Origin of the sequence: Flavobacterium sp. DSR2-3-3 (assembly GCF_049896585.1) — a bacterium.
GTDB lineage: Bacteria > Bacteroidota > Bacteroidia > Flavobacteriales > Flavobacteriaceae > Flavobacterium.
This window is the reverse complement of record NZ_JAFCUP010000008.1, coordinates 57,672-171,492: the sequence shown is the minus strand read 5'-3', so window position 1 is coordinate 171,492 and position 113,821 is coordinate 57,672. Positions and strand designations below refer to the sequence as shown.

Annotated in this window: 89 protein-coding genes, 1 tRNA gene and 3 pseudogenes (1 of these 93 running past the window's edge); 57 read left to right on the top strand and 36 right to left on the bottom strand. The window is 34.5% G+C overall.

Annotated elements, in window-relative coordinates; genetic code table 11:
• Positions 1-129, bottom strand: a 129-nt coding sequence (locus tag ACP7AQ_RS12280) for a helix-turn-helix domain-containing protein (RefSeq protein WP_426095647.1), incomplete at its 3' end; no start/stop codon positions are given.
• A gap of 123 nt (positions 130-252) precedes the next feature.
• Between ACP7AQ_RS12280 and ACP7AQ_RS12275 the strand changes: the two genes are divergently transcribed.
• Positions 253-1,275, top strand: coding sequence for a DUF6563 family protein (locus ACP7AQ_RS12275; protein WP_426095641.1), 1,023 nt, complete (start codon positions 253-255; stop codon positions 1,273-1,275).
• A 519-nt stretch (positions 1,276-1,794) separates the two neighbouring features.
• On the opposite strand, the gene ACP7AQ_RS12270 is transcribed toward ACP7AQ_RS12275, so the two are convergent.
• Positions 1,795-2,184 (bottom strand): SPOR domain-containing protein, encoded by a 390-nt coding sequence (locus ACP7AQ_RS12270; protein WP_426062938.1) that lies wholly within the window; start codon positions 2,182-2,184, stop codon positions 1,795-1,797.
• A 215-nt stretch (positions 2,185-2,399) separates the two neighbouring features.
• On the opposite strand from ACP7AQ_RS12270, the gene ACP7AQ_RS12265 reads away from it, so the two are divergent.
• The 10 genes from ACP7AQ_RS12265 (at position 2,400) to queG (ending at position 16,054) form a co-directional block, all read left to right on the top strand.
• Complete coding sequence (locus tag ACP7AQ_RS12265; protein ID WP_426095640.1) at positions 2,400-3,734, top strand: c-type cytochrome; 1,335 nt, start codon at positions 2,400-2,402, stop codon at positions 3,732-3,734.
• Between the two features lie 29 nt (positions 3,735-3,763).
• Complete coding sequence (locus tag ACP7AQ_RS12260) at positions 3,764-6,820, top strand: TAT-variant-translocated molybdopterin oxidoreductase (RefSeq protein ID WP_426095639.1); 3,057 nt, start codon at positions 3,764-3,766, stop codon at positions 6,818-6,820.
• 37 nt (positions 6,821-6,857) lie between these two features.
• A complete protein-coding gene (gene nrfD, locus ACP7AQ_RS12255) occupies positions 6,858-8,261 on the top strand; it encodes an NrfD/PsrC family molybdoenzyme membrane anchor subunit (RefSeq protein WP_426062941.1) in 1,404 nt (467 codons plus the stop codon).
• Complete coding sequence (locus ACP7AQ_RS12250; RefSeq protein WP_426090848.1) at positions 8,254-8,778, top strand: DUF3341 domain-containing protein; 525 nt, start codon at positions 8,254-8,256, stop codon at positions 8,776-8,778. The genes nrfD and ACP7AQ_RS12250 overlap by 8 nt, the downstream gene beginning before the upstream one ends.
• A gap of 7 nt (positions 8,779-8,785) precedes the next feature.
• On the top strand, positions 8,786-9,331 hold the full coding sequence (locus tag ACP7AQ_RS12245) for a c-type cytochrome (protein ID WP_426062943.1): 546 nt from the start codon (positions 8,786-8,788) through the stop codon (positions 9,329-9,331).
• A gap of 27 nt (positions 9,332-9,358) precedes the next feature.
• Positions 9,359-10,834 carry a quinol:cytochrome C oxidoreductase gene (locus tag ACP7AQ_RS12240; RefSeq protein ID WP_426095638.1) on the top strand — a complete coding sequence of 492 codons (1,476 nt, stop codon included), beginning with the start codon at positions 9,359-9,361 and terminating at the stop codon, positions 10,832-10,834.
• A 19-nt stretch (positions 10,835-10,853) separates the two neighbouring features.
• Positions 10,854-12,011, top strand: coding sequence for a cytochrome c oxidase subunit II (locus ACP7AQ_RS12235; protein WP_426062945.1), 1,158 nt, complete (start codon positions 10,854-10,856; stop codon positions 12,009-12,011).
• 28 nt (positions 12,012-12,039) lie between these two features.
• Positions 12,040-13,836, top strand: a complete 1,797-nt coding sequence (locus ACP7AQ_RS12230) for a cytochrome c oxidase subunit I (RefSeq protein WP_426062946.1) — start codon at positions 12,040-12,042, stop codon at positions 13,834-13,836.
• 153 nt (positions 13,837-13,989) lie between these two features.
• Complete coding sequence (gene ruvB / locus ACP7AQ_RS12225; protein WP_426095637.1) at positions 13,990-15,012, top strand: Holliday junction branch migration DNA helicase RuvB; 1,023 nt, start codon at positions 13,990-13,992, stop codon at positions 15,010-15,012.
• Between the two features lie 106 nt (positions 15,013-15,118).
• Positions 15,119-16,054 (top strand): tRNA epoxyqueuosine(34) reductase QueG, encoded by a 936-nt coding sequence (gene queG, locus ACP7AQ_RS12220; RefSeq protein ID WP_426095646.1) that lies wholly within the window; start codon positions 15,119-15,121, stop codon positions 16,052-16,054.
• A 7-nt stretch (positions 16,055-16,061) separates the two neighbouring features.
• On the opposite strand, the gene ACP7AQ_RS12215 is transcribed toward queG, so the two are convergent.
• The 5 genes and pseudogenes from ACP7AQ_RS12215 to ACP7AQ_RS12195 form a co-directional block, all read right to left on the bottom strand.
• Positions 16,062-17,093, bottom strand: coding sequence for a LacI family DNA-binding transcriptional regulator (locus ACP7AQ_RS12215; RefSeq protein WP_426095636.1), 1,032 nt, complete (start codon positions 17,091-17,093; stop codon positions 16,062-16,064).
• A 533-nt stretch (positions 17,094-17,626) separates the two neighbouring features.
• Positions 17,627-18,145 (bottom strand): annotated as a pseudogene (locus tag ACP7AQ_RS12210) (alpha-amylase family glycosyl hydrolase); the annotation flags it as partial.
• Between the two features lie 79 nt (positions 18,146-18,224).
• Complete coding sequence (locus ACP7AQ_RS12205) at positions 18,225-19,136, bottom strand: carbohydrate kinase family protein (protein WP_426095635.1); 912 nt, start codon at positions 19,134-19,136, stop codon at positions 18,225-18,227.
• 2 nt (positions 19,137-19,138) lie between these two features.
• The gene (locus tag ACP7AQ_RS12200; protein ID WP_426095634.1) at positions 19,139-20,467 is read right to left on the bottom strand and encodes a sugar porter family MFS transporter; all 1,329 of its coding nucleotides are present in this window, start codon (positions 20,465-20,467) and stop codon (positions 19,139-19,141) included.
• Between the two features lie 50 nt (positions 20,468-20,517).
• The gene (locus tag ACP7AQ_RS12195) at positions 20,518-22,107 is read right to left on the bottom strand and encodes a glycoside hydrolase family 32 protein (RefSeq protein WP_426095633.1); all 1,590 of its coding nucleotides are present in this window, start codon (positions 22,105-22,107) and stop codon (positions 20,518-20,520) included.
• Between the two features lie 196 nt (positions 22,108-22,303).
• Here ACP7AQ_RS12195 and ACP7AQ_RS12190 point away from each other — a divergent pair, with 196 nt between their 5' ends.
• The 28 genes from ACP7AQ_RS12190 to ACP7AQ_RS12055 all read left to right on the top strand — a co-directional run bounded on the left by ACP7AQ_RS12190 (position 22,304) and on the right by ACP7AQ_RS12055 (position 65,195).
• Positions 22,304-24,310 (top strand): glycosyl hydrolase family 95 catalytic domain-containing protein, encoded by a 2,007-nt coding sequence (locus ACP7AQ_RS12190; RefSeq protein ID WP_426095632.1) that lies wholly within the window; start codon positions 22,304-22,306, stop codon positions 24,308-24,310.
• A gap of 714 nt (positions 24,311-25,024) precedes the next feature.
• Positions 25,025-28,012, top strand: coding sequence for a SusC/RagA family TonB-linked outer membrane protein (locus ACP7AQ_RS12185; protein ID WP_426095631.1), 2,988 nt, complete (start codon positions 25,025-25,027; stop codon positions 28,010-28,012).
• Positions 28,013-28,022: 10 nt separating this feature from the next.
• Complete coding sequence (locus tag ACP7AQ_RS12180) at positions 28,023-29,552, top strand: RagB/SusD family nutrient uptake outer membrane protein (protein WP_426095630.1); 1,530 nt, start codon at positions 28,023-28,025, stop codon at positions 29,550-29,552.
• 158 nt (positions 29,553-29,710) lie between these two features.
• Positions 29,711-33,028 carry a VCBS repeat-containing protein gene (locus tag ACP7AQ_RS12175; RefSeq protein WP_426095629.1) on the top strand — a complete coding sequence of 1,106 codons (3,318 nt, stop codon included), beginning with the start codon at positions 29,711-29,713 and terminating at the stop codon, positions 33,026-33,028.
• Positions 33,021-36,281, top strand: a complete 3,261-nt coding sequence (locus ACP7AQ_RS12170) for a VCBS repeat-containing protein (RefSeq protein ID WP_426095628.1) — start codon at positions 33,021-33,023, stop codon at positions 36,279-36,281. The genes ACP7AQ_RS12175 and ACP7AQ_RS12170 overlap by 8 nt, the downstream gene beginning before the upstream one ends.
• Before the next feature lie 34 nt (positions 36,282-36,315).
• Positions 36,316-37,671: a vanadium-dependent haloperoxidase gene (locus ACP7AQ_RS12165; RefSeq protein WP_426062957.1), complete on the top strand. Its 1,356-nt coding sequence runs from the start codon at positions 36,316-36,318 to the stop codon at positions 37,669-37,671.
• Positions 37,671-38,588, top strand: coding sequence for a GyrI-like domain-containing protein (locus ACP7AQ_RS12160; RefSeq protein ID WP_426095627.1), 918 nt, complete (start codon positions 37,671-37,673; stop codon positions 38,586-38,588). Before ACP7AQ_RS12165 ends, ACP7AQ_RS12160 begins: the two co-directional genes overlap by 1 nt.
• Positions 38,589-38,724: 136 nt before the next feature.
• A complete protein-coding gene (locus ACP7AQ_RS12155) occupies positions 38,725-40,035 on the top strand; it encodes an MFS transporter (RefSeq protein ID WP_426095626.1) in 1,311 nt (436 codons plus the stop codon).
• Positions 40,028-41,206: a glycoside hydrolase 100 family protein gene (locus ACP7AQ_RS12150; protein ID WP_426095625.1), complete on the top strand. Its 1,179-nt coding sequence runs from the start codon at positions 40,028-40,030 to the stop codon at positions 41,204-41,206. Before ACP7AQ_RS12155 ends, ACP7AQ_RS12150 begins: the two co-directional genes overlap by 8 nt.
• Positions 41,207-42,145 carry a carbohydrate kinase family protein gene (locus ACP7AQ_RS12145; protein ID WP_426095624.1) on the top strand — a complete coding sequence of 313 codons (939 nt, stop codon included), beginning with the start codon at positions 41,207-41,209 and terminating at the stop codon, positions 42,143-42,145.
• Between the two features lie 43 nt (positions 42,146-42,188).
• The gene (locus ACP7AQ_RS12140; protein WP_426095623.1) at positions 42,189-43,403 is read left to right on the top strand and encodes an MFS transporter; all 1,215 of its coding nucleotides are present in this window, start codon (positions 42,189-42,191) and stop codon (positions 43,401-43,403) included.
• The gene (locus ACP7AQ_RS12135; RefSeq protein WP_426095622.1) at positions 43,400-45,265 is read left to right on the top strand and encodes a trehalase family glycosidase; all 1,866 of its coding nucleotides are present in this window, start codon (positions 43,400-43,402) and stop codon (positions 45,263-45,265) included. Before ACP7AQ_RS12140 ends, ACP7AQ_RS12135 begins: the two co-directional genes overlap by 4 nt.
• Before the next feature lie 71 nt (positions 45,266-45,336).
• Positions 45,337-45,762 carry a CBS domain-containing protein gene (locus ACP7AQ_RS12130; RefSeq protein ID WP_091202890.1) on the top strand — a complete coding sequence of 142 codons (426 nt, stop codon included), beginning with the start codon at positions 45,337-45,339 and terminating at the stop codon, positions 45,760-45,762.
• 154 nt (positions 45,763-45,916) lie between these two features.
• A complete protein-coding gene (locus ACP7AQ_RS12125; protein ID WP_426095621.1) occupies positions 45,917-48,205 on the top strand; it encodes an NADP-dependent malic enzyme in 2,289 nt (762 codons plus the stop codon).
• A gap of 94 nt (positions 48,206-48,299) precedes the next feature.
• Entirely contained in the window at positions 48,300-48,881 is a 582-nt protein-coding gene (ruvA, locus tag ACP7AQ_RS12120) for a Holliday junction branch migration protein RuvA (protein ID WP_426062966.1), read from the top strand.
• Between the two features lie 25 nt (positions 48,882-48,906).
• On the top strand, positions 48,907-56,052 hold the full coding sequence (sprA, locus tag ACP7AQ_RS12115; protein WP_426095620.1) for a cell surface protein SprA: 7,146 nt from the start codon (positions 48,907-48,909) through the stop codon (positions 56,050-56,052).
• 94 nt (positions 56,053-56,146) lie between these two features.
• Positions 56,147-56,527, top strand: a complete 381-nt coding sequence (gcvH, locus tag ACP7AQ_RS12110; RefSeq protein ID WP_426062968.1) for a glycine cleavage system protein GcvH — start codon at positions 56,147-56,149, stop codon at positions 56,525-56,527.
• 79 nt (positions 56,528-56,606) lie between these two features.
• Positions 56,607-56,897, top strand: a complete 291-nt coding sequence (locus tag ACP7AQ_RS12105) for a VanZ family protein (protein WP_426095619.1) — start codon at positions 56,607-56,609, stop codon at positions 56,895-56,897.
• A gap of 234 nt (positions 56,898-57,131) precedes the next feature.
• Complete coding sequence (gene deoC, locus ACP7AQ_RS12100) at positions 57,132-57,875, top strand: deoxyribose-phosphate aldolase (protein ID WP_426095618.1); 744 nt, start codon at positions 57,132-57,134, stop codon at positions 57,873-57,875.
• Positions 57,876-57,894: 19 nt separating this feature from the next.
• A complete protein-coding gene (locus ACP7AQ_RS12095) occupies positions 57,895-60,018 on the top strand; it encodes a gliding motility protein RemB (protein ID WP_426095645.1) in 2,124 nt (707 codons plus the stop codon).
• A gap of 81 nt (positions 60,019-60,099) precedes the next feature.
• Positions 60,100-61,002: a heme o synthase gene (gene cyoE / locus ACP7AQ_RS12090; RefSeq protein WP_426062972.1), complete on the top strand. Its 903-nt coding sequence runs from the start codon at positions 60,100-60,102 to the stop codon at positions 61,000-61,002.
• 2 nt (positions 61,003-61,004) lie between these two features.
• Positions 61,005-61,592 carry a cytochrome c oxidase subunit 3 gene (locus ACP7AQ_RS12085; protein ID WP_426095617.1) on the top strand — a complete coding sequence of 196 codons (588 nt, stop codon included), beginning with the start codon at positions 61,005-61,007 and terminating at the stop codon, positions 61,590-61,592.
• A gap of 42 nt (positions 61,593-61,634) precedes the next feature.
• Positions 61,635-62,612 carry a cytochrome c oxidase subunit 3 gene (locus ACP7AQ_RS12080; RefSeq protein WP_426095616.1) on the top strand — a complete coding sequence of 326 codons (978 nt, stop codon included), beginning with the start codon at positions 61,635-61,637 and terminating at the stop codon, positions 62,610-62,612.
• 18 nt (positions 62,613-62,630) lie between these two features.
• The gene (locus tag ACP7AQ_RS12075; protein WP_426095615.1) at positions 62,631-62,981 is read left to right on the top strand and encodes a cytochrome C oxidase subunit IV family protein; all 351 of its coding nucleotides are present in this window, start codon (positions 62,631-62,633) and stop codon (positions 62,979-62,981) included.
• 75 nt (positions 62,982-63,056) lie between these two features.
• Positions 63,057-63,698 (top strand): hypothetical protein, encoded by a 642-nt coding sequence (locus tag ACP7AQ_RS12070; RefSeq protein WP_426062976.1) that lies wholly within the window; start codon positions 63,057-63,059, stop codon positions 63,696-63,698.
• Positions 63,699-63,704: 6 nt separating this feature from the next.
• A complete protein-coding gene (locus ACP7AQ_RS12065; RefSeq protein ID WP_426090869.1) occupies positions 63,705-64,391 on the top strand; it encodes an SCO family protein in 687 nt (228 codons plus the stop codon).
• 2 nt (positions 64,392-64,393) lie between these two features.
• Positions 64,394-64,936 carry a DUF420 domain-containing protein gene (locus ACP7AQ_RS12060; protein WP_426095614.1) on the top strand — a complete coding sequence of 181 codons (543 nt, stop codon included), beginning with the start codon at positions 64,394-64,396 and terminating at the stop codon, positions 64,934-64,936.
• Positions 64,926-65,195: a hypothetical protein gene (locus ACP7AQ_RS12055; protein ID WP_426095613.1), complete on the top strand. Its 270-nt coding sequence runs from the start codon at positions 64,926-64,928 to the stop codon at positions 65,193-65,195. The genes ACP7AQ_RS12060 and ACP7AQ_RS12055 overlap by 11 nt, the downstream gene beginning before the upstream one ends.
• Positions 65,196-65,307: 112 nt before the next feature.
• Here ACP7AQ_RS12055 and ACP7AQ_RS12050 read toward each other — a convergent pair whose 3' ends face one another.
• Positions 65,308-66,717 carry a DUF4403 family protein gene (locus tag ACP7AQ_RS12050; protein ID WP_426095612.1) on the bottom strand — a complete coding sequence of 470 codons (1,410 nt, stop codon included), beginning with the start codon at positions 66,715-66,717 and terminating at the stop codon, positions 65,308-65,310.
• A 194-nt stretch (positions 66,718-66,911) separates the two neighbouring features.
• Here ACP7AQ_RS12050 and ACP7AQ_RS12045 point away from each other — a divergent pair, with 194 nt between their 5' ends.
• The 3 genes from ACP7AQ_RS12045 to tsaB all read left to right on the top strand — a co-directional run bounded on the left by ACP7AQ_RS12045 (position 66,912) and on the right by tsaB (position 70,411).
• Positions 66,912-68,348, top strand: a complete 1,437-nt coding sequence (locus tag ACP7AQ_RS12045; protein WP_426095611.1) for a TolC family protein — start codon at positions 66,912-66,914, stop codon at positions 68,346-68,348.
• 6 nt (positions 68,349-68,354) lie between these two features.
• Entirely contained in the window at positions 68,355-69,659 is a 1,305-nt protein-coding gene (locus tag ACP7AQ_RS12040) for an efflux RND transporter periplasmic adaptor subunit (protein WP_426090872.1), read from the top strand.
• 83 nt (positions 69,660-69,742) lie between these two features.
• On the top strand, positions 69,743-70,411 hold the full coding sequence (tsaB, locus tag ACP7AQ_RS12035; protein ID WP_426091106.1) for a tRNA (adenosine(37)-N6)-threonylcarbamoyltransferase complex dimerization subunit type 1 TsaB: 669 nt from the start codon (positions 69,743-69,745) through the stop codon (positions 70,409-70,411).
• A 3-nt stretch (positions 70,412-70,414) separates the two neighbouring features.
• Here tsaB and ACP7AQ_RS12030 read toward each other — a convergent pair whose 3' ends face one another.
• From ACP7AQ_RS12030 to ACP7AQ_RS12010, 5 genes are all read right to left on the bottom strand, one after another.
• The gene (locus tag ACP7AQ_RS12030; RefSeq protein WP_426062984.1) at positions 70,415-71,263 is read right to left on the bottom strand and encodes a mechanosensitive ion channel family protein; all 849 of its coding nucleotides are present in this window, start codon (positions 71,261-71,263) and stop codon (positions 70,415-70,417) included.
• An 80-nt stretch (positions 71,264-71,343) separates the two neighbouring features.
• Entirely contained in the window at positions 71,344-72,114 is a 771-nt protein-coding gene (locus ACP7AQ_RS12025) for a hypothetical protein (protein WP_426095610.1), read from the bottom strand.
• 49 nt (positions 72,115-72,163) lie between these two features.
• Complete coding sequence (locus ACP7AQ_RS12020) at positions 72,164-74,182, bottom strand: thioredoxin domain-containing protein (protein ID WP_426095609.1); 2,019 nt, start codon at positions 74,180-74,182, stop codon at positions 72,164-72,166.
• 150 nt (positions 74,183-74,332) lie between these two features.
• Positions 74,333-74,533 (bottom strand): dodecin family protein, encoded by a 201-nt coding sequence (locus tag ACP7AQ_RS12015; protein WP_091202837.1) that lies wholly within the window; start codon positions 74,531-74,533, stop codon positions 74,333-74,335.
• A 113-nt stretch (positions 74,534-74,646) separates the two neighbouring features.
• Positions 74,647-75,546, bottom strand: coding sequence for a NifU family protein (locus ACP7AQ_RS12010; RefSeq protein ID WP_426095608.1), 900 nt, complete (start codon positions 75,544-75,546; stop codon positions 74,647-74,649).
• Between the two features lie 169 nt (positions 75,547-75,715).
• On the opposite strand from ACP7AQ_RS12010, the gene ACP7AQ_RS12005 reads away from it, so the two are divergent.
• Together ACP7AQ_RS12005 and ACP7AQ_RS12000 are read left to right on the top strand one after the other, a co-directional pair.
• On the top strand, positions 75,716-76,714 hold the full coding sequence (locus tag ACP7AQ_RS12005; RefSeq protein WP_426062989.1) for a PorP/SprF family type IX secretion system membrane protein: 999 nt from the start codon (positions 75,716-75,718) through the stop codon (positions 76,712-76,714).
• A gap of 11 nt (positions 76,715-76,725) precedes the next feature.
• Positions 76,726-77,241 carry a gamma carbonic anhydrase family protein gene (locus ACP7AQ_RS12000; protein WP_091202831.1) on the top strand — a complete coding sequence of 172 codons (516 nt, stop codon included), beginning with the start codon at positions 76,726-76,728 and terminating at the stop codon, positions 77,239-77,241.
• A 12-nt stretch (positions 77,242-77,253) separates the two neighbouring features.
• Here the strand turns inward: ACP7AQ_RS12000 and murI are convergent, their stop codons facing one another.
• From murI to ACP7AQ_RS11960, 8 genes are all read right to left on the bottom strand, one after another.
• On the bottom strand, positions 77,254-78,033 hold the full coding sequence (gene murI, locus ACP7AQ_RS11995) for a glutamate racemase (RefSeq protein ID WP_426095607.1): 780 nt from the start codon (positions 78,031-78,033) through the stop codon (positions 77,254-77,256).
• Between the two features lie 110 nt (positions 78,034-78,143).
• A complete protein-coding gene (locus tag ACP7AQ_RS11990; protein WP_426062991.1) occupies positions 78,144-78,644 on the bottom strand; it encodes an OmpH family outer membrane protein in 501 nt (166 codons plus the stop codon).
• A gap of 21 nt (positions 78,645-78,665) precedes the next feature.
• On the bottom strand, positions 78,666-79,676 hold the full coding sequence (locus ACP7AQ_RS11985; RefSeq protein WP_426095606.1) for an OmpH family outer membrane protein: 1,011 nt from the start codon (positions 79,674-79,676) through the stop codon (positions 78,666-78,668).
• A 37-nt stretch (positions 79,677-79,713) separates the two neighbouring features.
• On the bottom strand, positions 79,714-82,443 hold the full coding sequence (gene bamA / locus ACP7AQ_RS11980; protein ID WP_426095605.1) for an outer membrane protein assembly factor BamA: 2,730 nt from the start codon (positions 82,441-82,443) through the stop codon (positions 79,714-79,716).
• A complete protein-coding gene (locus ACP7AQ_RS11975; protein ID WP_426062994.1) occupies positions 82,376-83,116 on the bottom strand; it encodes an isoprenyl transferase in 741 nt (246 codons plus the stop codon). The genes bamA and ACP7AQ_RS11975 overlap by 68 nt, the downstream gene beginning before the upstream one ends.
• Before the next feature lie 4 nt (positions 83,117-83,120).
• Positions 83,121-83,795 (bottom strand): DUF6089 family protein, encoded by a 675-nt coding sequence (locus ACP7AQ_RS11970; RefSeq protein WP_426095604.1) that lies wholly within the window; start codon positions 83,793-83,795, stop codon positions 83,121-83,123.
• Between the two features lie 168 nt (positions 83,796-83,963).
• Positions 83,964-84,848 carry an NAD kinase gene (locus ACP7AQ_RS11965; protein ID WP_426095603.1) on the bottom strand — a complete coding sequence of 295 codons (885 nt, stop codon included), beginning with the start codon at positions 84,846-84,848 and terminating at the stop codon, positions 83,964-83,966.
• 86 nt (positions 84,849-84,934) lie between these two features.
• A complete protein-coding gene (locus ACP7AQ_RS11960) occupies positions 84,935-85,594 on the bottom strand; it encodes a CBS domain-containing protein (RefSeq protein ID WP_426095602.1) in 660 nt (219 codons plus the stop codon).
• 114 nt (positions 85,595-85,708) lie between these two features.
• On the opposite strand from ACP7AQ_RS11960, the gene ACP7AQ_RS11955 reads away from it, so the two are divergent.
• The 12 genes from ACP7AQ_RS11955 to ACP7AQ_RS11900 all read left to right on the top strand — a co-directional run bounded on the left by ACP7AQ_RS11955 (position 85,709) and on the right by ACP7AQ_RS11900 (position 97,975).
• On the top strand, positions 85,709-86,422 hold the full coding sequence (locus tag ACP7AQ_RS11955; protein WP_426095601.1) for a pyridoxine 5'-phosphate synthase: 714 nt from the start codon (positions 85,709-85,711) through the stop codon (positions 86,420-86,422).
• A 96-nt stretch (positions 86,423-86,518) separates the two neighbouring features.
• Entirely contained in the window at positions 86,519-87,277 is a 759-nt protein-coding gene (locus tag ACP7AQ_RS11950) for an alpha/beta fold hydrolase (protein WP_426062999.1), read from the top strand.
• Positions 87,278-87,331: 54 nt separating this feature from the next.
• Positions 87,332-87,676, top strand: coding sequence for a phage holin family protein (locus ACP7AQ_RS11945; RefSeq protein ID WP_426063000.1), 345 nt, complete (start codon positions 87,332-87,334; stop codon positions 87,674-87,676).
• A gap of 613 nt (positions 87,677-88,289) precedes the next feature.
• Entirely contained in the window at positions 88,290-89,165 is an 876-nt protein-coding gene (locus tag ACP7AQ_RS11940) for a DUF3347 domain-containing protein (protein WP_426095600.1), read from the top strand.
• 236 nt (positions 89,166-89,401) lie between these two features.
• A complete protein-coding gene (locus ACP7AQ_RS11935; protein WP_426063003.1) occupies positions 89,402-89,872 on the top strand; it encodes a TlpA family protein disulfide reductase in 471 nt (156 codons plus the stop codon).
• Positions 89,873-89,878: 6 nt separating this feature from the next.
• A complete protein-coding gene (locus tag ACP7AQ_RS11930) occupies positions 89,879-90,409 on the top strand; it encodes a heavy-metal-associated domain-containing protein (protein ID WP_426090889.1) in 531 nt (176 codons plus the stop codon).
• Positions 90,409-91,218, top strand: coding sequence for a hypothetical protein (locus ACP7AQ_RS11925; protein ID WP_426095599.1), 810 nt, complete (start codon positions 90,409-90,411; stop codon positions 91,216-91,218). The genes ACP7AQ_RS11930 and ACP7AQ_RS11925 overlap by 1 nt, the downstream gene beginning before the upstream one ends.
• Before the next feature lie 94 nt (positions 91,219-91,312).
• Complete coding sequence (locus ACP7AQ_RS11920) at positions 91,313-92,026, top strand: DUF3347 domain-containing protein (protein WP_426095598.1); 714 nt, start codon at positions 91,313-91,315, stop codon at positions 92,024-92,026.
• 110 nt (positions 92,027-92,136) lie between these two features.
• Positions 92,137-92,430, top strand: a complete 294-nt coding sequence (locus ACP7AQ_RS11915) for a heavy metal-binding domain-containing protein (RefSeq protein ID WP_426095597.1) — start codon at positions 92,137-92,139, stop codon at positions 92,428-92,430.
• Between the two features lie 77 nt (positions 92,431-92,507).
• Positions 92,508-95,045, top strand: a complete 2,538-nt coding sequence (locus tag ACP7AQ_RS11910) for a heavy metal translocating P-type ATPase (RefSeq protein WP_426095596.1) — start codon at positions 92,508-92,510, stop codon at positions 95,043-95,045.
• A 38-nt stretch (positions 95,046-95,083) separates the two neighbouring features.
• Positions 95,084-97,729, top strand: a complete 2,646-nt coding sequence (locus tag ACP7AQ_RS11905) for a multicopper oxidase domain-containing protein (protein ID WP_426095595.1) — start codon at positions 95,084-95,086, stop codon at positions 97,727-97,729.
• Positions 97,730-97,903: 174 nt separating this feature from the next.
• Positions 97,904-97,975, top strand: a tRNA-Glu gene (locus tag ACP7AQ_RS11900).
• Positions 97,976-98,380: 405 nt separating this feature from the next.
• Here ACP7AQ_RS11900 and ACP7AQ_RS11895 read toward each other — a convergent pair.
• From ACP7AQ_RS11895 to ACP7AQ_RS11825, 15 genes and pseudogenes are all read right to left on the bottom strand, one after another.
• Complete coding sequence (locus ACP7AQ_RS11895; RefSeq protein ID WP_426095594.1) at positions 98,381-99,289, bottom strand: NmrA family NAD(P)-binding protein; 909 nt, start codon at positions 99,287-99,289, stop codon at positions 98,381-98,383.
• Between the two features lie 204 nt (positions 99,290-99,493).
• Positions 99,494-99,673 carry a hypothetical protein gene (locus tag ACP7AQ_RS11890; RefSeq protein WP_426095593.1) on the bottom strand — a complete coding sequence of 60 codons (180 nt, stop codon included), beginning with the start codon at positions 99,671-99,673 and terminating at the stop codon, positions 99,494-99,496.
• 581 nt (positions 99,674-100,254) lie between these two features.
• A complete protein-coding gene (locus tag ACP7AQ_RS11885) occupies positions 100,255-101,706 on the bottom strand; it encodes a flavin-containing monooxygenase (protein WP_426095592.1) in 1,452 nt (483 codons plus the stop codon).
• A 768-nt stretch (positions 101,707-102,474) separates the two neighbouring features.
• Entirely contained in the window at positions 102,475-103,050 is a 576-nt protein-coding gene (locus tag ACP7AQ_RS11880) for a hypothetical protein (RefSeq protein ID WP_426095591.1), read from the bottom strand.
• Positions 103,051-103,795: 745 nt separating this feature from the next.
• On the bottom strand, positions 103,796-104,620 hold the full coding sequence (locus ACP7AQ_RS11875) for a formate/nitrite transporter family protein (protein WP_426063013.1): 825 nt from the start codon (positions 104,618-104,620) through the stop codon (positions 103,796-103,798).
• Positions 104,621-105,856: 1,236 nt separating this feature from the next.
• Positions 105,857-105,952, bottom strand: coding sequence for a hypothetical protein (locus ACP7AQ_RS11870; protein ID WP_426095590.1), 96 nt, complete (start codon positions 105,950-105,952; stop codon positions 105,857-105,859).
• A 53-nt stretch (positions 105,953-106,005) separates the two neighbouring features.
• Positions 106,006-106,413: an aldehyde dehydrogenase family protein gene (locus ACP7AQ_RS11865; protein ID WP_426095589.1), complete on the bottom strand. Its 408-nt coding sequence runs from the start codon at positions 106,411-106,413 to the stop codon at positions 106,006-106,008.
• A 457-nt stretch (positions 106,414-106,870) separates the two neighbouring features.
• On the bottom strand, positions 106,871-107,434 hold the full coding sequence (locus ACP7AQ_RS11860) for an NADPH-dependent FMN reductase (RefSeq protein WP_426095588.1): 564 nt from the start codon (positions 107,432-107,434) through the stop codon (positions 106,871-106,873).
• 5 nt (positions 107,435-107,439) lie between these two features.
• Positions 107,440-107,676 (bottom strand): 4a-hydroxytetrahydrobiopterin dehydratase, encoded by a 237-nt coding sequence (locus tag ACP7AQ_RS11855; RefSeq protein ID WP_426095587.1) that lies wholly within the window; start codon positions 107,674-107,676, stop codon positions 107,440-107,442.
• 151 nt (positions 107,677-107,827) lie between these two features.
• Positions 107,828-107,962: a hypothetical protein gene (locus ACP7AQ_RS11850; protein ID WP_426063018.1), complete on the bottom strand. Its 135-nt coding sequence runs from the start codon at positions 107,960-107,962 to the stop codon at positions 107,828-107,830.
• Between the two features lie 27 nt (positions 107,963-107,989).
• The gene (locus ACP7AQ_RS11845; protein ID WP_426095586.1) at positions 107,990-109,171 is read right to left on the bottom strand and encodes an NAD(P)-dependent alcohol dehydrogenase; all 1,182 of its coding nucleotides are present in this window, start codon (positions 109,169-109,171) and stop codon (positions 107,990-107,992) included.
• A 251-nt stretch (positions 109,172-109,422) separates the two neighbouring features.
• Positions 109,423-109,662: a 4a-hydroxytetrahydrobiopterin dehydratase gene (locus tag ACP7AQ_RS11840; RefSeq protein WP_131477599.1), complete on the bottom strand. Its 240-nt coding sequence runs from the start codon at positions 109,660-109,662 to the stop codon at positions 109,423-109,425.
• 104 nt (positions 109,663-109,766) lie between these two features.
• A complete protein-coding gene (locus ACP7AQ_RS11835; protein WP_426090905.1) occupies positions 109,767-109,907 on the bottom strand; it encodes a hypothetical protein in 141 nt (46 codons plus the stop codon).
• Positions 109,908-109,973: 66 nt separating this feature from the next.
• Positions 109,974-110,303, bottom strand: a pseudogene (locus ACP7AQ_RS11830) (pyridoxamine 5'-phosphate oxidase family protein).
• A 1,479-nt stretch (positions 110,304-111,782) separates the two neighbouring features.
• Positions 111,783-113,300 (bottom strand): glycosyltransferase family 39 protein, encoded by a 1,518-nt coding sequence (locus tag ACP7AQ_RS11825; RefSeq protein ID WP_426095585.1) that lies wholly within the window; start codon positions 113,298-113,300, stop codon positions 111,783-111,785.
• Between the two features lie 333 nt (positions 113,301-113,633).
• Here ACP7AQ_RS11825 and ACP7AQ_RS11820 point away from each other — a divergent pair.
• Positions 113,634-113,821 (top strand): annotated as a pseudogene (locus tag ACP7AQ_RS11820) (IS91 family transposase) (its annotated part continues 367 nt past the right edge of the window); the annotation flags it as partial.

Below are 113,821 nucleotides of genomic sequence, written 5' to 3'. Positions count from 1 at the left end.
ATTGCGTTTTAATTCACGTGTTATAACAGATTTGTCCTTATTTATAAGAATTGCTATTTCACTTTTATTGTAGTTTTGATCTAATAATACACCGATTGTGTATCTTTGTTCGCTGGTTAGGTGGCTCATTATTTACAACTTTGGTCAGGAGCAAATAAAGAACATTTATTCCATTCGAGAGAGAGGGCTTTTTAAAAGTCCTTTCTTTTGAAAAAATGTCTTTATCTCCCCCCTAAAAGTTGCATTAATTAGTTGAATCTAGTAGACAAAAATGATAAAGTTTCAGAATTTAATTTTTATGTCGAAAATGTTTACGAAGGTAGACAGTTTAAAGAAAATATTGGAACCGTTCAAAAAGGAGGATTCAACAGAAAAGTTTTAGCGAATTTTGAAAATCCAATAATAGATGAATTTTCGGGTTACCTTGCTATTGTCTGTCCAAAAGAAAAAAATAAGTCTAAAATCTCTATTCGTATTAATGAATTATATGTTTCTGAACTTACTCGAGCAATGTCTGAAACAGGATATGCGACTTTAGTCGTCGATATTATTGAGCCTAAAGAAGGGATTGAATATATCGTAGGGACATATGCCGCTTCGGCAGAAAGTAGTGGTATGGATGTTACTAATAAACACGATGAAAGATTGAAAAAAGGTTTGCAGGAATGTTTAACTAATTATATGAAAACGAGCGATAATGATAAGACTTCTATAGTTTTTGATGTTGATCAAAATATTAAAAGTAAAACACTTGATGCGGTTCCGTCTAAGGGTGTTTATTTGACCTACGTCGACGTTTTGAATAATAATCCGCTTGACGATAGTAATTTTGAAATGACGAACAAAAATGAGCGATTTTATTTGCTTAATAAAACGACTAAATCGAAAGAGTTGAATTACTACGGATTCAGTGATGGAAACGTTTTTTATGTAAATGTATCAAAGTATGCAAACGCAAAATATTATGCAAAAACCGAAATAATTGGAAGTAAATATTACGTAGAAAATGTAGTTTATAATACCAATAATGTTGTTGCTATGGGCGCAATGTTCGGGCTAATTGGTGTAGTCATTGCTTCCGCGACAAGCAGCTCTTCAGTGCCAATGCTTATTGATTGTTATTCTGGTCAGCCTTCTTTTTTATCAAATAATGAAATGAAAGCTATGTTGGTGCCATATCCAGTGCTCTTCAGAGATTTTAAAAACAGCAAGAAAAGCAGTGCGGATATAAAAACTATTCTTAAAAAATATTACCAAGAAACAATAGCTCATTAATAAAAAAGATACCTGATTTAGACTGCAGCAAAATTTCAAATAAATTCATGATAAATATGATTTTGATGAGCTCGATATTTTATCGGGCTCATTTTGTTAAAATTTAATATAATTGATATTGTTTTATATTAGATTGTACATTTATTTATCTCAATTATTAATTAATCTAACTCGGTTTATCTTTACAATAAAACACACCCATGTAAGTATTTTATAAAAGAAGTTTGAACTTATACAACCTAAGTAATCTTTTTTACTATATATACTTTGTGAAATCCCTAGCGAGGATATATTGTCAATCTTTGGCATTTTGTAAACGGTGTCAGTTGACAAATTCAAACAAAAAATGAATTTCCTTACTTTGCTAAATTTAAGGTGAAATGTTGCGTAAATATCTTTGGATTTTGGTTTAAAAGGATAGACAAAAAGCAAAAAAAGCAACTCTAGACGTGTTGCTTTTTTGCTTGCTGCTACCTTCCTGTATCCATTGAAAATTGCAATGTAAAAGAAATATAATTTTTAGCTTACAGGTTTTATCAAATGTACATTAGTGTATCTTTTTCTAATTTCGATTAAGTTTCTTTCAGCTTCAATTCGTGTTTTAAAATTTCCAATCCAAACTTTGTAAATGGGAGTGAAAAAGATAATGGTGCCATCTAAGTCGCTGAATTCTTGTCTAAATTGATTCAATGTGTTTTTAGCTTTATCACTTTCACCACTGAAAATTTGAATTTTATATCGGTCATTTTCTGCAGTAGAAATATTTGTTTTTCGCTTTTCGTTTAATAATTGTTCGAATTTGGAATCTTGTTTTATTGTAATATTTCCACCTTGTGCACTTGCGCTGAGGCTTGAAATACATATTGTAATAAAGATAAAAAAGGCTTTTTGAATGGCTAAAATTCTCATAATGTGATTGTTTTTGTGCAAAAGTAATATTTAAGGAATGATGCTAAACGTCAAATGTTATTTAGAATAGATATAAATTGAAATTAAGACTATTTTAAGGTTTTGAGAACAGTTCTTAAGTCGTATTTTTGTCCAAGTTTTAAAATAACGGAGCAGTTTTTACAATTCATTTAGAAAAAACTGTGCCAAATTTTAGTAGATAATCTTTATACTATATGAAAAAGGTGGGTAACCATAATTCGATCACAAGAAAATTATTTTTGGGCTTAGCCTCATCGGTAATTTTCTCTTTAACTTCATTTGCTCAAGAAGCTGCTCCTGCGGTGACTGATGCAGCTGCGGCCCCTGCCGCGGTAACTGGTGGAGATGCTGTAAAAGGTAAAGAATTGTTCAATGCAAATTGTGCTGCATGCCATAAATTAGATGCTAAAGCTACAGGTCCTGCTCTAAGAGGTATAGCTGGTAAATATGATATGCCGTGGCTTTACAAGTGGATTAAAAACAGTTCTGACTTGATTAAGTCTGGAGATGCTCAGGCTGTAAAGGTTTATGAAGAAAATAACAAGGCAGTGATGTCGGCTTTTCCTCAGTTATCTAATGCTGATATTGATAATATCATTGCATACACGTCAGAGCCGAAAGCAGAAGCACCTGCTGCAGTTGCTGGTGGGACTGAAGCGGTTCCTGGTGCTGCCGCAGCAGACAATGGAATGTCTAATAACATTATCTTAGGTGCTCTGGCTCTTGTTATGATTATTTTGGTCGTAATGTTGTTCTTGGTGAATCAAGTTTTAACAAAAGTTGCTAAAGCTAATGGCATCGTTGTAGCTCCAAAAACACCAACAACTCCGATTTGGAGAGCATTTGCCAGAAATCAATTTCTAGTTCTAGTCACTTCGGTATTTTTGCTATTGGCTGGTGCTTATTTTATTTATGGGTATCTAATGCAAATTGGTGTAGATCAGAATTACGCTCCGATCCAGCCAATCCATTATTCACATAGAATACATGCTGGAGACAATGAAATTAACTGTAAGTATTGCCATTCTGCGGCAAGAGTAAGTAAAAATGGTGGAATACCATCTTTGAATGTGTGCATGAATTGCCATAAAAATATTGCGGAAGTTGCCGAATCGACAGCTACACCGGAGTATAGTAAAGCTTTTTATGATGAACAAATTCAAAAATTGTATATAGCTGTTGGCTGGGATCAAACAACACAGACTTACACCGGTAAAACGCAACCAGTTAAGTGGGTTCGTATCCATAATTTGCCTGACTTTGTTTACTTCAACCACTCTCAACACGTAACTGTTGCTGGAATAGAATGTCAAACATGTCACGGTCCTGTTCAGGAGTATGAAATCCAAAAACAATTTGCCCCACTTACAATGAGTTGGTGTATTAATTGTCACAGAAAAACAGAGGTTAAGATGGAGGGCAACGAATATTACACAAAAATTCATGATGAACTTTCTAAAAAATATGGCGTAGACAAGTTGACTGCGGCACAAATGGGAGGTTTGGAATGTGGTAAATGCCACTATTAATCAAATTATTAAGATTTTAATATTTATATATGTCATCAAACAAAAAATACTGGAAAAGTGTTGAAGAACTAGACAAAAATAGTTCTATTGTTGAGACGCTTAGAAATAACGAATTTGTTGAAGAAATTCCTACTGATGAATTTTTAGGAAATAATGACGCTTTGTCATCTTCGTCAACATCACGTCGTGATTTTTTAAAGTACGTTGGTTTTAGTACTGCGGCAGCTACGCTTGCAGCTTGCGAAGGTCCTGTGAACAAGTCTATACCTTACGTTCTGCAGCCGGAACAAATCATTCCTGGAATTGCGGATTATTATGCAACTTCTGTTTTTGATGGATTTGATTTTGCTAATCTTTTAGTGAAAACTCGTGAAGGGCGTCCTATTAAAATAGACAATAACACTATTGCGGGAGCTAAGTTTAGTGCTAACGCAAGAATTCATGCTTCAATTCTTTCTTTGTATGATAGCATGCGTTTGAAAGAACCTAAAATTGAAGGTAAAAATTCAACTTGGTCTGTTGTTGATTCTAAAATTAAATCAAGCATAGCTGATGCCACTGCAAAAGGTGGTCAAGTAGTGCTTTTGACGAATACATTAGCCAGTCCGTCAACTGAAAAATTGATAGCTGAATTTATCGGTAAAAATCCAAATGCTAAACATATTGTTTATGATGCTATATCTGAATCTGCAGCATTAGATGCTTTCGAAACAGTGTATGGAGAAAGAGCTTTGGTTGATTATGATTTTTCTAAAGCTTCACTTATTGTTTCTGTTGGAGCTGATTTTCTTGGAGATTGGCAAGGTGGAAGTTATGATTCGGGTTATGCTAAAGGAAGAATTCCTAAGGCAGGCAAAATGTCTCGTCATTTCCAATTAGAAGCAAATATGACTTTGTCAGGTGCTGCTGCTGATAAGCGTTTGCCAATGTCTACTGCGAATCAAAAACAAGCATTAGTTCATATTTATAATATTGTAACGGGTTCTGCTGTTGCTGTAAGTTTAGAAGATAAATTTAAAGCAGAAGTTGCAAAAGCGGCTCAACAGTTGAAAGCTGCTGGTTCAAAAGGAGTTTTAGTCTCTGGTATTCAAGATAAAAATGCTCAATTGTTAGTTTTGGCAATCAACCAAGTGCTGGCAAGTGAAGCTTTCAGTACTTCTGGAGTGCGACAAATCAGAAAAGGTTCTGATGCAAAAGTTACGCAGTTAGTCAATGATATGAAAGCGGGTAGTGTTCATACTTTGTTAATGAGTGGTGTTAATCCGGTGTATACTTTAGCAGATAGTGTTTCTTTTGTTGAAGGACTTAAAAAAGTAAAAACATCAGTGGCGTTTTCATTAAAAGAAGATGAAACGGCTTTAATAAGTACTATTGCTGCCGCTGTTCCTCATTATTTAGAATCATGGAATGATGTAAGTATCACAAAAGGTACTTATGGAATTACTCAGCCTACAATTCGTCCACTTTTTAATACAAAACAATTTCAAGATATATTGTTGTCATTGAATGGATCAACAGTAGCGTTTTATGATTATATTAAAGCTAGTGCATCAACAATAATAGCGGGTTCCTCTTGGAATAAAGTATTGCATGATGGTATTTACGTAGGGGCTATTCCAGGTTCTGCTGGTGGTTCAGCTGATTTTGCTGCGGCTGCAATTGCTTTGGGACAATCAAAATCTGCCCAAGGATTAGAGCTTGTTTTATACACTAAAACTGGGATGGGAGACGGACAACAAGCCAATAACCCTTGGTTGCAAGAGTTTCCTGATCCAATTACTAGAGTTTCTTGGGATAATTATGTTACTGTTTCGAATGCAGATGCAAAGAAATATGAACTATCTAATGAAATTGTAGCAAACGGTGGTTTGAACGGAAGTTATGCCACTATTACTACTGTTGATGGACTTAAATTAGAAAATGTTCCGGTAATTGTTCAGCCAGGTCAAGCTGTTGGGACTATTGGTTTAGCATTAGGTTATGGTCGTAAAGCGGCTTTGAAAGAAGAAATGATGGTAGGTTTAAACGCTTACTCTTTATATAAAGGTTTTAATAATGTACAATCTGTAACTTTGGCGAAAGCCGGAGGAGAACATGAGTTTGCTTGTGTTCAAGGTCAGAAAACATTAATGGGAAGAGGAGATATCATTAAAGAAACTTCTCTAGAAATTTTCAATACAAAAGATGCTCACGTTTGGAATGAACAACCAATGGTTTCATTGGATCACAAAGAAGTTGAGGCAACTAAAGTAGATTTATGGAGTTCTTTTGATCGTTCGGTAGGTCATCATTTTAATCTTTCAATTGATTTGAATGCTTGTACTGGTTGTGGCGCTTGCGTAATTGCATGTCATGCAGAAAATAACGTTCCTGTTGTTGGAAAATCAGAAGTAAGAAGAAGTCGTGATATGCACTGGTTGCGTATTGACAGATATTATTCTTCTGAAAGCACTTTTGAAGGCGATAACGAAAGAAAAGAAAACATTGCAGGTTTATCAAGTTCATTGTCTACGTTTAATGAAATGGAAAAAGCGGGTGATAACCCACAGGTTTCTTTTCAACCGGTAATGTGTCAACATTGTAATCATGCGCCTTGTGAAACGGTTTGTCCAGTTGCTGCGACTTCACACTCTCGTCAAGGTCAAAATCACATGGCTTACAACAGATGTGTTGGAACACGTTATTGCGCTAACAACTGTCCTTATAAAGTGCGTCGTTTTAACTGGTTCTTGTATAACAAAAACAGCGAATTTGATTATCACATGAATGATGATTTAGGGCGTATGGTATTAAATCCAGATGTTAATGTTCGTTCTCGTGGAGTTATGGAAAAATGTTCAATGTGTATTCAAATGACCCAAGCGACAATTTTGAAAGCTAAAAACGATGGAAGAGCTATTGTTGATGGTGAATTTCAAACGGCATGTTCTAATGCTTGTTCTAATGGGGCAATGAAATTTGGCGATATAAATGATAAAGAAGGCGTAGTATCTAAATTAGCTACTGACGAAAGGATGTATCATTTATTAGAGCATGTTGGAACAAAACCAAATGTGATTTATCACGTTAAAGTTAGAAATACCTAGTACAAAAATAATTAATTAAGAATCAATATTAAGGATTATGTCGTCTCACTACGAAGCAACTATTAGAAAACCCTTAGTTATAGGTGATAAAACTTATCACGATGTAACTGTAGATGTAGCCGCGCCTGTGGAAGGTAAAGCAAACAAACATTGGTGGATTGTGTTTTCAATTGCATTAATAGCCTTCCTTTGGGGACTTGGCTGTATAATTTACACCGTATCTACAGGTATTGGAACATGGGGTTTAAATAAAACTGTTGGATGGGCTTGGGATATCACGAACTTTGTTTGGTGGGTTGGTATCGGTCACGCGGGAACTCTTATTTCCGCTGTATTATTACTTTTTCGTCAGCGTTGGAGAATGGCGATTAATCGTTCTGCAGAAGCAATGACAATTTTCTCTGTTATCCAGGCAGGTTTATTTCCAATCATCCACATGGGACGTCCATGGTTAGCGTATTGGGTTTTGCCAATTCCGAATCAATTTGGTTCTCTTTGGGTAAACTTTAACTCGCCATTACTTTGGGACGTGTTTGCAATTTCAACGTATCTCTCGGTTTCATTAGTATTCTGGTGGACTGGATTATTACCTGATTTTGCGATGTTACGTGATAGAGCTATTACACCTTTTAACAAAAGAGTGTATTCTATATTAAGTTTTGGATGGAGCGGTAGAGCAAAAGACTGGCAACGTTTTGAAGAAGTATCTTTAGTACTCGCAGGTTTAGCTACTCCACTTGTACTATCTGTGCATACTATTGTATCGATGGATTTTGCTACATCTGTAATTCCGGGGTGGCATACTACAATTTTTCCTCCATATTTTGTTGCTGGAGCTGTTTTCTCAGGATTTGCAATGGTAAATACTTTGCTGATTATCATGAGAAAAGTATCTAATCTAGAAGCGTACATCACGGTTCAACACATTGAATTGATGAATATCGTTATTATGATTACGGGTTCAATTGTTGGTGTTGCTTACATAACAGAATTGTTTGTGGCATGGTATTCAGGTGTAGAATACGAACAATATGCTTTCTTGAACAGAGCTACAGGACCATACTGGTGGGCATATTGGTCGATGATGACATGTAATGTTTTTTCTCCACAGTTTATGTGGTTTAAAAAATTAAGAACCAGTATCTTGTTTTCGTTTATTATTTCGATCGTCGTAAATATTGGAATGTGGTTTGAGAGATTTGTGATTATTGTAACTTCGTTACATAGAGATTATTTACCATCTTCGTGGACAATGTTTTCACCTACATTTGTTGACATTGGTATTTTCATTGGAACAATAGGTTTCTTTTTTGTATTGTTTTTATTATATTCACGTACGTTCCCTGTAATCGCGCAGGCAGAGGTAAAAACAATTTTGAAAGGGACTGGAGATAATTACAAAAGAGCAAGAGAAGCAAATAAAGATTTACATCATGAGTAATAAAGTAATATACGCCATTTATAATGACGATGATATTTTGATGGATGCGGTGAAGAAAACCAGAGCTGCTCATCATCATATTGAAGAGGTTTTTACTCCATTTCCGGTTCACGGTTTGGACAAAGCTATGGGAATTGCACCGACAAGATTAGCGGTTTGCGCTTTTCTGTATGGTTGTGTTGGACTGGCGGTAGCTACAGCTATGATGAATTATATCATGATTCAAGATTGGCCGCAGGATATTGGTGGTAAGCCTAGTTTCAGTTACATTGAAAATATGCCGGCGTTCGTGCCGATTATGTTTGAACTTACTGTATTTTTTGCTGCCCATCTTATGGTTATTACTTTTTATATGAGGAGTAAATTATGGCCTTTTAAAGATGCGGAGAATCCAGATGTAAGAACTACGGATGACCATTTTTTAATGGAAGTTGCTGTAAATGATAATGAAGAAGAATTGATTTCTTTTTTTAAAAGTACGGGAGCTGTAGAAGTTAAAGTAATAGATAAGCATTAATATAGATATGAAAAGCGTATATAAAATAACACTTTTATTTGGTTTTACTATTTTAGTTTCATCATGCCATAATAATGCGGCACCAAACTATCAGTATTTTCCAAATATGTATGAATCAGTAGGGTATGAAACTTATGCTGAATCGGATGCATTTAAAAATGGTAAAGAAGGACAACTTCCTGCTGAAGGAAGTTTAGATAGAGGTACTGAGCCGTTTGAATACGAAAATTCTACAGCTGGATATGAGTTGGCGAAAGCGAATCTCAAATCTCCACTGGATTCTTTAAGTAGAGACGCTGAAAAAGGCGCAGCGCTTTTTGAAATATATTGTATCAGTTGTCATGGTGCTTCTGGAAATGGTAAAGGAAAGCTTGTTGAAAGAGAGAAATTTCTGGGTGTTCCTAGTTATAAAGATAGAGTTATTACTGAAGGAAGTATTTTTCACGTAATAACTTATGGTTTAAATTCAATGGGTTCCCATGCAAACCAATTGAGTGCCCATGAACGTTGGTTAGTTACTGACTATGTTCTAAAACTAAAAAGCGAATTATAATTGTTGAACAAACTGATCGTAATAGATATGTATACATTTTCAAGTAAATTAAAAACTCTTTCTTTCATCTTAATGGCCATAGGTATATTAGGAATTGGATATGGTTTTTTAACTGCACCAAAAGATATTCAAGACGTTGAAAAACTTCTTGCAGCCGAGAGTCATGGTGGACATGGCGAAGCAAAACACGAAGGGGCTAGTTCAGTCGAATCGTCGCATGAAGTTGCTGTTGGCCATGGTGAAGCAACTGAAGACATTAAAGTGGTGGAATCTACAACAGTAGTTAATCCAACTGTTGATTCGATGGCGGATGACACAGCTAAAGCTATTGAAGAAACTCAAATTGAGTCGGTTGTAAAAAAGGACGGTCATGAAGTTAGTGAAGAGACTGAACACAAAGAACATTTGAATCATGTTTTGCACCAATTACAAAATAAACCATGGTCTGCTTTGTATGTTGCTTGTATATTCTTTATGCTTGTTTCATTAGGTGTTTTAGTTTTTTATGCAATTCAACAAGTAGCGCAGGCCGGTTGGTCTCCGGTCTTGTTCAGAGTTATGCAGGGTATAACGGCATATTTACCAGTAGGTTCAGTTATCTTTTTCGTAATTTTAATATTGTGTGGATTACATTTGAATCACATTTTTATATGGTTAGATCCTGAAGTTGTTGCGAATGATAAATTAATTGCGAACAAATCAAGTTATTTGAATTTTCCTTTTTGGATTGTCAGAGCTGCTATATTTTTGACGGGTTGGAGTTTATACCAATATTTTTCAAGAAAAAATTGTTTGGCGCAAGATGAGGCAAATGATGATCTTAATTATAAAAAGAACTTCAAGCTTTCTGCAATGTTTCTTGTATTTTTTATAGTATCTGAATCCATAATGTCTTGGGATTGGATAATGTCAATTGATCCGCACTGGTTTAGTACATTGTTTGGTTGGTATGTTTTTTCTAGCTTTTTTGTGAGTGCTATAACTACTATTGCTTTAGTTACTTTGTACTTGAAATCAAGAGGGTTTTTAGAGTATGTTAATACAAGTCATATTCATGATTTAGCGAAATTCATGTTTGGTTTTAGTGTTTTTTGGACCTATTTATGGTTTTCACAGTACATGTTGATATGGTACGCAAATATTCCTGAAGAGGTGACGTATTTTATTACCAGAATTGAATTGTACAATCTTCCATTTTTTGGTGCTGTTGCAATGAATTTTTTATTCCCTTTATTGATATTAATCAATACAGATTTTAAAAGAATTACTTGGGTATTAGTTATGGCTGGAGTTGTTATATTAGCTGGTCATTATATTGATTTCTTTAATATGATAATGCCGGGAACTGTAGGAGACCGATGGTTCATAGGTATATCAGAAATAGCATCCGTTCTTTTCTTCTTAGGATTATTTATATATATTGTTTTCACGGCATTAACTAAATCACCTTTGTTGGCAAAAAGAAATCCTTTTATTGAGGAAAGTAAACATTTTCATTATTAATATTTAATAAAAAAAACAGATGACAAGTTTGTTGGTAATTATAGTTTTAGTTTTATTAGCTGTTGCTTTATGGCAATTGACTAAAATATTCGATCTGACGCAAGTTGGTTCCAATTCAGATAGTTCGGAAGTAGCTACAGATAACGACAATAACGTTCAAGGTTATTTGATGTTCGGGTTTTTAGCTTTCATTTATATTTTTTCAATTTATGGATTGTTTAAATGGGGTCCTTTAGTTCTTCACACACCTGCTTCGGCGCATGGTGGTGAAGTAGATAACTTGATGAATATTACATGGGTTCTCATCTTTATAGTACAGGCTGTTACTCAAGTTTTATTGCATTACTTTGCTTTCAAATACAGGGGTAAAAAGGATCAAAAAGCGCTTTATTTTGCTGATAATAATAAGTTAGAAGCGATCTGGAGTGTTATTCCGGCGGTTGTTTTAGCAGGTTTGATTCTTTATGGACTTTTCGCCTGGACAAATATTATGTTTGTTGATGAAGATGAAGATACTATTGTTATAGAATTGTATGCACAACAGTTTAACTGGAAAGCAAGATATTCAGGCAATGATAATGTATTAGGTAAGGCTAATGTTAGATTTATTGAAGGAGCAAACGCTGTCGGAGTTGATTTAGCTGATCCATATTCACAAGATGATATTGTGGTAACTGAATTGCATATCCCTAAAGGTAAAAAGATTCTGTTCAAAATGCGTTCTCAAGATGTTTTGCATTCAGCGTACATGCCTCACTTTAGAGCTCAGATGAATTGTGTTCCAGGTATGGTTACTCAATTTGCTTTTGAACCTATTTATACAACAACAGAATACAGAGAATTACCTTTTATGGTAGAAAAAGTAGCTAACATTAATGCTTTGAGAACGAAGAAAAGTATTGATTTAGTTGCGAAGGGTGAAACTGCTTTAGATCCTTATACTTTTGACTACTTATTGCTTTGTAATAAAATTTGTGGGGCATCACATTATAACATGCAAATGAAAATTATTGTAGATACACCTGAAGACTATAAAGCATGGTTGAAAGATAAAGCTACTATCGTAAGCGAAGTAAAAGCTGCTTTGGCTGAACCTGCTACAACAGATGCAGGAACTGTTACCGATTCCACAAAAGGAAAAGATACTGCAGCGGCTGTCGTAACGGCTATGAAATAATTAACAAGAAAATTTAAAGTAAACATATATGTCAGCAGAAGGTCACGATCACACGATAGATCACGAACACGAACATCACCATAAAGACACTTTTATTACTAAATATATCTTTAGTATCGATCATAAAATGATTGCCAAGCAATACTTAATTACTGGTATTTTCATGGGGATTATTGGAGTTGGAATGTCTATGCTATTTAGAATGCAATTGGCATGGCCAGAAGAATCATTTAAGATTTTTAATATTCTACTTGGTGATAAATGGGCTCCAAACGGGGTAATGACAAATGATATTTACCTCTCATTGGTTACTATACATGGGACAATAATGGTGTTTTTTGTTCTTACAGCGGCTTTAAGTGGAACATTTAGTAACTTATTAATTCCACTGCAAATTGGAGCAAGAGACATGGCATCAGGATTCATGAATATGATTTCCTATTGGTTATTCTTTTTATCAAGTGTTATAATGATAAGTTCATTATTCATTGAGTCAGGACCAGCGAATTCCGGATGGACAATTTATCCTCCTTTAAGTGCATTACCACAAGCAATATCTGGTTCAGGTTTAGGTATGACTTTATGGTTGATTTCTATGGCAATATTTATCGCTTCATCATTAATGGGATCGTTAAATTATGTTGTGACGGTTATTAATCTTAGAACAAAAGGAATGTCAATGACAAGGTTGCCACTTACGATTTGGGCGTTCTTTGTTACTGCTATCATTGGTATAGTTTCTTTTCCCGTTCTTTTATCGGCAGCTTTGTTATTAATTTTTGATAGAAGTTTTGGTACTTCTTTCTTCTTATCGGATATTTATATTGCCGGAGAAGTTTTACATTATCAAGGTGGTTCACCAGTATTGTTCGAACACTTATTTTGGTTTTTAGGGCACCCGGAAGTATACATCGTTTTACTACCAGCTTTAGGTATTACTTCTGAAGTGATTGCGACAAATTCGCGCAAACCAATTTTTGGTTACAGAGCGATGATTATGTCAATAATCGCAATTGCGTTTCTATCGACTATCGTTTGGGGTCACCACATGTTTGTCTCTGGAATGAATCCGTTTTTAGGATCTGTATTTACCTTTACAACTTTATTAATTGCTATTCCATCGGCAGTAAAAGCGTTTAATTACATAACCACATTGTGGAAAGGAAATTTACAATTGAATCCTGCTATGCTGTTTTCCATTGGATTAGTTTCTACATTTATTACAGGTGGTTTAACAGGAATTATTCTTGGGGATAGTACCTTGGACATCAATGTGCATGATACTTACTTTGTAGTAGCGCACTTTCACTTAGTAATGGGTATTTCTGCTCTTTATGGTATGTTCGCCGGAATCTATCATTGGTTCCCAAGAATGTTTGGAAGAATGTTAAACAAAAATCTTGGTTATGTACACTTTTGGGTCACTGCAATCTGTGCTTATGGAGTTTTCTTCCCAATGCACTTTATCGGATTAGCCGGTTTACCAAGACGTTATTACACAAACACGAACTTTCCGTTATTTGATGATTTGCAAAACGTGAATGTTTTGATTACAACATTTGCTTTAATTGGTGGGGCTTTTCAATTGGTTTTCTTGTACAACTTTTTCGTTAGTATTTTTTACGGTAAAAAATCTGTAATGAATCCATGGAAATCGAATACACTTGAGTGGACTGCTCCAGTAGAACACATTCACGGTAACTGGCCAGGTGAAATTCCTCATGTGTACCGTTGGCCTTATGACTACAGTAATCCGGCACACGATGTAGATTTTGTACCTCAAAACATTCCAATGAAAGAAGGTGAAGAAGTTTTACACCACTAAAACATTATGATAAGCCTCTGCGAAAGTAGAGGCTTTTTTATGCTTTTTATTTTGTTTAGCAAAGCGTTATCCTTTCACACATTTACTTTTTAATTTTTAGAGCATTTAAAATTTAAAATTTAAAATTCAAATTTGCTTTATTATCTTTGTTACATGAATGAAAATTTAGATCCAACATCAAATGGTTATAATTCGGAAGAAATCGATCTTGAAAAAAAATTAAGACCACTTTCTTTTGATGATTTTGCGGGACAAGATCAAATATTAGAAAATTTGAAAGTTTTTGTTCAAGCGGCAAATCAGCGAAATGAAGCACTTGATCATACGCTTTTTCATGGTCCTCCCGGTTTAGGAAAAACTACGTTAGCTAACATCCTTGCTAATGAATTACAAGTGGGTATCAAAATTACTTCTGGTCCAGTTTTAGACAAACCCGGAGATTTGGCAGGTTTGTTGACTAATCTTGAGGAAAGAGATGTTTTATTTATTGATGAAATTCATCGTTTGAGTCCGATTGTAGAAGAATATTTGTATTCCGCAATGGAGGATTTCAAAATTGATATTATGATTGAATCAGGACCAAATGCAAGAACAGTGCAAATTAATTTAAATCCATTTACATTAATTGGAGCCACTACACGTTCCGGTTTATTGACTGCTCCCATGAGAGCTCGTTTTGGAATTTCCTCCCGTTTACAATATTATACCACAGAGTTATTAACCACAATCGTGGAAAGAAGTGCTACCATATTTAAAATGCCAATATCTATGGAAGCAGCTGTAGAAATTGCAGGTAGAAGCAGAGGTACACCACGTATCGCTAATGCATTGTTGCGTCGTGTACGCGATTTTGCCCAGATCAAGGGAAATGGAACAATAGATATAGAAATTGCCCGATACGCCTTAAAAGCGCTTAATGTAGATGCTCATGGTCTGGATGAAATGGACAATAAAATCCTAACTACAATTATCGATAAATTCAAGGGCGGACCGGTTGGCTTGACCACTTTGGCGACAGCGGTGTCCGAAAGTAGCGAAACAATTGAAGAAGTTTACGAACCGTTTTTGATTCAGGAAGGATTTATTATGAGAACTCCTCGAGGTCGTGAAGTTACTGACAAGGCCTATAAACATTTGGGAAAATTAAAATCAAACGTTCAAGGCGGTTTATTCTAATTTTTAAGAGCTATTTCCTGCTATTCGCTATATCCGCGCAGAAAAAGCGCGGGATGCCGCTGCTATCAGGGCTAGGGAGTTCCATTTATCAACTTCTATTTTTTTTATTATCAACCACAAGACTACATACACGCAATTTATTAAATCCGAAGCGCAACGCCTCGGTTTTCTATCTTGTGGAATTTCCAAAGCCGGTTTCTTGGAGCAGGAAGCGCCACGTTTAGAAAACTGGTTAAATAATAACAGAAACGGTCAAATGTCTTTTATGGAAAACCACTTTGACAAGCGTCTAAATCCAACTTTATTGGTCGATGATGCCAAAAGTATCGTTTCACTGTTGCTTAATTATTACCCTGAAGAAGTACAATCCCGGAGCGTGGGAACTGATTCTTATAAAATTTCAAAGTATGCATATGGACAGGATTACCATTTTGTAATAAAGGAAAAGTTAAAAGAGTTTTTAATTTCCATTCAATCAACAATTGGAGAAGTCTCTGGACGTGTTTTTGTAGATTCCGCACCAGTACTCGATAAGGCTTGGGCTGCCAAAAGTGGCTTAGGCTGGATAGGCAAAAACAGTAATTTACTGACTCAGAAAGTTGGTTCTTTTTACTTTATTGCGGAACTCATCATCGATTTAGATTTAGATTATGATAACCCCACAACGGACCATTGTGGAACTTGTACCGCTTGCATTGACGCTTGTCCAACGGAAGCAATAGTTTCACCTTATGTGGTCGACGGCAGTAAATGCATTTCTTATTTTACGATTGAATTAAAAGAAAATATTCCACAGGAAATGAAAGGTAGGTTTGATGATTGGGCTTTTGGTTGTGATGTTTGTCAGGATGTTTGTCCTTGGAACAAGTTTTCAAAACCACATAATGAACCTCTTTTTAACCCAAATCCAGAATTACTTTCGATGTCTAAGAAAGACTGGATCGAATTAACCGAAGAAACATTTAAAGTAATTTTTAAAAATTCGCCAGTAAAGAGGGCAAAGTTTCAAGGCATGAAAAGAAATATAGATTTTTTAAAATAACTGTATCTTAAATTTTAATTTTAGTTGAAGATTTTCTCACGATAACTTTAGTTTCCAGTTCTATAGTTCTTGGAGTAAAAGGAATTCCTTCTTTGTGGCAATTCATTTCTTCTAATAATAAATTAAAAGATTCAATTCCCATTTGATGACTGGGTTGATCTACAGTGCTTAATTTGGGAGTTAGCACTTGTGACATAAACCAATTACTAAAGCCAATTACTGCTACTTGTTCTGGTACATTAATTTTATTTTCATTGAAATAAGCCAGCGCGCCCACCGCAACTAAGTCCGTAATGGCAAAAACACCATCTACGTCAGGATGTTCAGTAATAATTTGTTTTGCAAAATTTCTTCCTTCTTCAAAAGTTACGTGTTCACAAGTATAAACTAATTTAGTATCAAAAGGAATGTTGTTACTTTCCAACGCTTTTTTATAGCCAATGTAACGGTCTATGGCGTTTTGAGGATTCAATGGTCCACGAATATGAGCGATTTTTTTGCAGCCATTATCAATTAAGTGCTGGACAGCATTAAAGGCTGCTTTCTGGTCATCAATTACCACTTTTGAGCATTTAGAAAGTTTGGCAATCTTGTCGAACATCACAAAAGGAATGTTTCTACTAATAATTTCCTTGATATGATCATCATTGTTAGATTCGTTAGAAAGTGACATAATTATGCCATCGACTCTCTTGTTGATGAGTAATTCTACTTGTTTTTTTTCCAAAGCTAGAGTTTCATTGGATTGTAAAATAATGACAAGATATCCGTTTTTTTGTGCTTCGTTAATAATGGCATTTACGACATTCGAAAAAAAGTGATGCACCACTTCAGGAATTATTAAACCGATAGTTTTTGACTCTTTTGTTCTCAAATTTACGGCAAAACTATTAGGGGTGTAATTTAGTTTCTGAGCAAGTTCGATTACCGAATTTTTAGTTTTTTTACTAACATCGGGATAATTTTTTAGCGCTTTTGAAACAGTAGTTATCGAAATTCCTAGTTTTGTTGCAATTTCTTTAAGAGTAATATCTTTCATGAATCGAATTTCTACGTATTTAATTTTGGAAAATAATTTGAGAAATGACTTTTTAAGTTTTCTGATGTTTACTAGAAACGACTTTTACTTTAAATATTCGTTACCAAGATATTAATTTTTATCTTAATTGTACTTTTTTTGTCAAAAAAAACAAATTAATATTGATTCGTTATATAAAATAACGAAGAGCAAGATTATTACCAACGGATTCGATTTTGTTATGTTGATTCTCTTTTAATGATGTTGGTTTCTAATTTAATTAACTGAAAAATCACTGGCAAATTTTTTCTTTTGATTAATTTTTTCAAATAGAATCGATGTTGTTCTTCTTCCGATTTCAAAACCCGTTTGGTCAATTGACTATAGTTTTTGGGATATAACGCTTTACATAAAGCAATTGCTGAAACCTAAAACACCGATGCATTGTGGAATTGAAATCTCTGCTTCATTAAAGTATCTGATGATTCCTGAGGGAACTAAATTTGTAACGGCAAAAATAGCGTCGATTTTAGGGCGCTCGTCGATTGCTTCTAAGAAAAATAATGCAGGTAATAAGAATTCGTTTGGGCGTCATATTTCCAAGCGTTACTATTTACATCAAAAAAGCTCCATCTGTAAGGCGGTTTTCCCTTTTCGGCTGGCCACCAATGGTAATAATCGCGGTATTTATTGTCTCTGGAACTTCTGGATTGTTGAAACCATTCATGCTCATCACTACAGTGATTTACCACTAAGTCCATGATGAGTTTAAGGTTTCTTATGTGCATTTCTTTTAATAAAAGATCAAAATCTTCCATTGTTCCAAAATCTTTCATGATCTCACGATAATTACTAATATCATAACCGTTGTCATCATTTGGAGACGTGTAAATAGGATTGTTCCAAACCGCATCAATTCCTAAGCTTTTCACATAATCCAGTTTAGAAACAATTCCTTTTATATCTCCAACGCCATCACCATTGCTATCTTTGAAACTTCTAGGATATATTTGATATACAGTGGCTTCTTTCCACCATTTTTTTTTTAGTGCAGAAGCTGTTTTCTGCGCCATTAAAGAAGTACAGGATGAAAAACTCAAAAGTTGTAGTAGTGCCACTGCAGTAATTGTCGTAAATTTCAGCTTCATTGATTTAAAATGTAGGAGTGTTTGTTTTTTTTATCGGATTCATAAAAGCATTCATTTCTTGATTGGAGATTTTTGGATTTGCCCCTTCGTTTTTTGCTACAATCGCCCCTAACGCGCAAGCAAAATCAATAGCCTGTTGGGGAGTAGCATTATTTAATAGTTTAGAAAGTAGTCCTGCCAAAAAGGAATCTCCGGAACCTACCGTATCTACAACATTAATTTTGTAGCCACTATTGTAGTACATTTTTTCATTGTAATACAAAACCGCACCATGACTTCCTTTGGTTACACAAATGTGTTTTGTGTTAGTTAGCTCTGCAATAAAAAGTATGTTTTGTTCCAGTGAATGATAGGGGGAATTCATAGCAGCACTGATTTCATACAACTCATCATCATTGAATTTTATAAAATCAGACTGCATCATTAAATCAATCAGTATTGGTTGCGTGTAAAAAGGAGCACGTAAATTAACATCGAAAACAGCGTATTTTGCAAAATTTATCATTTCTAAAAGTGTCGCATGTGAAACGAAATCTCTACACACAAGGGTGCCAAAAACAAGCGCATCCGCTTTTTTGAGCTTGATTTTGTCTTCTGGAATACAAATAATTTTATCCCAGGCAACCGGATAATTTATGGTGTATGAAGCAGAACCTTTTTCGTTCAATTGAACAATAACTTGTCCGGTAGATAAGTTTTCGTCTATTTGAATCGAATCGGTATCAACTCCGTTTTTTTCAATAAAAGCTAGTAGTTCTTTTCCGATCTCATCCTTTCCAATGCGGCTGATTATTTGAGCATTTACGCCAAGTGATGCGAGTCTTAATGCTACATTTAGTGGTGCACCGCCAATTTTTCTGTGTGTTGGGAAAACATCAAACAAAACTTCTCCGAAACAGATTATTTTTTTGGTCATGATTAATCTTTATTTGATAAACTTTCAGATAGTTCTTCCAACGTTCTTCCTTTGGTTTCCGGCATTTTTGTAAATACCCAAATCAGTTGGAACACCATCATAATACAGAAGATGGCAAAAACGGTTGTAGTTCCAATTTCTTTAAACAAAAACGGAATAAATGATGGAATTAAAGCTGCTAAAATCCAGTGAACCGACGTGCCAAAAGAAGTTCCGGCGGCTCTTAATTTATTAGGGAATAATTCAGAAATAAAGACCCAAATTACTGCTCCCTGACCTACGGCATGAGAAGCTATAAATAGGAAGAAAAATAATGGAACAGCCATTCCTTTCCATTCAAAATGAAAAGCGGTTGTTACTAATCCCAGAGAAATGATGTATCCTATAGAACCCAAATACATAAGAGTTTTTCTTCCGTATTTGTCAATTAGCGATATTCCAATCATGGTAAATATTAAATTAATCACTCCAATTCCAATACTGCTCAAAAAAGAAGCTGATTTCTCTAACCCGGCCAATTCAAAAATTCGGGGAGCATAATACAAGAAGGCATTAATACCGGACAATTGATTGAAAAATGCGATAAAAAACGCCAAGAGTAATGGTTTTCTGTATTTTGTCATGAAAATGGACTCGTTTTTTACTTCGTGAGATGTTTCTTTTTCAATAGCTGTAATTTCCGCTTCAACTGCTGCTTCACTATTGATTTTTTTCAAAATAGCGACTGCTTTTTCTCGGTCTTTTTTATATTCTAAAATCCAACGGGGACTTTCCGGGATTCCAAATACTAAAATAGTGTAAAGGAAAGAAGGGAACGCTTGTATTCCTAACATCCATCGCCATGCATTTTCACCGATATCCTGCAAGTAATAGTTAGATGTAAAGGCAATCAAAATACCAAAAACAATATTAAATTGATATAAAGCCACCAGTTTTCCTCGGTCTTTAGCAGGAGCAATTTCAGAAACATAGGTTGGAGCAGCAATGGTTGAAGCGCCAATTCCTATTCCGCCAATAAATCTAAAAAGGGAAAAGAAAATGGGGTCATTGGCGAATGCTGTGCCTACTGAGGAAACAAAAAACAATAAGCCAATGATTATCAACGTCTTTTTCCGACCTAAAATATTCGTAGGGAAAGCACCAAAAACAGCTCCAATAACCGTTCCCCATAATGCCGATGACATCACTACTAATCCATGAAATAAATCTGAAGAACCCCACAATTGTTGCAGTTGTTTATCCGCTCCCGAAATTACTACGGTATCAAATCCAAATAAAAAACCTGCAAACGCAACAATAATGGACCAGTAGAGTATTTTTCTGTTATTCATTTTTTATAATTTATGATTTATAGTTTTGGTTGAATCAATGATTTAGATTGTTACCAGATTCCTTTAATTCTATGAACAGTAAGGTTTTTTATTTCTTGTTTTTCATCTGATTGAATGCTCAGTTTTGTATACGGCTTGTTCGGGAAAATTTGTTCCGTAAAACTATAAACGCCGCCGTTCAGAAAAATTTCTACAGAAGACCAATCCAAAATAATTTGGAAGTCCACATTTTCCGAAATGATCCATGGCGTTGCAGTTGTATGGATTTCTTTTCCAAAGTTTTCTTCAAAATTTACTATTCCGGAATGGCGTCGGTCTATTGAAAAGGTTTTCTGTGTAGCATCGTAATTCAAAACCAATGAATCGTTGACTTCATTAGAAAAAACCAGTTTTAAATTTTTTGAAGCTGCTTTAAATTTTATTTCAGATTGGTTGAAATTATCATAAGTAAATTTGATTTTTTGCAGTGGTTTAATATTCAACAAATCCTTTGAGAATTCTAAAACCAGTTGTTTTTTGAATGGTTCAATAGGACTATTTTTTAGGACATAATTATTGTTTATTTTTACAATAGAAAGCTCTCGAGGCAATGTCATGGCGCTTCTCCAATTTTTTGTGGGTGTATTTCTTGCATAAAGCCAATTGCTCATCCAGCCTATAAATATTCTCTTGTTGTCTGGAGTATTGTTATATGTAACCCCTGCATAATTATCAGTGCCATTGTCAATCCATTTTATCTCTTTTTGGGTAGTTCTAAAACTTTTCCCATCAAAATCACCCACGAAATATTGTGTTCCGGAACCGCCATGTGGTGCGCCAGGATTTATGCTGATGAGTAAAACCCATTTTTCTTCTTTTGAGCCAGCTACTTTCAATTTAAAAATATCGGGACATTCCCAAACACCGCCATGAGCACCGGTTATTTTGCCAAATTCACTTTCGAATTTCCACTTGATTAAATTTTCAGAGGTATAAAATTGAGCATGATCTCCGGCTACTAAAACCATATTCCAAAGATTAGTCTCTTTATTCCAAAAAACTTTAGGGTCTCTGAAGTCTTTTAAACCGGAATTTTTAACAATGGGATTTTTTTCGTACTTCAACCAAGTTTCACCCTCATCTAAACTATATGCCAACCCTTGCGTTTGATAATCCGTTCTCGCCGCTTTTTCGCCTGCCATATTGTGATAGGTGAAAATTGCTATCATCGGTGGATTATCAGTTGTTCCCAAACCGGAGGTATTGTTTAGATCTACAACCGCGCTTCCTGAAAATATCATTCCTAATGTATCAGGAAATAAAGCAATTTTTTTATGTGTCCAATGAATTAAATCGGTGCTGGTAGCGTGTCCCCAGTGCATTGGTCCCCAGACAATATCGTTCGGATAATATTGGTAAAACAAATGATAAATCCCTTTGTAGAAAACCATACCGTTAGGGTCATTCATCCATTTTTTTTCTGGAGAAAAATGAAATTGAGGTCTAAACGGCTCTTTGTATTTCTGTGAGGAATCAATTTTTATTTTTTCAGATACGATAATGGCAATGGTTGTACGGCCTTCTTCTTTTTTACAAGAAAGCAGTAATAATATACTTCCAAATAAAAAAAAAATTAACAGTGTGTTGGTTGCAAATTTCATCAAAAAAAAATTTATTATTATTTTATCTTCATAAAAATAGAATTCTATTTTTTACTAATTTAAAATCGTTTCACTAAAAACGTTTTCGGTAAGTCGAAAACGTTTTCGAATTATATTCCATGTACTATATTCAACTATTCATTTTTTAAAGAAATAAATTATATAAGTTTGAAAATATTATTAAAAAAATACAACTATGATTTCAACATTTAAGAGTCTAGTCCTCCTGCTTTTAGTAAGTCCAACTGTTTTTGGTCAAACTAAATCAGACGAATGGCATTTACAGGCAAATTCTAGAGAAAATTATTATGGTGTAGCCATGGCAAATGGTCAAATAGGAATTGTTACAGATGATACTCCTCTGAAAACAAAAGAAATTATTCTGAACGGAGTTTACGATGGCAGCCCCGAAAATGGCATTAGCAGGATTGTTCGAGGAATTGAGTTTTTGAATCTGCATTTGAACATAAACAATCAAGAAATTAAATCAGACAATATTGATAATTGGAGCCAAGTGGTTTCTATGAAAGAGGGGACAAGTACCACTTCATTTTCATTTAAAGATTTGGCAACTATTAATTGTACAATTTTGGCTAATAGAGCTATTCCTTTTTCAGCAATGGCAATCGTTGAAATTACCCCTAATGAGGATATAGAAATTACGGCTAATAATTACATGGTAGTTCCTGAAGAATTGAAAGAGGCGAAAAGTCAATTTCGGGTTTTAAAAGACAATCAGTATTTAATGCCGGTTTTTGGAACAGTTGCTAAAACGCGAACTGGAAAATATACCGTTGCGGCTTCAACAACTTTTCTTTTTGACGGTCAGGGAGAAACTTTAAAGCAAACTAAAAATGAAGTTGGTTTTACTAAAAAATTGCAAAAAGGTAAAAAATACCGATTTGCAGTTGCAGGAGGAATCTGCACTTCGAAAGATGTTACGGATCCTTTGAACGAATCCGAAAGACAGCCAATATACGCTTTGCAGGAAGGAATTGATAAATTATTAAATCGTCACAAACAGGCTTGGGCCGAATTATGGAACACAGGTGATATTCAAATCGAAGGCGATTTAGATGCGCAACAACGCGTACGCTTTGCCTTGTTCAATTTGTATTCGTATATCCGTCCGGAAACCAGACAGAGTATTGCGCCAATGGGTTTGTCTTCACAGGGATATAACGGACATATTTTTTGGGACACGGAACTTTGGATGTACCCCACGCTTTTAGCGTTGCAGCCAGATATGGCAAAATCGTGTTTGGATTACCGTTCAGATCGTTTGCAAAAAGCAAAGCAAAAAGCTTTTATTTATGGTTATAAAGGTGCGATGTATCCTTGGGAATCAGATGACACTGGAGAAGAAGCAACGCCAACTTGGGCATTGACCGGGATTTTTGAACAACATATTACGGCCGATGTTTCGATTGCTTTTTGGAATTATTACAGCTATACACAAGATAAAGTCTGGTTGAAAAAAGAATGGGCGGTTCTAAAAGAAACGGCTGATTTTTGGGTAAGTCGTGTAGTTAAAAATCAAGACGGGAGTTTCTCTATTTTGAATGTTGTTGGTGCCGATGAATATGCACAACACGTAGATGATAATGCCTTTACAAACGCATCAGCAATTGAGTCTTTGAAAAATACGATTAAAGCAGCCGTAATTTTAAACGAATTAATTAATCCGTTATGGAAAGAAGTTTCGGAGAAATTACTCATTCACAGGGAAAATGGGATTACTCAAAATTATAAAGGCTATCAGGGCCAAATGATAAAACAAGCCGATGTGAATTTGCTAGCATATCCTTTACACATAATTACAGACAAGGCTCAAATTGAAAAAGATTTGGAATACTACGCTGAGAAAATTGACAAAAAAGATGGTCCGGCGATGGCTTCTGGTGTTTTATCAGTTTTGTATGCGCGATTAGGAGATCGAGAAAAAGCGTATCGTTATTTTGTAAAATCCTATTTGCCAAATAGTCGACCGCCTTTTGGTGTGTTTTCGGAATCAGCCAACAGTAACAATCCATATTTTGCCACAGGAGCGGGAGCGATGCTTCAGGCGGTTATTTATGGTTTTGGCGGAGTGGAACAGACAGATATGGGATTAAAATATAACAAAGGATTGCTGCCAAAACAATGGAAATCGTTAAAGATTATAGGAATTGGAGTTGACAATAAAACGATTGTTATAAAGTAATAAAATAAAGAAATCTTGCCACGAACGCATAATCATTCTATTTTGAGGATTGTTACTGTATTCGTGGCTTTTTTGTTTTTATCTTCCAATGGATTTTGACAGCACGCAAATTTTCAATAAAAAGCATTTGAAACAATATGTAAGAAACCAGACAATTACGTTTTTTACTATTTTGCTACTTATTATTTAAATTAAAAAAATAAAACGGAACAATAAAAGTATTTTTTTAAGTTATTTCTTCCAAATTTTATTTTTAAATTGTTAAATTTTTTAACAATACGTTTTATAATTGTGATATTTTTAGCAACTTAAACTTAGATAAAAAAACGGATACGGTATGTCAGGAGTGCTATTTTGAAGTCTATAATGCATATTAAACTAAATTGTCAATTTATCGTAAAAAACTTCATTACGATGAATAATTCGCAATCTTATTTTCTAGCAGGATCGTTTATTGACTGATCCGTAATTAATTTCTAACTCACAAGCTATTTATTTGTTATAATAAGTTTTTTAATCTCTTTTTTTTGTGTTTTATATAATTTTAGTATTAAATTTTTAAGCTATTAATTTTAAAATCGAAAACGTTTTCGTTGCAACGAAAACGTTATAGTTTGTTAATATCTTAATATTATCACAAAATTATAATTATGTTTGATGTTAATATTTAAACAAACCATTTAAACAAATTATTAACCAACTTATTTATTACGTATGAAAAATAGTCTAATTAAAGGCTTGATGGTGTTTCTAACGGTACTTTGTACAAGTTTGACGTATTCGCAAGATGTGTCTGGTACAGTATCTGATGCTAGTGGTCCGCTTCCAGGGGCTTCTATCATAGTAAAAGGAACAACAAATGGAGCGCAAACTGATTTCGATGGAAAATTTACTATCAAAAACGTTGGCTCAAACGCAGTTTTAGTTTTTAGTTACATTGGTCTTAAAACTCAAGAGCTAAATGTGGCGGGGAAAAGTACAATTAATGTAGAATTAAAAGAAGATTCGGCTCAACTGAATGAAGTAATTGTCATTGGTTACGGAACGGTTAGAAAGAAAGACGCAACTGGCGCGGTAGACATTATTACTTCAGAAGATTTTGATAATGTTGCAGCGACATCGCCTGCTGAATTATTGAGAGGTAAAGTGTCAGGAGTTCAGGTAACGCAATCCAGTGGTGAGCCAGGTGCGGGTGTTTCTATCAGAATTAGAGGGAATTCTTCTATACGATCAGGGAATGGGCCATTAATCGTTATTGATGGAGTTCCACTTGACGGAGGAAATGTTTCTTCCGGAGGTTCTGAGATTGCTGATTTAGGGGCTTCTTCGGCTAAAAACCCATTAAATTTTGTGAATCAAAATGATATCGAGAGTATGAGTATCTTAAAAGATGCCTCTTCTACCGCTATTTATGGTTCTCGTGGTGCGAATGGAGTTATTGTAATTACGACTAAAAAAGGGAAGTCAAAAATTCCTCAGCTAACTTATAATACTTCTGTTAGTTTTAGTAAAATATCAGGTGATTTTAAGTTGCTTAACGGGGATGAATTTGTTGCTGCTGGTGGAATTGATAAGGGGTCAAGATCTTACAATTGGGAAGATGCTGTTTTGCGTGGAGGTTTCTCAAATAATCATGATATTGCATTCAGTAGTTCAACTGATAACTCAAATACTAGACTTTCATTTGGAGCTAATGTAACAGATGGAATTGTAAAAAATACGGGTATTGATAAATATACGGCTTCTTTTGCAAACACGAATGAATTTTTTAATAAAGCATTAAAAGTAGAATCAAGATTGCTATATGCTGCAATAAAGGATGAAACAACTTTACTAAGTAATAATGCGGGCTATATAGGAAATTTAATTGGTAGTGCCCTTTACTGGAACCCGACTTTGCCAATTTATCAGGCCAATGGTGATTACACATTTGTTGGGAATGATTATTTAAATCCAGTGCAGTTATTAAATGCCTATAAAGATTATACAAATACAAACAAGATATTAGGAAATATTAATGCTACGTTAAAGATTACGAATCATTTAAAGTATCAAATTTTATTCGGTATTGAAACATCAACATCAATAAGAAAAAGACAAATAGCTCCTACCATCCAAATTAATAGTCAAGATCTTGTAAAAAGTGATGCTGCTAATGGTGGTATTACCAAAAGAGGTTTTGCTGAAATTGCGGATTTAACTAAGTTTAATAAAACATTAGAACATACACTTACATACACAAACGATTTTAGTGATAATTTATCTTTAAATGGATTAGTAGGCTATTCCTATTATTCCTATGATGTAGATGGTAGTAGTGCAAGAGGTCATGGATATGTTAAAGAACAAACAAATTTAATAGACAATATTCAAGGCGGTATTCAAGCAGAATTTCGAGCTTCGTCTTTTAGAAATAAAACAGAATTACAATCCTATTTTGCAAGAGCTGAATTTGTTGTTTATAAAGATTTGATTCTTACAGGAACAGTACGTGCTGATGGATCCACTAAATTGGGTGCGGATAATAAATGGGGTTATTTCCCTTCTGTAGGTGCAGCTTACAAATTGATAAGCAGCAAAGACGGGGCGGTTAATGACTTTAAAATTAGAGGAAATTATGGGGTAACAGGAAATCAGGAATTTGCTGTAAATTCAGCGGTTTCTAAAGCTAATTATGGAAATGGTGGTTCGCCAAATACTATATCGGGAGCTAATAATTTATTGCGTTGGGAAACTACTAGATCTTATGGTGTGGGTAGTGACTTTACCTTCTTAAAAAATCGCTTAACAGGTTCATTGGATTATTTCAATAGAGATACAAAGGATTTAATTGCTCCTGTACCGCAAGCCACAGCTCAACCAGGGCCAGGATCAAACAGAAGTGTTAACTTACCGGGGAATCTTATTAACAAAGGTTTTGAGGTCGCTTTAAATTATAAAGTTATCGATACTGAGGACATGTCCTGGGACATTTCAGGGAATGTTGCTTTTTTAGACAACGTAATTAAAAATTTTGGTTCAGTATCGTTATTAGCAGGTGGAGTAAATGGTCAAGGTTTGTCCGGTGCTAATGCTGAAATTATCAAAGATGGTTACCCATTATATACTTATTTTTTATATGATTTCCGTGGGTATGACGCATCAGGTAATTCTATTTATGCTGCTGCTGATGGATCTGATACAGGTTTAGGTAATGCAGATAAAAAATTATTAGACAAACAACCGTTGCCAAAAATAAATTTAGGATTTTCAACTAATTTTTCTTACAAGAAATTTGATGTTGGAGCTTCTTTTTATGGTGCTTTTGGTCATTATTTGTACAATAACACGGCTAATGCTTATTTCTTTAAAGGAGCATTAATCGGAGGAAGAAACGTAACTCCAGAGGCAGCGGCTACTCCTCAGATTCAGTCTGATCCAAACTCACCGTCGACAAAATATTTAGAAAGTGGTGATTTCTTAAGAATGGGAAATTTAACTGTCGGGTATACTCTTGAAGGGAATGTTTTAGAAAAATTAAAAATTAAATCAGCGCGTTTCTTTGTAAGTGGACAAAACTTATTCGTTATTACCGGATATTCTGGATTTGATCCAGAGGTGGATACCGATAAAGCTTTAAATGGAGTACCTTCTGCCGGTATGGATTATTTATCCTATCCTAGAGAAAAAAGTATCGCTGTTGGACTTAATGTAACATTTTAATTAACAAAAAATGAAAAGAATAAATTTTATAAAAAGCATCTTTTTTATAGGTACAATTGCATGTAGTGTGAGTTGTACAAATTTAGAAGAAGAAGTGTTAGATGGCTATATCACTGCTGATGGCGCTGGTGGAAATGTAAATACGGGAAACTTTCTGCAATCAGCTTATGAAGGATTAAGAGGTTTTCAGGATCAAGACAAAATGTTTACAATGAACGAAATGTCTGGTGATGGATTGGTAGGCCCTACCAGAGGAGGCGACTGGGATGATAATGCTAAGTGGAGACAATTTCACGTTCATACTTGGGGATCAGACAATGTTGAAATTAGAAATGCATGGAACTCCTTGCTGACAAATGTTTATAATTGTAATTTAGTGATTAATAATACGGCAACTGCACAACAAAAAACGCAAGCTCGTTTTTTAAGAGCCTTTTATTATTATAACGTAATTGATTTATTTGGTCAAGCGCCTTACAGAGAAGTAGGGTCACTTATTACAGAAAATCCAAAATTCTGGTCTCGAAAAGAAGCTACTGCATTTGTTATTAGCGAGTTAGAAGCTGTTTTAGCTGATTTGCCAGCACGTGTTGCCAATGACGCAAGTATTGCAAATAAAGATGCAGGTAATTTTTTATTAGCGAAACTGTATTTAAACAAAGGAGTTTTTAATGCTGATAACGCATCAGGTCCTTATACTTTTGATGCCGCTGACATGAATAAAGTAATCACTCACGTTAATGCGATTAATAGTTCATTAGCATCAGAATACTGGAGTAACTTTGCGCCAACCAACAATACATCCGGAGAAATATTATTTTCTTCTAAAAATGTACTTGGCACTGGTGGAGGTATTCAGTCCAGATGGAGAATGAGTATGCACTACAATCAAACTCCAGATGGTTGGAATGGTTTTGCAACGGTAGCAGAATATTACAACAGGTTTGCTGCGACGGATGACAGAAGACAACATACTTCTTCATCGATCATCGCTAATTTTGGTAATCCAATTGGTTTTCAAGCAGGACAAATGTTTGCTCCAGGAGGGGTAACTCCTTTGAAAGACAGAACTGGTAGACCATTGTTTTATACTTCAGCAGTTACCATGATTACAAGCGGAACTACTTTAGAAACAGCTGGTATACGTACTCAAAAATATGAGCCAGATAATGCTAATCTAGGGAATCCTGCTAATGATTATGTTTTGATGCGTTATTCTGATGCCTTGTTGATGAAAGCTGAAGCGGCCTTAAGAGGCGGTGCAGGTGGAGCAGCATCTGCTAAAATAATAATTGATCAAATAAATGTTAGAGCCAAATTGACGCCAAGTGCAAGCTTACCAACTTTAGATGCTGTTTATTTAGAAAGAGGTAAAGAATTATGGTATGAAGGCTGGAGAAGAAATGACATGATCCGTTTTGAGAAATTTTTAGCTCCAAGAGAGTTAAAACCAACTACTTCAAATGGTAAATATGCATTGTATCCAATTCCGGCTGATGCATTGTTTAACCCTAATGTAGTACAAAACCCTGGTTACTAAAGATTTGTTTACTATTAATTGTTTTTTGAGTTAGTTTTAAAGAGGGTATTTATTACCCTCTTTATTTTATATCTATTTTATTCTTTTTTTATATCAATATTACATAAATTAGGCAATTCTAATCAAGCAATTACCTAACTAAAATGCTACAATATAATATGTCAAATCGTTTTGTCTTATTACTCCTAATTCTTCTATTTTTTTCCAATTGCTCCAAAGAAAATTCAGAAAACAAAGACGCTTTGTTTTCTAAACTAGATGCTTCCCAAACCGGAATTAATTTCATTAATGAAGTTAAAAACGGTGCAGATATGAATATATTTAAATACAGAAACTTTTACAATGGCGGTGGTGTAGCTATTGGCGATATTAATAATGATGGTCTTTCGGATATATATTTTACTTCAAATCTGGGTACCAACAAACTTTACTTAAATAAAGGAAATTTTAAATTCGAAGATATTTCTAAAACAGCGGGTGTCGAAGGATACAAGTCATGGTCGACAGGCGTGGTTATGGTTGATCTTAATGAAGATGGATTGCTTGATATTTATGTTTGTAACGCTGGGAATACTATAAACTCGATACGAAAAAGCCAACTTTTTATTAATAACGGTAACTTGACATTTACAGATAAAGCCGAACAATACAATCTTGCAGATACAGGAATTACAACACATGCCGCTTTTTTTGATTATGATAAAGATGGCGATTTAGACGTTTATATTTTAAACAACAGTTTTATTCCGGTAAGTAGCCTTAATTACTCCAATAAAAGAGACTTGCGAGATAAAGATTGGGATGTTGCTGAAATTTTAAAAGGAGGCGGTGATAAACTAATGCGTAATGACAATGGAAAATTTGTTGATGTAAGTGAAAAATCAGGTATTTATGGCAGTTTAATTGGCTTTGGCCTGGGCGTTACCGTAGGTGATGTAAATGGGGATTTATATCCGGATATTTATATTTCGAATGATTTTTATGAAAGAGATTATTTATACATAAATAACAAAAACGGAACCTTTACCGAACAAATTCAGGGATGGACAGCACACATTAGTCAATCATCAATGGGGGCTGATATGGCCGATGTAAACAATGATGGGAAAGCAGATATTTTTGTTACGGATATGTTACCGGAACCTGATGAACGCTTAAAAACTACGACGAATTTTGAAAACTATGATTTATTTATCAGAAAAGTAAATCTTGGTTTTTATAATCAATATATGCAAAATACGCTGCAAATTAATAACGGCGACAATCAATTTCTTGAAATAGCTAATCACGCTGGCGTTGCCAAAACCGACTGGAGTTGGGGCGCATTATTATTTGATATGGACAATGATGGTTACAAAGACATTTATGTTTGTAACGGAATTTATAATGATTTGACCAATCAAGATTTTGTAGATTTTTTTGCCAATGAGTTCATGCAAAAAATGGTGGTAACCGGTAAAAAAGAAGAAATCCAGACTATTATCAGTAAAATGCCAAGCACACCGATTCCAAATTACGCTTTCAAGAACAATAAAAATTTAACGTTTACTAATGAAGCCAAAAAGTGGGGACTGGATACTCCTAGTTTTTCTAATGGAGCTGCTTATGCAGATTTAGATAATGATGGGGATTTAGATCTAGTTGTCAATAATGTTAATATGGAATCTTTTGTCTACAGAAACAACTCAGAGAAGAACAAAAAAAATCATTACGTCAAAGTAAAACTAAAAGGAGATAACCAGAATAAATTTGCTGTAGGTAGTATTGTTGAATTATTCTCGGGTAAGGAAATTCTCAGACAAGAATTAATTCCTTCCAGAGGTTTTCAGTCTTCAGTTGATTATGTAATGACTTTTGGAATTGGGACCAAAAAAATAGATTCACTATACGTAATTTGGCCTAATGATAAATTTCAAACGGTTAAAAATATTACCAATAATTCAACAATAAATTTGGATATTAAAAATGCTAAATTAAATTATACTCCGAATGCTGTTAATTTAAAATCCTTCTTTACGGAAAGTAAAACTACTTTTATCGCACATAAAGAAAATAATTACGTCGATTTTGATCATGAAGGGCTAATCTCTAAAATGCTTTCGCAAGAGGGGCCTTCACTGGCGGTGGCTGATATAAATGGCGATGGAAACGAAGATGTTTTTATTGGAGGAGCCAAAGGACAAGCCGGTAAAATATATGTAAATAAAGGGAATGGTAATTATTCGATTACGGATCAAAAAGACTTTGATGCAGATGCTAATTTTGAAGATACTGCCGCCAGCTTTTTTGATGCGGATAATGATGGCGATATGGATTTATTAGTTGGTTCCGGTGGTAACGAAAAAACGGATCAGGCTAATTATAAAAATCGTCTGTATTTGAATAATGCGAAAGGTATATTTATCAAAAGTAAAACCAATATGCCAACTACAAACAATAACGTTTCGGTAATTGCGCCAAATGATTTTGATAATGATGGCGATATCGATGTATTTATAGGAAGCCGAAGTGTACCGGGAGTTTATGGAATTGATCCTAAACATTTGTTATTGGAAAATGACGGAAAAGGAAATTTTACAAATGTAACGGATAAAAAAGCATTTAAAATTAACTCGGTTGGAATGATTACCGATGCAGTTTGGGAAGATATTGATAATGATTCCAAAAAAGATTTAATCTTAGTTGGGGATTGGACAGCGCCAATGATTTTCAAAAACAATGGACGAAGATTGGTAGAATTCAAATCGAATCTGACGAATTTTCATGGTTTTTGGAATGCAGTCAGCTGTGTAGATTTGAACAATGACGGTAAAAAAGATTTGATTCTGGGAAATAAAGGAACAAATACAAGCTATAAAGCGACCAATGCTAATCCGATGAAATTATTTATCAATGATTTTGATAATAACGGAACCATTGAACAAATTACAACTCGATCTATTGCTGGAAAGGATTTACCGGTAAGCCTAAAACAAGAATTAGCCAAACAAATTCCTTCGATTAAAAAGAAAAATTTGAACTATTCGGATTATTCCAAGAAAACATTTCAGGAATTATTTGCAAAGGAAGTAGTGGATAATTCAATTCAAAAGACTGTGAACATTCAGGAAAGTGTAATTGCAATCAACAAAGGAAATGGTAAGTTTGAAATAAAAGCACTTCCAAAAGAAGTTCAGTTTTCCTGCGTGAACTCTATTACTGCATTGGATGTGAATAAGGATGGGATTTTGGATTTAATCTTGGGTGGAAATCAATATGAGTTTAAACCGCAATTCTCCCGATTAGACGCTAATTATGGCAGCGTACTTTTAGGAAATAAAAATGAAACTTTTTCATGGGTACCTTATAATCAGTCCGGTTTCTTTGTAAAAGGTGAAGTAAAACAGGTAAAAATAATAAAGGATAAGAATAAAAAAGTTTCAATTATAGCAGTTGTAAATGATAATACCCCTAAAATATTTAGACGCAATGAATAATTTTTTTAGAATAGGACTGGCTTCATTGTTGTTTATGGGTTGTTCCAAAAAAGAAGCGCAATTATTTGAAAAATTGTCTTCTGAGAAAAGTAATATTACCTTCAACAACCAATTATTAGAATCCAAGAATATTTCGATTTTAGATTATCTCTATTATTACAATGGGGGAGGCGTATCGCTGGGTGACATTAACAATGATGGTTTAGTGGATATTTATTTTACGTCAAATCAAGGAAAAAATAAATTATACCTAAACAAAGGCAGTAATAAATTTGAAGATATTTCTGTAAAAGCTGGAGTGGAAAGCCAGAGTGATTGGAATACGGGGACGGTAATGGCAGATGTAAATGGAGATGGATATTTAGATATTTATGTTTGTGCTGTAGTAGGAATTAATGGTTTTGAAGGTCAAAACGAATTGTTCATAAATAACAAGGACAATACATTTACCGAAAGTGCTGCTGAATATGGATTAGATTTGGACAACTACAGTTCTTCAGCCGCTTTCTTTGATTATGATTTAGATGGAGATTTAGACATGTATTTATTGAATCATGCGGTACACTCCGAATTATCTTTTGGGAACGCCGATACCAGAAATAAACGAAGTTACGAGTGCGGGGATAAATTATTTCGCAACGATAATGGAAAATTTGTCGATGTAAGTGAACAGGCAGGAATTTTTGGTGGTGCCAATGGGTATGGTTTAGGATTGGCAGTTTCCGATTTTAATTTAGATGGGTATCCGGATATTTACGTAGGGAATGATTTTCATGAAGATGATTATTATTATTTGAATAATGGAGATGGCACTTTTACAGAAAGTTTGAAAAACTATTTTGGGCATACCAGCAGGTTCTCTATGGGAGTAGATGTGGCGGATGTTAATCATGATGGTTTTCCAGATATTCTCACCTTAGACATGCTTCCGGAAGATGAAAAAGTATTGAAATCTTCTTTGGGCGATGACAATTCTCAAATGTTAAAAATAAGAACCGAAAAACTTGGCTATCATTATCAATACAGCAGAAACATGCTGCAATTGAACCAAGGAGGTAATCATTTCACGGAGACTGCTTTATTAAGTGGCGTGGCGGCTACTGATTGGAGTTGGAGTACGTTATTTGGGGATTATGATCAAGATGGCGAACAGGATCTATTTGTGTGTAACGGAATTCCAAAGCGTCCTAACGATTTGGATTACGTGAAATACTATTCAAATGATCAGATTAAAAGTAAAATCAGTACGACAAAATTATTAGACAAAGAAGCATTGAAGCGTATGCCAAAGGGAAATGTAACCAATTATGTTTTTCAAGGCGCAGCTGATTTGCAGTTTAAAAACCGATCGAAGGATTGGATAGAAAATGATTCGTTAATTTCTAATGGAAGTGGATATGCTGATATTGATAACGATGGGGATCTTGATGTGATTACCAATAATACAAATGCGATTGCTTCCATTTACGTTAATACAACTGATAAAAAGGCAAACTATTTAAAATTAAAATTGCGTTTTACAGGGAAAAACACATTCGGAATTGGAGCTAAAGTGATTTCCTATTCCAAAGGGAAAAAACAATTTAAAGAATTACAAACTACCCGAGGATTTCAGTCATCATCAGAGTCAATACTTCATTTTGGTTATGGTAAAACGAGCAAGATAGATTCTATCGTAGTGATTTGGCCTGATAAAACCTTTCAGACTTTAAAAAATGTGAAGGCGAACCAAACCCTTACCATAAAAGCGAATAAGGATAGAAAAATTTTCGATTATAGAAAGTTACACCTAGCAGTATTACCAATTTTTAAAAAGGTAGAAACGGGATTGGGCATCGACTTTATACATCAGGAAAATGAATACATTGATTTCTTAGTTCAAAAACTGATTCCATATCAACGTTCTGATCGCGGTCCGGCTACTGCAGTAGGGGATTTAAATGGAGATGGAAGAGAGGATATCTTTTTTGGTGGTTCCAAAGATAAAAAAGCAGCAATTTACATTCAAAATTCAAATGGTTTTGCTAAAAAAAGAGTTGCTGAAATCGAACAGGATTCTATTTTTGAAGATGGTTCCGCTGTCATTGGGGATTTTAATAATGACAAACTAAATGATTTGTATGTTGCTTCTGGTGGAGGTGAAAATGCTTCTAATTTACAAAGCCGATTGTATGTAATTAAAGGCAATCAATTTGTAAAATCGACCATAACTAAGCTGGCCCAGAATGCATCAGTAGTTAAGGCGTTTGATTATGATAAAGATGGGGATCTCGATATTTTTGTTGGGAATAATTCAATAAATAATAGATTTGGTAGTATGCCGGATTGTTATTTGTTAAACAATGATAAAGGAGTGTTTACTGTAGCCGACAGTAAAACTTTCGCAAAAATAGGAATGGTTACAGATGCCGTTTTCACGGATTTTAACAACGACGGAAAAACAGATTTAATTGTAATAGGAGAATGGATGAAGCCTACTTTTTTTGCCAATAAAAACGGTAAATTCAGTAATGTAACTGACGCTGTTTTTCCAGAAAAAAATAATGGATTGTGGCAATCAATAATTCCTTTTGATATTGATCAGGATGGCGATGAAGATTATTTGGTTGGGAACTGGGGCAAGAATTCTAAATTTAAAGCATCGCAAGAGTTTCCTATGAAAATGTATTATGATGACTTTGATGGAAATGGGTATTTTGAAACGATAGTGGCAATTGAAAAAAACGGCAAATATTACACTACTTTGGGCCTCGATGAATTAGCCGAGCAATTTAGCGGGATGCTAAAAAAGAAATTCAATAGTTACAAATCCTTCGCAGGAAAAACACTGGAAGAAGTTTTTGACCCAAAAATGCTGGAGAAAGGAAAATTGTTTGAAATTCATAATTTGAAATCTGGTTATTTAAGAAATCATAAAGGGAAATTTACTTTTGTTCCTTTTTCGAATAAAATGCAAGTTGCTCCCATTACCAGTTTTCTGAAATCTAATTTTGATTCAGATGCGAAAGAAGAAGTTTTTGCGGCAGGAAATTACTTTGGAGTTTCGCCTTATCACAGTAGATTTGATGGGTTTTCAGGCGCTTTAATTAAAAATGACAAAACCGTATTTTTAGGAAATCAAATAGGAATTGATTTAACCCAAAAGGCAGTTAGACATCTTGATATTGTAAATTTCAACGGTAAAAAATTCATGTTGGTCACCATCAACAATAAAAAAGCTGAGGTATATGAAATGCCTTCATCTAAAAAATAATACAAAGACATACAGAACAATTAAACCCAATACCATGAACTCTAAAATTTATCTTTTAGGACTTATAATGTTTTTTTTTACTTCATGTAAGAAAGAGACACCAATTAAGGTAACAACAGATGATTTCTGTGCAGCAGTTGATACAGTAACAGGAATTATGGTTCATGATATATTTTCGCCTCCAGTTGCGAGTAGAATTTATGTTTATCCTAATGTTGCCGCTTATGAAATTATGGCTCAAAACAATACTAAATATGAAAGTTTACAAGGGCAGTTGAAAGGATTAGATTCTATTCCTAAACTAAATCCGAAAAGTGGCGTAAATAAAAATTTAGCAGCGATTATTGCCCACATTGAGGTAAGTAAACAATTGATTTTTTCGGAGGGAGCTTTAGAAAAATATAGAGATAGTTTGTATGAGAAATGGGGTTCTGAAAATCAAAAAGAATTTGATGTATCTAAAGAATACGCTTTAAAAGTGGTGGACAGAATTAAAATGTGGATGGGGAAAGATAATTATAAACAAACTCGGACTTCTTCTAAATTTTCAGTTTATGCAGATCAAGCTGGGAGATGGCAACCAACTCCTCCATCTTACATGGATGGTGTTGAACCTCATTGGGGCGAAATAAGAACTTTAGTTATGGATTCGGCGTCTCAATTTAAACCCATTAAACCTTATCCATTTTCCACCGATAAAAATTCTGCTTTTTATAAAGATGCAAAAGAAACCTATGATTTAGGAAATATGATTTCCGAAAAATTAATTGAAGTAGAGAAAAACCAAAGCAAATCAATTCCTGAAGAATCTGCAATCGCTTCATTTTGGGATTGTAATCCGTATGCTACAGTCATACAAGGGCATATGATGTTTGCAAAGAAGAAAAACACACCTGACGCGCATTGGATTAATGTTACTAAAATTGCTTTAAAAAAATCAAAATCAGATTTTGAAACTACTGTTTTTGCTTATACTATAACATCTATCGGAATTTTTGAGAGCTTCATTAGTTGTTGGGATGAAAAGTATAGGAGTAATGTTGTGCGTCCTGAAACGTATATCAATCAAAACATAGATGAAAACTGGAGACCACAATTACAAACACCTCCTTTTCCGGAATATGTAAGTGGACACTCTGTGGTTTCGTCGTGCTCGGCAATTATTCTAACCTCTATTTTTGGAGATAATTTTAGTTATATCGATGACTCAGAAGTTTCTTTTGGATTGCCTAAAAGACCTTTTAAATCATTTAAACAAGCTGCAGCAGAAGCTTCAATAAGTAGGCTTTATGGAGGAATTCATTACAGAGCCGCTATTGAGAATGGTATTGTACAAGGCAATAATATTGGGCATTACATTAATAATACATTAAAGATGAGTAAAAAATAATGACAGTCAGAAAAAAAAGTATAGTAGTATTAAGTGTTGTGTTGTCCTCGTTTTTGGTTTGGTATCTTTTAATAAAGGAAACCGACTACTGTATTTCGTTTAAAGTAAATGCAGCTACAGGAACCGTATTTCAAGGGATTCAGGAGTGGTCAAATGCGCAAGGTTTAAAGGAGTCTGAAAGGTATGTGATTTTAGAAAAAAGAAATTTTGACTTTATCAAACACGAAATGACCAAAAAAGAGGTTCAAATGCACTACACTTGGGACATTACTCCTGTAAACGATTCAATGACAAAAGTGAGTATTGGCATCAAAGATTTAAATCACAGTTGGTACAATAAACTAACCGCACCTTTTTTTAATACTGAATTCAAGGAAGAACAAATCAAAAAAATAAGTGATTTTAAAAAAGGATTAAGCGAACATTTGAAGAATTTCAAAGTCAGAATTGATGGAGAAGGTACATCAGAAGAAACATTTGTTGCCTACATCAATTTGAAAAGTGTTTTACAGGAAAAAGCACAAAATATGATTGCAAATGACGCTACTATTACTGGTTTTCTTTTCGAGAATCAAATAAAAATAATAGGTACACCCTACTTGGAAATTGTAAAATGGGATCTTGATAAAGAAACAATCGATTTTAATTATTGTTTTCCAGTTGAAAAACCCAAAACAAATATTGTAAATAACGATGTAAAATTCAAAACCTTACCTGCCTTCAAAGGATTGAAAGCAACTTATTATGGTAATTTCAGAACTTCAGACAGAGCTTGGTTTGCGTTGCTTGATTATGCAAAAAAGCACAAACTTAAATTGGAAAATAAAGTATTGGAGCATTTCTTGTCAAATCCTTATAATGGTGGAACAGAGCTCGAATGGGAAACTAAAATAATTATTCCTTTTGCGTCCAAATAAAGAGCAGTTTATTTAGGTAATTTACATATATCGAAAACGATTTCGGTTCTTCCGAAAACGTTTTTGTTTTTATTCTGTTTTTAATTAGCGTTATTAAAATTAATTTTAGTAAAAATTAACAAATTAACCAATCAGAATGAATTTAAAAGTGAAATTGAGCTTTTGGCAGATAATCAATATGAATGTTGGTTTTTTTGGCATTCAATACAGCTTTGGGTTGCAACAAAGTGCCGTCAATCCTATTTACGATTTTCTACATGCAAGTCCGGATCAAATCCCGATACTAAATCTTGCGGGACCTTTAACTGGTTTATTAATTCAACCTATTATTGGTGCGATGAGCGATAAAACGTGGCATCCAAGATGGGGAAGACGGAAACCTTACTTTTTTATTGGAGCCATAATTTGTAGTATCGCTTTATTTCTATTCCCATTCAGCAGTTCCTTGTGGATGGCTGCGGGTTTACTTTGGATCCTAGATGTCGGTAACAATACCGCAATGGAACCGTATCGCGCTTTTATTGCGGATACGCTGGACGAAGAACAACAACCAATAGGTTTTCAGGCGCAAAGTTTTTTTACTGGTTTCGGACAGTTTCTGGCCTATATTTCTCTGTTTCTATTTCCAATTGTTTTTGTTGGATATACCGGATCATTACCCACCTGGATTTATGCCTCCTTCTTTTTGGGAGCGATCCTTTCTGTAACTTCCATTTGGTGGAGTATGGGTAAAACAAAAGAAATCCCGCCCACAGTGGAAGAAATAGCAATTTTAAAAGCGGAACCATTACATATTTTTTCACCTTTCATCGATATATATAAAGCAGTTTTAGAAATGCCAACGGTAATGTGGCAACTATTTCTTGTTTATTTGTTTCAATGGTATGCGATGATGTGTTATTGGCAAAACAATTCAAAAAGTATTGCTTTATCCGTATGGAATGTAACCCCAATGAATGCAATGGGCTACGAAAAAGCGGTAGAATGGAACGGGTTAATCGGTGCTTTTGGATTTATAGTTACGTTTTCAATTGCTTTTTATTTGGCAAAATTAGCCAAAAAGCATGGTGCAAAAATGATTCATTTTGTCTGTCTGTTATTTGGAGCCGTTTCTTTTTTATGGTTTCCAATGGTACAAAATCAATATGTGTTTTTTGCGGTAATTATTGGCTACGGAATTGCTTGGGCAAGTATGATGGGAATACCATATTTAATGGTCGTTGCTGTTATTCCAAAAGAGCGTTATGGAGTGTACATGGGTATTATTAATATGATGATTGTTATTCCAATGATTATCCAAAATCTCTCTTTTGGTTATATTTTAAAGAACTTCTTAGACAATGATGCTCGCCAAGCCATTACTTTTGCTGGTGTTCTGATGCTAATCAGTGCTTTTTGTACCCTTTTGATTAAAAGTAAAAAAATTTCAATAGCAAAGGATGAATAGTGATTTAAATTACAGTAAAGCAATTGAGTTGCTTGAGAAAGTTTCCTCATCCGAAGGATTTTTGGCGAGTGCACAAAACATTTCCAACTACAAAAGAGTTTGGGCGCGAGATGGAGTGATTTGTGGATTGGCGGCTTTGGCTTCAGGAGATGAAAAATTAATTGAAACATTTCGTAAAACATTAGAAACATTAGCCTATAATCAACATCAAAGCGGAACTATTCCATCAAATGTGATGACAAATGGCGACCAAGTTGAGGTTAGTTATGGCGGATTGGCAGGAAGAGTTGATGCGGTGACTTGGTTTGTAATTGGGATTTGCCAATATGCCTATTATACAAAAGACATTACCTTCGTGGCAAAATACGATACTGAAATTGAAAAGTGTTTTGCGCTCCTGGATGCTTGGGAATTTAACAATAAAGGACTTTTATATGTGCCATTATCAGGAAACTGGGCAGATGAATACATTACAGACGGTTATGTTTTGTACGATCAATTGCTCCGAATTTGGGCTCTGAAGAGCTACAATCATTTTGCACATGACGAGGTTATTACCGTAAAGATTGCCACAATAACAAAGCAACTGGAAATTAATTTCACACCAAACTCTACAGGTGAAAAATACCACGAACGAGCTTACAATGAGATAAATATTCAAAAGTATATGCCATGTTCCTTTTCGCCTGCAGGATACAAAACACAGTTTGATGCTTTTGCAAATTCGCTGGCTTTGTATTTGAACATTGGTTCCGAAGATTTTCAAAATTCAATTTTAGAATATTCAATTGCGCTCAAAAACGAAATGAAATTGCAGTTGTTGCCTGCTTTTTGGCCACCAATAAAAGAAACTGACTTAGACTGGAATTTGCTTAAAAACAATTGCAAATACGAGTTTAGAAATTACCCTAATGAGTTTCATAATGGAGGAAGCTGGTCAATGGTCAATGGCTTTTATGGTCTGGCTTTGCTTTCAAAAGGGAAAAAGAAGGAAGCTGACGCACTTTTAACAGCTATAAATAGCGCTAATGCTACTGAAAATTTCAGTTTTTACGAAAACTTCAATAGTGAAACCAAAGAGCCCAACGGTGTTCCTTTTTGCGCTTGGAGTGGTGCGGCAACGGTGCTGTTACACCAAAGTTTACATACAAATTTTAAATTTTTAATTTAATTGGAAAAGACAATAGACATAATATGTGCAGGCGAAGTTTTGATTGATTTTATTGGTCACGAAATGAATACGTCTATAAACAGGACCAAAGATTACCATCGTTTTTTGGGAGGTTCACCTACAAATGTTGCTGTAAATGCAACGCGCTTGGGTTTGAAATCAGTATTAGTAGCTACTTGTGGAGAAGATGGATTAGGCGAATATATTGTTAGGAAGTTAAAAGCGAATCATGTTATTACATCACATGTTAGAAAATCTGAAAGTCATCCCACTTCTGTAATATTTGTTTCAAAATCGACCAGTACGCCTGATTTTATTCCGTACAGAGAAGCTGATTGTCAAATTCAGCAAAGTCAAATACCGAATGACTTACTGGAAAATGCTAAAATTTTCCATACGACTTGCTTTGCTTTAAGCAAAAATCCGGCTCGAACAACTATCGTCGAAAGTGCTAAACGAGCAAAAGCGTTAGGATTACAAACCAGTATTGATATTAATTTTTCGGAAAGGATTTGGCCGAATCGTGAAGAAGCAAAACAGGTTTTGAGAGAATATTTGTCAACTGATCCGTTAGTAAAATTAAGCGAAGACGACTGTTACCGTCTTTTTGCGGAAGCAAAAACCGAAGATTTTATTTTTGATTATTTTCATAGTTTAGGCGCTTCAACCATTTGTTTGACAAAAGGGAAAGATGGTGTTGTTTTATCGAATGTTGATTCCGGAATGTTTCATCAAAAAGCTTTACCGGTTGAAGATATCAAAGACACAACAGGCGCAGGAGATGCTTTTTGGACAGGTTTTTTATACGCTCAATTACGCAATAAAAACTTTGAAGAAACCATTACAATTGCTCAAAAACTGGCAGTTTTAAAACTTCAGAATGTAGGCAGATTGCCGGAAGGAATAGACATTCAGGCATATTTAAATATAAATGCATAGTCCAAAGTTAAATACTAATTCAACTCAAAATATTAGGTAAAAGATGAAAAAAAGTACGGTTAAAATTGCCATGTATCTCAATTACTTTGTATTTGCTATCCTGCTGAACAGCGTGGGAATTGTGATATTAAAGGCACAAAAAAATTATGGGGTAGATGAGTTGCAAGCCAGTGTTCTGGAAGCTTTTAAGGATTTACCTATTGCCATTGTTTCGTTTTTAATCGCTTCGTTTTTACCAAGAATTGGATATAAGAGAGCTATGCTTATTGGTTTGGCTTTGGTTTCAGCAGCTTGCGTCAGTATGTATTTCGGAAATTCTTTTGGAACGGCAAAATTGCTTTTTGCTACCGTTGGCGTTTCTTTTGCACTGATAAAAGTATCGGTGTATTCGCTTATTGGAACCATAACCGAGAATCAGCAGGAGCACAATAGTTTGATGAGTAGCATTGAAGGCGTGTTTATGATAGGAATTGCGTTGGCGTATTTCTTATTTCCTGCTTTTAATTCTGATGCGAATCCAAATGCTTGGTTGAACGTGTATTGGCTATTGGCGGGAATTTCAGCTGTGTCTTTTGGCTTTTTATTTTTTACCAAATTCGAAAGTCAAACGGACATTCCGGGTGTTGATTTAGTTGATGATTTTAAACAAATGTTCAAATTGTTCGCGAAACTATTAACCATCGTTTTTGTAATCAGTGCGTTCCTTTTTGTAATGATCGAGCAAGGAATCATGTCTTGGCTGCCAACTTTCAACAGCAAGGTATTGCATCTTCCAGAGAATATCAGTATTATGATGGCAAGTATTTTGGCTATTTCATTAGCTGTTGGACGACTTTTGGCCGGCGTTATTACAAAAAGAGTCAATTGGTTTTGGGTACTTAGTTGTAGTATTATAGCGGCAATGCTTATTGTGGTTTTTGTACTTCCAAAAGCAGTTGGATTAAATGTTAAAGACATTAATTCGCTTGGGGATATTCCTTTGATAGGATTTGCCTTTCCATTAGTGGGGCTTTTTATTGCGCCAATTTATCCGCTTTTAAATTCCGTAGTTTTAAGCGCACTGCCCAAAAAATTACATAGCTCAATGACAGGTTTAATTGTAGTATTTTCTGCACTTGGTGGTACTTTAGGTTCCAGAGTAATTGGTTATCTATTTAAAAACGAAGGTCCGGAAAATGCATTTTATTACACCTTAATTCCAATGGGGCTTTTACTTGTCTCTTTCTTTATTCTAAAAAAACTTACCGCAAAACAATGAAATTCGTACTCAACATAGACAAAGTATTCCAAGAACTATTGCTTCAAGAGGATACAGATCAGGATAAAAAAATTACTAAAGACGATAATGGTCCTAAAGAATTTGTTTTGGTAGACGAAAATACGAAACAAGAAGCGGTTATCACAGGGACGTATCATTTGTCAAATTTATTGCAAGAATTAGCTCAGCTTAAGGAGGAGAATTTATCATTGGGGGAAGTTGATTTAAGTCGTATTCAAGAGAATCCTGTACACCGAATTTCAAGAAAAATTAAGGATGATTATTGGGAGGAGCTCACTCGAACCATTGATAAAAAAGGGTTGACGCAAATTATTGAAGACGAAAAAACCTCCAGTGATGTGGCAAGGCTTTATGTTGCTGCCAAAGACAAACAGGGAGTGGCTTATTTTCAAGAATTGGAAAAGGAATTGCCAAATTTTAAAGTTGAAATTCTGCCTGAAAATTATTCGATGGAATATGTGGAAACTTTAAATGAGAAACCGGGAATTCTAGCTTTGGCTTTGGAACAAAAAACATACAGTCTGCAAGGTGTTCCTTTTGTGGTTCCCGGCGGAAGATTTAACGAAATGTATGGTTGGGACAGCTATTTTATTGGTGTTGGTTTATTGATAGACGGTCAAGTAAATAAAGCAATGGCGATTGCTGAGAATTTTAAATACCAAATTATTCATTACGGAAAAATTTTGAATGCAAATAGAAGTTATTATTTGACAAGAACGCAACCACCGTTATATTCTTCTTTGCTAATTAAAATTGCAAAAAAGAAGATACCAAGTTTAGACTGGTTAAGAAGTCATTTGGAAACGGTCATTTTAGAATACAATACGGTTTGGATGGATCAAGGAAATCGATTAACGCCAACAGGTTTAAACCGATACAAAGCTGACGGAATTGGTATGCCATTTGAAGTGGAACCGGGACATTTTGATGATATTTTAGAACCTTTTGCTAAAAAATACAATTTGCCGGTTCGAGAATTTGAAAATCAATATTTACGAAGAACGGTTGTAGATGCGGAATTGGATGTCTATTTTGTTCACGACAGAAGCATGAGAGAAAGTGGACACGACACCACAAACCGACTCATTAATAGGTGTGCCAATTTGAATTCAGTAGATGTAAACAGTTTTCTTTATAAATATGAAAAAGATGTCGCTTATTTAATAAAAGAGCATTTCGATACTGCTTTCCAGGTAGGTGATGTGGTTTATACTTCAAAAGAATGGGAACAAAAGGCACTTTCCAGAAAAACTAAAATAAATGAATTGTGTTGGAGCGAAGCGTCAAGCATGTATTTTGATTATGATTTTGTGAATCATGAGCAATTTCCGTTTGAAGCAGCAACAACATTTTTTCCTTTGTGGGCTGGGTTGTGTGATGAAAATCAGGCTAAAAAATTAGTGGAAGTTGCCTTACCGCAATTTATAAAAACAGGAGGAATTACGGGAAGTACCAAAGCGAGTGTTGCAAATGCTCCAAAAGACGCTCCGCAGCGACAATGGGATTATCCTTTTGGTTGGGCACCGCACCAAATGTTGCTATGGGAGGGATTGATTAACTATAATTATTTGGATAAAGCACAAGAAATGGTGTACCGATGGTTGTGGTTAATTACAAAAAATGCAGTGGATTATAATGGAACAATTCCGGAAAAATTTGATTTGGAAATCAATTCACATAAAGTTTTTGCCGAATATGGAAATGTGGGAACCGAATTTGATTACATAGCCAAAGAAGGTTTTGGGTGGGTCAACGCGTCTTATCAATATGGATTGCAAATTTTAAGCGAAGAATTAAAAGAGAAATTAGGAGAATTGATTTCTCCCGACACTATTTTTTAGCACTGAAAAATATTTTTTGTTGTTTGAATGTATATTTTTTTTAACTTTATAATTCACTAAATGAATCAATTATGACTGTTAATCAAATTTTAAGCACCAAAGGAAAGGATGTTTATTCCATACTTTCTACAAACACTGTATACGAAGCATTGACAGTGATGAGCGAAAAAAATATCGGAGCTATTCTTATCATTGAAGATACAGTTTTAAAAGGGGTTTTATCTGAAAGAGATTATGCTCGAAAAATTGTTTTGAAAGCAAAATCTTCAAAGAAAGCTTTTGTTTATGAAATTATGGAAACTGATGTAGTTACGGTAAATCCATCGGATAATTTAGAGTACTGCATGGAACTAATGAGTACAAAAAGAGTTCGACATTTGCCAGTTTTGGAAAATGAGATTGTAATTGGGATTATCTCAATAAGTGACGTAGTAAAAGCCATAATCGAAATGCAAAAAGATACTATTCAACATTTAAACTCTTATATTACGCAATAAAAACAATCTAAAAAGATATAATTACAAAAAGCTACAGTTGATGTAGCTTTTTTTTTTGGAATCAAAAAGGGGTTTTTCGCAAAAGAATAGGATAAAAGTAAACTTTTTAAAGCAAGTCTTCTATCTTTGTAAACTAGAATAAAATCTAAAAACAATGGACAAAAATAGCAAAAGAAGAGAAGCATTATTATACCACGCAAAGCCAACTCCTGGTAAAATTCAAGTAGTTCCTACTAAGAAATATGCAACACAAAGAGATTTATCTTTGGCATATTCTCCTGGTGTAGCTGAGCCGTGTTTAGAAATAGCCAAAGACGTAAACAACGTTTATAAATATACCGCAAAAGGGAATTTAGTTGCAGTAATCACCAATGGAACTGCAGTTTTAGGATTGGGTGACATTGGCCCGGAAGCATCAAAACCAGTAATGGAAGGGAAAGGATTACTGTTCAAAATCTTTGCTGATATTGATGTATTTGACATTGAAATTGGAACAAAGGATATAGAAGAATTTATCCAGACCGTAAAAAATATAGCCCCCACTTTTGGTGGAATTAATTTAGAAGACATTAAAGCACCGGAATCTTTTGAGATTGAAAGACGACTAGTTGAAGAGTTGAATATTCCTGTCATGCACGATGATCAGCACGGTACTGCCATCATATCATCTGCGGCACTGTTGAATGCATTAGAATTGGCAGGTAAAAAATCAGAAGATGTAAAGATGGTTGTTTCTGGAGCCGGCTCTGCTGCCTTAGCTTGTGCTAATATGTATGTTTTATTAGGTGTAAAAATTGAGAATATATTAATGTTTAACAGTAAAGGAGTTTTGACAAAAGACAATCCTTCTTTATCTATTTTGCAACAAAAATATGCGCAAGACATAAAACCGATAAGTCTTGAAGAAGCATTAGTGGGCGCAGATCTTTTTTTAGGATTGTCATCTGGCAATATCATGACTCCAAAAATGTTGCTGGGGATGGCCGAAAATCCAATTGTTTTTGCGATGGCAAATCCAGATCCGGAAATTGATTATAATCTTGCGATTGCAACTCGTAAAGATATTATAATGGCAACAGGACGTTCTGATTTTCCTAATCAAGTAAATAATGTTCTAGGATTCCCCTATATTTTTAGAGGCGCATTAGATGTTCGTGCTACCAAAATAAATGAGGCTATGAAAATGGCAGCAGTAAGAGCCCTAGCGGCATTAGCGAAAGAATCGGTTCCGGAACAAGTGAATATAGCTTACGGAGCTACAAAATTGGTTTTTGGAAAAGAATATATTATTCCTTCTCCATTCGATCCTAGATTGATAACTGTTGTTGCGCCAGCTGTTGCAAAAGCAGCGATGGATTCTGGTGTAGCGTTAAATCATATTACAGATTGGAAAAAATACGAAGAAGAATTATTAGACCGTTTAGGGAATGATAATAAAATGGTTCGTTTGATTACCAATAGAGCTAAGATGGATCCTAAAAAAATTGTTTTTGCTGAAGCAGATCATTTAGATGTTCTTAAAGCAGCGCAAATTGTATGGGAAGAAGGTATCGGTTTCCCAATTTTATTAGGGAACAAAGAAATTATTTTAGAATTAAAAGCAGAAATCGGTTTTGATGCCGATGTTCAGATTATAGATCCTAAAATTAACGAAGAAGAAACACGAAGAAATAAATTTGCAAATACGTATTGGTCCACTCGACAAAGACGTGGAATTTCTTTTTTAGATGCTCAAAAATTAATGCGTGAAAGAAACTATTTTGCCGCAATGATGGTCAATGAAGGAGAAGCAGATGCATTGGTAACAGGACATTCAAGAAGTTATCCTTCAGTTGTTAAACCCATGTTGCAACTCATCGAAAAAGCGCCAGGAGCTTCTATTATAGCTACCACTAACATGATGATGACGGCTCGTGGGCCCATGTTTTTATCCGATACCGCAATAAACATTAATCCATCAGCAGATGATTTAGCTAAAATTGCGATAATGACGGCTAAAACAGCCAAAATGTTTGGGGTAGAACCGGTAATTGCAATGATATCATTCTCTAATTTCGGATCGTCTACAAGTGAAAGCGCAGCCAAAGTAAGAGAAGCGGTAACTTATTTGCATAAAAATCATCCGGAGATGATCATTGATGGTGAGCTTCAGGCAGATTTTGCTTTAAACCCAGAAATGCTGAAAGCAAAATTTCCTTTTTCAAAATTAGCAGGTAAAAAAGTAAACACTTTGATTTTTCCAAATTTAGAATCAGCAAACATTACCTATAAACTTTTAAAAGAATTAAATAAAGTAGATTCAATAGGACCTATCATGCTGGGAATGGGAAAACCAGTCCATATATTTCAATTGGGTGCAAGTGTTGAGGAAATGGTCAATATGGCTGCAATTGCGGTGATTGATGCACAGGAAAAAGAAATGAAAAAAGCCAAACAAATATAATTTAATACGCATAAGAGAACAAACATCGTTAAAATTATAAATTTAATTTAACCCGATGCTAATTTTGTTATATTTGGAAATATATTAACACTTCATGATAGCACATTTACAAGGCAAATTGGTAGAGAAATCGCCGACACAAATAATCATTGATTGTGGCGGTGTTGGCTACCATGTAAACATTTCTTTACATACGTATTCCTTATTACCAAACACAGATTTAATAAAAGTCTATACGCATCTTCAGATAAAAGAAGATGCGCATACGCTTTTTGGTTTTATGGAAAAGTCAGAAAGAGAAATTTTTAGGCTTTTATTATCTGTTTCCGGCATAGGAGCGAGTATTGCCCGAACCATGCTTTCCTCATTAGATCCAAAACAAATTACAAATGCCATTGCATCTGCGGATGTAATAACTATTCAATCAATAAAAGGAATAGGCAGTAAAACAGCTCAAAGGGTAATATTGGATTTAAAGGAAAAAGTATTAAAATTATATGATTTAGATGAAGTTTCTATGTCGCAAAGCAATACTAATCGAGATGAAGCGTTATCAGCTTTGGAAGTTCTTGGGTTTGTACGAAAAACTTCAGAAAAAATTATTGAAAAAATAGTCAAAGAAGATCCAGATGCTTCTGTAGAATCAATTATCAAAAAAGCTTTAAAAAACCTATAAAAGGTATTCAAGAAAAACGAGTTGTATGCATAAAATTTGTATTTTTTTACTTGTTTTATTTTGTGGAGTAGTGTCGCAGGCACAAGTAGAACAAGCAGCTCAGGATACCGTCAAAACTGGTTTTTCTATTGGGAAACTTCAACTAAAAAACCCTCAAAGCATTCTTTCTGCTTACACGTATGATCCTGTTACGGATCGTTATGTTTACACTAATTCTGTTGATGGATTTTCTATAAATTATCCTATTATTTTAACACCAAAAGAGTACGAAAGCCTTGTTTTGAAAGAATCGATGCGTGATTATTTTAAGAAAAAGGTAGACGCAATTGATGGGAAAAAAGAAGGAAGCGAACTTGCAAAAAGAGATTTGTTACCCAGATATTACATAAAATCAGGACTGTTTGAATCTATTTTTGGAAGTAACACAATTGATGTAAAACCTACCGGATCTGTAGAAATGGATTTGGGAATGCGCTACACCAAACAAGATAATCCATCTTTTTCTCCAAGAAACAGATCCAATCTTTCTTTCGATTTTGATCAAAGAATAAGTATGAGCTTGATGGGGAAAGTAGGAACACGACTTAATGTGAATGCCAATTATGATACGCAGTCTACATTTGCTTTTCAAAATTTAATCAAGTTAGATTACGCTCCTACTGAGGATGATATCATTCAAAAAATTGAAGTGGGAAATGTCAGCATGCCGCTAAACAGTTCTTTAATTCGAGGCGCGCAAAGTTTGTTTGGTGTAAAAACGCAACTGCAATTTGGAAAAACAACAATAACAGGCGTTTTTTCGGAACAAAAATCACAAACAAAGAGTTTAATTGCTCAAGGAGGAGGAACAATTGAGAATTTTGAAATGTTTGCTTTGGATTATGATAGCGACAGGCACTTTTTCTTATCCCAATATTTTAGAAATAGATATGATAAATCGCTGACAAATTATCCCTTCATCGATAGTAGAGTCCAAATTTCCAGAATTGAAATTTGGGTAACCAACAAACAAAACCGAGTTACTGCGACCAATAATAATCTAAGAAATATCATTGCGCTTCAGGATTTAGGAGAAGGGCAATTATCTGGTTTGCCTGATAATGAAGTAGTTGTTTTAGATCCTTCAACAGGGATTTTCAACAATCCTTTAGATTCTCCTACGGACAATTCCAATAATGATTATGATCCGGCCCAGATTCTCACGGGAACTGGTTTGCTGAACCCTAATATTCGCGAAATAGTAACTTCGAATTCCGGTTTTAATACAACAGTAAGCGAAGGTCAGGATTACTCTAAATTGGAAAATGCCAGGAAACTGAATCCAAATGAATATGCATTCAATCCACAATTAGGATATATTTCATTGCAACAACGATTGGCGAATGATGAGGTTTTAGCAGTGGCGTACCAGTATACGATTGGTGATAAAGTTTACCAGGTGGGAGAATTTGGTAATGATGGCGTAGATGCAACTGTGGTTACAGGAAACAGTCCGTCAAACCAAGCTATTATTTCGCAAAGTCTGGTATTGAAAATGTTGAAAAGTAATTTGACCAATGTTAAAAATCCAGTTTGGAATTTGATGATGAAAAATATCTATCAAATTCAAGGCGGCTATCAATTGAAACAAGAGGATTTTAGATTTAATATTCTTTACACAGATCCTTCGCCATTAAATTATATTACCGAAGTTCCGGGAAGTCCTTTTCCAGCAAATCCTACGAAAGAAAATGAAGTTTCCGAAACGCCGTTGTTGAAAGTATTCAATTTGGATAAATTAAATTACAACAATGATCCGCAAACTGGTGGAGATGGTTTTTTTGATTTTATGCCAGGCTTGACTATTGATGCGCAAAACGGAAGAATAATATTCACCACCAAAGAGCCTTTTGGAGAATTGTTGTTTTCTAAATTATCTAATACAGGTTCCGCAGAAAATTATAATAACAGTAGTACTTATAATGAAAATCAAAAGAAATATGTGTTTCGCAGTATGTACCGAAATACACAATCTGGCGCTTTGCAGGACAGTGACAAAAATAAATTTTTATTGAGAGGAAAATATAAATCGACCGGTAGTGACGGAATCCCAATTGGCGCATTCAATGTTCCTCAGGGTTCGGTTGTGGTTACCGCAGCGGGAAGAGTTTTGGTTGAAGGAATTGATTACAGCGTCAACTATCAGTTAGGCCGTGTTCAAATTTTGGACCCCTCGTTGCAAGCATCAAACACACCTATTGAAGTGTCATTGGAAAACAACTCGGTTTTTGGTCAGCAAACCAGGAGATTCATGGGACTGAATGTCGAGCATAAAATTTCCGATAACTTTGTGGTTGGGGGTACATTCTTAAAAATGTCTGAACGACCGTTTACACAAAAATCAAGCTTTGGTCAGGAATCCGTCAACAATACTATTTTTGGATTCAACACGAATTTCTCCACTGAAGTTCCTTTTTTAACCCGTTTGGTAAATAAATTACCAAATATTGATACCGATGTTCCTTCTAACCTTTCGGTTAGAGGCGAAATAGCTTTTTTGAAACCGGACTCGCCAAAAGCGGATCAATTTCAGGGAGAATCGACCATCTATGTTGATGATTTTGAGGGCTCGCAATCTACCATTGACATGCGTTCCCCGTATTCTTGGAGCTTAGCATCCACACCGGAGCGAAACCCATCAAGCACGTATGATTTCAATGCAAGTGCCAATGATTTGAGTTATGGATTTAAAAGAGCGAAATTAGCGTGGTATTCTATTGATCCTGTTTTTTATACGCAAAAGCCCGTTGGAATCTCAAATGAAGATTTATCTTTCAATAAAACCCGAAGAATTTTCAGTGAGGAACTGTATCCTTTAACAGATATTGCACAAGGACAATCACAACTTGTAAACACATTGGATCTAAGTTATTATCCATCGGAGCGAGGACCGTATAACAATAATCCAAATGGAGCTTCAAATCCAGCAGATAACTTTGGTGGAATTATGCGATCGTTAAATTCAACAAATTTCGAACAAGGAAATGTGGAGTACATTCAGTTTTGGGTGTTAGATCCGTATGTTGGAAATGGTCAGGCTCCTCAATCAAATACTGGAAAAATATATTTCAATTTAGGGGAAATAGCAGAAGATGTTTTGAAAGACGGAAGGAAACAATATGAAAATGGACTTGGGCCAGACCAGATTTTGGTTAATCCAAGACCGTTGTGGGGAGATGTTCCTGGTTCCCAATCCTTAATTTATGCTTTTGATACTAATGCTGATAACAGAAAAAATCAGGATATTGGTCTGGACGGTCTGGCTAATGCCAATGAAGGAGCGGTTTATACGAATTTCGCCTCGGAACTGGATCCTGCAGCAGATGATTACACCTTTTATCTGAATGCTTCAGGAGGAATTTTGGATCGGTATAAAAGGTATAATGGTACAGATGGGAATTCAGCGGTAGACATCACTGATCCCAATAGAGGATCATCAACGGTACCCGATGTCGAAGATATAAACAGAGACAATACCATGAACACCATCAATGCGTATTATGAGTATAGTGTTGATGTGCAACCTGGAATGAATGTTGGACAAAATTACATCACCGATATAAGAAACACACAAGTGACACTGCCAGATGGTTCTACTACAGAGGCCAGATGGTTGCAATTTAAAATTCCGGTTTCTCAACCTCAAAATACGATTGGAAATATTTCTGATTTTAGATCCATCCGTTTCATGAGAATGTTTATGACTGGGTTTAATGAGGAAGTAACGATTCGTTTTGGTGCCCTTGATTTAGTTCGTGGCGAATGGAGAAGGTATACCAATACCCTTGATTTTAATGATACGAATGTTTTGAATGACGACACTAATTTAGATGTTTTGGCAGTTAACGTTCAGGAAAATAACGAAAGATGTCCGGTAAATTATATTACACCGCCGGGAGTACAAAGGGAACAATTATTCAATAATAATACGATAATCAATCAAAATGAGCAATCGTTAGCATTGAGAGTTTCCGGCGATGGATTAGAGCCGGAAGATTCCAGAGCAGTCTTTAAAAATGTGAGTATTGATATGCGTCAATTCAAGAAATTGAAAATGTTTTTGCACGCAGAATCTTTAATGGGCGAAATTGCACTTCAAGACAATCAAATGGTTGGATTTATCCGTTTTGGAAATGACTTTACTCAAAATTTCTATCAAATTGAGATTCCATTAAAAGTAACGGTTGCTTTATCTTCATCCAATGCTGATTGCGCTCCTTTGAGTGCAGAAGCGGTTTGGCCAGAAGAGAATGAAATTGATTTGTCTTTGGCATTATTGACTAAATTGAAGATTTTAGCGATGAGTGTTGACCCAAAAACGCTGCCATTAGACGGGATTTATTATCCAGATTCGGATCTTAGTAAACCAGACGGAGACGGAAGCAGTTCATTAAAGTTAGGGATAAAAGGAAATCCAAATTTTGGTTTAGTCCGCACACTTATGGTCGGTGTGAAAAACAACGATCTTCTAAACGATATTAAAGGAGAAGTTTGGTTTAATGAACTTCGTTTGGCAGATATGGACAACCAGGGCGGAATGGCGGCAGTATTGAATGTAGATTCGAATTTAGCTGATTTTGCCACCGTTTCTGCATCAGGTAGAAAAAGCACTATTGGTTTTGGCGCATTAGAACAAGGGCCAAACGAGAGAAACCGTGAGGATACAGAGCAATATAGTATTGTGACCAATGTAAATCTTGGAAAATTATTGCCGCAAAAATGGGGTGTCAATTTACCGTTCAATTACGCTATTGGTGAAGAAACAATAACTCCGGAATACGATCCTTTTAATCAAGATATAAAATTAAAACAGCTGCTTGATAATACAACCGATCAAAATAAGAAAGACAATATTACCAGTAGAGCAGTTGATTATACAAAACGCAAGAGCATCAACTTTATCGGAGTGAGAAAAGAGCGCCAGCCAGAACAGAAACAGCATGTTTATGATCCTGAAAACTTCACGTTCTCTCAGTCTTTTAACGAAGTGGAACGCCATGATTTTGAAATAGAAGATTACGCAGATCAGCAAGCAAATTCATCTGTGGATTATGCGTACACTTTTCAGTCTAAACCAGTGGAGCCGTTCAAGAAGACTAAATTCATGAAGAAAAGTAATTATTGGAAGCTGTTAAGCGATTTCAATTTTAACTATTTGCCTTCCAATATTTCATTTAATACAAATATCAACAGACAATACAACCGTCAACAATTCAGACAAGTTGAGGTGGAAGGAATTGGAATTGACCCGCTCTACCGCAGAAATTTTGCGTTCAATTATCAATACGGGTTCAATTATAATTTGACAAAATCGTTGAAATTAAATTACACGGCATCTTCAAGCAATATCGTGAAAAACTATTTAAATGAGGATAACGAGCCTATTGACAGTTTTACTATTTGGGACAGTTATTGGGATATTGGAGATCCAAACCAGCACATGCAACAATTGGTTTTAAATTATGAAATTCCTATTAGTAAGATTCCATTATTCAGTTTTGTCAAAGCAAATTACTCCTACACGGGTGATTACAGCTGGCAACGAACTTCTAATGCATTATCGCAAATTAAAATTGACGGGCAAGATTATAATTTAGGAAATACAATTCAGAATGCGAGCTCCAATAATTTGAATGCATCATTCAATATGGACATGTTGTACAAGTATTTAGGAGTGACAAAAAACAATAATAAAGCGCTTCCAAAACCAAAAGCGGCGGCGCCGAAACCAGGCGAAAAAATAGTGAATACAAGTGCCAGTCAAATTCCCAAAAACAATGTATTTGTTGATGGTTTAATTGGAGTCTTGACCAGCGTAAAGAATATTCAAATGAATTATACCCACAACAGCGGTACAATTTTACCAGGATATACCCCGGGTGTTGGGTTTTTGGGATCTTCAAGACCGTCGTTAGGATTTATATTTGGAAGTCAGGATGATGTTCGTTATGAGGCGGCCAAAAATGGTTGGTTGACGAATTATGCGGACTTTAACCAAAATTTCTCCCAAGTCACCAATAAATTATTTAAGGCTACAGCCAATGTAGATTTGTTTCCCGATTTAAAAATTGATTTGACATTAGACAGGGCTTATTCTAAAAATTCGTCAGAACAATACGATGTTACCGATGGAATTTACAATCCGAGATCGCCTTATAGTACAGGTATTTTCTCTATATCGGCAGTATTAATAAAGACCTCATTTTCTACCAGTGATGAAATTTCGTCAATAGCGTTTGATGATTTCAGAATGAATCGACTAACGGTAGCAAACCGTTTAGCAACAGAAAGAGGAATTGACATTAATAATCCTGTCAATATTGATGCGGAAGGATTTCCATTAGGATATGGAAAAAATAATCAAGCCGTATTGTTGCCGGCCTTTTTAGCGGCTTATTCCGGAGGTGACGCCTCAAATGTTTCCCTTGGAATTTTCAGAAGTTTTCCAATACCGAACTGGGCAGTAAAATACAATGGATTGATGCGTTATGATATTTTCAAGAAGAATTTCAAACGCTTCTCTTTGCAACACAATTATCGCGCGTCGTACACTATAAATGCATTCAGATCGAATTTTGAATATGATAATGCGCCAGATGGTGTAGATGCCAGCGGTAACTTTTTCAATCAGACAATTATGTCTAATATCAACTTAGTAGAACAATTTAGTCCGTTGTTGAGAATGGATTTTGAATTAAAAAGTTCTTTAAAAGTATTGACTGAAATTAAAAAAGACAGAGCATTATCAATGAGTTTCGATAATAATTTATTGACGGAAGTAAAAGGAATTGAATATGTGGTAGGATTGGGGTATCGATTCAAAGATGTGATTTTCTCTTCTCGATTGGCGGATAATCCAACTGGAATAATAAAAAGCGACATCAATTTGAAAGGAGATTTATCGTATCGAAACAATCAGACAATCGTTCGTTATTTAGATTATGATAACAATCAATTGGCAGGCGGACAAAATATATGGTCTATAAAATTGACGGCGGATTACGCATTCAGCAAAAACCTGACGGCTATTTTCTATTATGATCATTCTTTTTCGAAAGCAGTAATCTCTACTTCTTTTCCGCTGACGAATGTTCGTTCCGGTTTTACGCTTCGTTATAATTTTGGAAATTAATTTTTCAAAATCTAAACCAGATTTGGATAGAAGATTGTTACATTTGTCAAAGAAAATTTCAATTATCAATTAATAATTATCAATTACAATTTAGATGAACATACCAGCAAATTTAAAGTACACAAAAGATCACGAATGGGTTAGTATTGAAGGCGATATCGCAACAGTAGGAATTACTGATTTTGCTCAAAAAGAATTAGGAGATATCGTTTATGTTGAGGTAGAGACTTTAGATCAATCCTTAGAAAAAGATGAAGTATTTGGAACAGTGGAAGCGGTAAAAACGGTTTCCGATTTGTTTCTTCCAGTAGCAGGTGAAATCATTGCTTTCAACGACGCTTTAGAAAGTAATCCGGAAAGTGTAAATTCTGATCCTTACGGTGCTGGATGGATGATCAAAGTAAAAATAGCTAATATGGTTGAAGTTGATGGATTGCTTTCTAGTGAATCATACAAAGAATTAATAGGTGCGTAAACAGCTTTATTTTTGGGTCGCTTTACTTTGGACTGGAATAATTGCTTTTTTTTGTTTGGTACAATTGAATAATGTCCCAATGGGAAATGTCTCAAATTTGGATAAATTGGTGCATGCCTTTTTTCATTTTGTGCTTACATTGTTTTGTTTTTTGTTTTTTAAAAGCCGGTCAATTGATGCCAGTAGTTTTAATCCTTTGATTGCTTCGTTTCTGTTTTCTGTTTTTTTTGGAATAGGAATCGAAATAGCACAAGAATTACTAACGACAACCAGACATGCAGATATACTTGATGTTTTAGCAAATGTATCAGGAGCGACTTTAGCAGTAGTGCTTGTTCTTTTATTTGAGTTAAATACTAAGCTCAGATAATTTTAAAATAAATAAAGTCCCACTTCGGTGGGATTTTTTGTTTTTGCAGGTTTCAGGAAAGGTATGAATAATGTTTTCAACGATGTTATTTAAAGTCTTGTTTTATATATATGGCAGGGAGCTTTGGTTTACGTTTAAAAAAAAGAAATAGTAGCGTTTTATATGAAACTTATGTGCAGATATAATGTATTTTTGTGAGTCAGAATTCGTTATTATAAAGAAATCAAAAACGCCATGAATATCAAGCAATATTTAGATTCCACCTATTTAAAAACGGCTGAACAGGTGGGAATCAGTGAAAAAAAAAATATTCTTATCGTTAAGGAATTTATTCAGGAAGCTATTGAAGAGCATTTTAAACTTATTATGATTCGGCCAAATATGGTTTCGTTAGCAAAAAAAATGATTACGGAATCGAATTCGATTGTCCAAATAGGTACTGTAATTGATTTTCCAGAAGGGAAATCTTCGTTAGAAGATAAACTCAAAGAAGCTGATCTGGCTATTCAGGATGGCGCAGATGATTTGGATTTTGTATGCAATTACGAAGCTTTCAAGAATGGCGAAATTGATGTCGTTAAAGAAGAAATTCTAAAATGTACCCAATTCGGTTTGGCTCACAAGAAAGTTGTAAAATGGATTATTGAAGTGGCAGCACTAACCGAAAAAGAAATTATTCAATTATCAAGCTTGATAAAAAATGTTGTTGTTTCTAATTTTGAACAAGAGCTGTTTCCTCAAGTTTTTGTGAAGTCTTCCACCGGATTTTATAAAACTGAAAATGATTTACCAAATGGCGCCACTATTCCTGCCATAACGATGATGCTTGAAAATGCCTCGCCTCTTCCGGTAAAAGCTGCTGGCGGAGTCAGAACCTATGATGAAGCGGTTGCAATGATTCAGTTAGGGGTGAAAAGAATAGGAACTTCAGGTGCGAAAATGATAGCTAATGGTCAAAATTCAAATGATGAATATTAAATTCAAAAAGAAAATAAGCATGAACAAAGGATTTTTAGTTTTACTGATACTTTTGAATTCTTTTTTAATTTCTGCGCAAGAAATTACAAGTGTTACTGTTCAATCAGGGAGTACTGCGGAACGTTTTCCTATTTTTTCGGATTGCGCCAACTTACAGTCAAATGCATTAGAGACGTGTTTTTACAATCAGGTTCAGGATTTTGTTTTTGCAAATTTTGAAGTTCCGGAGGATTTGAAACAAAACAATTTTCAAGGCAATATAAAAGTACTTTTTGAAGTAGACAGTAATGGATTTTTTAAAGTGATTTACGTTGATGCAACTGAGGAGAAATTGATTGCTGAAACGAAAAGAGTTTTTGGTAAATTCCCAAAAATCCAGTCATCAACATATAATGGAAAACCAACGTACGCTAAGTTTACCATGACAATTTCGATTCCTTTGAAAAGTAGGGAAGCAGTAGCCACTGAAACTTTGGCGCAAGCCAAAATCGTTCCCAACAACACAAAAAAGCTAACGGAACTGGATAGTATTATTTACAAGAAATTTAATAGTCCTGAGTTCGAGAGTCATTTGAACATCCCGTTTTCACATAGTTATTATGCGCAGTTTGATGCTTCGTTAAACCAAATGGGGAGTAACAATCATACGGCTTCAAAGCCGTACACATATGCAGAAGTTTCTAAATATTATGATCTCAAGGCAGTAAATGAGAAGCTAAGAAAGAAATCCTCAAGTTGGTGGGCGAGAAAATTATGGAATGAAAACATGGTCGAAATTCAAGGAGATGACTATTGGTTTACACTAAATCCAATATTTGATTTGCAAGTTGGTAAAGCTTCTAAGAGTGATGTTTCGTATACCTATGTAAATACACGCGGAATCAATTTTCGTGGTGGTTTGGGCAAAATGCTGAATTTTACCACAACTGTTTTTGAAAGTCAGGGACGTTTTGCGGATTATTTTAACAATTACGCAAAATCAATTAGACCTGCAGGAGGAAATCCAGCCATTATTCCTGGAGTGGGAATTGCAAAAGATTTCAAAACGGATGCTTATGATTTCCCATCGGCAGAAGCCAATTTGACTTTTGCGCCAACCAAACATGTCGATTTACAGTTGGGTTACGGCAGAAATTTCATTGGGGATGGATACCGATCTTTATTAGAAAGTGATGGTTCCAGCCCATATCCTTATTTTAAATTGAATACTAATTTTTGGAAAATAAAATATACCAATACGTACATGTGGCTCAAAGATGTTCGACCGGAAGTGACGTTAGAACGAACGTATGCCACAAAGTTTATGGCAAATCATTATTTGAGTTGGAATGTTTCTAATAAATTAAATCTTGGTTTCTTTGAATCTGTGATTTGGACTAATACGAATGACAGAGGATTTGACGTGAGTTTTGTGAATCCAATTATTTTTTATCGTTCGGTTGAATTTGCATCTTCGGCCAGAAGCGGAAATGCAATTTTAGGGTTGACATATAAATACAAATGGAGCAATCAAATTAATTTTTACGGACAGTTTATTCTGGATGAATTTTCTCTCGGAGACGTCAAAAAAGGCGATAATAGTTGGAAAAATAAATACGGTTATCAGTTGGGTGTTAAGTACTACAACGCTTTCAAAGTAGATAATTTACTGTTGCAATTAGAATACAATCATGTGCGTCCGTATGTATATTCTCATAGCATGCCAATTACAAATTATGGGCACAACAACCAAAGTATAGGCCACCAATGGGGAGGGAATTTCAAAGAATTAGTCGCCATTTCCCGTTATCACAAAGGAAGGTATTTTGCTGATGCAAAAATTACTATGGGAACTAGAGGACTGGATTTTGATACCGCTACGGATAATTTCAATTACGGTGGAAATATCTATAAAGATTATGATGAAAAAAGACCGTTTGATAGCGGAGTAAAAGTGGGACAAGGAAATAAAACCGCTGTTTTTATTGCTGATTTTCAAGGAGGTTATTTAATAAATCCGGCTACAAATTTAAAACTCTTCGGAAGTTATATTTACAGAAGTTTTGATCCAACAAAAAATACGGCAACTACTTTCAATCAGAGCACTAATTGGTTAACTTTGGGGCTACGAGCTGATATTTTCAATTGGTATTTTGATTATTAATTTTTTGTGAATTGTTTTTTGTCAAATCCCTTTTGATGTACTACTTTTGCAAAAGTTTTTAAGAACAAATAAACGCTAGTATTGAACGCAACACAAAGTACATTTTCATTAAAATCCAATTATATTGATTTCCGAGAAATCACTAAAGCGCGTTTAGCTATTAGTGTTGTATTTTCGTCTATCGCTGGATTTATGTTGGGTATTTATGATTTGCATTCATTAGATTGGACGGTTTTGTTAAAATTAGCAGTTGGTGGTTATTGTATGGTGGGAGCGTCAAATGCTTTTAATCAAGTGATCGAAAAAGATTTGGATGCCTTGATGGACAGAACTAAAAACCGTCCTGTTCCAGCCGGCAGAATGTCTCGGGTTACAGCTTTGATTATTGCAAGTCTTTTAACGATTGTTGGAATTGCTTTGCTGTATACTATCAATCCAAAAACCGCAATGTTTGGCGCAGTTTCGATATTTTTATATACGAGTGTTTATACTCCCTTGAAAACCGTAACCTCATTGTCTGTTTTTGTTGGAGCTTTTCCAGGAGCAATTCCTTTTATGTTGGGTTGGGTTGCGGCAACTGGAGAATTTGGAATAGAAGCAGGAACTTTGTTTTTAATTCAGTTTTTTTGGCAATTTCCGCATTTTTGGGCTATTGGTTGGTTTTTGTATGAAGATTATGAAAAAGCAGGTTTTTTTATGTTACCCACAGGTAAAAAAGATAAAGGCACCGCCTTGCAGATTATTTTATATACCATTTGGTTAATTTTAGCGTCACTTTTGCCTGTATTGGGTTACACTGGACGTCTTTACCTGACGCCAATTGCTGCAATTGTTGTATTTTTACTTGGACTATGGATGCTTTTTTATGCTGTTCGATTATACAAATCGAGAACTCCAAAAGCAGCAAGAACATTAATGTTAGTTAGTGTTTCTTACATTACATTGTTACAATTGGTTTATATATTTGATAAATTTTTAAGATAATTATGGAGATGATAATGACAACTGAGGAACAAAAATCCAGAAAGGCAAGATCCTACAAATTGATTTTGTTGTTTGGAATGGTAAGTATGATCATGATGTTCGCTGGACTTACCAGTGCTTTTGTAGTGAGTAAATCCAGAGCTGACTGGTTGAAGGATTTTCAATTACCAACAGCTTTTTATTACAGTACTATTGTGATAATAGGATGTAGCATTACTTTTCATTTGGCTAAAAAAGCAATTCAAAAAAACAATCAAAGTAAAACGACAATTTTTCTTTTGACTACTTTAGTTCTAGGAATATTGTTTGTAGTTTTACAGTTCGTAGGTTTTGGACAAATAATAGATAATGGTCATTATTTCACCGGAAGCGGAAGCTCAATAACCACTACTTTTTTATACGTTGTTACCGTTGTGCACTTGATTCACCTTGCGGGTGGCGTGATTTCACTTCTAATTATAATTTATAATCATTTTAAACAAAAATACAATTCATCTCAAACCCTTGGAATTGAACTTGGTGCAATGTACTGGCACTTTCTTGACTTATTGTGGGTTTATTTGTTTTTGTTTTTATATTTCTTTAAATAAGAAAAAAACGTAAATTTGGGAACTTTTTAACGAATAACTTTTATGGAAGCGACAGTTACTACTGCAAATAGTGAAGGAAAAACTTGGGGAGGCGGCAATGAGCCAATGGGAGCAAGTTATGGCAAATTAATGATGTGGTTTTTTATCGTGTCAGATGCCTTAACATTCTCGGGATTTTTAGCCGCGTATGGTTTTTCTAGATTTAAATTTATTGAAACATGGCCTTTGGCTGATGAAGTGTTTACTCACTTCCCATTTATGCATGGAGTATCTGCTCCGATGTATTACGTGGCATTAATGACTTTTATCTTGATTTTCTCATCTGTAACAATGGTGCTAGCTGTTGATGCAGGGCATCAGATGAAAAAAAATAAAGTAGTCCTTTACATGTTTTTAACCATTATTGGTGGTTTGATTTTCGTAGGATCTCAAGCTTGGGAATGGAAAAATTTTATCAAAGGTGAATACGGAGCTGTTGAAACAAAAGGAGGAAGTTTACTTCAGTTTGTGGATAAAGACGGCAAGCGTGTAGCTTTGGCTGATTTCGCGGCCATTTTACCGGAAGAAAGAGAACAACTGACAAAAAATAAAGGGAAATGGTTCATGGATGAGCCAGCTCTACCATCGTACTCTGTTGCCGAAGTTCAAGCGGGATTCAAAGCGCATCCTGAACTTCTAATCAGAACTGAGGTAATAACCAAAGAGAAGCAAAAAACAATTCTTTCAAGAAAAGAGTCTGAAGCAAGATTGAGTCAGGCACATTATGTGGTAGAAGGTGCCAATTTGGTCAGAAACGAATACGGAAGTAAATTATTTGCTGACTTCTTTTTCTTTATCACGGGATTCCACGGATTCCACGTTTTTTCTGGAGTAATCATAAACATCATCATATTTTTCAATGTATTAGTTGGAACATATGAAAAAAGAAGAAGCTATGAAATGGTAGAGAAAGTAGGTCTTTATTGGCACTTTGTCGATTTAGTTTGGGTTTTTGTATTTACAGTTTTCTATCTAGTTTAATTTCAAAAAGTAATTATCATGTCACACGAACACGTATCTAATATCGGTAGAATCTGGAAAGTTTTCGCAATATTATCCGCCGTTACAGTAGTAGAAGTTATTTTGGGTATTTTAAAACCTAATGTTCTTCATATGAACAATTTTATGGGTATGAATTTACTGAATTGGATATTTTACGCTCTTACAGTTTACAAAGCGTATTATATAGTTTATGCCTTCATGCACATGGAAGGAGAAAAAAGTACTTTAAGAAGTGCAGTTGTTTTTCCCCTAATTTTTCTGATATTATACATACTCTTTATTCTTTTGACAGAAGGGGATTATATTTATGAGGTTTTTAAAAATTCTACGATAAAATGGAATTTTTAATAAGATATTAATTCAAAAAGAGGGTACGCATTGCGTACCTTTTTTTATTTTTGTACTTTAATAACTTTCACTACAATGAAAAAAAATATTGTCCTTTTCGTTCTTTTTATTTTGCCTATTGTTGCGTATCTTTTTTTTGCTTCTGGTGTCAATGGTTTTACCAAATTACCGACCATAACTCCTAACACAGTTGATTTGGGTGATTGGCAATCTTTAGACGGTAAAAAAGTTAGTTTGAATGGCAAAGTAACGATTCTCGGTTTTATGGGTAATGAGCTCTTAAAAAACAGAGGAAATCTTTTCAATTTAAATCAAAAAATTTATCAAAGGTATCATGAGTTTAAAGATGTTCAGTTTGTAATGATTTGTCCAACTGGTACTGAAAAAGATGCTAAAAAAGTGGTGGATGCGTTGGGAGCTTTCACTGATGTCAAGCAATGGCGATTTGTTTTCGCATCAACCGAAGCTATCAACAGGTATTATGATCAATTAAAATTAGCTGAGAAATTAGATAAACATACCGGTACGCCAAAAGTTTACATCATCGATAAAAAACGTAATCTTCGTGGCAGAAAACTAGTGAAAAACGCCAAAGAGGGGTACAATACATTTCATCCAGCGGAGTTGAGTAATGAAATGCTTGATGATTTTAAAGTGATTCTGTATGAATATCGTGCAGCGCTAAAAAAGAACAATAACGCCACCAGAAAAATTTAATATTTTATGTTTAAAAATAAATCATACATCGGAATCTCCTTCATTATTTTGATTTTTGGAATTTATGCTATTCCAAAAATTGTTGATAGGATTAAGAATGACAAAGTAGTTCAAGGAGACCGTTTAGACAGCGTTAATCCTGTAACTGCAGAAGAAGGGCAATTACTTAAAATAGGTCCTGCTCCTAAATTCGAATTAATAAATCAAGACAATAAGAAGATCACAAATGAAACATATAAAGGGAAAGTCTATGTATTGGAGTTTTTCTTTACCACCTGTCCTACCATTTGTCCAAAAATGAATGAAAGTATGTTGGTTTTAGAAAAGAGTTTTTTTGGTAATCCTAATTTTGGAATTGTTTCAATTACAATTGATCCGGAACATGATACAGCAAAAGTATTAAAGGAGCACGCAAAGTTCTTAGGAGCAAAATCTTCCAACTGGAATTTTTTAACAGGCGACAAAGCGTATATTTTTAATTTAGCCAATAAAGGATTTAATCTATATGCAGGTGAAAACAAAAAAGTAGCCGGTGGTTTTGAACATTCAGGTTTGTTTGCATTGATTGATAAAAATGGAAACATACGTTGTAGAAATGATGAATTTGGAAATCCAATTTTATATTATGATGGTTTGGATAAAAAAGGAGTTCGAAACATTCAACAGGATATTAATATTTTATTAAAAGAATAAAAATGGAAAATAATTCTTTAGAACAAAAATTCAATTCGTTAATCATAGCGGTATCAATTATAATACCAGTTGCGGTAGCTATTCTTTTTGGAGTTAAACTAAAAGATTTTGGTTATAATGTGGAACCGCTTTCTTTTTTACCGCCCATTTATGCCACTACAAACGGAATTACTGCAATCCTACTAGTTGCTGCTGTAATTGCGATTAAGAATGGTAAAAGAAAACTTCACGAAAGATTGATGACTGGTGCGATTGCATTATCTGTTGCTTTTTTAGTGATGTATGTTGCGTATCACATGACTTCTGATTCCACCAAGTTCGGAGGAGAAGGAGCTATCAAATACATTTATTTTTTTATTTTGATTACTCACATTATTTTGTCAATTGCAATTATTCCTATGGTTTTAATTGCCTATGTGAGAGCATTATCAGAAAATTTTGATAGGCATAAAAAAATTGCGAAAATCACTTTCCCAATCTGGTTGTATGTTGCCGTAACTGGAGTAGTTGTTTATTTAATGATTTCACCATACTATGTTTATTAAAGATAAGAATACAGAAATGACAATCAAAAACAATGTAGGCAAGGTTGTAATTTATACCTTTCTGCTGGTTTTTGGATTATTCAGTGGTACTATGAATGCGCAATGTGCCATGTGTCGCGCTGCATTAACCAGTGAAGGCAATGCAAAGCAAGCTGCAGCGGTGAATGACGGTATTGTTTACTTAATGGTAATTCCTTACATTCTGGTGGCGGGAATTGGCTACGCTATTTATCGAATGAAAAAGAAAAAAACAAGCTAATGATTACTGTTTTTTAGACAAGATATTTATTTCAATTTTAAAATCAATTTTAATAAAGAGTATTTTAGTTTAAAGTATCTTTCTATTTACGACTAAGTGCGAACAGTGCAAGCTATTTTAATCCGTTTACAGATACGTTCACTATTCCTTTCACATTTATAAAGGCAATGATAGCCTGATTAGTTAGTTGTATTTTTTGGAATTGAACCTCTTCTATTTTTCCATTAACAAAAACACCTTGCATAGGAGAATAGTTTTTTAAATACGTCATCATGCTCTTTTGACCTTCTTCAAGGTTTGGTTTTATAGAGTATCTGCAACTTTGTTCAATTTTTTTGAGCACTAATCCCTGTGCAAGCCAATTTGCAGTTCGCATCAATTTGTTTTTTGTATCTAAAACATAATCTAATTGGTCGAAAAATACTTCTTTGGTCTCGTCGTTATATTGTGGGAAACCAGTTAAATAAATAGTTCCATTTACAGATCCCAATACTTCTAAAGCAATAATCATTTTTCCTTTTTTGTGCCAAATTGCTACATTTTGAACTTGAATTTTCTGGGAACCCGAGCCAAATACCTGTCCAGCAAAATTCTTAGTCATGATTTTTGAAGCTTCTTGATAGGTCGAAATGGCAACTATATTAGCCGTAATGTCTTCAGGAATTTTGGTAACGGATTTTAAGATAATTTTGGAGGCATTGAATTTGGATTCTGGTTGTTTTCCCATTAATGTTTCCATATTGCATTTCATTCCCATTTCCAGTACGAAAGTGTCATTTTTCAATTTCGCATTGGTCGAGTATATTTCAATAGGCACAATTCGTAGCCAGCTTTCATAATTGTCATTCATCAGGAACGGAACGCAAATTTTTTCTAAAGCTGTCAAAACATTTGGTTTAAAATCCATAGCTTTTACAATGGCATCGTCAATTTTCTTTTCAATTTTTGATTTAAAAAGTTTTACGCCGGAATTAATTAGGTAAGTAACTGGAACATTTTTTCCAAAAACGGTAATCGTAGGACTTTCATTCCAATCTAAAGATTTTAGTTCCGTTTTTGTGTTTAGTTTCCAATTTATCAACGTCACGTCGCTTACTAAAGTCACAACACCATCAAGATTAAATTCACGTGTATCGTACATTTCGACTCCCATTTTTTTGGTGCCAATTCTATATTTTACAATCGCTTTTAAAGGTAAAACGGTTCTTATTTTTTCGCCTTTTCCGCCAGTTTCATTTTTGATTGTAATGGGAGCCAGCTTCCAAACCTTCATTTCAATATCATCGTCTTCAATGTTATTGTCTTCATAAATTAATCCGCTTAATACAACATTAGTTTGGTTCTCGATATCTTTTAGTTTGACACTGATAGGCATATTTATGTACGAAGCAGTGTTTTCGTAAACTAATGGTGTTGCGTCGTCAGGTTCTGGTTTTAAAGCGTTTATTTTATTGGTTGTAGCACAACTTGAAACGAGTAAAATTGAACCTAATAAAAGTATAATTAAAGAGAATTTAAGCATTTTTACGGGATTTAAAAAAAACAAAATTAACAAAAGAATTCTTTTTTTATCAATTTTTGTAACAAATGATAAGTTCCAAAGTCTAATTGTTTTATAACTGATTTATGATTAAAATATTTTATATTATTTCATAAGTTTTTATTAGAAAAAGTTAAATTTGTTTGCGGCTATGCTGCGCTTTTATTCAAAAATATATGGAAAAAAGAAGTTTTCTCAGTTTAATTGTCATGTTAGTTTGTTGCGTAGCAGTTCAGGCACAACCAAAAATCTGGACCTTAGAGGAATGTGTTAAATACGCCATACAAAATAATATTTCCATTAAGCAATCCGAGTTAGATATTAAAACGGCAGCCATTGATAAAAAAGGAGCGTTTGGAAATTTCCTTCCATCATTGAATGCCAATGCCTCCCATTCTTGGAATATCGGTTTAAACCAGGATATTACAACAGGTTTACTTCAAAATCAAACTACTCAATTTACCTCTGCTGGCGCCAATGTTGGTGTAGATATTTACAAGGGATTGCAAAATCAGAATACGCTTCGCAAAGCCAACCTTTCAATAGTGGCAGCCAAATATCAATTGCTGAAAATGCAGGAAGATATTGCCTTGAATGTGGCTAATGCTTTTTTGCAGGTGCTTTTCAATAAAGAAAACTTAAAAGTACAGAAAGAACAATTGGGGATAAATCAAAAGCAATATACTCGTTCAGAAGAATTAGTTAATGCAGGATCGATTCCTCGTGGCGATTTATTGGACATCAAAGCTACGGTAGCATCAAACAACCAAAATGTTATTGCCGCGGATAATGCATTATTAATCTCGAAATTAAGTTTAGCGCAATTATTACAGTTAAAAGATTTTGAAAATTTTGATGTTGTGGATGACACAAATATGAGAGATGGGAATAATATTTTGGCACAAACGCCAGTCGCTATTTATGACAAAGCGGTAGAAAGTAGAACAGAATTGAAAATTGCTAGAACTAATTTAGAAATTGCCCAAAAAGATGTTAAAATCGCAAAAGGTGCTTTTCAGCCTACTTTACAAGGGTTTTACAGTTTTAATTCCAGGGTTGCTTACAGTGACAGAGTTGTAAGTATTATTCCAAATACCTTAAATCCTACTTCGACCGTGGGATATGTACAGGGTACAAATCAAAATGTTTTGACTAATAACTTCTCTCCGGTGTTGGGGAACCCATCTCCGTTTTTTAATCAATTCGGTGATAATAAAGGGCAGTCTTTTGGAATCCAGCTTTCGGTGCCAATATTTAATGGGTTTTCAGTAAGGAACAATGTCGAGCGTTCCAAAGTGAGTTTAGAGCGATCAAAAATTGCTGTGGAGCAACAAGATTTGGATTTACAGAGAAATGTTTTTACAGCATTTACAGATGCAAAAGGAGCGTTGAATGCGTACGAATCGTCAGTTGTCGCATTAGAAGCCAGACAAGGAGCGTATAATTATGCTAAAGAAAGATACGATGTAGGTTTGATGAACTCTTTTGATTTTAACCAGTCGCAAACCTTACTGACCAACGCACAATCAGAAGTCATCAGAACCAAGTACGATTATATCTTCAAAATCAAAATTTTAGAATTCTATTTTGGAATTCCTCTTATCAAAAACTAATTTATCATGTCTAAGAAAACAATTTATATCCTAATAGGTGGAGCAGTAATAATCATTGCGGGTCTTGTAATACTTTCAAAAACGGGCGTTATCGGAAATAAAGATAAGGGAACCGAAGTTGAAATTACTCAAGTCATACCAACGACAATTGTCGAAACGGTTTCGGCGACAGGTAAAATTCAACCGGAAATTGAAGTAAAAATTTCGTCAGAAGTATCTGGAGAAATTATTTCCTTGAATGTAAAAGAAGGGCAAGTGGTAAAAAAAGGAGATTTGTTGGTAAAAATAAATCCGGATTTATACACTTCGGGGTACAATCGTTCGGTTTCAAACTTATCAGGAACCAGAGCAAATTTAAGCCAGGCAGATGCGTCTTTCAAAGAATCAAAATCCAATTACGACAGAAATAAAACTTTGTTCGAAAAAGGAATTATTTCAAAAGCTGATTGGGATAAAGCAATTGCGTCTTATGAAGTAGGAAAAGCAGCCAAACAGAATGCTTATTTTAATGTTCAAAGTGCCTCCGCAACAGTAAACGAAGCCAAAGACAACTTAGGCCGAACTACAATTTATGCTCCCGCAGATGGAACTATTTCGATGTTAAACGTTGAATTAGGAGAACGCGTTTTAGGGACACAGCAAATGACTGGAACAGAAATTTTGAGAGTGGCCAATTTGAATAATATGGAAGTTGAAGTCGATGTTAATGAAAATGATATCGTAAAAATAAAAGTGGGAGACGAAGCGAATGTGGAAGTGGATGCGTATTTGAAAAAACAATTCAAAGGTATTGTAACTAGTATTTCAAACTCGGCCAGTTCTGCTTTGACTGCAGATCAAGTAACTAATTTTAAAGTTAAAGTTAGAATTTTGAAAGAATCATACGAAGATTTATTGGAAGGAAAACCAGATACTTATTCTCCTTTTAGACCTGGAATGACAGCAACGGTGGACATTATTACTGAAACTAAAAGTAATGTGTTATCACTGCCAATTAGTGCTGTTGTTATAAAATCAGATACTGCCGCTGTAAAAGACATTGTTGTAGTTGATTCTAAGGAAGAGCAAAAGGGAGCTGCGCCTAAAAGCGATAAAAAATTCGAGTGTGTGTTTGTAAAAGTTGGGGATAAAGCTAAAATTAGAATTATTAAAACCGGCATTCAAGATGACACCAATATTGAAGTTATGACTGGGCTTAAAAAAGGAGACATAGTGATTACGGGACCTTATGCAACGGTAACTAAGGATTTAAATTCAGGCGACAGAGTAACGCTGAAAACGGATAAAGAAAAAGGAGAAAGTAAAAAGTAACCTATAACGTTAACAATTTTGAAATCACAATCATAAAATCTAATTTTGTGATTGTGATTTTTAATTTAAAACAAAATCTGAAATTGGGCTATATATTAAATATTGAAACCGCGACAAAGAATTGTTCTGTCGCTCTTGCAAAAGATGGAAAAACGATTTTTTGCAAAGAAATTGCACAGGAAGGGTATTCCCATGCGGAACGACTTCATGTTTTTATTGAAGAAATTATAAAAGAAGCCGGAATAGCGTTTAAAGATTTATCAGCTATTGCCGTAAGTCAAGGGCCTGGTTCATACACTGGATTGCGCATCGGGGTTTCGGCTGCAAAAGGACTCTGTTACGCATTAGATATTCCGTTGATCGCTGTGGATACTTTAAAGGCTTTAGCGTCACAGGTCACTATTTCAAGTGGTCTGATTATTCCAATGATTGATGCCCGAAGAATGGAAGTGTACAGTGCTATTTTTTCTTCAACTTTAGAAAAAAAACGAGAAGTTCTAGCCGAAATTATTGATGAAAATTCATTTGGAGATTTGCGGGAAACACTATATTTCGTGGGTGATTGTGCGGAAAAGTGCAAATCAGTATTAAATAAAGACAATTATGTTTTTTTAGAGGATATAAAATATCCTTCGGCGAAAGAGATGAGTGCTTTGAGTTATAAAAAATTTAAAATAAACGACAAGGTTGATGTCGCTTATTTTGAACCGTATTATCTTAAAGATTTTATGATTACTGCTCCAAAGAAATAAATTTTACAGTAGCGGATCAGTAGTTTTGTTATTGTTTTTAGAAGATTCTTTTACAAAAGGCTGAACCACAATTCCAGCTAAATCAAAAGCGTGTTTGCAATTCTCTAAAGTGTCTGCATAAACGCCCCCAAAATCTTCATTTGTTGCCCACGGTCTTACTGCTAATTGAATGGAACTATCGGTCAGGTTTTTCACGGAAACTTCAGCAGCAGGCGTTTGCAATACTTTTGGATTATTTTTTAAAACGGAAGTTATTATGTCTTTAACTTTTTTAATATCCGTGTCATAAGAAATGGCAATGGTCAAATCAGCTCTTCTAATTTTTTGCAGCGAATAATTGATAATGTTTCCATTTGATAAAGATCCATTAGGCACAAAAATAGTTTGATTGTTCGCGTTAATTAATTTGGTTACAAATATTTGTATTTCGCTCACTGTTCCGGTTACTCCTTGCGCTTCGATGGTGTCATTTACTCTAAAAGGTTTGAAGAGAATGATTAGCATCCCGCCGGCAAAATTAGACAAGGAACCCTGAAGTGACAGACCAACAGCAAGTCCCATAGCACCAAGAATGGCAACAAATGAAGATGTTTCAATTCCAAGCTTGGAAATAAAAGATACAAATAATATTACTCTCAACACCCAAAGTAAAATATCGGCAAGAAATCGTGTCAGCGTAGGATCTAAATTTCTTCTTACCATTAATGTCCTGATAAATCTGTTGATAAGTCTGATGACATATATTCCAGCAAATAAAATAATAAATGCAGAAATTAATTTTGGGGAATAGTCAATTAATACGTTCAGAAAAGTATTAGCGTAAGTAGTAAGTTGGTCTGGATTCAAATTCATTTTTGTGAAATAAAAAACCTTCTCAAAGGAGAAGGTTAAGTTTAAAGTGCAAAAATACGAATAAATTATTTTTTAATAAATTAATCTGCGTCTTCTTCTATTTTATTTATAGTTTCTTTGGTAATTTGTTTTGTTTCTTCTTCGCCATCATCAGCAAGTTCACTTGCTTTTTCAGCAACATTTTCAGCAGCATCTGAAGCATTTGTTTTGGCTTCACTGGCAAAATTTGTAATTTTTTCAGCAGTTGTATCGGCCTTTTCTTCTAATGTTTCTGCAGTATGTGTAATAGCAGTTTTAGCTTCACCGGCTACTTCTTCTGTATTATCTTTCAAAGTTTCTACTGTATCCGCAACGACAGTTTTGGCTTCACTGGTTGCATCTTCAATTTTATTAGAAGTTACATCCGCTTTTTCTTGTAATGTTTCTGCTGTATCTGACATGGCGATTTTTACTTCGCTGGCTAAATCCGCTGCTTTGTCAGTTGTGCTTTCAACTTTTTCTTTTGTGTGGTCTGCTATATTTTCCAAAGCGTCTGCAGTTTTTTCTGACTGTTCGCTTATCGCTTCTTTAGTGTGTCCTGTAAAATTCTCTACTTTCTCAATAATTGGAGCAGCAGTTTCTTTTACTTTTTCAAAAGCATCTTCGGCAAAAACTTCTGCTTTTTCAAGATAAGGCGTTGCGGTTTCTTTCGCTTTTTCAAACGTTTCTTCTGCGAAAGTACCTGCTTTTTCAAGATAAGGAGCTGCAGTTTCTTTTGCTTGTTCGAAAGTAGTTTCTGCTTTGTCCGCTAATTGATTGGCTGTTTCTTTGGCTGTGCCAAATAATTTTTTAAAAAATGAAGATAGTCCCATGGTATTATTATTTGATTAGTCTCACAATAGTAGTCAATTTTTCTTAGGATTACTTCATTAAATCATTAATAATTTGTTGATAATCAGTATTTGGCATAAGACAGGTTTTGTTTTTACACAGGTAAAACAGTGTTTCTTGGTTGTGGTAACGGGAATTTAAAAAAGGCAATGTGGATTCTTTTTGTGTCCCGGCCAAAATAACATTGGGAATATATTGACTGTTTATTTTTGCACAATACGCTAAAGCATCTTCACCGCAAACGGCTAGTTCTTTGTTTTGTTCCGAGTAATTTAAAGCCAAATCCATCCAATTTGAGAATGCGGACGGATGATCGATTCGTGGTAATACGGCCATCAGCATTTGATGGCTGATTTTTTCATAATAGGAATTATTAAAATAGATACTCAGTTGAAATAAGTTTTTTGCCATCACTGAATTAGATGCCGGAATCACGTTGTCTTCGGTTTCGTAATGCGAGGTGATCAAGGCTTCATCGAGATTTGACGTAAAAGCAAAAAAGGATTTTTTATCGTCATAAAAATGTTTCAAACTGTAATCTGCCAGTTGTTTAGAATCTTGAAGCCATTTTTCGTTTAAAGTTGCTTCATACAAAGAGATAAACGCGGCAATTACAAAACAATAATCTTCCATATAGCCATTGATGGTGGTTTTTCCGTTTTTATAATTGTGGAATAAATTACCTTCACTAGACCAGAGATTTTTTATTATGAAGCAGGCATTTTGTTGTGCAATATCTAAATATTTTTGGATTCCCAAAGCCTTATAAGCATCAACATTTCCTTTCAGCATTATTGCATTCCAGGAAGTCAGACATTTGTCATCAAGTCTTGGTTTTGACCGTTTTTCTCTTTCGTTATAAAGTAAATTTTCCCAAAATATTTTTTTAGTTCGAAGCTCTGAAACGGGAATCTTATTTTGTGCTGCAATACTGTCTAAAGTTTGGTTTTGGATTAAAACATATTTTTCGTCTTCCCATATGCCAAACGCATTGCAATTAAAAACCTGACAGAATAAATCAAAATCTTTTTTGAGAATTACCTTTAATTCTGGAATTTTCCAAGCATAAAATGCGCCTTCTTGGAGATCATTATCCGAGTTTAAACTGTCAGCATCCAAAGCCGAATAAAAACCTCCTTCCGAATTCATTAATTCTCTCTCGACAAAACGCAGCGTTTTTTCAATCACTTCTTTATACAGAGGATTTTTTGTCAATTTGTAGGCGTCGCTGTACAAGGAAACCAACTGGCCGTTATCGTACAACATTTTTTCAAAATGGGGAATATGCCATTTCATATCAACGGAATAACGTGAAAATCCACCATCGATGGTGTCAAAAAGACCGCCGTGCGCCATTTTGGTCAAAGTACGATTTACAAAATCCAGTACTTTTTCATCATGTTTTTGATAACCATAACGCAGTAAGAATTGGTAATTATTTGGCATCATAAACTTAGGTGCTCTAGCCATGCCGCCAAATTCCAAATCGAAACTTTTTTTCCATTTTTCGACTAGGAGTTTCAGTATGTTTTGGTTTACCTCAGTTTCTGGTTCCTCGTTTTGTATCAGTCCGATGGCTTGAATTCCCTGATGTAATTTCTCGGCATAATCAATCATTTTTTCAGGGTGTGATTGATAGAATTCCTGTAATTGTTCCAAGGTTTGTATCCATTCCTCTTTTTTAAAATAGGTGCGACCCCAAACGGGTCTACCGTCAGGAAGTGTCACTAGGTTTAATGGCCATCCGCCGCTACCGGTCATTATTTGGACTGCTTTCATGTAAACAGCATCAACATCCGGGCGTTCTTCCCGATCGACTTTGATTGCAATAAAATGCGCATTCATTATTTGTGCGACTGCTGCATCTTCAAAACTTTCGTGTTCCATAACATGACACCAATGACAAGCGGAATAACCAATGCTGATGATTATGAGTTTGTTATTTTCCTTAGCTGCTGCCAATGATTTTGGGTTCCAAGCTTTCCAGTGTACAGGATTGTTGGCGTGTTGTAATAAATATGGACTGGTTTCGAAATTTAGTTCGTTCATGAGGTCGTTTTTAGCCCCGGTAGTAGTGGAAATCCTTTCTCGTCCTGAATTTTTCAGGACGAGAAAGATTGCAACGAATAACGGGAAATAGCTCCTAAAAATAAAAAAAGCGTCTCAAATGAAACGCTTTAATTTTGTTTTTTAATTTCCTTATTCGAGTTCAAACGTCAATTTCAGGTTCACTCGAAATTCTGTAATACCACCATCACTAACCGTTGCGCTTTGTTCGTGAACATAGACAGAACGGATGTGTTTTACTGATTTTGACGCCTTAGCAACACCTTTTCGGGCTGCATCTTCCCAACTTATTTCAGAGCTTGAAAGTATCTCAATTACTTTTAATATTGACATGATTTCTATTTGTTAAGTGAAATATAAATTTAACAATTTTTTTTAAATTGAACATTTAAAAAAGAAAAAATTTACCTTAACGATAAGATTGTCAATGTGATAGCACTTTGTGTTTACGCGTTTATAGCTTCAACTTTGATGCTTTCATCATTCAACATACTTTTCAACATGTTTTCGATACCGCTTTTTAAGGTAAAAGTAGAAGAGGGACAACCGCTGCAAGCACCTTGTAAGATGACTTTGACGGTTTTGTCACTTTCATTGTATGAATCAAAAGCTATATTTCCACCGTCGGCTTGTACGGCAGGTTTAACATATTCCTCTAATATATTGATGATTTGTTGCGAAGTCACATCCAGAGTGTCAAATTCTTTTGCCTTCGAAGTTTCTTCTGCGGTTACTGCAGTGACATAATTTTCGTCTAAAACAGTTCCGCCGTTTTCAATATACTGTTTGATGAAACTTCTTAATTCTAGGGTTATTTCCTGCCACTCATTGATTTCATATTTAGTTACAGAAATGTAATTTTCATCAATAAAAATTTCTTTTACATAAGGAAATTTGAAAAGCTCTTTAGCTAATGGTGAAGCAGTAGTTTGATCAATGTTTTTGAATTCTATTGCGTTTTTAGTCAGCATTTTGCTTACTACAAATTTTAAAGCAGCAGGATTTGGAGTGGATTCTCCATAAACGGTTACAGGCAGTTTTTTAGTTTTATTTTCGTCAACAGTGATTATTGTCCCACCATCAGTCACAAATTTTTCAATTTGTTCTGCTACAGCATCTTTAACATCTTCCCATTCCACAATATTGTATTTTTCGATTGCGATAAAATTTCCAGATATGTAAATTGTTTTTACAAAGGGTAGGTAAAACAATTGCTGTGCCAACGGAGATGTTTTGGCTTCATCAATGTTTTTAAATTCAAAACTTTCATTTTGAGTTATAAATTCTTGAAATTCAAACTTTAGTATGGTTGGGTTTTGTGTTTCTTTTATAGTAACTTTGTTCATGGCTTTTGAAATTTTCACAAATTTACTAAAGTTATTTTCTACGAATACCTATATTTGGTTTTTTAATGAATAAATTAACTTTAGTTTAATTTTGGAATTAGGTAAATCACTTTTTTAGTACAAAAATTTATATTGATTTGGAATTATTCATTTTACTAAAAGTATTTCGATGTATCATAAAATTAGAATATTAGCCGTCTTATTATTTATATCTCAATATTCTTTTTCTCAAGAAGGTATTCCCGTATATTCCGACTATCTGTCGGATAATTATTACCTGATACATCCTTCCATGGCTGGTGCCGCAAACTGTGCTAAGATCAGGCTAACCGGACGCAAGCAGTGGTTTGATCAGGAAGATGCACCGGAATTACAAACACTTAGTTTTAATGGTAGAGTAGGAGAAAAAGCCGGAGCTGGAGTTATTCTATTTAATGATAAAAACGGATACCATTCTCAAAAAGGAATCAAATTTACGTATGCCTATCATCTAATGTTTTCGCGAGATGAAATCGATTTAAATCAATTGTCTTTTGGTATGAGTGCAGGTTTAATTCAAAGCCAATTGGACGAAACAGAATTCAGACAGTCGGGTGATTTTGATCCAATAATTGATGGAACTGTGGTACAAAAGGATTCGTATTTTAATGTAGATATTGGAGCATCATATAATTTTCTGGATTTTTATGCGCATGCAACCGTGAAAAATGTCATAGAAACCAGAAGAGATATTTACACGGAATATGAAAGTGATAATTTACGGAAATATTTGTTGAGTGCCGGTTATGTTTTTGGAGATCGAGACAAAATATTATGGGAGCCTTCTGTTTTATTTCAAATGGTTGAAAAAACGAATGAAAAAGCGATTGACGTAAATTTGAAAGCCTACAAAAATTTAAATTTTGGAAGAGTTTGGGGCGGACTGTCCTATCGAAGAAGTTTTGATGGTGCTGAATATGTTGACGGCAACACAATTTCAAAACAAAAACTACAGTACATTACTCCAATTGTAGGTGTAAATTTTGATAAGTTTATGTTTGCTTATACCTATTCCCAATTGTCTGGAGCCGTAAAGTTTGATAATGGTGGCTACCACCAAATTACCTTAGGAGTTGATTTGTTTTGTAAACCAGTAAAATACGATTGCAATTGTCCGGCAATTAATTAATTCATTTTATTATGCTAATAAAATCCGTTAACGGCAAATCGCCTTCTATTCCCGAAGACTGTTATGTAGCCGAAAATGCCACTATTGTTGGCGATGTTACCTTTGGTGCAAATTGTAGTGTTTGGTTTAATGCCGTAATTCGTGGTGATGTCAATTTTATCAAAATCGGCGATAAGGTAAACATTCAAGATGGAGCAGTTATTCATTGTACGTACAAAAAACACCCAACTATTATAGGAAATAATGTTTCTATAGGCCACAACGCAATTGTACATGGTTGTACGGTTCACGATAATGTGCTAATCGGTATGGGAGCAATTGTGATGGACAATTGCATCATCGAAAGTAATTCGATTGTGGCCGCTGGTGCTGTCATCACTCAAAATACAGTTGTTGCTTCAGGTTCTATTTGGGCTGGAGTTCCGGCAAGAAAGGTGAAAGATATTGACCAATCTGATTTTGCAGGTGAAATTGAACGTATTTCTAATAATTATGTCATGTATTCCAGTTGGTTTAAAGAGGAATAGTAACAAATGTTCTTAGAATTTTTTTTCTTCAACCGTAAATCTATTTCCTAAAATTTCCCTCAAAACTTTTGGATTTGTATTAATATAAAAAATAGGCTGATTATCCTGAGCTGAGGAGAATCCTACTTTGTCACGTAATATATTTTGCGTTTGTTTCGCTACCGCTTCCCCCGAATCAATAATTTGAATGTGGTCCGGAAGTATTTTTTTTATTTGAGGAATAAGATAGGGATAGTGGCTGCAGCCTAAAACTAAACAATCAATATTGGCTTCAATCATTGGATTGAGATAGGAGTGCAGTAAATGAGTCATCTCTGCTGAATTAATTTCTCCATTTTCAATAAGGTGTACTAATCCATGACCAACCTGTTCAATTATTTTGGTGTCTTGATACTTCTCAGTAGTTTTATTAAAAAGAGCACTGTTCAGCGTGCCTTGTGTTGCCAGAATTCCTATGATTTGTGTTTTCGAATGTGTTACTGCGGGCTTTATGGCCGGCTCAATTCCTATGAAAGGAACGTTATATTTACCTCTTAATTCTTGAATTGCATTCGTGGTGGCTGTATTGCAGGCTACTACAATTAACTTACAATTCATTTCAAGCAGAAATTCGGTGTTTTTCATACTTAATGCAACAATCTCCTCTTTAGATTTTTGTCCATAAGGTGCATTTTTACTGTCTGCGAGATATATGGTTTTTTCGTTAGGCAGCAATTGATGGATCGCTTTCCAGATAGATGTTCCGCCAATCCCCGAGTCAAAAATTCCTATAGGTTGATTGTTATTATTCATAAAAACAAAGTTACACGCTACAATTTAAATTTCCTATGATTTGTTTTAAACAAAAAAAACTGCTCAATCCTATTTTAGGTTGAGCAGTTTTTATGCAATACATGATTTTTTTAGAAACCTAAATCTTTTTTTACATCCATAGTCAAGTTTGGACCATCAGCAAGTAAAAGAGAAGAACCATCAAGAACATATTGGAATCCTTTTGCTTTACCTACTTTTTGGATAGAAGCTCTTACTTTTTCCATCAATGGTTTTACGATATCAGATTCTTTTTGTTGTAATTCTTTTTGAGCATTATCTCTAAAGTCAACAATTCTTTTTTGCATATCCTGCACTTCTTTCGAACGATCGCCGTTTACAGCTTCAGTAACTGTTGCCGCTTCGGTTTCATATTTTTTTAATTTTGCTTGGTATTCTTCAACCATCTTTTTGTAATCAGCATCATAAGTGGTACTCAATTTGTCTAATTGTTTTTGAGCATCTAACATTGCTGGCATTTTTGTCATAATTTCACTCACGTCAACATGAGCTGTTTTCGCTTGTGCATTGATTGTTTGATTTGCTCCGAACATTAAAATTGCAGCAATTAATAGAGTTTTAATTTGTTTCATCGTTTTTAAAATATTTAGTAATTAATTATTGTTTGTATTTTCTTTTAATTTTTCTTCTTTCGCTTTTTTAATAGCCTCTCGGTCTTCGAGTATTTTTTTTCTTTTTTCTTCTAAAACTTTTTTGCGATCTTCGAACACTTTTTTACGGTCTTCTAATACTTTTGCTCTCGAGTCAGCTTGCTTTTGTTTCGCCTCATCGGCAGTTGCTTTAGTCTCATTATTTCCAGTTAAATTAGTGGGTGTATCCTCTTTTTTAACATTTGCAGAAACCGTGCCATTTTTTCTAGCTTCTCTGTCTTCCAGAAGTTGTTTTCTCTTATCGTCAAATTCTTTTTTCTTTTGCTCTTGCAGCAATTTTCGGTCTTCTAAAACTTTTTCTCTGGCAACCTTTTTATCGTCCAAGAATTTTTGGCGTTCAGCCAAGGCTGGATTTGCATCTGATGCATCTTCTTTGCTTTCTCTTGCCTCTGCTTCTTTTTGCTGTTTTTTAGTCAGTTGTTCTCTTTTTTCGGTGCGATTTAAAACTCGTAAAACCTGATCACTGATGTCAAATCTTTTTGCTGCGAAAAGCATTGTCAAATCAGAAGTTTTATCAAATATGAAATCATATTTCAATCGTTCAGCAATATCCTGAACTGCTGTAAAAACTTGATCTTGGATTGGTTTAACCAAAACTGATTTTTGAATAATCAAATCTCCGTTGGCACCAAATCTTTTTTGTTGGTATTCTAAATTTTCGTTTTCAAGGAAACTAATTTCGGTTTCTCTTTCGTCTATCAATTCCTTAGTCAGTAACGCTTTTTCTGCTTTTAAAGCTTCTTTTAATTTATTGATTTCAATTTTTTTAGAATCAATCTCCAATTTCCATTTTTGGGCTTTTTGCTCTAATTGAACTTTTGCTTCAGTGTAATCGGGTACATTTTGTAAAATGTATTCCATATCTATGAAGCCCAGTTTATTTCCTCTGGTTTGTGCGTCAATTTTTTGTATGACAAGTAAAACCAAAAATATATATAAAAATTGTTTTCTCATAACTGTTTCATATTAGAAAATCGTAAACCCATTTTTTTTAGAATTGTTGCCCAATGATAAAATGGGTTTCCCATCCATTAGCTTTTGCTTGTCCTGGTAATGCGTCAAATCCATGTCCGAAATCAATTCCCAATAAGCCAAATGCCGGCATAAACACACGTAATCCAACTCCAGCTGAACGACTTAAAGCAAATGGATTGTAGCTTTTGAAATCACTAAAGGAAGAACCTGCTTCCATAAAGGCTAATGCGTATATTGAGGCTGATTGTTTTAATGTTATTGGATAACGCAATTCCATCGAGAATTTATTAAATACAGTAGCTCCAATTTGGTCTCCTACGCTATTTGTGGGTGTCAAAGAGTTGTTAGGATAACCTCTTAACTGGATTGTCTCTCTTCCATCCATAGAGAAGTTAGCCAATCCATCTCCACCAAGATAGAATCTTTCAAATGGAACAGCACCTCTTTCTTGATTGTATGCACCTAGGAAGCCAAATTCAGCCAATACTCTTAATACCAATTTACCATAAATTTTGGAATATGTGTCTGCTTTAAATTTAACTTTATAGTACTCCAACCAATTAAATCTTTTTTGATCGACTTTACTCGCGTCAGCTGCGGCTAAATTAAAGGTAGTTACTTTGTTTCCGTTAGTGTCAACATAATCCCCAATATTAACAATATTTCCATTGGCATCTGGAACATTTTGACTGTCCACGGTATTTTTTAATTTGTATTGCTCTTGGTCTCCTAACGTAGCATAATCTACCCCGTTGAAGAGAGAATAAGGAGGGGTCAATTTTGCTGAAACACTAAATTCAGAACCGTATGTTGGGAATATCGGATTTAATCCTTTGCTGTTTCTTGTAAGACCTATGGTGTACGCTAAGTTTCTTGAAGTTCCATTTCCAAAAGTAAATAACCCCGTGTTATAATTGTTCAAAGCATAATGCTGGTAACTTACAGACTGTGACAACACAAAGTAATCATCTGGTACTGTCAGTCTTTTTGCTAAGCCAACAGATAACGTAAGGATATCAAAACTTTTAGTTCTGTCCGCTCTCTGCGTTATGAAATTGTTTAAAAACTGTTTGCTGTAGGATATTGAAGAACTGAATTGTACTGGTTTTTTACCGCCAAACCATGGTTCTGAAAATGATACACTATAGGTTTGAAAGAACGTACTGGCTTGCAAACGTAACGATACTTTTTGACCATCTCCCATAGGTAATGGTCTGTAAGCATCTTTGTTAAACATATTTCTTGCTGAAAAGTTATTAAACGATAGTCCAAGTGTACCAATGAAACCACCTCCACCGTAACCGCCTTGTAATTCAATTTGGCTAGAACCTTTCTCTGCAAGGTTGTATTCTATATCTACAGTTCCTGCTCCCGAATCTACATTCTTGAACTTGGGATCAATCGCTTCAGGATCAAAAAATCCTAATTGACCAATCTCACGAATCGTTCGTACTAATTCTTCTTTACTGTATTTTTCTCCTGGTTTTGTTCTTAATTCACGATAAATTACACGGTCATTTGTCTTGTCATTTCCTACAACTGTAATTTTGTTGAAATAAGCAATTGGACCTTCTGTGATTCGTATTTCAAAATCAATAGTGTCGTTCGCAGTTCTTACCTCAACTGCATTTACATTCGAGAATAAATAACCGTTGTTTTGGTATAAATTTGTGATGTCTTCTGCATCTGGTTTAGACTTGTCTGCAATTCTTTTTTCAAGAAGAACACCATTGTAAGTGTCTCCTTTTTTTACACCTAAAATTCTGCTTAAAAACTGATCGGGATAAACGGTATTGCCTAAAAACTTAACATCTCCAAAATAATATTTGTTTCCTTCTTCGACTTTAATTTTGATATTTAATACATTTTTATTCTTATCATAAGTTACAGAATCCGAAAGTATTCGCGCGTCTCTGTATCCTTTTTCCTTGTAAGTTGCAATTACTTTTTCTAAATCAGTTTTGTATTTGTCCTTTATAAATTTTGAAGCTTTTAAGATTCGAATTGGATTTTTTTGTTTCGTGTCTTTCATTGCCTTACGCAACGTTTTATCTGATATTTTTGTGTTTCCTGCAAAGTCAATACTTTGAATTTTCACTTTGTCCCCTTTGTCAATAGTTACAAGCATATTGACCTGGTTTACTGTAGCGGTGTCTTTTACAGTGTTGATATTTACTTTTGTATTGTAGTAGCCATCTTTTTTGTATTTGTTTTCAATGTAATTTTTGGTAGTAGTAATCAAGTTTTCATTAACTACTTTTCCTTTATTCAAGGAATTGTCTTTAATCAAAGCTTCGGTTTTTGTTTTCTTAACACCAACAAATTTCACCTCATTTAATTTAGGTAATTCAATAATGTTTAAGTCAAGATATATACTGTCATTCTGTATTTTATTTACATAAAAAGAGATTTCATCAAAGAGACCTAATTTTCCTAGTTTTTTTATAGCAGCACTGATTTCCTCACCTGGAATTGTAATTTCCTGTCCTTTTTGCAAACCTGAGAAAGTAACTACAGTTTGTGAATTGAAACTGATATCTCCCACTACTGCTACATCGGCTAAAATGTATTTTTTACCCTGATCAAAAGGAACTCTTTCTTGAGCTTTAATTTGTGTAAAACTTCCAAAAATTAAAACGGTAAGGACTATTTTTATGCTTTTATTTAACACTAAAAAATTATTTAATTTGTTCACTTGTTTTTCCAAATCTACGTTCTCTTTTTTGATAACTAATGATAGCCTCATATAAATCTTGTTCTTTAAAGTCTGGCCACAATATATCAGTAAAATACAATTCTGCATAGGCTATTTGCCACAACAAAAAGTTACTTATCCTATGTTCTCCACTTGTTCGTATTAGTAAATCTACGTCAGGTAAATTTTGCGTGTAAAGATGCTCATTAATAATGGAATCGTCAATAGTGTCTATTGAAATTATATTATTTTTAACTTTACTGCAAATGTCTTTTATTGCACTGACAAGCTCTTCTCTGGATCCGTAGCTTAACGCCAAGGTTAGAGTCATTTGTGTGTTGTCTTTAGTTTTATCAATTACATCTAGAAGTTCTTTCTGCGCTGATTTTGGTAATTTTTCCAAGTTACCAATAGCATTGAGCTTGATGTTGTTTTTTTGTAAAGTGGTAAGTTCCTTTTTCAAGGAGTTGATGAGTACTTTCATCAAGGTCTCGACTTCTAATTTTGGTCTGTTCCAATTTTCAGTAGAGAAAGCGTATAACGTAAGGAATTCAATGCCTAGTTTAGCACTGGCTTCTATGATTAACTTAACTGATTTTGTCCCGCTTTCATGACCCAAAGCACGCAAAAGGCCTTGCTGTTTTGCCCAACGCCCATTTCCATCCATAATGATGGCGAGATGTTTGGGTAATTTTGTTGCGTCGATATTCTGTAGTAAATTCATTTTTTTATTCTGCACAATAGCAGGCTTTGTCGCCAAAAGTATATGTTAAAGTAACTCCTGAGAAAACGTACCAATCATTGTTATTTATATTTCCAAAATCTTGATTAAAACTCCCGTCTATATTATCCGTCAAAGTATATCTGGCTCCAGTTTCTAATGCCAGTACAAAACTAGGTGTTATTTTTGACTTAATTCCTACAATCATAGGTATCGCTATTGATTTTCTTCTTTCGGTTCTGCCTGCTACTGTTAGATCAGCTTTTGCGTTGGTTAACTTGTATTTTGCTAAAAAATAGTTTAAACCTGATGCTACATAAGGAGTGATTTTAGTGCTCGATTCATGTAGATTAAAATCAAAAAAGTTGAATTCAAGACCTAAAGATACTTCTTTTAAGTCGTTTTCAAATCGATAACCTCTTTGGTTTCTACTTGTTTCCTTTGAATTCAAATCATTAGATGTGATTTCAGATTGGGTGTAGGAAAATCGATAAGAGTGTCTCGGACTTTTGTTCCATTTGTACAACAAACCAAAAGCCGGTTCGTTTGGTGCAATATAGGTCGTCGGGCCTACATCTCCAATGTAGTTGCTCCCGCCAAGAAAAACACCAATCTCATGAATTTGAGCTTGGGTCACCATCAAAGGGAAAAAACAGAAAAATAAATAAAAAAGCTTCTTCATTAAATCAAAAATTGCGTGCAAATATAATAATTATCAATTCTATACAATACTCATTCAGTTAAATGTGTGTTTTTTTAATAATTAGCGAGCTAACTAACACGTAATAAGTGTTTATTTGACTAAAACGGGAAAAATTGATAAAATAGTATAGCTGGAGAATAAATTGATTTAATTCCGCTTGTCTTGTCCCCAAAGTAATTTACTGCGAAGTGTTTTTACGAAAGTTTCTTCAGGAATTTCAACCATGTTTATCTGAAAAGGCGTTTTCTTTAAAATCAGAATTGATTCGTTTTTCACTGAAGTTACTCTGGAATCTAAGGAAACCAGATAGTTTTCCTCTCTTCCCGAAACTTTTAATTTGATTTCAGTTTCGTCCGGCACAACGAGTGGTCTTGCGGTGAGATTATGTGGCGCAATAGGAGTTATAAGTAAACTTTTTACTTCAGGTGTCAAAATAGGTCCGCCACAACTTAAGGAATACCCAGTTGATCCTGTTGGGGTCGAAATGATTAAACCGTCAGCCCAGTAGGAATTCAAAAATTCATCATTTAAATAGGTGTCAATCGTAATCATCGATGTCGTGTCTTTTCGACTGACCGTGATTTCATTCATTGCAAAATTGATTTCCTCAATCGATTCATTGCTTGGCGAGCAAGTTAAGCTTATTAAAGCCCTTTTAGAAATCGTGTATTTTTTGTCGATAACAAATTGCATGAACTCAGCGATATTCTCTTTTTGAACGGTTGCCAAAAAACCAAGTCTGCCGGCATTAATACCTAATATAGGAATGCCCGAATCTCTTACTAATGTTGCTGCTCTTAGTATTGTTCCGTCTCCGCCAATGCTTATCAGCATGTCAAAACTGGAGTCGAGTTCCGTGTGGGAAGTAAAAGTTTTGTACTTGTTTTCTACTATTTTTTTCTCATTAAGCATCAATAAAAAATGCGACTCAATAATCATCTCTACATTGTTTTTGTTGAAAAAAACAAAGATGTCGTTTATAATAGGTTCTGTACTGTTTTGGTAATATTGACCGTAGATAGCTACTTTCATCTTTTTGTTTAATCTTTAATTTGATTATTTGGTTAACTGAGATTGCGGTTGCGAATAACCGAATCAACAAATTTCCCGATAAGCGGTTAAATATTCAGGTATTTGTCTAAATAATCAGAACGTTCCTTTAAATTATTGATGTAATTATCTTCTTGATGTTCTGAAATGATTTCATAATTGTATCTTCTAAAAGTCTGGATGATTTCGTTCATCGCGCCCAAAGTTATTTTCAAAGTAACTTCAACACTCTCAACATCTGCTTCAGAAATGAATAAACCCAAAAGTTTGCCATTATTGCTTTCTACAATTTGGGTAATTTGACTCATTGAATAATCTAAAATTGGCTTTCTCACAACGATAATTCCGCCTGGTTCTTTTAAAAAGGGTGTTTCATGAAAAAATTTCATGATGTCTTCAATTTCATAATATCCTACGTAAGTATTGTTTTCGTCCAAAACGGGAACTAAATTAGTGTGGTTTTTTGCAAAAACTTCCAAGACGTCCAGCCACATTGTATTTGTCCTGGTAAAAAATCCTTCTAAAGTAAATCGATAATCAGACGCTTTTTTATCACTTTCAAAAGTCTCTATATCCTCGGATGCAATGCTGCCAATGTAAACCCCCTCTTCGACAATTGGAAAATGTGAAAAGTGTAATTCGCTGAAAAAGTCTTGAATGGCCGCAATAGAATCCTGGCTATCAATCGCTTTGTAGTCATTGGCAATATATTCTGTTATTTCTGTCATAAATCAATCGGCAATATTTCATGCAAAATAATCAAAAATAAGCAAAATCTCCTAAGTTTTACTTTGTATTTTTGTTCCGTGCAAATACTAGTATCAAAATAAAAATATGTTTCAATGACAAAATTAAGTGTAAATATCAATAAAATAGCGACTTTACGTAATGCACGTGGAGGAAATGTTCCCGATTTATTAAAAGTTGCTGCTGACATTCAAAAGTTCGGTGCCGAAGGAATTACCATTCACCCTCGTCCGGATGAACGTCACATCAGGTATCAGGATGCCCGAGATTTGAAGCCTATCGTTTACACCGAATACAATATTGAAGGAAATCCAGAGAAAACTTTTATAGATCTTGTTCTCGAAATAAAACCGACTCAAGTGACTTTGGTGCCAGATGCAATTGATGCCATCACCTCTAATGCAGGTTGGGATACCATAAAACATGCTGCGTATTTAACCGAAATCGTTCAGGAATTTCAACGCAACGGAATCAGAACTTCTATTTTTGTGGATCCTGTTCTCGAGATGATTGAAGGAGCCAAGAAAATTGGAACCGACAGAATCGAATTGTACACTGAAGCATTTGCACATCAATACAGTCTCGGAAATCAAAACGGAATTTTGCCGTACACACAATCAGCGATTTTGGCCAATGAATTTGGATTAGGAATCAATGCAGGTCACGATTTAAGTTTGGATAACATTCAGTTTTTCAAACAAAATATTCCGGGATTACTCGAAGTCTCTATTGGTCACGCATTAATTTCAGAAGCTATTTATTTAGGATTGGATAACGTGGTGAACATGTATTTACAAAAATTAAAATAGTTTTTTAAAACCATTAAGAAATTAAGATAAAAGCTTAACAGCCGTAATTTCTTAATCTTTTGTAATTTGAATTGTAACGTTAAAATCTAAAATCAAATGCTTTTTTCAAAAATAGAAGGCTCAGGGAAGCCACTCTTAATTCTCCACGGATTTCTGGGAATGTCCGATAACTGGAAAACACTCGGAACGCAATTCGCGATTGATTTTCAAGTTCATATTCTCGATTTACGCAACCACGGACGAAGCTTACATTCAGAAGATTTTAGTTATAAAATTATGGCGCAGGATGTTTATGAGTACTGTCAAGCTCATAAATTAGAAAATATCAATATTTTAGGACACTCGATGGGCGGGAAAGTAGCGATGCTTCTGGCTGCGGCACATCCGGAATTAGTTGATAAATTAATTGTGGCTGATATTGGGCCAAAATTCTATCCTCAGCATCATCAGGATATTTTGGCGGGATTGAATGCTGTGGATTTTTCAAAAAAGCCAAGTAGAAATGATGTTGAAGAAATTATGCAAAAGTATATTCCTGATTTTGGAACCAGACAATTCCTGATGAAAAATTTATTTTGGCAAGAACCGGGACAACTCGCGTTCCGATTTAATTTGGCAATTTTTAATCATAAAATGGATGAAGTAGGAATTCCGTTACCTCAGAATGCAGTTTTCGAGAAACCAACATTGTTCATTAGAGGTGGAAATTCCAAGTATATTTTGGACAGCGATTTCGAAAAAATAAAACAACATTTCCCGGATTCAAGTGTTGAAACGATTCTTAATGTGGGGCATTGGCTTCATGCCGAAAACCCGGCTGAATTTTATCAAAAAGTCACTTCTTTCTTAAAATAAATTAATCAGATTTAAATTTTTCTTACATTTATTTAAATTTTAAAACCAAAAACCATGAATTTATTACTCAGAATCCTTATTACATCAGGTTTAGTATTACTTATTGCTCACTTTATGCCAGGGGTTCATGTCGCTAATTTTACTACCGCTTTGATAGTAGCTATAGTTCTAGGGTTACTTAATATTTTTATCAAACCAATATTGGTAATACTTACACTGCCAGTTACGATTATTACTTTAGGATTGTTTTTATTGGTTATTAATGCGCTGATGATTTTGTTGTGTACCAAAATTGTGGGCGGATTTAGCGTAGATACGTTTTGGACCGCCTTAATTTTTAGTATCATATTGTCAGTTTTACAATCCTTAATGAATGGAATATTAGGCGAAGGAAAGTAAGGAATCGTTTTTAACACGTATTTGTGAATGAATTAATTTACAGTATTTGTTAATTTGATACCTTTGTGCTTCTAAATAAGATAAACAATGTCTAAAAAGTTTTACATACTGTTATTAGTTATGCTTGGTTTCTTTATGATGCCAAGCGTAGCTTTCGCATGTGGAACAAAAACCGAGAAGGCATGTTGCAAAAAAGAATCTTCTTCAGAAACAGATCAAAAAGACTGTTGCAAGAAAGAAAAAAAATCAGATCAAAATTCGCATGATGGCTGTAACGGTGCCTGTAAGAATATATCTTGTGCCAGTTCAGCAATCCACTTAAGTTTGACGTCCATATTTAATTCAGAATTAAATAAGCAAATTTTTAGTTTTTCCACTGAAAAACAAAATTACTATTACTCGGAAATCTTTATTTCATCCCATTTCCGTTCTATTTGGCTTCCACCTAAAATAAGCTAGATTCCTTTTTTGACAGCCGAAAAACTGTCTTTTTCTAAAGCATTTTGTGCTTTTACAATCATTAAATTCTAGTCAAATAAAGTTTGAAAAGTAGCGAAATGTGCTATTGTTTTCAATGTTTTTACGACTAATTCACTTTAAAATTATTTATACAATGAAGACATTAAAAAAAATGTTGATAGCAATAACCCTATTGCTTTCAGTTACAATTGCAAGCGCGCAAATCAAAAACACGAAAACAGAAACCGTTAAGATATACGGAAACTGTGACATGTGTAAAACGACTATAGAAACTGCCGGAAACTTAAAAAAAATGGCGAAAGTTGAGTGGAATAAAGATTCCAAAATGGCAACCCTTACGTATGATTCCACTAAAACAAGTCAGGACGAAATCTTGAAACGCATTGCTTTAGCCGGTTACGACAGTGATAAATTTCTTGCTCCGGATGCTACGTATGATGCATTACACGGATGTTGTCAATATGAAAGAGAAGCTAAAGTAGCTGTTTCAACAGAAATGAAAATGGCAACCAATACTACAGAAAATCATGCAAACCACGCCAATCATTCTGATACTGCAGTTGCAAAACAACAGGTTGATACTAAATTAAAAGTTGTTTTTGATAGCTATTTTCTTTTGAAAGATGCTTTGGTAAAAACTGATGGAAAAGCTGCTGCTACTTTAGCGAAAGACGTTTTAACAGCATTAAATGCAGTAAAAATGGATGAGCTTGCAATGGATGTTCACATGATTTGGATGAAAGAAATGAACAGTTTAATGGCTAATGCCAAGAACATTTCAGAAATTCAAGACATCAAACGTCAAAGAGAGTTTTTCGTTCCTTTTTCAAAATCAATGTACGAAGTGATAAAAGTAGCTAAATACGAAACTCCGGTTTACCTTCAGTTTTGTCCGATGGCAAATGACGGTAAAGGTGCAAACTGGTTGAGCAAAGAAAACGCAGTTAAAAACCCATATTACGGTTCCCAAATGATGACTTGCGGTAAAACGGTTGAAACAATTAAATAAATATTTAAAAAAAGCGTTGGGTGTAACTCAAGTTTCTTTTTTTTAACGCATAGAAACATAGTTTTTATGTATTTCTATTAAGACATTTCACTCTATTATAGTAAAACACAGCTTTGTTGCCCAAGAATTCGGCTATCCTGCTCTTTTTTTCTATATATCTATGTGTTTATTTTTAAATTCTTTTCGGAGTTCTAAATTTTAAATAATTGCACCCAAAGGGTTAAAAATTATAATAAATGAAAAAAATAATGCTGTTTTTCAGTTTACTAATCAGTATTTCAACTGCTACTGCCCAAATGAAAATTGGAGACAGTTTACCTGATTTTGAACTTAAAAACAATAAAGAAACAACAATAAATTTGGCTTCTCTGAAAGGGAAAACGGTCTTGATTGATTTTTGGGCTTCCTGGTGCGCGCCTTGTAGACTGGCCAATAAAAAGCTAGCTCCTTTATACAATCAATATAAAATTGACAACTTCGAAATCGTTGGTATATCACTGGATACGGATAAAACGAAATGGATGAATGCCATTCAAAAAGATAAAGTAACGTACGAGCAATTAATCGATGCTAAAGGTTTTGATGCGAAATCAGCACTGCTTTTTGGAGTAGAAGAATTACCTAATTCGTATTTATATGATGTATCAGGAAAATTAGTTGCCATCAATCCTACGGAGGAACAAATAATAATGCAAATAAAAAAATAAAGCAAAATGAAAAATATAAAATTAAAATTCATTGGTATCGCTTGTTTACTTTTAATAACAAGTGTAAACTCCTATTCTCAAATCTCAAAAGCAGAAATAATTGCTACAGGTTTAACGTGTTCTATGTGTTCTAATGCTATAAATAAACAACTGAAAGCAACCGTTGGTGTGGATAGCGTGAGTACTGATTTGAATACGAATACTTTCACGGTTTATTTTAAAAAAGAAAGTAAAATAATGCCTAGAGTATTAAAAGCAGGAGTTGAAAAAGCCGGTTTCTTTATCGGCTCATTAATAATAACAATGCCTACAAACAGCTTAGAAATTGGAAGTGATAAAACGATTTCAGTCAATGGATCCACTTTCGTTTTATTGAATGAAGAACTTAAAAACAGTACCGGAGAAACTAAAGTAAAGATTTTTGACAAAGGATATGTCACTCAAAAAGAGCATAAAAAACTGCTTAAAACGTTTTCAAAAACTGCATCATATCCATTAGATAACGAAGATGATTACCACATCAAAACTGTAATTTAATGAGAAAATTTTTAATCGTATTTACGTTTTTTCTTGTTCAGGGAATATCGGCTCAGGAACTTTTCGTGGTTACTGATCCGGCAAGCAATGTTCCTGCTGGTTCACTAGGAATTCGTTTGGGACAATCGATTTTTAAGGAACAAATGGAATCAGGATATAGTTACCATTTTATGCCTGAAGTTACTTGGGGTGTCAATAAAAATTTGATGGTTAGAACATCAATGTTTGTCAGCAGTAGAAGCAATAAATTGGTAACAGAAGGCGCTAGTTTTTACACTAAATATCGTTTCCTTTCCACGGATGACTTGCAGAGTCATTTTAGGATGGCAGCATTTGGAAGATACAGCTTTAACAATGCCGATATCCATCAGGAACAAATAGAAATTATGGGGCATAATACCGGATTTGAAACGGGAATTGTGGCTACGCAGCTTATAAAAAGGGTGGCCATCAGCGCTTCTGTTAGTTTTGAAAAAGCATTTGATAACAAGCCGAATTATAGATTTCCTGTTGCACAAAGTGATAACGCCACTAATTATACGTTGTCGTTTGGAAAACTGATGTATCCAAAAAAATACACCAGTTTTAAACAAACAAATATCAATACAATGGTTGAGTTTGTTGGACAAACCTTAAACGTAAATGGAAAATCATATTTGGATATTGTGCCTTCCATTCAATTTATTATTAACAGCCAATCACGAATTGATGTTGCTTACAGGCACGAATTATACAGTTCAATGTTGCGGTCTGCGCCAAATGGATTTTATCTGAATTTAGAATATAATTTTTTCAATGTTTCAAAATGAAATAATTTATAATCATTACCAAATAAATTTCAAAAAAAGTCGTGAAACAACATCGCAATTTTCCACAACAATTATCAATAAATAATTTATTCAAATGAAAAATATAATCTTATCAATAATCTCATTAGCATTGGTTTTGGTTTCTTGTAACCAAAAAAATAAAGTATTGGAAACTGATTCATCAGTTGCAGTCAAAACAACTTCGGAATTGTATTCGTGTCCGATGCATCCGGAAATCACTGGCAAAAAAGGTGCAGAATGTTCTGAATGTGGTATGGAACTAACAGAAAAAGTGGTGCAAATGCCAAAAACAGAAAAAGATGATGCCAGTGCGACTGCTATTAAAACGGAAAACACAGTCGCTGCAACTTCGTTTACTATTAATGAAATAGTAAGCAGTTATTTAACGCTAAAAAATGCATTGGTAAAAGATGATTCTAATGGAGCCGCCAAAGCTGGAAACACTTTGTATGCCACGTTTGAAAAAGTATATTCTAATACCATTTTGAATGCAAAGCTGAAAAATAAGTATAATGAAATTGCTGTAAATGCAAAGAAACATGTCAAAGATATTGGTGAAAACGCCGGTAAAATAGCGCGTCAAAGAGAATATTTTGCTTTGTTGAGTAAAGAAGTACATGATTTGATAAAAACTTTTGGAACTGATCAAAAATTATATCAGGATTATTGTCCAATGTACAATCAAGGAAAAGATGGGTATTGGATAAGCGAAACAAAAGACGTTAAAAACCCATATTACGGTTCTGAGATGTTAAGTTGTGGCAGAATGGTACAAGCGTTTCTCTAACTATTACATGTGAATTATGTAATTTAGAGTAATAAAAATACAACTTTTTAACCAATGTTTTTTGTAAATTTTAATGGTGGAAATTAATCTGCAATTAACAAATAGATGCGATGAAAAAAATATTTTTTTTAGCCCTAATGACGGCTATTATAATGGTTTCCTGTAACCAAAAGAATAAAGAAAATTCAACTATTGATTCTCCTATGATGGAAGATAGTTCAGCGATGAAGAATTCTGACGGTAACAAGATGATGAACGATTCCTTAATGATGAAAAACACTGTGACAATGTATGCTTGTCCGATGCATCCCGAAGTGCAAGGCAAACTGAATGATAAATGCCCAAAATGTGGTATGAAGTTGACAGAGCCAGTAACTGAAACCGCCACAAAAAGCAGCAAATAAATAAGGATCTTGCCTTATGTAAATCTAAACAACCTTACTACTCAAGAAACGGTAAGGTTGATTTAAAATAAACTAAAATGAAACATGATTACCATATAATGGGAATGACATGTAATGGCTGTCGTTCATCAGTTGAAAAGGCATTAAATAGCATTGCGGGAGTTGAAGCAACTGTTTCTCTAGATCCGCCAATTGCTACCTTAATAATGAAAGAGCATGTCCCATTAGTTCAGTTACAAGAAACGCTTTCCAAAGCTGGCAAATATTCCATTTCTATGGAATCCCCAATCGATACTGTTTTAGAACTATCAAATAAACCTTCAAGTAAAGCATGTTGCGGTTCGAATAAACCACCAGAGGAGTCAAAAGTTACTTCACCGAATAATGTACCGGGAACATATTATTGCCCGATGCATTGTGAGGGTGAAAAGGTGTATGATAAGCCGGGAGATTGTCCGGTTTGTGGAATGGATTTAGTTAAAGAAGCAGAATTGACAAGTAGTAAAACAATGTATACTTGTCCCATGCATCCCGAAGTTATCAAAGAAGGTCCGGGTTCTTGTCCCATCTGCGGAATGGATTTAGTGCCAATGGAACCCACCGATTCTCAAGAAAATAAGGTTTATAATGACTTGGTGCGCAAAATGAAAATAGCGGTAGTTTGTACTGTTCCCATTTTCATAATTGCGATGTCAGATATGATTCCGAATAATCCAATAATGAAAATTATGGATTTAGAAAAGTGGAATTGGGTACAACTAATTTTATCGCTTCCAGTCGTTTTTTATGCGTGTTGGATGTTTTTTGAGCGCGCATGGAAATCCATTGTTACTTGGAATCTCAATATGTTTACCTTGATTGGAATTGGGGCTGGAGTCGCTTTCTTATTTAGTTTATTTGGATTATTTTTCCCGGCTATGTTCCCCGACGAATTCAAAACGCATAATGGAACAGTGTCGCTTTATTTCGAAGCAACAACTGTCATACTAACATTGGTTTTATTGGGACAATTACTTGAGGCCAGGGCTCACAGTCAAACTAGTGGTGCGATAAAAGAATTGTTGAAATTAGCACCAACTGAAGCCACTTTGGTTAGCAATGGAGCTGATAAAGTAATTTCAATTCATGATATCAAAAAAGGAGATTTGTTGCGTGTAAAACCGGGAGATAAAATTCCGGTGGATGGCAAAATTACCGATGGAGAAAGTACTATTGATGAATCGATGATTTCAGGAGAACCTATTCCCGTTGATAAAAAAATAGAGGATTCCGTTATAGCGGGAACCATAAACGGAAATAAATCCTTTGTAATGATTGCCGAGAAAGTTGGTTCGGAAACCTTGCTTTCGCAAATCGTAAAGATGGTAAATGATGCGAGTCGTTCTAGAGCACCTATTCAAAAATTAGCAGATAAAATCGCTAAATATTTTGTACCAATTGTAGTTGGGGTTTCCATAATAACCTTTTTTGTTTGGTCACAATTTGGTCCTGAACCCGCAATGGTCTATGGATTTATCAACGCTATTGCGGTATTGATAATTGCGTGTCCTTGCGCTTTGGGTTTGGCTACGCCAATGTCAGTGATGGTTGGTGTTGGAAAAGGGGCACAATCGGGAGTTTTGATTAAAAACGCCGAAGCACTGGAAAATATGAACAAAGTAAATGTTTTAATTACGGATAAAACAGGAACAATTACCGAAGGGAAACCTTCTGTTGAAAAAGTATTTTCCCTGCAAAATGACGAAAATGAACTATTGCAAAGCATTGCATCTTTAAATCAGTACAGCGAACATCCTTTGGCGCAAGCCGTAGTCAATTTTGCGAAAGCGAAAGAAGTCACTTTAATAGAAGTAAAGGATTTTGAAGCAATTTCAGGCAAAGGCGTGATTGGAACAGTAACTAATAAAAAAGTAGCGTTGGGAAATAAAAAATTGATGGAACAAGTGAATGCCACGATTTCTGCAGAGCTCGAAAATCAAATTATTGCTCAACAAAAACTAGGGAAAACCGTTTCTTACATTTCAGTTGATGGAATTGCAGTGGGATTTGTATCAATTACAGATGCGATAAAAGCAACAAGTGTTACAGCCATAAAAGAATTAATCCGTCAGGGTGTGGAAGTAATCATGCTAACGGGCGATAATGAAAATACGGCAAAGGCTGTGGCAGCGGAACTGAATTTAAGTTCTTACAAAGCGGGTTGTTTACCGGAAGACAAACTGAAAGAAATAAAACGATTGCAATCTGAAGGAAAAATTGTAGCTATGGCAGGCGACGGAATCAACGATGCTCCGGCTTTGGCGCAAGCGGATGTCGGCATTGCCATGGGAACCGGAACTGATGTGGCGATAGAAAGTGCAAAAATAACGTTGGTGAAAGGGGATTTACAAGGCATAGTAAAAGCCAAAAATTTAAGTCATGCGGTAATGCGAAATATAAAACAAAACTTATTTTTTGCTTTTTTTTACAACGTACTGGGAATTCCCATTGCCGCCGGTGTTTTGTATCCGTTTTTTGGAGTGCTCCTTTCGCCAATGATCGCGGCTTTGGCCATGAGTTTTAGCTCGGTTTCAGTAATTGCAAATGCATTAAGATTGCGTGGTCTAAAACTTTAAACGGAAATATTTAAAAGTTTATTTATAAATTAGAAAATATGAAAAATACGATCTTATTAATTTTATTTCTGATGCTTATTCCTCTTTTTGCAATAGCAGAAAATAAAAGTGGAAATGCCATTTCCAGAAAAGCATTTATTCTTCAGGCACAGCCTGTAACGTACACTTGTGTAATGCACCCGGAAATTCATGCGAATAAACCTGGAAAATGCCCAAAGTGTGGCATGGATTTAATCAAGGAAAAAGCCAAATCGGTAAAAAAATCTGTTCCAAAAAAGCAGGTGGCAAAACCAGTTGTAAAACAAGGAGTACCTGTAAAAACAACCGTTATTGAAACTAAAGCAACAAGTGATGATTCTCATCAAAATCACACAATTGTTCCCTCAGAATATGCTAAAGTTATAGAAGAACCGGTTAAAAGAACAGCGAAAAACGCACCGCCCAAAACGGTTCGGTATGATTTATATGTTCGAGACACCATTGTCACTTTTGGCGATGCACCCAAAAGAGCAATTGCCGTAAACGGACAGATTCCGATGCCAACGCTTACTTTTACCGAAGGCGATATTGCCGAAATCTATGTGCATAATGAGTTGGATGAGGAAACTTCGTTGCACTGGCACGGATTGTTTTTGCCTAATAAAGAAGATGGTGTGCCCAATTTGACCCAAATGCCAATTAAACCACATACGGTACATAAATATACATTCCCTATAATTCAACATGGAACGCATTGGTATCACAGTCACACGGGTTTGCAGGAGCAAATTGGTATGTATGGTTCTTTTATCATGAATAAAAGAAATGAAGACCCAACCTTTAGAACAGGAATTGATGATTTACCAACGGTTCCAATCATTTTGAGTGAATGGACTGATTTAAATCCAAAAAATGTCCATCGGATGCTGCACAACGCAACCGATTGGTTTGCGATTCAAAAAGGAACTACACAAAGTTACGCAGAAGCCATTAGAGCGGGACATTTTAAGACCAAAGTTGCCAACGAATGGAAACGAATGAATGCGATGGATGTAAGCGATGTCTATTATAATAAGTTTTTGATTAACGGTAAAAATGAAACTCAACTTTCGCAGTTCAAAGCGGGCGATAAAGTGAGGTTGCGAATTGCCAATGGTGGTGCCTCGACCTATTTTTGGCTGAATTATGCGGGAGGAAAAATCACTGTTGTTGCCAGTGATGGAAATGATGTGGAGCCAGTTGAAGTGGATCGTTTGATTGTTGCGGTGTCTGAAACCTATGATGTTGTCGTGACGATTCCTGCCGAGAAGACTGCTTTTGAATTTTTAGTCACTTCTGAAGATCGCACAAAATCCGCTTCGTTATATTTAGGAGATGGTGTGAAACAACTGATGTTGCCTTTGCCAAAATTAAAATATTTTGAAGGGATGAAAATGATGAACGGCATGATGAAAATGAATGGCGATTTAGATGATATGGGTATGAAAATGTCGCTGAACCAAATGGATATGAATGTAGTAATGTATCCAGAAATCACGGGGCCGATAGATGCTAAAGAAGGAACGCAAAAAGAAGTTGAAATGGATCATTCGTCTCATGATATGGGAAAAATGAAAATGGAGGAGACCTCTCCGAAGATGGATGGCATGAAAATGACGGAGGAGGATTATAATAGTAATGCATTATCTGATATTACTACCTTAAATTATGCCATGCTGAAATCACCTACTAAAACAACCTTGCCAAAAGACGCGCCCGTAAAAGAATTGCGGTTTGAATTATCAGGAAACATGAATCGCTACGTGTGGAGTCTGGACAATAAAGTGGTTTCGGAAGCCGATAAAATTTTAATTAAAAAAGGAGAGAATGTTCGAGTTGTACTCTTCAATGGCTCCATGATGCGCCACCCGATGCATTTACACGGGCATGATTTTAGAGTCCTGAATGGTCAGGACGAGTTCGCTCCCATGAAAAACATCATTGACATTATGCCCATGGAAACCGATACGATTGAGTTTAATGCGAATGTAAAAGGCGATTGGTTTTTTCATTGTCACATTCTCTATCACATGATGGCGGGAATGGGTCGTGTTTTTAGCTATGAAAATCAAGAGCCCAATCCTTTGATTCCAAATCCAAAATTGGCGCAACGCAAATTATTCGCTGATGACAGAGCTTTTCGTGTGATGGCCGAAAATGATTTTGCCACCAATGGAAATGATGGAATGCTGATGATTCAAAACACGCGTTGGAGTATTGGTACCGAATGGCGTTTAGGGTATACCGATGAACACGGTTATGAAACTGAAACTCATGTTGGACGATACATCGGGAAAATGCAATGGTTAATGCCGTTCATCGGTTTTGACTGGCGGTATCGAAAAATGGAAATGGGAGCAATGGAAGAAAATCTTTTTGGTCAAACCAATACCAAAGACAATCGGGCTGTTTTCAGTGCCGGAGTTGAATATACGTTACCCTTGCTCATCAAAGCACAAGCTGAAGTCTATACCGACGGAAATTTCAGGTTGCAATTTGAGCGCATGGATATTCCGGTTTCCAAAAGATTGCGCATGAATTTAATGTGGAATACCGATAGAGAATACATGGCGGGATTGCGTTATATAGTCAAGAGAAATTTTGGAATTACAACGCATTATGACAGCGATATGGGAATGGGTTTTGGAGTGAGTTTGAATTATTAGTTAATTCTCAAAACTCAGTTTTCATAAAAAAGCAAACTTATTTTGGTAAGTGTTAATTCTGAACTGCTTACAATTTACAAGTTCAATACAGGCTGTTTTTATTGGAAGGTTTTTGGTTTTGGCTTTGTGCATCTCAAAAATATTGTTATTTTTGCACCCGAAATAGAAAAACAGGGCCCGTTCGTCTATCGGTTAGGACGCATGGTTTTCATCCATGTAAGAGCGGTTCGATTCCGCTACGGGCTACATTCATAAACACAAGCTAAAAAAGCCTCGAAAATTATTTTTCAAGGCTTTTTTTATTGGTTTTGACTGTTCTTTTTGTGAATTTTATAAAATAATAAAATAGTTCAAATTTTAGAAATATAAGGTATTATTAGGAAACAGGGTGCTCTATTTAAGGTTGCACCATGCTGTGTTTAGTTTCGGGGCTTTGTAACAAATAATATCTGCTTTTAAAACCTTGCATTTACGGTATCATTTATTTTTAATTTTTGGCGCAAAGTCAGAGACATTTGCGCAACTTACGCAGCAAATTTATTTTTTTAATGGATAATTTGCAGAGTTGGGTACGAAACCTCGACTACTGTAAATCTGCTTACAGCTGTAGTTAATTTTTTCATTTGCTAACTAACGTAACTTTCAATTTGATTAAATACTTTTTTCCTTTTGATATTTAAGTAGAAAGTCTTTTACCGTCGTCCATTGTATTTCTGGGTAACGGTTAATATCGAGCTTCGCTATTTTTGAACGTTCATCAATCATATTGTGCATGTATTGCATTCCTTGCCATGCCGGGTACAGTTCTTTTTTTCCTGGTGCCAATCTTCGTGCAATCTTTATAATTACAGCAAGAAGTTTTTGTCCGCCAGGTCTAAATAAGCGAAACTTCTGACCTGTGAGCTGACTAGTTATTACTTTTAATTCGCGCGGACTTATTAGATCACCTGCAATTCTAAGATATCGAGGAGTGTTTGATTCAAGGGCAACTTTAGCTGTAAATTCTGCGGTATTATCCATTGTGGTAAAGGCCAATTTGTAATCCTTATTTCCCCAATATAGAATTATTTTCTGTTTGAAAAGAATCATAGGCATTTCGTCTATTAGCAATTCAGTAAAAGCTCCGTTAAAAATTGAAGTTGCAGCAATAGGCATTTTGTCAAGATATTCGTGAAATTCACGTCTTAGATCTAAGTTTCGGTTTTCACCATATGAAAACTTAGTAAAATCTAAAGAGTAGTCTGACGGAATAAAGCGAGGAACGCCCGCTGCTATGGCTGCATCTAGCAAAACTTTTTGGGCATCTACAACCACTTCACGCAATCCGGCTAAAGCGGAAACTACGCAGGAAACACCAACGCAAGAAGTTTTTAATTCTTCCAAATTCCAACTACTCACCTTATAAATTTTAACACCTAAATTTTCAAGTACTTTTATTTTTTCAATATCACTGTTCGAACGAACAACCACAATTATTTCGGCATCTTTGTTTACTAAAGCCTTTACTATTCTTAATCCTAAATTACCCGTCGCACCTGCTACTAAAATTATTTTTTTCATTTTCTTTTCTATTTTATTTTGTCCGCTGTAAGATTTTCCAATAAATCAACGTCAGTTCGCCTAAAAACCGATAAACTGGGTTGCTCGGCTTTTAAATACAACGTAAATATAGATGATTTAGATTGTAATTAGTTTTTTATAAAAGAGAATGGATTGTAAATTTTAGCAATCGGCTGTAGCGTAACATATTCACAATCAATCAAATTAATCTTTTTTAAGTTGTTCCGTGTGATTTTGATTCCCGTTAATTGTATGATCGCGGTCATTCATTCCGTTTGACATTCCGATCATAAATGCAGTAATAAGGAGCATAATTTTTCTTTTTACCCAAAGAACAGGGTGTTTAGATTGCTCTAAACGTGCTTTATTTTTCTGTTTATACATTTTGTAAATGATAAATGATTAGACATTTGGTATCATCTTTATGCAAGGAACTGCATAAATGCATAGAAAGAATTATCTAGGCTGTGTATATACTTTTACAGGAGTTTCGGGAAGTAATCATCTCATTTATAAAAACGTATTGAGATGTAAATGAACTTACTTTTTGATAAAGCAACGTCTGTAATTTAAGTAGAACCGTAATTTGAAGACTACAACTATCTTGAAATTGGAGATAAACTAAGTGAAATAGGAATGATGTTTTTTCAGAGGGATTTGCCTTGTGGAACGCACATAATTTTGAACCCTTATAGTTTAATTCTTTTCTAAGAATTACGTTCGAGAATTGATAATAATCTGCTGGATTTGATTGAGAGTCTAAAGCACCATCATTTGCAATCAGGCCAAAAGCCAGAAAGAGTGAAATGAGATATTTTAAACATTTTTTCAATCTATTTAATTTGAAAATTATTAATATGTGATATGACGTTCCTATGTTTTGTTAGGATCTTGGAGCTAAAATACCATTTCTTTTCGGATTATTAATATATAATTCTTTACTGTCCAGTACTCTTAAACCTCCTTTATTTGAAAAACGTAAGTCGTTTATCTTTAACGGCATCCAAGCGAAGCATTTTATAATCCAGCACATAATTTTGATAAACACGCCAAGGTGCTTTGTTTCCCTGACTAGGAAGCATATTCGCTGCTCTGTTGATGTAGCCGGAATTCAAGTTTAGTAGTGGAACGGGTTTTAAATTCGTTTCGACTACTTTTGCCTGCACTGCTTTATAATGGTGTTTGTCCAAATATTTTAAAACCCGAGATATATATTCGCTGGTAAGATCACTTTTCAACGTCCACGAAGCATTGGTATAGCCAACAAAAATAAAGAAGTTGGGCAGGTCGCTTAACATGAGGCCTTTATAGACAAAAGATTTAGAAACATCAAAAGGTTGCGAATCCAGTTGAATTTTTACGCCTCCAAACGCCACTAAATTAAGTCCAGTTGCGGTAATTATAATGTCGGCGGCCAGTGTCTTCCCCGATTTTAGTAAAATGCCATTTGTTAAAAAACAATCGATATGGTCAGTAACTACCGATGCGTTCCCTTTTCTTATGGCTCTAAAAAAATCTCCGTTTGGCGCAATGCAAAAACGTTGTTCCCATGGATTGTAATTGGGTATAAAATGAGGGTCCACGGGAAAGTTACCCAAAGCTTTTTTAGCCCCTTTAATGATGAATTTTTTCATTGCCTCCGGAAAGAACTTGCACAGATTAAAAAAGACAATAGCGTAAAAAATATTTTTATAACGAATCAGTCTATAGGCTACTTTTTTCGGGAACAGGCTTTTGAGGCGAGCAGCAATTTTGTCTTTATTTGGTAAAGCAGCAATATAGGTTGGCGATCGTTGCAGCATGACAACTTGTGCACCTTCGGCGGCAAGCTCCGGAAGGATGGTCACAGCAGTGGCGCCGCTGCCAATTATAACCACTTTTTTATTGGCGACATCTAATTTTTCAGGCCACTTTTGCGGATGGGTTATTTTACCTTCAAAACGGGATTGATCCTTAAATTCAGGAGTGTATCCTTTGTTATAATTATAATAGCCGCTACAGCTAAAGATAAACTGGCACCTGTAAACTGTTTCTTCTTCCGTAACGGTATTTACGGTAGTGACCGTCCATGATTTTTTTTCTGTATCGAAGTTATAAGAAAGAGCGCGTTGATTGTAGATGATATGCGCGCGCACTTTATATTCGTCTGCGGCTTCATTCAGATATTTTAAAATAGAAGGTCCGTCAGCGAAAGACTTTTGGTCTTCCCATGTTTTAAAGGAATAGCCAAAAGTATACATATCCGAATCAGAACGGATTCCGGGGTATTGAAACAAACTCCAGGTACCTCCAAGTTCCGCTCTAGCCTCTAAAATAACATATTTTTTGTCTGGATTTTTGCGTGACAAATGACACGCGGCGCCTATACCGGATAATCCTGCTCCTATTATAACAATATCTATACGATCGGTATTCATGTTTTTATTTTAGAATTAAATGCTGTTGCAAAATACAAAATTGTAGCAATAAAAAAACACCATTACATTTTCTTAAGTAACGGTGTTTGTAATTGATATGAAAACCTTTTAAAGTGGAAAAAAATGGGTTTTTATTAGGATTGAACGACAAATTTATTTTTGAATAAACACGCTGTAACGCTGGGGGTCATTCTTTTGTCCAGCTAATAATTTGGCTTTTAAAATTTCCCAACCTATCAGATATGTCGTCACTAAGAATAGCGCGGTTTTGCAAAACGTGCCCTCCAACGAGGGAAAATAAAGCAAGTCAGAAAAGCTATCCCCTTACAACGGCAAAGCTTTCTTACGTTATCACGTCAGATTTTTTCAATAGTTTTGTTAGATTTACTTCTTCTGTTCCCTGCCGATTAAGTTTTAATCACCAATTGGAAGTCACGTTTTACATAACCTCGCTGTAAGTTAACAAGAAAACTGAGTATATTTCCAAGCCATCGGATTACTTCCTTTTTTTCTTGAGAAAAAATGGGATTGCTTAAAACAATTAGTAAAATGAATAAAAATTTCGATTTCATATTTTCTATGTGGTTTCTTTGATTCTGCAAATTGACGGTTAACGGTCTCTCCCTAGGCTCTCGTTGCCGATTAAAGCGAGATGAGTTCTTTCGACAAGTTAGAAGTTTTTCGTGAAAAAGAAGTGCCAGCGAGTGAAAAATCGGCAATGGAGCTTACCGTGTGTTAGCGGTTCGCGCATGTCCTTATTTCCGTTTTTTATAATGTCTTTGTATTTTTTTTTGAAGAGATTAAATTTGAAGTTCTTGCTATGATGAAGAGTAGTCCTGGTTTAACTATCCGATATAAAATCGCTCCAATTAAACTAAGAATTGATATTATTCCAATGGAAAGCACGCCGCCAAAAGTAAATGTCATACCGATAACAAATCCTAGAAAATACTCAGCCTTATAAATAGGTAAAAAGAGTGTAAGAACTAGCAATGAGACAATCATATAAAATGGTATTTCTGAATATCCTAAAGTAAAAAAAACAGATAGTAATAAACTAAAAGATAATGCAGCAATGAAAGCATAAAGTATATTTACTGAGAACTTAAAAACAGTTAAATCATTTCCAATTCTCTTTTGTACTCTGTAAAATAGAAACCACGTAAGCAATGGAATTAAAATTCCTCCCAACCAATTTGAAAATTCAGGTAAGTCTTCATTTTGTAGCATGTGATGACTAGGTACACCACCATGGAAATGATCCCAAATTAAAAGCGACCAGATAGCAACTGTGATTATTGTAGTGAAATATAAACCGATCTTAAAAAATTCTTTTTCTGTCATTTTTTTACCTTTTTTTAGGTTTTCTAATCTCTAATAGTTTCCTAGTTGTGCATCGCCTGACCGCTAAGGCTAGTTCGTCTAAAAAACTTTAAACGAGCTCATTTTAGCTAATCAGTTAGTAAATATATATGATTTAAACTACAATTAAAATTCTTTTTAATAGAAGTGACTTTCACATTCTCAAAAGGAGATAAGGCTAACAAGTATTAAAAAAGCGTTGTCAGAGCAGCAAAATATTGAGCCAATACTTTTAGAGATTATTTTTTAGAACTGTTGCAATATTTCACAGCCATTGATTGTAACCAATCGTTGTAATCTTTTTAAGATTTTATTTTTATTAAAGATGTTTCTTTATCAGATATGATAATGGTCACTATCCGAAAATTTGGATCATCCAGAAGAATTCTCGTGACTTTTAACAGTAGTTTTAAGAATTTTTTTTTCTTTTTCATTTTTTGTACCTGAATGATTAGAAATTACGCTGATGTAACAATAGTTTTTTCACAATCTATACTGACTCTTTTGCTACAACAGGATAAGATGTCGCCTTTTAACTTGTGTAAAGCATGCCGTTTTTTAAAAAATAAGAAGCCCAATCCTCTTTTTTAAAATAAATTCTGATTTTATTTTTAATTCATTTTTTAATAAAAAGAAATCTTCTTCCGCTGAAATGGGAGCCACTTACTTTATAAACTGAAGGCATATTGAAACTTTTATTTTACATTGCGGTGTGAATCATATATTGCTATTTTCGTTTGCTATGTGCATACTTTACGACAGCTACCAAAACTACTCCGCCGATTATATTACCCAACGTAGAAAGAACTTGAAATTTTAAAAATTCCAACCCGCTTATATCGTTTGCATTGGCAAAATAAGCCATAAATATTTCTATAGATCCAACAATACAATGGTGCAATCCTGCGATGCTAATAATGAATGTTACAAAAAATATCATTGCTACACGGCTAAGGGTATCTTGTGCCGCGCTTAGCAACCAAGATAGCGTACCCATTAGCCAACCTGCCATTATGCTGCTTACTACAATATTAGCGCTGCTGTACGCTACCATTTTTTGCGATATAAAGTGAAAAAAATCAAGTGAAATAAGATGTGTGCCAGCATTAAATTGTAAAACAATTGAGCCAAAAAGATATCCTCCCAATAAATTCCCTACATAAATAATTATCCAAAGATTCACTAAACTTCTAAGCGAAGCTTTGCCATTAAATACAGGTATAGTCGCTAAAACGGTGTGTTCTGTAAAAAGCTCCGACCGCCCGATAATTACAAAAATATAGCCAAGAGGATATACCAAGGCCATCATTAAATATAGTTTACCAGGACTTATCTCCGTTTTAAATAGTGTATAAATTATACCAATAACAAGTATGCTGAAACCGACCTCAAGACCTGCAGAAAGTGACGATATAAAGAGCCCTGTGTTAGAACGACGGTATTCTTTTAAGCCCGCGTCTATTTGCTCAACCATTATTTCATAAGGCTCTTTTGGTTGCTCTGCTGTATGTTCTGTTTGTGTAGGTAGCTCTTCTTTTTTTTTAGTATCCATTGCCGTATTTTTTTAGTACTGAAGGAAGTCAATAGTGTTACTATTTTCTATTTGATTTCGAATTCACACTTCCAAAATCATTTTTCCAATGTTATCACCTATAAATAAACTCAGCAGTTATGCAGATAAATTGTCAACGTCTTTTACAATCTTTACTTCATATTTTAATTTACCTTTTTGTACCCATGCTGCCAAATGCTTGTCACCTTTACTAAATTAACTTTTGTAATTGCCAATGAGAAAACCCTGTATTAAAACACTTCTGGTCAGTAACATGGGTTGGAGTCGGGGACCAATTGGTATTTCAGTGCTTTTGTAGAACGCAATATGTCCGCACAATATAATTCTGACATTGAAATTTATATTGCTTATTACAGCATTTAAAGTTTCACCTCCCAGATTATCGTAATAGATAAATACTGCTTTTGGACGAGCATCAGTAATTGCTATATTTAAATCAGTACAGGACTTATAATTTAAGACCTGATCAAAGCCAAATTTTCCCTGTTATAATTTTACTTTTTTATCGCCGCCTGTTACAATAAATATACTGAAACCTGCAGTTTAACTGTTTGATTAACATCGAGATTAGTTACAAGATCAACAGCACCTGTAGCTCAAGATACCACATCAGTTTCTTCATTTTTAGTTCTACCAAAACGCGTTAAACCAAAGTAGGCGGTAAGGTTGGGTATTCCTAATACGCCCAGAAAATAACTTTCAGGAGCAATTGAAGGGTCAATTTTTACTATGCTAATTTCTACTGCAATGCAAAGCTACTGCCAATGTAAGCTACCAGTTACGGTATCATTTTCTTTACAATTGATATAATTATTTTTTAATACTTTAACTATTACTCCACCAGTAATTGGTTTTCCCAATTAAAATGGCGGAGTATAATATTTAGCACCATTCACTCAACCTCTAATATACTTATCAACAGAAAAATATTATCTCAACAAATGTCTAATTCTTCGAAATTTCGGTTAGTTTTATATTTTCAGTTTCAAAATTCTCCAATACAGGATTTTGCTTCGGTCTGCTGGACATTACGATTTGTTGTTGAATAGGTGATAGTATTTTAATTATATTTTATTAATGTCCAAATAAAAAGGGATCGTTTATTTCACTAACCCTAATGAGTTTTTTATTTACAAATTCATCCATCCCTACTTCACAAAGTTCTCTCCCATAACTGCAACCTTTATTACCGCCAAATAGTAAATAGGCTGGTGTTCAAGTTGGATGATTAATAGAAAACATTCTTGTACGAATTTGATTGGCCACACGTTTACCTCTTTCGATATCTTTTTTAGATACACAGCAGCCCAAACCAAATGTAGAATCGTTGGCTAAATCAATTGCTTTTTGTTTATTTTTAAATTTTAAAAGAACTCATCATCTATATTTTCAACTACGATAAATCTTTTTATTGCAATGCAACATTCGCCATTATTATTAATTCGGCTAACGACTGCCCATTTTGAGGCTTTGTTAGTATCCACATCATAAAAAACAATAAAGATATCGCTTCCTCCTAATTTCAGAATATTTTTTTTAAAATACTTATCTGCCTTTGTTTTAGTACTTGCACCAGCAACTTCACAACCCGTAAGCGAAATGCATTTTAATCTTATATCAAATACTAATTCCGATGCTCTTCTAACGGATACTAACAGATTGGTGTAAAGCACAATTGGGGCTCTTAATTCTAAAAAAAGTTTCCCAATGGCTATAGCGCATTGTGGAATAATTGACGAATGCTTAATAAATTTAGCATTACCCAACATCATTGGATGCAACAACGGCTACCTGCTAAAACGGAAAATTCCACGGTTATACCCCCCGAAATACAACTGTGTGACTATGCCTAACCAACGCCTGTCCATCAACTGGATTTCATATTTTATCTGATAAAAATGCTTTCACATTACAAGCATAATAACCAAATATTTCTGCACTTGGTGTAATTTCTCCTTCAGTCTGAACAATAAACTTGCTCATTTCAAGGGTGATTTACTGGGCAAGCTTCTTCTTTTTTCTTTTAACAAATTAGCTATTTTTTGTAATAAAGCTGCTTTTTTTGAATCAGGCGTTTTTTTTAAGTTGCAAATATTTCTACTGATTTTGCAATAGATTTTTCGATCGCATTTTCAGTTATTTCTTCAAATGTTTTAACCATTTTGTTGGTTGCAGGATTGGTCCTTAAATTGCCATAAATTTAGTCTTTAGATTTTGAAATTGCATACCTTACAGATGTTTAGGTGCTTTGTCGGCTTCAATACACCAGAGTAATTCTTTTATAAAAATTGCTGCCAATTTATCGGAATTGGATTTGTCCAACGCTTTTCCATTTTCATCATAGGCATTATCTACTGTTGGAACAGAAAACATGGCAGGAATCGTCCAAGCCATCATTTTCCAAAGTGTAAACTGAAGTGATACGAGGGCTTGATTACCAGCAAAAGGTCCAGATGAAACGGTAACAATACCTACGGGTTTGTGTCTCCATTCTTCGTAAAGCAGGTCAATTGCATTTTTTAAACTTGCGGGATAGCCCCCGTTATATTCCGGTGTAACGATGATTATTCCATCTGATGATTTAATCTTATCTGCAAATTCAAGAACATTTTGAGCTGGATTAATCAATGTTTTTAAGGTGCCTTCAAAGATGGGAAAGTTGTACTCCTTTAAGTCAATGATCTCACTTGTTGCCAGCTTGTTTTCGGTAAGATAATTTTGAAAATAAAGCGATACGTTATGGCTTTTTCGTCCTACTCTAACGCTGGAGGAAATGATTGAAATATGTCTCATAATTGTTATTTTTTGAAAATTTTATCTATTTCTTTTGAAAGTTTCACATCTTTTTCGGTAATGCTATCTTTAGCATCGTGCGTAAATAGCAAGATTTCTACCTTGTTGTAAACATTACTCCAATTGGGGTGATGGCCCATTTTTTCAGCTGCAAAAGCAACCTTTGTCATAAAAGTAAAAGCTTCTACAAAGTCTTTAAATTCAAAACTGCGTTTTAATTGATTGTTTTCTTCTTTCCACATATGGCTTTTTTTTTAACTTCACTTACTGCAATGGCAAATCATTTTTATTGGTGTCTGACATTACAAATTTTAAACTGCAAAAATTGAAAATAATTCAGACAACAAATATCCCTTAATCTTCAACTTTTACTTTTCTTTTCGGAACAATTGTTTATTTCTTAGGAACGCAGTTTGGCACTTTTTTTCCGTCTTTGGTTTTCATTCCCTCTTTTTTGTATCCATCCCAACAAGGATCTTTCGACTGCTTGTCTTTGGGTTTTTGGATGTCTTTTTTCTTCTTTGCCATGATTATTATCTATTATTTGTTGAAATATTAGATTGTTGCTGTATCAATTACATAACGGTAACGGGCCTCTTTGTTTACCACCTTTTTCCACGCGTCATTTATTTCTTCCGCTTTGATGATTTGTATTTGCGGATAGATTTTATTTTCTGCACAATAATTCATTACCTCTTGTGTTTCTGGAATGCCACCAATCAACGAACCATTGAAATTTACCCTATTAAAAATCATATTGGTATTGTTGATCATCAGCTCTCCATTAATAGGTAGCCCCACTTGGGTGAAAAAACCATACGGTTTAACGCATGAAATATAATCTGACATTTCATAGGCATAAGGTACGGTTGAAATCATAAAATCCATTTTTCCAAACCATGGTTTTAATTTATCTGCCGAGTCCACAACAATAACTTCTCTTGCACCAAAACCTTTGATATCATTTACTTTTGAAGGCGAGGTTGTAAAAGCATACACTTCCGCACCTTTTGAAACAGCTAATTTAATTGCGATGTGTCCTAAACCTCCAATGCCTACTACACCAATTTTATCTCCTTTTTTGAATTTCGCTTTCATCAATGGTGAATAAGTAGTAATTCCTGCGCAAAGCAAGGGTGCTGCATATTGCAATTCTATGTTCTTAGGGATTTTGATAGCAAAATGTTCTATTACCACAATATTGGTGGAGTATCCGCCTTGTGTAATTCCTGTTGGTGATGATTTTTCGGGCGTGCCGTAAGTGCCTACCATGCCTGTGGTTTCACAATGTTGCTCTTCACCATTTTTACAACTTTCGCATTTCATGCAACTGTTTACCATGCAACCCACACCCGCTTGGTCTCCCACTTTAAACTTAGTTACATTTTTTCCGACTGCTGACACTATTCCTGCAATTTCATGTCCAGGCACTTGTGGATATTGCTGCTTTCCCCAATGTCCTTTTATGGTATGGATGTCCGAGTGGCAAATTCCGCAGAACTTGACGTCAATCATTATATCATTGTCGCCAACTGGTCTTCGTTCAAAATTCCAAGAAATTAATTTTCCCTGTTCATCTTTGCCGGCATAACCTTTAGATTTTATATTCTTGCTCATCTTGTTTATTTTATTTGTTTGTGAAAAAAGTTTAAGTGGATTTGCCAGCAACACACCTGCACCTACAATGGAAGTTTGCTGAATAAATTTTCGTCTTGATTGATGGTTTTTGTCTTGCATACTCCTCTATTTTTGTTTTGTGCGTTTAATTTTGGAAATATTAAATTCTCCTTCTTTTACTTTTGAAATGATTTGTTGAAAGATGATGTCATTAATGTTTTTAAGATGCTTTCAAAAAGAGGAAAGTTAAGGGCTTTCAAATCAATTTACCTGCTTGTTTTCCTTAAAATAATTTTGAAAATAAAGCGATAAATCATTGCTTTTTCTCCCTTCTATAACGCTGGAAGAAACGATAGCAATGTGTCTCATAATTATTCTTTATCGAAAATTTTATCTATTTCTTTTGAAAGTTTTACATCTTTTTCGGTAATGCTATCTTTGGCATCATGTGTAAATAGCAAGATTTCTACCTTGTTGTATACATTACTCCAATTGGGATGATGGCCCATTTTTTCAGCTGCAAAAGCAACCTTGGTCATAAAAGTAAAAGCTTCTACAAAGTTTTTAAATTCAAAACTGCGTTTTAATTGATTGTTTTCTTCTTTCCACATAATAGTTTATTTTTTGAATTGATTTTATAACTTGAACAGCATTAAATGGCTGATAAATTTTAATTTGTTGTAGTAGGCTTTTTTGAAGGTAGGTTTAACTTTTGTTATGTTTCCTTACCCCAATTTTTTTTCATATCATCATAAGCTTTTTTACTTACGGTTGATTTCCTTTTAGACTTAGAAGTACCTTCTTTCTTTTTCTTATTGATATTGTTTACCAAAGAATTTTTTTTTGCTGTCGCCATTGGTTTAAATTTTTATATCGTGATAGTTTCTTGAGTGCCCGTAACTAAATTATTTCCTGTGACAACCTATGCGACGATCTTAAAAGAGTTTATCATTCTGTTTCGTCCGGTATCCCAGCAGTAATCTTTGGTTGGAATTACTTTAATGATGGAAATATTGGGGTCTTCTTTATCTTTTTTGAACCAAATTTTTGCAATGAATGTCTATAATTCTTTAATTTTTTCTCTGTCTAAAATTATTTCTGCTTCACCGTTTACCACTAAGTAATTGGTTTCTGCAGGATGCGCAAAAAAGAGCTGTACATTTTTATCTGCAGCAATTGCTTTATTTTTATCACTGCTCTTTTTACCAAAGAACCAGATATTTCCCTGATTACAAACTTTGATTACTAACATAATTCGTCAAGTAGATCCATCATTTATTTCTAAATCGGTACAGAATAGACAAATAAATATATTATCAACTAAACTTTTTAGTTTATTAATGCTACTTTTTTGCTAAGATTTTCAATGTTACTTTTTTTTTATTAATTAATAATTACATTTTTATTATCTAATTAAAGAATGATTAAGGTTTGTTCGGACTGCAGAAGTAGTTGCACTCGCCCTTGTTTTCATGGTAATATCATCACCTTTTAGAACTACTTTCTCAAATAATGCAAGTACATGTTTGTGTCTGCTAACCGAAATATCGTGGTTTGTTTTTTAATATTTATTTCCTGATTTTTAATTTAGATTTCTCAAAGATAAATATAGGGGTAATTGGTAATCAGATTATTACGTAATTTATTAAATGAATTTCATAATTCACACGTTTTAAATGAGGAATGAGTTCATTGGTTTATAAACCACAATAGAATTAAAAATGGCAAACTATTACAGCTTCATTTTTCAGGACTGTTTACGTTTTTTTGTTTTATCGGGTGGCAAAAACACTCTTTAATTTTTTTTATCCAGTTTTGTGTAATGACAAAAAAAAATGAAGATGTGTTTTATTTGTTGAAGATGATGGGCTTTTTTACAAATTTCATTGATACGTTTTTTACGGTATCGCATAACGTCAGTTCGTTTAAAAACCATCAAATGAAGTCATTTTAGTTAATCAGTAAGTAAATATATATGATTTAAGCTACGATTAAAATTTTTTTTAAAAAAAAAGAATTCTTCATTCTTAAAACAAAACAATCCGTAAAAGCTTTAAAAACTGGTATTAGAACCCCAAAAACAAAGCCAATACTTTTAGATAATGTTTTTATAGATTTTATTTTATTAAATTAAATATTCGACGCAGGTTGTAGGCTAAAAAATTAATCCAACATTAGCTGAGGCACGTTTGATGGTTTTCTTAGTTATGATATAATAAAAATCTCATTGGCGTTTTATTACTCTGTAGGGATGTTCCACGATGGCTTGCCTTCTGCGATACACTTCATAATTATTTCCGATTCTAACCTTGTTTTGATAAATCAAATGGCTGTGTTGGGAGCGTTTAATGAGTCTGCCTTTGGCATTTTTAGTGCATTTTGTGAAGAGTTTGCAATTTGCACCGAATAAAGGTTTTTGAACAACGTGATCTTTCTTTAAGTTTTTTGGCGGCAGCCAAAACGCAATTTCCTAAGAAGACTTATTTTATGGGTTAGGGAACTTGTGTTTAAAAGTGAAGGGAAGCACCTCACCAAACCCAAAATAGTTCTTAAAAAAAAAGAGGACTAAATCCTCTTATTATAATCTCTCACAATTTCACGAAAACTCCATAGTGTCAACGGACGTACAATCGGTTCTCCCGTAAAAACGGGACAGGCTGTTTAACAGGAGTTTTATTGTTCGTGCTGCTAACGTAACGAAACTTTAGCTGTTAGGAAATAGTGCCTTTATTTATTCAAATATTCGATGTTTAAATAAATCTTTCATTTTTTCAAAATTCTGTTTTGGCTTTTTACAAATGTATATTCTCTGATACAGTTCTTCTTCGTTGTCTGCGTATGGATTATATATACTTTTGACAAGAGTTACTTTTTCAAAATATGGATTGAAAAAATCGCCAACTTGATAACTCAATGCAATTACAGTATTTGGCATTTCTCCACCTGGTGTCCAACTGTAATAACTTCCGTGATATGAAAATGCTTTTGGTAAGTTGTATGCTGCCCCAAATAAATTAACGGCTCCTGCTTGAGCATAATGTTTGCCCCAAATTTTACAATTTTGCTTTTCATTTTCTGGTAAACTATCAAAAACTTTTTTTAATTCGCTCATTGTTTTTTTCCATTTTTCCTGCGTATAATATTCATCATATTTCACACCATATTTTCCTCCAATAATATCTTTCTTTTCATATTTGTAAATGGAATGCAAATAATGATTGAAGGTATAAACGGGCATTCCGAATGAAATTAATATAGAACCTAAAAACAAAAGAAATGTTACGGGAAACATAACCCATTTATGATTTTGAATTACTTTTTGTTCCCAAAATATTGCTCCAAAGGGCAAAATTGTTAAAATGATTGGAAAGAAATAATACGATTTCCCATTACAGAATATCAATAAAAGAAAGGATAAAGTAATTGAAAATGCTAATGGTTTATAAAGTTCAGCTTTGTTAGATTTGAACATGTAAAATATTGCAGGAAAAATCAAAATTAGTGAAATGGGATTGGCTGCAAGAATTAAATTTTTCAAATTATCAATTCTCGAAATTTTATCTAATTGCGTTTCGTATAAGCGGCTAAACATTTGCAATACTGGAAAATTGTTTGCGTATTGCCAATAAATATTTGGCGAAACAATTAGAAGAGCAATTGCGATATGTAGCACAATATTTTGTTTCAAAATTGTTTCTCTTGTTCTTTTGAAAAAGAATAATGAAGATAAACCAAAAATAAAAAACAGAATATCATACTTGAATAAAAAACCGATTAATGCAAAAATTGTTAAATAGGTTAAATATTTTTTGTCAAGATATTTTGTGTAACGAACTAATTGATAAAAACCTAAAGTCCAAAATAGTTGTCCAAAAACAACAGGTTGAAAAAGTTGTTGCGTACGTCCAAATGCTGGCGCAATGATTATGCATAATAAAGTTAAAAATAATGCTTTGTTTTTACCACCTAATTCAATTGTGATTTTTGCAACATAAATAACTATTAAAACGCAAGAAATATGAGAAAATAGATGATGAATATATAGAGAATTGGAATTAAAAATATTTTGAATAAATGCTAACACTCCTATTAATGGAGGGAATTCCATATAACCAAATGCCAAATGTTTTCCCGTTTCGATATGTAATAATTCGTCACCTTGAAAACCCGAATGATAATCAGCAATTAAATGAAGGGTTAGTTTTATTATGCAAAAAAATGCGATTATTAGTTTATTCTGTTTTGTCATTTTTTGTTTTTTATTTTCTTTTTTTTTCACGTCGATCCAGCATTTCCTATGTTTTCAGTTCGTCTAAAAACCTTCAAACGAACTAATTTTAGTTAATCAATTAGTAAATATATATGATTTAAACTACAAGTGAAATTCTTTTTGGAAAAAGGCATTCTTCTTCGTTAAAATAAAACAATCCGTAAAAAGTTGTGATAAATGGTGTTAGAACCCCAAAAAGCAAAGCCAATACTTTTAGATACTGTTTTAATAGATTTTGGTCTATTAAATTAAATATTCGACGCAGGTTGTAGGCTGAAAAAATTAGGCCGACATTGGTCAAGGTTTTGTCGAAAGTTTTTCAGGGCTAAATATTGCGAAAAACTCAAAGCGAAATCGCCGACTCAATACGAACAAATCCGACAGAAATTATGGCAAAAACCAGGGGTGGTATTCGCTAAGAAACCTTTTGGAAGTCCAAAGGCGGTGGTGGAATATTTGGGAAGATACACTCATAAAATCGCCACCAGCAACCACCATAT

Excerpts from the sequence above, each read along its gene's own strand:
- ACP7AQ_RS12270 (WP_426062938.1), bottom strand. The coding sequence starts at position 2,184 with ATGAGAATTTTAGCCATTCAAAAAGCCTTTTTTATCTTTATTACAATA.
- ACP7AQ_RS12265 (WP_426095640.1), top strand. The coding sequence starts at position 2,400 with ATGAAAAAGGTGGGTAACCATAATTCGATCACAAGAAAATTATTTTTG.
- ACP7AQ_RS12260 (WP_426095639.1), top strand. The coding sequence starts at position 3,764 with ATGTCATCAAACAAAAAATACTGGAAAAGTGTTGAAGAACTAGACAAA.
- nrfD (WP_426062941.1), top strand. The coding sequence starts at position 6,858 with ATGTCGTCTCACTACGAAGCAACTATTAGAAAACCCTTAGTTATAGGT.
- ACP7AQ_RS12250 (WP_426090848.1), top strand. The coding sequence starts at position 8,254 with ATGAGTAATAAAGTAATATACGCCATTTATAATGACGATGATATTTTG.
- ACP7AQ_RS12245 (WP_426062943.1), top strand. The coding sequence starts at position 8,786 with ATGAAAAGCGTATATAAAATAACACTTTTATTTGGTTTTACTATTTTA.
- ACP7AQ_RS12240 (WP_426095638.1), top strand. The coding sequence starts at position 9,359 with ATGTATACATTTTCAAGTAAATTAAAAACTCTTTCTTTCATCTTAATG.
- ACP7AQ_RS12235 (WP_426062945.1), top strand. The coding sequence starts at position 10,854 with ATGACAAGTTTGTTGGTAATTATAGTTTTAGTTTTATTAGCTGTTGCT.
- ACP7AQ_RS12230 (WP_426062946.1), top strand. The coding sequence starts at position 12,040 with ATGTCAGCAGAAGGTCACGATCACACGATAGATCACGAACACGAACAT.
- ruvB (WP_426095637.1), top strand. The coding sequence starts at position 13,990 with ATGAATGAAAATTTAGATCCAACATCAAATGGTTATAATTCGGAAGAA.
- ACP7AQ_RS12215 (WP_426095636.1), bottom strand. The coding sequence starts at position 17,093 with ATGAAAGATATTACTCTTAAAGAAATTGCAACAAAACTAGGAATTTCG.
- ACP7AQ_RS12205 (WP_426095635.1), bottom strand. The coding sequence starts at position 19,136 with ATGACCAAAAAAATAATCTGTTTCGGAGAAGTTTTGTTTGATGTTTTC.
- ACP7AQ_RS12200 (WP_426095634.1), bottom strand. The coding sequence starts at position 20,467 with ATGAATAACAGAAAAATACTCTACTGGTCCATTATTGTTGCGTTTGCA.
- ACP7AQ_RS12195 (WP_426095633.1), bottom strand. The coding sequence starts at position 22,107 with ATGAAATTTGCAACCAACACACTGTTAATTTTTTTTTTATTTGGAAGT.
- ACP7AQ_RS12190 (WP_426095632.1), top strand. The coding sequence starts at position 22,304 with ATGATTTCAACATTTAAGAGTCTAGTCCTCCTGCTTTTAGTAAGTCCA.
- ACP7AQ_RS12185 (WP_426095631.1), top strand. The coding sequence starts at position 25,025 with ATGAAAAATAGTCTAATTAAAGGCTTGATGGTGTTTCTAACGGTACTT.
- ACP7AQ_RS12180 (WP_426095630.1), top strand. The coding sequence starts at position 28,023 with ATGAAAAGAATAAATTTTATAAAAAGCATCTTTTTTATAGGTACAATT.
- ACP7AQ_RS12175 (WP_426095629.1), top strand. The coding sequence starts at position 29,711 with ATGTCAAATCGTTTTGTCTTATTACTCCTAATTCTTCTATTTTTTTCC.
- ACP7AQ_RS12170 (WP_426095628.1), top strand. The coding sequence starts at position 33,021 with ATGAATAATTTTTTTAGAATAGGACTGGCTTCATTGTTGTTTATGGGT.
- ACP7AQ_RS12165 (WP_426062957.1), top strand. The coding sequence starts at position 36,316 with ATGAACTCTAAAATTTATCTTTTAGGACTTATAATGTTTTTTTTTACT.
- ACP7AQ_RS12160 (WP_426095627.1), top strand. The coding sequence starts at position 37,671 with ATGACAGTCAGAAAAAAAAGTATAGTAGTATTAAGTGTTGTGTTGTCC.
- ACP7AQ_RS12155 (WP_426095626.1), top strand. The coding sequence starts at position 38,725 with ATGAATTTAAAAGTGAAATTGAGCTTTTGGCAGATAATCAATATGAAT.
- ACP7AQ_RS12150 (WP_426095625.1), top strand. The coding sequence starts at position 40,028 with ATGAATAGTGATTTAAATTACAGTAAAGCAATTGAGTTGCTTGAGAAA.
- ACP7AQ_RS12140 (WP_426095623.1), top strand. The coding sequence starts at position 42,189 with ATGAAAAAAAGTACGGTTAAAATTGCCATGTATCTCAATTACTTTGTA.
- ACP7AQ_RS12135 (WP_426095622.1), top strand. The coding sequence starts at position 43,400 with ATGAAATTCGTACTCAACATAGACAAAGTATTCCAAGAACTATTGCTT.
- ACP7AQ_RS12130 (WP_091202890.1), top strand. The coding sequence starts at position 45,337 with ATGACTGTTAATCAAATTTTAAGCACCAAAGGAAAGGATGTTTATTCC.
- ACP7AQ_RS12125 (WP_426095621.1), top strand. The coding sequence starts at position 45,917 with ATGGACAAAAATAGCAAAAGAAGAGAAGCATTATTATACCACGCAAAG.
- ruvA (WP_426062966.1), top strand. The coding sequence starts at position 48,300 with ATGATAGCACATTTACAAGGCAAATTGGTAGAGAAATCGCCGACACAA.
- sprA (WP_426095620.1), top strand. The coding sequence starts at position 48,907 with ATGCATAAAATTTGTATTTTTTTACTTGTTTTATTTTGTGGAGTAGTG.
- gcvH (WP_426062968.1), top strand. The coding sequence starts at position 56,147 with ATGAACATACCAGCAAATTTAAAGTACACAAAAGATCACGAATGGGTT.
- ACP7AQ_RS12105 (WP_426095619.1), top strand. The coding sequence starts at position 56,607 with ATGGGAAATGTCTCAAATTTGGATAAATTGGTGCATGCCTTTTTTCAT.
- deoC (WP_426095618.1), top strand. The coding sequence starts at position 57,132 with ATGAATATCAAGCAATATTTAGATTCCACCTATTTAAAAACGGCTGAA.
- ACP7AQ_RS12095 (WP_426095645.1), top strand. The coding sequence starts at position 57,895 with ATGAACAAAGGATTTTTAGTTTTACTGATACTTTTGAATTCTTTTTTA.
- ACP7AQ_RS12085 (WP_426095617.1), top strand. The coding sequence starts at position 61,005 with ATGGAGATGATAATGACAACTGAGGAACAAAAATCCAGAAAGGCAAGA.
- ACP7AQ_RS12080 (WP_426095616.1), top strand. The coding sequence starts at position 61,635 with ATGGAAGCGACAGTTACTACTGCAAATAGTGAAGGAAAAACTTGGGGA.
- ACP7AQ_RS12075 (WP_426095615.1), top strand. The coding sequence starts at position 62,631 with ATGTCACACGAACACGTATCTAATATCGGTAGAATCTGGAAAGTTTTC.
- ACP7AQ_RS12070 (WP_426062976.1), top strand. The coding sequence starts at position 63,057 with ATGAAAAAAAATATTGTCCTTTTCGTTCTTTTTATTTTGCCTATTGTT.
- ACP7AQ_RS12065 (WP_426090869.1), top strand. The coding sequence starts at position 63,705 with ATGTTTAAAAATAAATCATACATCGGAATCTCCTTCATTATTTTGATT.
- ACP7AQ_RS12060 (WP_426095614.1), top strand. The coding sequence starts at position 64,394 with ATGGAAAATAATTCTTTAGAACAAAAATTCAATTCGTTAATCATAGCG.
- ACP7AQ_RS12055 (WP_426095613.1), top strand. The coding sequence starts at position 64,926 with ATGTTTATTAAAGATAAGAATACAGAAATGACAATCAAAAACAATGTA.
- ACP7AQ_RS12050 (WP_426095612.1), bottom strand. The coding sequence starts at position 66,717 with ATGCTTAAATTCTCTTTAATTATACTTTTATTAGGTTCAATTTTACTC.
- ACP7AQ_RS12045 (WP_426095611.1), top strand. The coding sequence starts at position 66,912 with ATGGAAAAAAGAAGTTTTCTCAGTTTAATTGTCATGTTAGTTTGTTGC.
- ACP7AQ_RS12040 (WP_426090872.1), top strand. The coding sequence starts at position 68,355 with ATGTCTAAGAAAACAATTTATATCCTAATAGGTGGAGCAGTAATAATC.
- ACP7AQ_RS12030 (WP_426062984.1), bottom strand. The coding sequence starts at position 71,263 with ATGAATTTGAATCCAGACCAACTTACTACTTACGCTAATACTTTTCTG.
- ACP7AQ_RS12025 (WP_426095610.1), bottom strand. The coding sequence starts at position 72,114 with ATGGGACTATCTTCATTTTTTAAAAAATTATTTGGCACAGCCAAAGAA.
- ACP7AQ_RS12020 (WP_426095609.1), bottom strand. The coding sequence starts at position 74,182 with ATGAACGAACTAAATTTCGAAACCAGTCCATATTTATTACAACACGCC.
- ACP7AQ_RS12015 (WP_091202837.1), bottom strand. The coding sequence starts at position 74,533 with ATGTCAATATTAAAAGTAATTGAGATACTTTCAAGCTCTGAAATAAGT.
- ACP7AQ_RS12010 (WP_426095608.1), bottom strand. The coding sequence starts at position 75,546 with ATGAACAAAGTTACTATAAAAGAAACACAAAACCCAACCATACTAAAG.
- ACP7AQ_RS12005 (WP_426062989.1), top strand. The coding sequence starts at position 75,716 with ATGTATCATAAAATTAGAATATTAGCCGTCTTATTATTTATATCTCAA.
- ACP7AQ_RS12000 (WP_091202831.1), top strand. The coding sequence starts at position 76,726 with ATGCTAATAAAATCCGTTAACGGCAAATCGCCTTCTATTCCCGAAGAC.
- murI (WP_426095607.1), bottom strand. The coding sequence starts at position 78,033 with ATGAATAATAACAATCAACCTATAGGAATTTTTGACTCGGGGATTGGC.
- ACP7AQ_RS11990 (WP_426062991.1), bottom strand. The coding sequence starts at position 78,644 with ATGAAACAAATTAAAACTCTATTAATTGCTGCAATTTTAATGTTCGGA.
- ACP7AQ_RS11985 (WP_426095606.1), bottom strand. The coding sequence starts at position 79,676 with ATGAGAAAACAATTTTTATATATATTTTTGGTTTTACTTGTCATACAA.
- bamA (WP_426095605.1), bottom strand. The coding sequence starts at position 82,443 with ATGAGGCTATCATTAGTTATCAAAAAAGAGAACGTAGATTTGGAAAAA.
- ACP7AQ_RS11975 (WP_426062994.1), bottom strand. The coding sequence starts at position 83,116 with ATGAATTTACTACAGAATATCGACGCAACAAAATTACCCAAACATCTC.
- ACP7AQ_RS11970 (WP_426095604.1), bottom strand. The coding sequence starts at position 83,795 with ATGAAGAAGCTTTTTTATTTATTTTTCTGTTTTTTCCCTTTGATGGTG.
- ACP7AQ_RS11965 (WP_426095603.1), bottom strand. The coding sequence starts at position 84,848 with ATGAAAGTAGCTATCTACGGTCAATATTACCAAAACAGTACAGAACCT.
- ACP7AQ_RS11960 (WP_426095602.1), bottom strand. The coding sequence starts at position 85,594 with ATGACAGAAATAACAGAATATATTGCCAATGACTACAAAGCGATTGAT.
- ACP7AQ_RS11955 (WP_426095601.1), top strand. The coding sequence starts at position 85,709 with ATGACAAAATTAAGTGTAAATATCAATAAAATAGCGACTTTACGTAAT.
- ACP7AQ_RS11950 (WP_426062999.1), top strand. The coding sequence starts at position 86,519 with ATGCTTTTTTCAAAAATAGAAGGCTCAGGGAAGCCACTCTTAATTCTC.
- ACP7AQ_RS11945 (WP_426063000.1), top strand. The coding sequence starts at position 87,332 with ATGAATTTATTACTCAGAATCCTTATTACATCAGGTTTAGTATTACTT.
- ACP7AQ_RS11940 (WP_426095600.1), top strand. The coding sequence starts at position 88,290 with ATGAAGACATTAAAAAAAATGTTGATAGCAATAACCCTATTGCTTTCA.
- ACP7AQ_RS11935 (WP_426063003.1), top strand. The coding sequence starts at position 89,402 with ATGAAAAAAATAATGCTGTTTTTCAGTTTACTAATCAGTATTTCAACT.
- ACP7AQ_RS11930 (WP_426090889.1), top strand. The coding sequence starts at position 89,879 with ATGAAAAATATAAAATTAAAATTCATTGGTATCGCTTGTTTACTTTTA.
- ACP7AQ_RS11925 (WP_426095599.1), top strand. The coding sequence starts at position 90,409 with ATGAGAAAATTTTTAATCGTATTTACGTTTTTTCTTGTTCAGGGAATA.
- ACP7AQ_RS11920 (WP_426095598.1), top strand. The coding sequence starts at position 91,313 with ATGAAAAATATAATCTTATCAATAATCTCATTAGCATTGGTTTTGGTT.
- ACP7AQ_RS11915 (WP_426095597.1), top strand. The coding sequence starts at position 92,137 with ATGAAAAAAATATTTTTTTTAGCCCTAATGACGGCTATTATAATGGTT.
- ACP7AQ_RS11910 (WP_426095596.1), top strand. The coding sequence starts at position 92,508 with ATGAAACATGATTACCATATAATGGGAATGACATGTAATGGCTGTCGT.
- ACP7AQ_RS11905 (WP_426095595.1), top strand. The coding sequence starts at position 95,084 with ATGAAAAATACGATCTTATTAATTTTATTTCTGATGCTTATTCCTCTT.
- ACP7AQ_RS11895 (WP_426095594.1), bottom strand. The coding sequence starts at position 99,289 with ATGAAAAAAATAATTTTAGTAGCAGGTGCGACGGGTAATTTAGGATTA.
- ACP7AQ_RS11890 (WP_426095593.1), bottom strand. The coding sequence starts at position 99,673 with ATGTATAAACAGAAAAATAAAGCACGTTTAGAGCAATCTAAACACCCT.
- ACP7AQ_RS11885 (WP_426095592.1), bottom strand. The coding sequence starts at position 101,706 with ATGAATACCGATCGTATAGATATTGTTATAATAGGAGCAGGATTATCC.
- ACP7AQ_RS11880 (WP_426095591.1), bottom strand. The coding sequence starts at position 103,050 with ATGACAGAAAAAGAATTTTTTAAGATCGGTTTATATTTCACTACAATA.
- ACP7AQ_RS11875 (WP_426063013.1), bottom strand. The coding sequence starts at position 104,620 with ATGGATACTAAAAAAAAAGAAGAGCTACCTACACAAACAGAACATACA.
- ACP7AQ_RS11865 (WP_426095589.1), bottom strand. The coding sequence starts at position 106,413 with ATGATGTTGGGTAATGCTAAATTTATTAAGCATTCGTCAATTATTCCA.
- ACP7AQ_RS11860 (WP_426095588.1), bottom strand. The coding sequence starts at position 107,434 with ATGAGACATATTTCAATCATTTCCTCCAGCGTTAGAGTAGGACGAAAA.
- ACP7AQ_RS11855 (WP_426095587.1), bottom strand. The coding sequence starts at position 107,676 with ATGTGGAAAGAAGAAAACAATCAATTAAAACGCAGTTTTGAATTTAAA.
- ACP7AQ_RS11850 (WP_426063018.1), bottom strand. The coding sequence starts at position 107,962 with ATGGCAAAGAAGAAAAAAGACATCCAAAAACCCAAAGACAAGCAGTCG.
- ACP7AQ_RS11845 (WP_426095586.1), bottom strand. The coding sequence starts at position 109,171 with ATGCAAGACAAAAACCATCAATCAAGACGAAAATTTATTCAGCAAACT.
- ACP7AQ_RS11840 (WP_131477599.1), bottom strand. The coding sequence starts at position 109,662 with ATGTGGAAAGAAGAAAACAATCAATTAAAACGCAGTTTTGAATTTAAA.
- ACP7AQ_RS11835 (WP_426090905.1), bottom strand. The coding sequence starts at position 109,907 with ATGGCGACAGCAAAAAAAAATTCTTTGGTAAACAATATCAATAAGAAA.
- ACP7AQ_RS11825 (WP_426095585.1), bottom strand. The coding sequence starts at position 113,300 with ATGACAAAACAGAATAAACTAATAATCGCATTTTTTTGCATAATAAAA.